Origin of the sequence: Bradyrhizobium sp. SZCCHNR1002, from assembly GCF_032381435.1 — a bacterium.
Classification (GTDB): Bacteria; Pseudomonadota; Alphaproteobacteria; order Rhizobiales; family Xanthobacteraceae; genus Bradyrhizobium; species Bradyrhizobium aeschynomenes.
In genome coordinates, this window is the sequence record NZ_JAUHIS010000010.1 from 1 (window position 1) to 114,733 (window position 114,733).

The 114,733-nt window shown below is 66.3% G+C and carries 98 protein-coding genes and 1 tRNA gene; 47 read left to right on the top strand and 52 right to left on the bottom strand.

All coding sequences use genetic code 11. The annotated features are described in order from the left end of the window. The 3 genes from QX108_RS31585 to QX108_RS31595 form a co-directional block, all read right to left on the bottom strand. Window positions 1-377, bottom strand: a 377-nt coding sequence (locus QX108_RS31585) for a helix-turn-helix domain-containing protein (RefSeq protein WP_315799633.1), incomplete at its 3' end; no start/stop codon positions are given. 939 nt (window positions 378-1,316) lie between these two features. Beyond that, on the bottom strand, window positions 1,317-2,981 hold the full coding sequence (locus tag QX108_RS31590; protein WP_315784412.1) for a thiamine pyrophosphate-binding protein: 1,665 nt from the start codon (window positions 2,979-2,981) through the stop codon (window positions 1,317-1,319). 147 nt (window positions 2,982-3,128) lie between these two features. Continuing rightward, a complete protein-coding gene (locus QX108_RS31595; protein WP_315721835.1) occupies window positions 3,129-4,253 on the bottom strand; it encodes an alkene reductase in 1,125 nt (374 codons plus the stop codon). Window positions 4,254-4,355: 102 nt separating this feature from the next. Here QX108_RS31595 and QX108_RS31600 point away from each other — a divergent pair, with 102 nt between their 5' ends. The 3 genes from QX108_RS31600 to QX108_RS31610 all read left to right on the top strand — a co-directional run bounded on the left by QX108_RS31600 (window position 4,356) and on the right by QX108_RS31610 (window position 7,766). Continuing rightward, a complete protein-coding gene (locus QX108_RS31600; RefSeq protein ID WP_315721836.1) occupies window positions 4,356-4,745 on the top strand; it encodes a winged helix-turn-helix domain-containing protein in 390 nt (129 codons plus the stop codon). Between the two features lie 142 nt (window positions 4,746-4,887). Further along, window positions 4,888-5,742 (top strand): SDR family NAD(P)-dependent oxidoreductase, encoded by an 855-nt coding sequence (locus QX108_RS31605; protein ID WP_315784410.1) that lies wholly within the window; start codon window positions 4,888-4,890, stop codon window positions 5,740-5,742. A 398-nt stretch (window positions 5,743-6,140) separates the two neighbouring features. After that, window positions 6,141-7,766: a hypothetical protein gene (locus QX108_RS31610; protein ID WP_315784408.1), complete on the top strand. Its 1,626-nt coding sequence runs from the start codon at window positions 6,141-6,143 to the stop codon at window positions 7,764-7,766. On the opposite strand, the gene QX108_RS31615 is transcribed toward QX108_RS31610, so the two are convergent. The 5 genes from QX108_RS31615 to QX108_RS31635 form a co-directional block, all read right to left on the bottom strand. Next, a complete protein-coding gene (locus QX108_RS31615; RefSeq protein ID WP_315784597.1) occupies window positions 7,751-8,965 on the bottom strand; it encodes a hypothetical protein in 1,215 nt (404 codons plus the stop codon). The genes QX108_RS31610 and QX108_RS31615 overlap by 16 nt on opposite strands. Next, entirely contained in the window at window positions 8,965-9,969 is a 1,005-nt protein-coding gene (locus QX108_RS31620) for a hypothetical protein (RefSeq protein WP_315784406.1), read from the bottom strand. The genes QX108_RS31615 and QX108_RS31620 overlap by 1 nt, the downstream gene beginning before the upstream one ends. A 224-nt stretch (window positions 9,970-10,193) precedes the next feature. Further along, window positions 10,194-11,372: an integrase core domain-containing protein gene (locus QX108_RS31625; protein ID WP_315781952.1), complete on the bottom strand. Its 1,179-nt coding sequence runs from the start codon at window positions 11,370-11,372 to the stop codon at window positions 10,194-10,196. 386 nt (window positions 11,373-11,758) lie between these two features. Continuing rightward, window positions 11,759-12,034 carry a YiaA/YiaB family inner membrane protein gene (locus QX108_RS31630; protein WP_315721840.1) on the bottom strand — a complete coding sequence of 92 codons (276 nt, stop codon included), beginning with the start codon at window positions 12,032-12,034 and terminating at the stop codon, window positions 11,759-11,761. A gap of 55 nt (window positions 12,035-12,089) precedes the next feature. Further along, a complete protein-coding gene (locus QX108_RS31635; RefSeq protein ID WP_315784404.1) occupies window positions 12,090-12,788 on the bottom strand; it encodes a PspA/IM30 family protein in 699 nt (232 codons plus the stop codon). Between the two features lie 103 nt (window positions 12,789-12,891). Between QX108_RS31635 and QX108_RS31640 the strand changes: the two genes are divergently transcribed. The 3 genes from QX108_RS31640 (at window position 12,892) to QX108_RS31650 (ending at window position 15,458) form a co-directional block, all read left to right on the top strand. Further along, window positions 12,892-13,518, top strand: a complete 627-nt coding sequence (locus QX108_RS31640; protein WP_315784402.1) for a TetR/AcrR family transcriptional regulator — start codon at window positions 12,892-12,894, stop codon at window positions 13,516-13,518. Between the two features lie 140 nt (window positions 13,519-13,658). Continuing rightward, a complete protein-coding gene (gene hydA, locus QX108_RS31645; protein ID WP_315784400.1) occupies window positions 13,659-15,113 on the top strand; it encodes a dihydropyrimidinase in 1,455 nt (484 codons plus the stop codon). A 15-nt stretch (window positions 15,114-15,128) separates the two neighbouring features. Continuing rightward, on the top strand, window positions 15,129-15,458 hold the full coding sequence (locus QX108_RS31650) for a hypothetical protein (protein WP_315784398.1): 330 nt from the start codon (window positions 15,129-15,131) through the stop codon (window positions 15,456-15,458). Between the two features lie 39 nt (window positions 15,459-15,497). Here QX108_RS31650 and galE read toward each other — a convergent pair whose 3' ends face one another. After that, the gene (gene galE, locus QX108_RS31655; RefSeq protein ID WP_315726393.1) at window positions 15,498-16,493 is read right to left on the bottom strand and encodes a UDP-glucose 4-epimerase GalE; all 996 of its coding nucleotides are present in this window, start codon (window positions 16,491-16,493) and stop codon (window positions 15,498-15,500) included. A gap of 599 nt (window positions 16,494-17,092) precedes the next feature. On the opposite strand from galE, the gene QX108_RS31660 reads away from it, so the two are divergent. Together QX108_RS31660 and QX108_RS31665 are read left to right on the top strand one after the other, a co-directional pair. Continuing rightward, entirely contained in the window at window positions 17,093-18,226 is a 1,134-nt protein-coding gene (locus tag QX108_RS31660; RefSeq protein WP_315784396.1) for an HlyD family secretion protein, read from the top strand. Then, window positions 18,213-19,850: an MFS transporter gene (locus QX108_RS31665; RefSeq protein WP_315784394.1), complete on the top strand. Its 1,638-nt coding sequence runs from the start codon at window positions 18,213-18,215 to the stop codon at window positions 19,848-19,850. Before QX108_RS31660 ends, QX108_RS31665 begins: the two co-directional genes overlap by 14 nt. A gap of 211 nt (window positions 19,851-20,061) precedes the next feature. Here QX108_RS31665 and QX108_RS31670 read toward each other — a convergent pair whose 3' ends face one another. Next, a complete protein-coding gene (locus tag QX108_RS31670) occupies window positions 20,062-21,537 on the bottom strand; it encodes a M81 family metallopeptidase (RefSeq protein ID WP_315784392.1) in 1,476 nt (491 codons plus the stop codon). A 119-nt stretch (window positions 21,538-21,656) separates the two neighbouring features. Beyond that, entirely contained in the window at window positions 21,657-22,274 is a 618-nt protein-coding gene (locus tag QX108_RS31675; protein ID WP_315784390.1) for a TetR/AcrR family transcriptional regulator, read from the bottom strand. A gap of 190 nt (window positions 22,275-22,464) precedes the next feature. Between QX108_RS31675 and QX108_RS31680 the strand changes: the two genes are divergently transcribed. From QX108_RS31680 to QX108_RS31690, 3 genes are all read left to right on the top strand, one after another. Continuing rightward, window positions 22,465-23,697: an efflux RND transporter periplasmic adaptor subunit gene (locus tag QX108_RS31680; protein ID WP_315784388.1), complete on the top strand. Its 1,233-nt coding sequence runs from the start codon at window positions 22,465-22,467 to the stop codon at window positions 23,695-23,697. A gap of 277 nt (window positions 23,698-23,974) precedes the next feature. After that, window positions 23,975-27,157: a multidrug efflux RND transporter permease subunit gene (locus QX108_RS31685; RefSeq protein ID WP_315784386.1), complete on the top strand. Its 3,183-nt coding sequence runs from the start codon at window positions 23,975-23,977 to the stop codon at window positions 27,155-27,157. A gap of 252 nt (window positions 27,158-27,409) precedes the next feature. Next, entirely contained in the window at window positions 27,410-27,616 is a 207-nt protein-coding gene (locus QX108_RS31690; RefSeq protein WP_315721853.1) for a hypothetical protein, read from the top strand. Between the two features lie 39 nt (window positions 27,617-27,655). On the opposite strand, the gene QX108_RS31695 is transcribed toward QX108_RS31690, so the two are convergent. After that, window positions 27,656-28,543, bottom strand: coding sequence for an SDR family oxidoreductase (locus QX108_RS31695; protein ID WP_315784384.1), 888 nt, complete (start codon window positions 28,541-28,543; stop codon window positions 27,656-27,658). 144 nt (window positions 28,544-28,687) lie between these two features. Between QX108_RS31695 and QX108_RS31700 the strand changes: the two genes are divergently transcribed. Further along, window positions 28,688-29,122 (top strand): helix-turn-helix domain-containing protein, encoded by a 435-nt coding sequence (locus QX108_RS31700; protein ID WP_315784594.1) that lies wholly within the window; start codon window positions 28,688-28,690, stop codon window positions 29,120-29,122. Window positions 29,123-29,219: 97 nt separating this feature from the next. Here the strand turns inward: QX108_RS31700 and QX108_RS31705 are convergent, their stop codons facing one another. Then, entirely contained in the window at window positions 29,220-29,600 is a 381-nt protein-coding gene (locus tag QX108_RS31705) for a chlorophyllide reductase (RefSeq protein ID WP_315721855.1), read from the bottom strand. Window positions 29,601-29,868: 268 nt separating this feature from the next. Here QX108_RS31705 and QX108_RS31710 point away from each other — a divergent pair, with 268 nt between their 5' ends. From QX108_RS31710 to QX108_RS31735, 6 genes are all read left to right on the top strand, one after another. Then, window positions 29,869-30,444 carry a DUF2975 domain-containing protein gene (locus QX108_RS31710; protein WP_315721856.1) on the top strand — a complete coding sequence of 192 codons (576 nt, stop codon included), beginning with the start codon at window positions 29,869-29,871 and terminating at the stop codon, window positions 30,442-30,444. 10 nt (window positions 30,445-30,454) lie between these two features. Further along, window positions 30,455-30,685 (top strand): helix-turn-helix domain-containing protein, encoded by a 231-nt coding sequence (locus tag QX108_RS31715; RefSeq protein ID WP_172113245.1) that lies wholly within the window; start codon window positions 30,455-30,457, stop codon window positions 30,683-30,685. 223 nt (window positions 30,686-30,908) lie between these two features. Further along, window positions 30,909-32,024, top strand: coding sequence for an ABC transporter substrate-binding protein (locus QX108_RS31720; RefSeq protein ID WP_409998575.1), 1,116 nt, complete (start codon window positions 30,909-30,911; stop codon window positions 32,022-32,024). Window positions 32,025-32,114: 90 nt separating this feature from the next. Beyond that, the gene (locus tag QX108_RS31725; RefSeq protein WP_315721857.1) at window positions 32,115-33,209 is read left to right on the top strand and encodes an ABC transporter ATP-binding protein; all 1,095 of its coding nucleotides are present in this window, start codon (window positions 32,115-32,117) and stop codon (window positions 33,207-33,209) included. Window positions 33,210-33,244: 35 nt separating this feature from the next. Continuing rightward, a complete protein-coding gene (locus QX108_RS31730; RefSeq protein WP_315784591.1) occupies window positions 33,245-34,354 on the top strand; it encodes an ABC transporter permease in 1,110 nt (369 codons plus the stop codon). Continuing rightward, window positions 34,351-35,130, top strand: a complete 780-nt coding sequence (locus QX108_RS31735; protein ID WP_315784380.1) for an ABC transporter permease — start codon at window positions 34,351-34,353, stop codon at window positions 35,128-35,130. The genes QX108_RS31730 and QX108_RS31735 overlap by 4 nt, the downstream gene beginning before the upstream one ends. Before the next feature lie 153 nt (window positions 35,131-35,283). On the opposite strand, the gene QX108_RS31740 is transcribed toward QX108_RS31735, so the two are convergent. Continuing rightward, window positions 35,284-36,183: an NAD(P)-dependent oxidoreductase gene (locus QX108_RS31740; protein ID WP_315784378.1), complete on the bottom strand. Its 900-nt coding sequence runs from the start codon at window positions 36,181-36,183 to the stop codon at window positions 35,284-35,286. A gap of 615 nt (window positions 36,184-36,798) precedes the next feature. On the opposite strand from QX108_RS31740, the gene QX108_RS31745 reads away from it, so the two are divergent. After that, on the top strand, window positions 36,799-37,068 hold the full coding sequence (locus tag QX108_RS31745; protein WP_315784377.1) for a hypothetical protein: 270 nt from the start codon (window positions 36,799-36,801) through the stop codon (window positions 37,066-37,068). A 453-nt stretch (window positions 37,069-37,521) separates the two neighbouring features. On the opposite strand, the gene QX108_RS31750 is transcribed toward QX108_RS31745, so the two are convergent. After that, a complete protein-coding gene (locus QX108_RS31750) occupies window positions 37,522-37,746 on the bottom strand; it encodes a hypothetical protein (RefSeq protein WP_315784375.1) in 225 nt (74 codons plus the stop codon). A 389-nt stretch (window positions 37,747-38,135) separates the two neighbouring features. Between QX108_RS31750 and QX108_RS31755 the strand changes: the two genes are divergently transcribed. Beyond that, window positions 38,136-38,297, top strand: coding sequence for a hypothetical protein (locus QX108_RS31755; protein WP_315721861.1), 162 nt, complete (start codon window positions 38,136-38,138; stop codon window positions 38,295-38,297). A 167-nt stretch (window positions 38,298-38,464) separates the two neighbouring features. Here the strand turns inward: QX108_RS31755 and QX108_RS31760 are convergent, their stop codons facing one another. The 3 genes from QX108_RS31760 to cpdR form a co-directional block, all read right to left on the bottom strand. Further along, window positions 38,465-38,974: a hypothetical protein gene (locus QX108_RS31760; RefSeq protein WP_315784373.1), complete on the bottom strand. Its 510-nt coding sequence runs from the start codon at window positions 38,972-38,974 to the stop codon at window positions 38,465-38,467. A 1,096-nt stretch (window positions 38,975-40,070) separates the two neighbouring features. Continuing rightward, window positions 40,071-40,145: transfer RNA gene (locus QX108_RS31765), tRNA-Val, on the bottom strand. 119 nt (window positions 40,146-40,264) lie between these two features. Continuing rightward, complete coding sequence (cpdR, locus tag QX108_RS31770) at window positions 40,265-40,624, bottom strand: cell cycle two-component system response regulator CpdR (protein WP_006610087.1); 360 nt, start codon at window positions 40,622-40,624, stop codon at window positions 40,265-40,267. Between the two features lie 365 nt (window positions 40,625-40,989). On the opposite strand from cpdR, the gene QX108_RS31775 reads away from it, so the two are divergent. The 3 genes from QX108_RS31775 (at window position 40,990) to QX108_RS31785 (ending at window position 45,231) form a co-directional block, all read left to right on the top strand. Continuing rightward, complete coding sequence (locus QX108_RS31775; RefSeq protein ID WP_172181183.1) at window positions 40,990-41,874, top strand: N-formylglutamate amidohydrolase; 885 nt, start codon at window positions 40,990-40,992, stop codon at window positions 41,872-41,874. Window positions 41,875-42,359: 485 nt separating this feature from the next. Further along, window positions 42,360-43,145, top strand: a complete 786-nt coding sequence (gene hisN / locus QX108_RS31780; protein ID WP_315726401.1) for a histidinol-phosphatase — start codon at window positions 42,360-42,362, stop codon at window positions 43,143-43,145. Window positions 43,146-43,260: 115 nt separating this feature from the next. Further along, complete coding sequence (locus tag QX108_RS31785) at window positions 43,261-45,231, top strand: methyl-accepting chemotaxis protein (RefSeq protein WP_315784371.1); 1,971 nt, start codon at window positions 43,261-43,263, stop codon at window positions 45,229-45,231. Between the two features lie 5 nt (window positions 45,232-45,236). On the opposite strand, the gene QX108_RS31790 is transcribed toward QX108_RS31785, so the two are convergent. Further along, a complete protein-coding gene (locus QX108_RS31790) occupies window positions 45,237-46,127 on the bottom strand; it encodes a LysR substrate-binding domain-containing protein (protein ID WP_315721875.1) in 891 nt (296 codons plus the stop codon). Between the two features lie 84 nt (window positions 46,128-46,211). Here QX108_RS31790 and QX108_RS31795 point away from each other — a divergent pair, with 84 nt between their 5' ends. Continuing rightward, window positions 46,212-46,964 (top strand): sulfite exporter TauE/SafE family protein, encoded by a 753-nt coding sequence (locus QX108_RS31795; protein ID WP_315721876.1) that lies wholly within the window; start codon window positions 46,212-46,214, stop codon window positions 46,962-46,964. On the opposite strand, the gene QX108_RS31800 is transcribed toward QX108_RS31795, so the two are convergent. After that, on the bottom strand, window positions 46,965-47,606 hold the full coding sequence (locus QX108_RS31800) for a LysE family translocator (RefSeq protein ID WP_315784368.1): 642 nt from the start codon (window positions 47,604-47,606) through the stop codon (window positions 46,965-46,967). Between the two features lie 169 nt (window positions 47,607-47,775). Between QX108_RS31800 and QX108_RS31805 the strand changes: the two genes are divergently transcribed. From QX108_RS31805 to QX108_RS31815, 3 genes are all read left to right on the top strand, one after another. Beyond that, entirely contained in the window at window positions 47,776-49,521 is a 1,746-nt protein-coding gene (locus QX108_RS31805; RefSeq protein WP_315784366.1) for an adenylate/guanylate cyclase domain-containing protein, read from the top strand. A gap of 113 nt (window positions 49,522-49,634) precedes the next feature. Then, window positions 49,635-51,428, top strand: a complete 1,794-nt coding sequence (locus QX108_RS31810; RefSeq protein ID WP_315784364.1) for an adenylate/guanylate cyclase domain-containing protein — start codon at window positions 49,635-49,637, stop codon at window positions 51,426-51,428. Between the two features lie 172 nt (window positions 51,429-51,600). Continuing rightward, the gene (locus QX108_RS31815; RefSeq protein WP_315784362.1) at window positions 51,601-54,408 is read left to right on the top strand and encodes a di-heme-cytochrome C peroxidase; all 2,808 of its coding nucleotides are present in this window, start codon (window positions 51,601-51,603) and stop codon (window positions 54,406-54,408) included. Between the two features lie 47 nt (window positions 54,409-54,455). Here QX108_RS31815 and QX108_RS31820 read toward each other — a convergent pair whose 3' ends face one another. Both QX108_RS31820 and QX108_RS31825 read right to left on the bottom strand, forming a co-directional pair. Next, window positions 54,456-56,984 carry a DUF2309 domain-containing protein gene (locus tag QX108_RS31820; RefSeq protein ID WP_315784360.1) on the bottom strand — a complete coding sequence of 843 codons (2,529 nt, stop codon included), beginning with the start codon at window positions 56,982-56,984 and terminating at the stop codon, window positions 54,456-54,458. A gap of 13 nt (window positions 56,985-56,997) precedes the next feature. After that, complete coding sequence (locus tag QX108_RS31825; protein ID WP_315784359.1) at window positions 56,998-58,584, bottom strand: NADH-quinone oxidoreductase subunit L; 1,587 nt, start codon at window positions 58,582-58,584, stop codon at window positions 56,998-57,000. A 112-nt stretch (window positions 58,585-58,696) separates the two neighbouring features. Between QX108_RS31825 and QX108_RS31830 the strand changes: the two genes are divergently transcribed. Next, window positions 58,697-59,584 (top strand): LysR family transcriptional regulator, encoded by an 888-nt coding sequence (locus tag QX108_RS31830; RefSeq protein ID WP_315784357.1) that lies wholly within the window; start codon window positions 58,697-58,699, stop codon window positions 59,582-59,584. 837 nt (window positions 59,585-60,421) lie between these two features. Here QX108_RS31830 and QX108_RS31835 read toward each other — a convergent pair. Continuing rightward, on the bottom strand, window positions 60,422-61,072 hold the full coding sequence (locus QX108_RS31835; protein WP_315784355.1) for a CPBP family intramembrane glutamic endopeptidase: 651 nt from the start codon (window positions 61,070-61,072) through the stop codon (window positions 60,422-60,424). Between the two features lie 235 nt (window positions 61,073-61,307). Continuing rightward, window positions 61,308-61,457, bottom strand: coding sequence for a hypothetical protein (locus tag QX108_RS31840; protein WP_315784353.1), 150 nt, complete (start codon window positions 61,455-61,457; stop codon window positions 61,308-61,310). A gap of 360 nt (window positions 61,458-61,817) precedes the next feature. On the opposite strand from QX108_RS31840, the gene QX108_RS31845 reads away from it, so the two are divergent. Then, on the top strand, window positions 61,818-63,053 hold the full coding sequence (locus tag QX108_RS31845) for a hypothetical protein (protein ID WP_172132220.1): 1,236 nt from the start codon (window positions 61,818-61,820) through the stop codon (window positions 63,051-63,053). A 54-nt stretch (window positions 63,054-63,107) separates the two neighbouring features. On the opposite strand, the gene QX108_RS31850 is transcribed toward QX108_RS31845, so the two are convergent. Continuing rightward, the gene (locus QX108_RS31850; protein ID WP_315784350.1) at window positions 63,108-63,431 is read right to left on the bottom strand and encodes an immunity 53 family protein; all 324 of its coding nucleotides are present in this window, start codon (window positions 63,429-63,431) and stop codon (window positions 63,108-63,110) included. Between the two features lie 158 nt (window positions 63,432-63,589). After that, the gene (locus QX108_RS31855) at window positions 63,590-64,264 is read right to left on the bottom strand and encodes a GntR family transcriptional regulator (protein WP_315784348.1); all 675 of its coding nucleotides are present in this window, start codon (window positions 64,262-64,264) and stop codon (window positions 63,590-63,592) included. A 142-nt stretch (window positions 64,265-64,406) separates the two neighbouring features. Between QX108_RS31855 and QX108_RS31860 the strand changes: the two genes are divergently transcribed. Beyond that, the gene (locus QX108_RS31860) at window positions 64,407-65,609 is read left to right on the top strand and encodes an ABC transporter substrate-binding protein (protein ID WP_315784345.1); all 1,203 of its coding nucleotides are present in this window, start codon (window positions 64,407-64,409) and stop codon (window positions 65,607-65,609) included. A gap of 99 nt (window positions 65,610-65,708) precedes the next feature. On the opposite strand, the gene QX108_RS31865 is transcribed toward QX108_RS31860, so the two are convergent. Continuing rightward, on the bottom strand, window positions 65,709-67,097 hold the full coding sequence (locus QX108_RS31865; protein WP_315784343.1) for a PAS domain S-box protein: 1,389 nt from the start codon (window positions 67,095-67,097) through the stop codon (window positions 65,709-65,711). A gap of 207 nt (window positions 67,098-67,304) precedes the next feature. On the opposite strand from QX108_RS31865, the gene QX108_RS31870 reads away from it, so the two are divergent. Next, window positions 67,305-68,015 carry a hypothetical protein gene (locus QX108_RS31870; protein WP_172132217.1) on the top strand — a complete coding sequence of 237 codons (711 nt, stop codon included), beginning with the start codon at window positions 67,305-67,307 and terminating at the stop codon, window positions 68,013-68,015. On the opposite strand, the gene QX108_RS31875 is transcribed toward QX108_RS31870, so the two are convergent. Together QX108_RS31875 and QX108_RS31880 are read right to left on the bottom strand one after the other, a co-directional pair. Continuing rightward, window positions 68,005-68,847, bottom strand: a complete 843-nt coding sequence (locus QX108_RS31875) for a tetratricopeptide repeat protein (protein ID WP_315784341.1) — start codon at window positions 68,845-68,847, stop codon at window positions 68,005-68,007. The genes QX108_RS31870 and QX108_RS31875 overlap by 11 nt on opposite strands. A gap of 267 nt (window positions 68,848-69,114) precedes the next feature. Further along, window positions 69,115-70,062 carry an alpha/beta hydrolase gene (locus QX108_RS31880; protein ID WP_315784340.1) on the bottom strand — a complete coding sequence of 316 codons (948 nt, stop codon included), beginning with the start codon at window positions 70,060-70,062 and terminating at the stop codon, window positions 69,115-69,117. 192 nt (window positions 70,063-70,254) lie between these two features. On the opposite strand from QX108_RS31880, the gene QX108_RS31885 reads away from it, so the two are divergent. Then, complete coding sequence (locus QX108_RS31885) at window positions 70,255-70,734, top strand: Hsp20 family protein (protein ID WP_315784338.1); 480 nt, start codon at window positions 70,255-70,257, stop codon at window positions 70,732-70,734. Window positions 70,735-71,009: 275 nt separating this feature from the next. On the opposite strand, the gene QX108_RS31890 is transcribed toward QX108_RS31885, so the two are convergent. Beyond that, complete coding sequence (locus QX108_RS31890; RefSeq protein ID WP_315784336.1) at window positions 71,010-72,041, bottom strand: hypothetical protein; 1,032 nt, start codon at window positions 72,039-72,041, stop codon at window positions 71,010-71,012. A 551-nt stretch (window positions 72,042-72,592) separates the two neighbouring features. Here QX108_RS31890 and gltB point away from each other — a divergent pair. Together gltB and QX108_RS31900 are read left to right on the top strand one after the other, a co-directional pair. Next, the gene (gene gltB / locus QX108_RS31895) at window positions 72,593-77,329 is read left to right on the top strand and encodes a glutamate synthase large subunit (RefSeq protein WP_315784334.1); all 4,737 of its coding nucleotides are present in this window, start codon (window positions 72,593-72,595) and stop codon (window positions 77,327-77,329) included. A 315-nt stretch (window positions 77,330-77,644) separates the two neighbouring features. Further along, window positions 77,645-79,093: a glutamate synthase subunit beta gene (locus QX108_RS31900; protein WP_315784332.1), complete on the top strand. Its 1,449-nt coding sequence runs from the start codon at window positions 77,645-77,647 to the stop codon at window positions 79,091-79,093. A 608-nt stretch (window positions 79,094-79,701) separates the two neighbouring features. Here QX108_RS31900 and QX108_RS31905 read toward each other — a convergent pair. The 3 genes from QX108_RS31905 to QX108_RS31915 form a co-directional block, all read right to left on the bottom strand. Next, window positions 79,702-80,517, bottom strand: a complete 816-nt coding sequence (locus tag QX108_RS31905) for an arylamine N-acetyltransferase (protein WP_315784331.1) — start codon at window positions 80,515-80,517, stop codon at window positions 79,702-79,704. Window positions 80,518-80,519: 2 nt separating this feature from the next. Next, complete coding sequence (locus QX108_RS31910) at window positions 80,520-81,335, bottom strand: arylamine N-acetyltransferase (protein ID WP_315784329.1); 816 nt, start codon at window positions 81,333-81,335, stop codon at window positions 80,520-80,522. Between the two features lie 81 nt (window positions 81,336-81,416). Further along, a complete protein-coding gene (locus QX108_RS31915) occupies window positions 81,417-81,749 on the bottom strand; it encodes a winged helix-turn-helix transcriptional regulator (protein WP_172181151.1) in 333 nt (110 codons plus the stop codon). A gap of 91 nt (window positions 81,750-81,840) precedes the next feature. On the opposite strand from QX108_RS31915, the gene QX108_RS31920 reads away from it, so the two are divergent. Beyond that, window positions 81,841-82,395 (top strand): carboxymuconolactone decarboxylase family protein, encoded by a 555-nt coding sequence (locus tag QX108_RS31920; RefSeq protein WP_315784326.1) that lies wholly within the window; start codon window positions 81,841-81,843, stop codon window positions 82,393-82,395. Between the two features lie 5 nt (window positions 82,396-82,400). Here QX108_RS31920 and QX108_RS31925 read toward each other — a convergent pair whose 3' ends face one another. Next, a complete protein-coding gene (locus QX108_RS31925) occupies window positions 82,401-83,402 on the bottom strand; it encodes a KpsF/GutQ family sugar-phosphate isomerase (protein ID WP_315721898.1) in 1,002 nt (333 codons plus the stop codon). 172 nt (window positions 83,403-83,574) lie between these two features. Here QX108_RS31925 and QX108_RS31930 point away from each other — a divergent pair, with 172 nt between their 5' ends. Beyond that, on the top strand, window positions 83,575-85,293 hold the full coding sequence (locus QX108_RS31930) for an outer membrane beta-barrel protein (protein WP_315784324.1): 1,719 nt from the start codon (window positions 83,575-83,577) through the stop codon (window positions 85,291-85,293). A gap of 236 nt (window positions 85,294-85,529) precedes the next feature. Here QX108_RS31930 and QX108_RS31935 read toward each other — a convergent pair whose 3' ends face one another. The 3 genes from QX108_RS31935 to hemH form a co-directional block, all read right to left on the bottom strand. Further along, window positions 85,530-85,976 (bottom strand): NfeD family protein, encoded by a 447-nt coding sequence (locus QX108_RS31935; protein WP_315784322.1) that lies wholly within the window; start codon window positions 85,974-85,976, stop codon window positions 85,530-85,532. 16 nt (window positions 85,977-85,992) lie between these two features. Continuing rightward, complete coding sequence (locus QX108_RS31940) at window positions 85,993-86,997, bottom strand: SPFH domain-containing protein (RefSeq protein ID WP_315784320.1); 1,005 nt, start codon at window positions 86,995-86,997, stop codon at window positions 85,993-85,995. Between the two features lie 190 nt (window positions 86,998-87,187). Then, on the bottom strand, window positions 87,188-88,243 hold the full coding sequence (hemH, locus tag QX108_RS31945; protein WP_315784318.1) for a ferrochelatase: 1,056 nt from the start codon (window positions 88,241-88,243) through the stop codon (window positions 87,188-87,190). A gap of 95 nt (window positions 88,244-88,338) precedes the next feature. Between hemH and QX108_RS31950 the strand changes: the two genes are divergently transcribed. Together QX108_RS31950 and shc are read left to right on the top strand one after the other, a co-directional pair. Beyond that, window positions 88,339-88,746, top strand: coding sequence for an MAPEG family protein (locus QX108_RS31950; protein WP_315784317.1), 408 nt, complete (start codon window positions 88,339-88,341; stop codon window positions 88,744-88,746). Between the two features lie 208 nt (window positions 88,747-88,954). After that, the gene (gene shc / locus QX108_RS31955) at window positions 88,955-91,045 is read left to right on the top strand and encodes a squalene--hopene cyclase (protein WP_315784315.1); all 2,091 of its coding nucleotides are present in this window, start codon (window positions 88,955-88,957) and stop codon (window positions 91,043-91,045) included. A 226-nt stretch (window positions 91,046-91,271) separates the two neighbouring features. Here shc and QX108_RS31960 read toward each other — a convergent pair whose 3' ends face one another. The 3 genes from QX108_RS31960 to QX108_RS31970 are packed head-to-tail and all read right to left on the bottom strand — an operon-like array spanning window position 91,272 to window position 95,201. Beyond that, complete coding sequence (locus QX108_RS31960; protein WP_315784313.1) at window positions 91,272-92,477, bottom strand: nickel transporter; 1,206 nt, start codon at window positions 92,475-92,477, stop codon at window positions 91,272-91,274. Continuing rightward, a complete protein-coding gene (locus QX108_RS31965) occupies window positions 92,474-93,103 on the bottom strand; it encodes a DUF1007 family protein (RefSeq protein WP_315784311.1) in 630 nt (209 codons plus the stop codon). The genes QX108_RS31960 and QX108_RS31965 overlap by 4 nt, the downstream gene beginning before the upstream one ends. A gap of 16 nt (window positions 93,104-93,119) precedes the next feature. Then, complete coding sequence (locus QX108_RS31970; protein ID WP_315784309.1) at window positions 93,120-95,201, bottom strand: M3 family metallopeptidase; 2,082 nt, start codon at window positions 95,199-95,201, stop codon at window positions 93,120-93,122. A 124-nt stretch (window positions 95,202-95,325) separates the two neighbouring features. Between QX108_RS31970 and QX108_RS31975 the strand changes: the two genes are divergently transcribed. The 6 genes from QX108_RS31975 (at window position 95,326) to QX108_RS32000 (ending at window position 100,312) form a co-directional block, all read left to right on the top strand. Then, a complete protein-coding gene (locus tag QX108_RS31975) occupies window positions 95,326-95,586 on the top strand; it encodes a hypothetical protein (protein WP_315721908.1) in 261 nt (86 codons plus the stop codon). A 676-nt stretch (window positions 95,587-96,262) separates the two neighbouring features. Beyond that, window positions 96,263-97,405, top strand: coding sequence for a type III PLP-dependent enzyme (locus tag QX108_RS31980; protein ID WP_315784307.1), 1,143 nt, complete (start codon window positions 96,263-96,265; stop codon window positions 97,403-97,405). Between the two features lie 177 nt (window positions 97,406-97,582). Further along, complete coding sequence (locus QX108_RS31985; RefSeq protein WP_315784305.1) at window positions 97,583-98,170, top strand: N-acetyltransferase; 588 nt, start codon at window positions 97,583-97,585, stop codon at window positions 98,168-98,170. After that, a complete protein-coding gene (locus QX108_RS31990; protein WP_315721910.1) occupies window positions 98,158-98,319 on the top strand; it encodes a hypothetical protein in 162 nt (53 codons plus the stop codon). The genes QX108_RS31985 and QX108_RS31990 overlap by 13 nt, the downstream gene beginning before the upstream one ends. 97 nt (window positions 98,320-98,416) lie before the next feature. After that, window positions 98,417-98,806 (top strand): RidA family protein, encoded by a 390-nt coding sequence (locus tag QX108_RS31995; RefSeq protein ID WP_315784302.1) that lies wholly within the window; start codon window positions 98,417-98,419, stop codon window positions 98,804-98,806. Window positions 98,807-98,887: 81 nt separating this feature from the next. Continuing rightward, the gene (locus QX108_RS32000) at window positions 98,888-100,312 is read left to right on the top strand and encodes a homospermidine synthase (RefSeq protein WP_315784300.1); all 1,425 of its coding nucleotides are present in this window, start codon (window positions 98,888-98,890) and stop codon (window positions 100,310-100,312) included. Window positions 100,313-100,652: 340 nt separating this feature from the next. On the opposite strand, the gene QX108_RS32005 is transcribed toward QX108_RS32000, so the two are convergent. The 9 genes from QX108_RS32005 to QX108_RS32045 all read right to left on the bottom strand — a co-directional run bounded on the left by QX108_RS32005 (window position 100,653) and on the right by QX108_RS32045 (window position 107,573). Continuing rightward, the gene (locus QX108_RS32005; RefSeq protein ID WP_315721913.1) at window positions 100,653-100,961 is read right to left on the bottom strand and encodes a hypothetical protein; all 309 of its coding nucleotides are present in this window, start codon (window positions 100,959-100,961) and stop codon (window positions 100,653-100,655) included. A 146-nt stretch (window positions 100,962-101,107) separates the two neighbouring features. Next, window positions 101,108-102,127 carry a WD40 repeat domain-containing protein gene (locus QX108_RS32010; RefSeq protein WP_315784298.1) on the bottom strand — a complete coding sequence of 340 codons (1,020 nt, stop codon included), beginning with the start codon at window positions 102,125-102,127 and terminating at the stop codon, window positions 101,108-101,110. Next, window positions 102,127-103,164: a GTP-binding protein gene (locus tag QX108_RS32015; RefSeq protein WP_315721915.1), complete on the bottom strand. Its 1,038-nt coding sequence runs from the start codon at window positions 103,162-103,164 to the stop codon at window positions 102,127-102,129. Before QX108_RS32015 ends, QX108_RS32010 begins: the two co-directional genes overlap by 1 nt. Before the next feature lie 70 nt (window positions 103,165-103,234). Beyond that, window positions 103,235-104,104 (bottom strand): metal ABC transporter substrate-binding protein, encoded by an 870-nt coding sequence (locus tag QX108_RS32020; RefSeq protein WP_315784588.1) that lies wholly within the window; start codon window positions 104,102-104,104, stop codon window positions 103,235-103,237. A gap of 11 nt (window positions 104,105-104,115) precedes the next feature. Beyond that, entirely contained in the window at window positions 104,116-104,985 is an 870-nt protein-coding gene (locus tag QX108_RS32025) for a metal ABC transporter permease (RefSeq protein WP_315721916.1), read from the bottom strand. After that, window positions 104,985-105,737, bottom strand: coding sequence for an ABC transporter ATP-binding protein (locus tag QX108_RS32030; protein ID WP_315784295.1), 753 nt, complete (start codon window positions 105,735-105,737; stop codon window positions 104,985-104,987). The genes QX108_RS32025 and QX108_RS32030 overlap by 1 nt, the downstream gene beginning before the upstream one ends. Before the next feature lie 5 nt (window positions 105,738-105,742). Next, window positions 105,743-105,964, bottom strand: coding sequence for a hypothetical protein (locus tag QX108_RS32035; protein WP_315721918.1), 222 nt, complete (start codon window positions 105,962-105,964; stop codon window positions 105,743-105,745). Window positions 105,965-106,388: 424 nt separating this feature from the next. Next, the gene (gene crcB, locus QX108_RS32040; protein WP_315721919.1) at window positions 106,389-106,778 is read right to left on the bottom strand and encodes a fluoride efflux transporter CrcB; all 390 of its coding nucleotides are present in this window, start codon (window positions 106,776-106,778) and stop codon (window positions 106,389-106,391) included. A 195-nt stretch (window positions 106,779-106,973) separates the two neighbouring features. Beyond that, the gene (locus tag QX108_RS32045; protein WP_172113186.1) at window positions 106,974-107,573 is read right to left on the bottom strand and encodes a superoxide dismutase; all 600 of its coding nucleotides are present in this window, start codon (window positions 107,571-107,573) and stop codon (window positions 106,974-106,976) included. Between the two features lie 105 nt (window positions 107,574-107,678). Between QX108_RS32045 and QX108_RS32050 the strand changes: the two genes are divergently transcribed. After that, on the top strand, window positions 107,679-108,212 hold the full coding sequence (locus QX108_RS32050) for a GNAT family N-acetyltransferase (protein ID WP_315784292.1): 534 nt from the start codon (window positions 107,679-107,681) through the stop codon (window positions 108,210-108,212). Window positions 108,213-109,295: 1,083 nt separating this feature from the next. After that, on the top strand, window positions 109,296-109,730 hold the full coding sequence (locus QX108_RS32055) for a DUF2147 domain-containing protein (protein ID WP_172113184.1): 435 nt from the start codon (window positions 109,296-109,298) through the stop codon (window positions 109,728-109,730). Window positions 109,731-109,738: 8 nt separating this feature from the next. Here the strand turns inward: QX108_RS32055 and QX108_RS32060 are convergent, their stop codons facing one another. Beyond that, entirely contained in the window at window positions 109,739-110,890 is a 1,152-nt protein-coding gene (locus QX108_RS32060; RefSeq protein ID WP_315721921.1) for a DUF3095 domain-containing protein, read from the bottom strand. 276 nt (window positions 110,891-111,166) lie between these two features. Then, window positions 111,167-111,883 (bottom strand): MgtC/SapB family protein, encoded by a 717-nt coding sequence (locus QX108_RS32065; RefSeq protein WP_315726405.1) that lies wholly within the window; start codon window positions 111,881-111,883, stop codon window positions 111,167-111,169. A gap of 155 nt (window positions 111,884-112,038) precedes the next feature. Here QX108_RS32065 and QX108_RS32070 point away from each other — a divergent pair, with 155 nt between their 5' ends. Continuing rightward, the gene (locus QX108_RS32070) at window positions 112,039-112,437 is read left to right on the top strand and encodes a hypothetical protein (RefSeq protein ID WP_315721922.1); all 399 of its coding nucleotides are present in this window, start codon (window positions 112,039-112,041) and stop codon (window positions 112,435-112,437) included. A gap of 1 nt (window position 112,438) precedes the next feature. Here the strand turns inward: QX108_RS32070 and QX108_RS32075 are convergent, their stop codons facing one another. Then, window positions 112,439-114,733: a heavy metal translocating P-type ATPase gene (locus QX108_RS32075; protein ID WP_315784289.1), complete on the bottom strand. Its 2,295-nt coding sequence runs from the start codon at window positions 114,731-114,733 to the stop codon at window positions 112,439-112,441.

A 114,733-nucleotide genomic window follows, 5' to 3' on the forward strand; every position in this document is an offset into this window, starting at 1 on the left:
CCTTGCGCAATCGCCCGACGCCGGCGCGGTCGCGCTTGGACCAAGCCTTCGCGCTTGAGAATGTCGCCGATCGTCGAGGCCGCCGGCCAGTCGACCTGGGGCCGTTCGGACCCCAGCCAGGCCTTGATCTTCTTCGGGCCAAAATGCGGAAACCGTTGTCGGGCTGCGATGATCTGCTGGACCAGCCGGTCCTCTGTCGCGTGCGGACAGTTCTGCACCGCATGGCTCTTCTCCTCGAACCACTGCGGATCACCGCTCGCCCGCCGGCGCTCCCATACGTAGAACGTCTCCCGGCTGACGCCGTGCCGCGCGCACAGCTCCGTCACCGTGAACGCTCCCGTGTCGTACTCCCGAAACAACCCAATACGCTGCTCCACAGGACTGCTCTCCCTGAAAGGCATCGTCCGATTCTCCTTCGAATCAGACGAAATTGGCCTGTCAGGAATCAACCCGGTCTAAAACGTCAGGAATCAGCCCGGTTCATACCGCGGCTGCCCCTCACCCCAACCCTCTCCCCGTGAAGAACGGGGAGAGGGAGCGCACCGTCCAACCGGCGCGAACTCCACTCGATCACTGCTCGGGCTAGCCTCTGAGCTGACTGCTCGCGGCGTCCATCGTCACAAACGTTCTCGTTCTCGCGGTGCGTTGCGCACCCGAGTGATTGCCATGAACACCCTCCCAAGACGGAGGGCGCGGGGAATGCCGGGTGAAGGCCTCACCCATGGCCCGCCTGCAGAAAGATAAGCAGGCGGCAGTCACCACAGGTTCAGCCGAGCATCCGGCATTCCCCGCGCGACGGTTTTCACGCTCATCGCGAGCTCTCCCCGGTGTCCGGCTTGATAGCCACCGTCATCGGCGGGATCATCCCCCGTCGACTTGGCACCAGCGTCGGGGTGCCAGGACCACACGCCTTCACGTCCGCAAGCTGCCGTTCGTCCGCGCAGGCTTCCCCACGCTGCGGCATCTCAGCGGCCATCGCATCCCCACCTCGCGTGTCGTGACGATCGCGATGCGCCCCTCCGTGGGAGGCGGGATTTCGGAAATAAAGCATAAATTCGGGTATTCGTAAAGAAGATTCTTGGGCGGCGACTCATGAGGTCGTCATTCCGGGGCATCCGGATGCAGGGTGGCGCAGCCGCCCTGCATCCGGATGAGCCCGGAATCCATAACCACAGGCCGGCATGAGGAGAGACAGAGATCATGTCCATCCTGCTTCCAAACGTCCAGCTGTGAGTATGGATTCCGGGCTCACGCAGATCGCTGTCCGCGATCTGCGTGCCCCGGAATGACGATGGTGGGGATGATGGAGCGTCGCTTCAATTCACCGCGTTGCTCACCATCACCTCGATCAGCTTCGCGCCCGGCCGCCGGAAGGCCTCCGACAACACCGACTTCAGCTCACGCGGATCGCTGACGCGCATCGACTCGCAGCCGAGCGACTTTGCCAGCCCGGCGAAATCCACCGGCGGATCGACAAAGTCCATGCCGATGTAGTTGTCGTCGCCGTGGAACGACAGCAGCCGCTGCTTGATGATGCGGTAGCCGCCATTGTTGACGATGACGACCGACAGCGGCAGCTTGTGATGGGCCGCCGTCCACAGCGCCTGGATCGAGTACATCGCGCTGCCGTCGCCGGAGTAGCACACCACCGGGCGATCGGGATTGGCCAGGCTGACGCCGACCGAGGCCGGCAGGCCCCAGCCGATGCCGCCGGAGGCGAGGCCGTGATAATTGTAGCGGTCGCGATACGGCCACAGCGCCGTCATGTAGCGCGCCGAGGTCAGGCCCTCGTCGACCAGGATGCCGTGCTCCGGCATCGCCTCGGCGACCTGCAGCGCCAGATAGTCGGGATCGATCGGCGCCCTGTCGCGCGCCGTTTCGATCTGCGCCGTCAGCGTCCGGCGTCGCGCGCTCCAGTTCTTCGAGGACAGCTCCGCGATGCGCGCCTGCGCCGTGGCTTGCAGGGCCGAGCCGCCGAGTTCGCGCAGCCGCGGGGTGAGTTGCTGAAGGGTCTCGCGAACGTCGGCCTTGAGCGCAATCTCGGCGCCGAAATTCTTGCCCAGCTCCCAATCGACCAGGCCGATCTGCACGATCGGCAAGCCCTCCGGCAACGGCTCGATCTCGCTGTGGACGGACATCCGCAAGGGATCGGCGCCGAGCACGATCAGCAGATCATGCGGAGCGAGCAGATCCCGCACCTGCTTCTGCGCGCGCGACAGCGAGCCGATGTAGCAGGGATGCTCGGACAGGAAGTGCGCGCCATAGGGCGCGGACTGCTGATGCACCGGAGCACCTAACGCCGACGCGAACTCGGCGGCAGCCTGCAGCGCATCGCTCTTGACGATCTCGTCGCCGGCGATGATCACCGGCCGCTGCGCCTTCAGAATCCGCTGCGCCAGCGCCTCCAGCGCCGCCGCCGACGGCTGCACGCGGGCATCGACTCGCGTCGAGCGGCCGAGCTCGATGCCGGCCTCGGCATTGAGGATGTCGCCGGGCAACGAGATGAACACCGGCCCCGTGGGCGGCGTGGTCGCGACCTTGGCAGCGCGGCGGACGATGCGCGGCAGATCCTCGAGCCTCGTCACCTCGACCGCCCATTTCACCAGCGGCTCGGCCATGCGCACCAGCGGGCCATAGAGCAGCGGCTCCATCAGGCCGTGGCCCTGCTCCTGCTGGCCGGCAGTCAGGATCATCGGCGTTCCCGTGAACTGCGCGTTGTAGAGCGCGCCCATCGCATTGCCGAGGCCGGGTGCGACATGGACGTTGCAGGCGACGAGGCGGCCGGACGCGCGGCTGTAGCCGTCGGCGATCGCCACCACGAGGCTCTCCTGCATCGCCATGACGTAAGTGAGATCGGGATGATCCTTCAGCGCGTGCATGACCGGCAACTCGGTCGTGCCGGGATTGCCGAACAGATGCGTGATGCCCTCGTCCTTGAGCAGCGCGAGGAAGGCCGAGCGTCCGGTGGTGCGGTTTTTCATGAGGCTTGCTCCGAGCAATGCGGCCTTGTTTGTTATGGCAAACTCTCACCGCGTCATGGCCGGGCTTGTCCCGGCCATGACGACGTGGAAGCAGACGGGCGAAAAGCTTGGATCCTGGCTCTTCGCAATGACGGTGGAAGGAGCGGACTACGCGTTCACCGTCGCGTCATACACCGGATAATCCGTGTAGCCCTTCTCCTCGCCGCCGTAGAAGGTCGGGCGGTTGTAGGGCGTCAGCGGCCAGCCGTGCTGCAGGCGTGCGGGCAGGTCCGGATTGCTAATGAAGTAGCGACCGAAGGCGATGGCATCGGCCTGGCCGCCGGCAATGGCGGCTTCGGCCGGCTCGCCGGTGAAGCCGCCGGCACCGATCAGCACGCCCTTCCAGATCGGTCGGAACAGGGCAATCGCCGACGGCACGTTCTGCCAGTTGACGTCGGCGCGGCCGGCGCCGGAGGAGCGCGGTTCGATCAGGTGCAGATAGGCGATGCCGAGCTTGTTCAGCGCCTCGATCGCGTGCGTATAGAGCGGCATCGGATCGGCCTCGCCCGAGCCGTTGGCAATGCCGTAGGGCGACAGCCGCACGCCGACCTTGTCGGCGCCGCAGGCTGCGATCACGGCCTGCGTCACCTCGAGCAGGAAGCGGCAGCGGTTCTCGATTCCGCCGCCATAGCGGTCGGTGCGCTGGTTGCTGCGGCTCTGCAGGAACTGCTCGATCAGATAGCCGTTCGCGCCGTGCACCTCGACGCCGTCGAAGCCCGCGGCGATGGCGTTGCGCGCAGCCTGGCCGTAGGCCGCGACCAGCGCGGGGATCTCGTCGGTCTCGAGCGCACGCGGCGTCTCGTAGGCTGCGAGCTTGCCGTCAGCCGTCATCGCCTTGAGATCGTCGCCGATCGCGATCGCCGACGGCGCCACCGGCAGCGCGCCGCCGGGCTGGAACGAGGAATGCGACACGCGGCCGACATGCCACAGCTGCAGGAAGATGATCCCGCCCTTGGCATGCACCGCATCGACGACCTGCTTCCAGCCGGCGACCTGCGCCTCGCTGTAGATCCCGGGCACGTTCGGACTGCCGGTGCCGGTCGGCAGCACCGGCGAGGCTTCGGCAATGATCAGTCCGCCCGGCGTCGCGCGCTGCGCGTAGTATTCGACGTTGAGCGGCCGTGGCGCGAGCGTGGCCTTGTCGGCGCGCATCCGTGTCAGCGGCGCCATCACGACACGATGCTTCAGGCGATAGGGACCGATGTGAAGCGGTGAAAACAGTGCAGCCGGCATTTCTCCCCCAATTTCATTCGACCATGCGCCGATTGCGGTCATCTTGTTCGCAAAAGCTGGTAGTGGCAATGTCCGCCAGCCCCTTGCGCGAGCAGACCATCCATGCCGAAACCGACCGCCCTGCCGTCCCTCAGCCTGCGCATCGACCTCGATGATGGCAGCCGGATCGGGCCGGGCAAGATCACGCTGCTGGAGAACATCGAGCGCCACGGCTCGATCTCGGCGGCGGGGCGCGCGATGGAGATGTCGTACAAGCGGGCGTGGGATCTCGTCGACGAGATCAACCGGGTATGCCGCCAGCCGGCAGTGGCGCGCCAGACCGGCGGCCGGAACGGCGGCGGCGCGGCGCTGACCGCATTCGGCGAGCAGCTGGTCGAACGTTACCGCCGCATCGAGCGCGACGCGGCCTCGGCCGTCAGGAAGGATCTCGCGGCACTGCGCAGCGATATCGAGAAGCCGAGGAAGGACCGCGGCAGCAAGGCCGTCTCATAGCCGCCCCAGGCGCGCGGCTGCAACCGGGCGGCGCCGTCTCGCGTTGCAACCATGAGAGCGGCCATGCGATCGGCCGAATGATCTTGCGGCCGTGTCCAGACGTCATAGACCATTCATCCATCATCCTGCCGGAGAAGCTGCCGTGCCCCACCCTGCCCTGTCTGCCGATCATACTGCCGTCGTCACCGGAGGCGCCTCCGGCATCGGCCTCGCCGCCGCGCTGCGCTTCGCCGGGCTCGGCATGAATGTCTGCATCGCCGACGTCGACGAGGCGCGCCTGCGCGAGTCGGCTGCACGGCTGACAGCGGCCGCGACGCGCGGCGAGGCTGCAGTCATGACGGCCAAGGTCGATGTCAGCAGCCGTGCCAGCGTGGCCGCGCTCGAGCAGGCCGTGCGCGCGCGGTTCGGCACGGTCGACGTGCTGATGAACAATGCCGGCATCCAGCCGGGCAGCAGGATGTTCGGCCCGGAGGACAATTGGCAGCGCATCCTCGGCGTCAATCTGTGGGGCATCATCCACGGCTCGCAGGTGTTTGCAGCGAACATGATCGCGCAAGGACGACCGGCGCTGATCATCAACACCGGCTCCAAGCAGGGCATCACCACGCCGCCCGGCGATCCCGCCTACAACGTCTCCAAGGCCGGGGTGAAGGCGTTCACCGAGGCGCTGCAGCACGAGCTGCGCAACACGCCGGGCTGCCAGGTGACGGCGCATCTGTTCATCCCCGGCTTCGTGTTCACGCCGCTCACCGCCAATGGCCGGATCGAGAAGCCTGCCGCCGCATGGACGCCGGAGCAGACCGTCGACTTCATGCTGGACCACGTCGCGGCCGGTGACTTCTACGTACTGTGCCCCGACAACGACGTGCCGCGCGCGCTCGACGAGCGGCGCATCCTGTGGGCGGCCGGCGACATCGTCGAGAACCGGCCGCCGCTGTCGCGCTGGCACGCCGACTACACCGAGGCGTTCGCGGCCTTCGTAAAGAAATCGCCATGATCCGGCCACACCGCCGCATCGCAGTGTGACGTCGGATGGCGCCTCTTGCGGGTTCCCGACGCGTCGGATCGCCGCAAAGGCGGCCGGCGCATCGCCCGCCTCCGTCGCGAGGCGCCCAATCGTGGCGAAGAAATCTCTTGCAACAATTGCATTTGCGGCCACGGCCGCGCCGCGCCCGCCGTTTGCGACGTTCGCGGCGAGGGATTCGTCAAGCGTAGCAGGGATGGCCGGCGCCCGCCCGACGCCGCACGACAATCTGACGCAGAGGCATTCCACAATGCTTGCGCGAAGCGGCCACGAAGCAGACGGCAAATGGCATGACCACCCGCACCACATCCGCCGCGACGCCTTGCGCCGGCGGACATGCGTCGGTGCGCAGCCATGGGAGTACGTCGGTCATGTCGCGCCATCACCACCATCATCACGACAGTCACCACGAACACCATCATCGCGACCACCACCATCATCACCACCACAATCACCACAATCATCATTGCCAGCCGGCGCCGCAGCCCCCCACGCCGCCGACACCGACGCCTCCGACCCCGACGCCGCCCGCGCTCGGCTTTGCCGATCTCGGCGTAGTGTTCAACGACGCGACGCGGTTTCTCGAAGGCGGGCTGTGGCGCAACGTGGTCGACGAAGGCGGCCAGGGGCTCGGCAGCGTCTACAACTACACGGGCGATCTCACCGTGATTCAGGACGGCCTGAAGGCCATGGTCGCGGCCGGCCAGTTCTGCGGCCAGACGCTCACCAGCGTCAACAAGATCCTCGCCGACATCGCGATCGCGCAGGATGCCGCGATGGCTTCGGTGACCGGCGGCGGCGCGTTCGGCAGCATTGCCGCGGCAGAGACCGCGCTGCGCAACGCGCATCTCGACATCCTCAACGTCGTCAACAATGATGCGACGCTCGCGGCCAAGGCCACGAATGCGGACGGCGTCACCGGCTTCCTGCAAGTGCCGGCGCTGCTGCCCGAAGGCGTGACGGCCGCAACCGCCGCCAAGGGCACGCTGGCCGAGCTCGGCCTGATCTTCAACGATGCCGCCAACCGGCTGCTCGGCGGCGTCAACGACAGCAATGTCGACGTCATCCAGGACGACGTCGATGCGCTGATCGCCGGCCTCAACGCGCTGGTCGCCGCCAATCCGCTGCAGTTCGGCGGCCTGACCGGCGTGCACGCGCTCGCCATCATCGACCAGCTGGCGCTGGTCAACACCCACATCAACGGCGCGGCGGGCAATGTCGATATCGGCCGCGCGCTGAACGACGACTTCCTCGACATCATCGACATCGTCGCCGGCGACACCAACCTCGCCAACATGGCGCAGCAGAACGGCCTCAACGGCTGGACCGGCTTCGGCGATTTCCTCAATCCGACGCCGGCCTATCAGGACAACCAGGCGCAGACCGATTTCTGGGCCATGTTCATCGCCCAGTCCAACGCGCTCGGCAAGGCGGCGATCGCCGCCGTCAATGCCGGCGATGCCGCGGCGATGGCCAAGGTCACCGCCGACCTGATGGTGTTCAAGAAGGACGTCACCGATTTCGACGCGGCGCAAGGCGGCATTTTCCAGGCTCGCTTCGACAACGAGCTGCTCGGCGACCAGAGCACGCTCGGCGCGGAGATCGCCAAGATCCTCGAGGGCTTCCAGACCGGCAACAAGGCTCTCGTCGCCGCGGCCGCCGACCAGATGCACCAGAACGCGGCCGATGTCGGCGGCAACAACATTCCGGTCAATGGCGGCGAATATGATGTCAACGGCACCACGATCGCGCAGGTGCTGGCGACCACGGGCGGCGCTGCGGCCGCCATTGCCAGTGCCGCGGATGCGAGCGCCGATACCGCGGCCGTGCTCGCGGACATTCTGGCCGCGCCGGCCTCGAACGTGATCATGCTGCCGACGGCGGCGCACGTCTCACAGGTCAGCGCAGGCGCAGCGGCGGCCGTCATCGATGCGCCGCTCGTGGAGGCCCCGGTGATCGACATGTCGCACCATCAGCATCATCACATGTGGGCGTGATCCGCGGATGCCTCGGGCGCCTGCAGCAGCAGGCGCCTGACCAGCGCGAGCGCGGTTTCCGTGGCCGGATCAGCCGCAATCACCGAGACCGCGAGCACGATGAGATCGACCGGCTGGTGCGACAGCACGATCACATGCGTCGCATGCCGCGCATTCATCAGCGCCACCATGCGCTCGACGGCAGGATCGGTCGCGGGCAGCCCCCAGGGCGCATCGGCCCGGCGCAGCACGCGTCGTGACGCGAGAAAGTCGCGCAGGACGGGCGGATCGTAGCCGGCCAGCGCGGGCTCGCGACAGCGGCGCGCGCTTTCGAAGACCGGCTGACGGGTGAGCTCGGCAATCAGCTCGTCGCGCGTGATGGCGGTCGATGCGCCGATCGAATCCAGGACGCCCGGCTCGCGCGCCTCCAGCACCGCGCGCAAGGCATCGCCCATCAGCCCGATCGTGAGCACGCCGGCGATCGCCACCGCGCAGAACCGCATGAGTTGCGCCGCGTCGACGTCCGGCGACAACGCGGCCGCGGCGGCGCCGAGCAAGGCGGCCCCCGAGATCCGCAGCAATGTCAGCCACACGCCCTGGCGCTGCGCCTCGGCGCTCGCGCCGGCGATCAGGATCGCAGTCACGGCCAGCAGCGCGCCGAGCGCGCCGAGCCGCACCGGCATGCCCGGCGCCAGCACGCGGAAATCGGTGATGATGAAGGGAATGACGATGAGGGCGCCGAACGCGACACGATCGATGGCGCGGTTCTCCCAGGCGAGGAGGCTCGGGCGATCGCGACGGAGCAGCAGGACGGCGCAGACGGCGAAGCCCGCGAGCTGAAAGGCCGACAACACCATCGTGTGGTGGTTTTCGAGCTCCACCGGGCCAAGCGCACCGGCCAGGGCGAGCACGAGGCCGCCGAGCACCGCGGCGACCTTCAGCCGACGGTGGACATGCCGGCGCAGCAGGCCCTCGGTCACGATCACGGCGCCGAGCGGGATCAGCGCCGCCGGGATCAACGAGCTGCGGTCGAGCGTCGCGCTGTCGGTCCACCAGGCGATGCCGCGCAGCAGAAACAGCGCGGCGACGACGGCCAGCAGCGCCACCAGCCGCGCCGTCAGCGGTCCCCTGGGATCGCGCCGATGCAGCGTGGCGGCGGCGACCGCAAGGCCGATCGCGCCGCAGAGATTGACGACGGAATCGGCGACCACGCCCGGCATCATGGCACGGCCTCGCTGGACGGCCGACGCGGACGCAAGGTGCCGAAGGCCCTGGTGTCGTCGAGCCAGTGCAGCAGCGGCAGGATCATCCGCTGCAGCGCCAGCACGGCCGAGGTCGCCAGCAGCGCCGGCACCGAGCCGGAGGGGATCTCGCGCAGCAGATAGCGCCGGGCGGCGGTGAGATCGATGCGACCGAGTTGCAGCAGGTCGTCGCCCCTGAGATAGTCGAGCTCGCGTGCGCAAAATTCGTTGTAGACGTCGTCGCGGTGCTTGGGCGCGTCGTCATACGTCTTCTTCAGCGCATCCGAGCCCCCGGTATAGGCATTGGTGATGACGAAGCGCGCCTCATCGAAGCCGGCTTCGTCGCCGACGCCGAACACGGCGCGATGTCCTCGCATGATGCCGCGCGCAAGCTGCAGGTGATCGAAGCTCTGCCGCGCCTCGGGCCGCGGCGACGGATAGACGTCGGAGAAGGTCTCGCAGACCATGCCGGCCACCGCCGGCACCTGGGTGACGTTGGAGATCCATTTCGGCCGCAGGCCATCGCGGATGAACAGCAGCAAGGTGGTGAGACCGTAGAGCACGCCGGACAGGCCTTTGCCGCGGGCGTCGGGATCGACCATGACGAGCCCGAGATGCAACACCTCCTGCGTCTCGCCGTCGCGTGCGACCTGCATCACCGCGAGCGCATTGAACGCGATCGGCTCGCCGGTTGCGGCATCGGAGACCAGCGTGATGATGGCGCGAGCGAGCGCCTCGCGCTGGCCGGAGAAGATGCCGTAGGTGAGATCGCCGGCGGGCAGGGTCTTGCCGGCGATGGCGCGGAGATCCGCGACCAGCGCGGCCAACGCTCCATCGTCCAAGTTCGTGCCGGGGCTTTCGACGATGCGCGTGCGAAACTCCGCATGCGTGCGCAGCGACAGGTCCATCGCGTCCTGGCCCAGCGCCGTGAGCCAGAAGCCGACGTTCGTTCGGATCCGCCTGGCCGCTGCGACGATGTTCATTCCCCTCATCCGCCCGGCGCCAACGCAGCTGGCTCGCCGGAGCTTTGCCTGCCTTTCGCGTCATATGCGCCGCGGGCGTTAACACGCGATCACGCCGAGCGGCCAGGCCGTCAGCACGGTAAACGCAGCTTGAACGATGGTCGTTGCAACAAAGTCTGCCCGTGTGTGTCCGACCGGGCTGATCCCTGACATTTTAGACCGGGCTGATGCCTGACAATATTCCATCATTGGTGGGTTGTCTCCGCCGTTTCCTGCGCGACGCGGAGCCGCGCACGCGGCGGAGCAAAGCGCAGGAAACGGCGGTCGCGATTGATGATCCCAAGGTCCCGATCCGAGAAGCGGACGATGTGGTTGCCGCTCTCGTGCTTGGTGAGACCGATGAGTTCGCCGGCGAGCGCCTCGCCGACGAAGACGTGGTCGCCGCGCCATTTGATGACGCCGTTGGGACGCACGCGGCGGACTTGGTGATCGGCGTCGTACCAGGGGTCATCGAGGCGGCTCGGCATGGAGCGCTGCGGCGAGCGCCAGAGCTTGACGGGTGCCACTTGGCCGAGCGCCTCGTGCGGCCGCTCCTCGTTGAAGTGGCGCCGAAAGGCGTCGAAGCGGCGCTGCTGCTCGACAGCGGTGCCTGCCGGCGGCTTCGATGTCTCGGCCTTCAGCGTGCGATGCATGCGCTCGTGCCGGCCGTTGTCCTGCGGGCTGGATGGTGGGATGTAGCGCGGCTCGATGCCGAGCTTGAGCCACCAGATCGAGAGCGTCGAGAGGCCGCCGGCTCCAGTCGATCCGAACGGTACGCCATTGTCGGAGCGGATCGCGCGCGGAAGTCCGATCTCCTTGAAAACAAGCTCCATCGCGTTCTTCACACCGGTCGCGGTCGGATCAACAATGCGCACCTCGATCAGGTAACGGCTCGCCGCGTCGGTGATTGTCAGTGGATCACAGCGCGTTCCATCCCGGGTGCGAAACCAGCCCTTGAAGTCGATCGCCCATTCGTCATTGGGACCTTCCGCCGGCATCACCAGTTCGCCTTGCGCAATCGCCCGACGCCGGCGCGGTCGCGCTTGGACCAAGCCTTCGCGCTTGAGAATGTCGCCGATCGTCGAAGCCGCCGGCCAGTCGACCTGGGGCCGCTCGGACCCCAGCCAGGCCTTGATCTTCTTCGGGCCAAAATGCGGAAACCGTTGCCGAGTTGCGATGATCTGCCGAACCAACCGGTCCGCTGTCGCGTGCGGACAGTTCTGCACCGCATGGCTCTTCTCCTCGAACCACTGCGGATCCCCGCTCGCGCGGCGGCGCTCCCATACGTAGAACGTCTCCCGGCTGACGCCGTGCCGCGCGCACAGCTCCGTCACCGTGAAGGCTCCCGTGTCGTACTCCCGAAACAACCCAATACGCTGCTCCACAGGACTGCTCTCCCTGAAAGGCATCGTCCGATTCTCCTTCGAATCAGACGAAATTGGCCTGTCAGGAATCAACCCGGTCTAAAACGTCAGGAATCAGCCCGGTTCATACCGTGGCTGCCCCTCACCCCAGCCCTCTCCCCGTCAAGAACGGGGAGAGGGAGCAGACCGGCGCCGTAGCGTTGGCCGTCGCCCATCAGTCCTAGTGTGTCGATCAATTCTTGCTCGGAGAGCAATCCATCATGCTGACGCCGAGTCATCAGCGCAGACTGCCCACTCCGGTCGGACTGCGCTCCCTCTCCCCGTTCTTCACGGGGAGAGGGTTGGGGTGAGGGGCGCCCCGCGCACCGGCCTCTCCTGGAGGGCAAAGAGAGGCCAAGAGCCACGCCTCACGCCGCCTTCGACACCTCCATCAGCAGGCGCTCGGCGCGGGCGTCCTCGATGCGGTTGACGAGCTTGCCGCTCTCGTGGCGGTCGCGCAGCGTCTTGGTCAGGGTGACGCAGGTCTGCACCAGCATGACGATCCCCATCGTCAGATAGCCCTTCATCCAGAGATCGATCGGCATGAAGAAGACGCCGAGCGCGACGAGGAAGGCGGACGCGCCGAAAGAGGCGTAGGAGAAGGTGATGAAGGCGCTGCTGTGGGGCTGGGTGTTCTGGTTCATGGTCGGCTCCTTTGGATTTCGGTTGGTTGCGTTGGGAAACGGGAAATGACGAAAATCAGTTGGCCGGAGCAGTGCGGCCGGCCTTCAGCCGCGCCAGTACGTCGTCCGCCGTGGTCTTGATGCGCGGGCCGAAGCCCTGCTCCGCGAGCTTCTCGGCCGTGGTGATCGGGCCCGTGGCGGCGTCGAGCTCCATCAGCGCCTCGTCGGCGGCCTGGGCCTCCATCTGCCGCTCGCGCAGCCGCTTCAGGATCGCCTCGGCCTCGGGCAGCGTGCACTCGTAGGGACGCGCCGCCTCGATGCCGCCGCGGCGCAGGTTGCGCACCGCCTCCGCGGCACGAGCGATGCGCCGGCCGCGGTCGAGCTCGGCGATGCGCGCCTCGGCCCCCGACACGTGCTTCTTCAAGCGCGCGATCTCGGTGGCGAACAGCGCCCGCGCCGTCTTGGCGGCATCGCGCTCGGCCTCGAGCCCGGCAATCGCCTGAGACGCCTCGCGCGCCAGGTCCTCGCGGCCGCCATCGAGCGCGGCGGTGGCGCGCACCTCGAGATCGGTGATCCGGGCCAGCGTGGCCTCGAGCCGCTTGCCTTCCTGCTGGTCCTGCGCGATGGCGAGCGCCAGCGCGCGCTTGCTGCGCTCCACTGCGGCGGCCGCGTCACGCATCTGCTGATCCAGGATCACCAGCGCGGTCCGATCCTGCAGCTCCTCCTCCGCGACGGCGACGGTGCCCCGAAACAGCGTCAGAACGGTCTTGAACATTGTGAACTCCCTGTTATGAGCATCGCTCATGCGTTTTCTTGTAGCGTAAACCTGAGCGTTGCTCAAGAACTATTTTGAGCATCGCTCAATATTTTGGTGACCGATGTCCAAGACACTGGAAAGACGAGCGAAACAGCGCGATTCCCTGATCGAGGCGGCCGAGCGGATGGTCCGGACCAGGGGTCTGGCCGGCCTGAAGACGCGCGATCTCGCCCAGGAGATCGGCGTCGCCAATGGCGCCGTCTACAACCTCGTCGCCGATGTCGACGAGCTGGTGCTGATGGTCGGCTCGCGCACCCTGGCGCGGCTCGACGCCGATCTGTCGGCGGCCGAGAGCGCCGGCCCGCCCGGCCCGGAGGCGGCGCTGGTGCGCATCGCGATTGCCTATTGCGATTTCGCCGCTCACAACCTCGAGCTCTGGCGCGCGCTGTTCGAGCATCGCATGCCGGCCGACAAGCCGCTGCCGGACTGGGCGATCGCCGACCAGATGCACCTGTTCCGCCACATCCACCAGCCGCTCGCCGCGCTGTTTCCGCAGCGCTCGTTCGACGACATCAGCCTCACCGCACGCAGCCTGTTCTCGGCCGTCCACGGCATGGTCGCGCTCGGGCTGGAGCAGAAGCTGATCGCCGTGCCCGTGGCGGCACTCCGCGAGCAGATCGCGACCATGGTGAAGGCGATGGTGACGGGGCTGGTGGCCAATTCGCCGGAGCCGGGCGATGCGCTGTGAAGATTTTCACATGCCAGACTGCGGCCTCCACTCGCGCTCGCCTCTGAACATAATTTCATCAGCGCGCCCCGGCTCGCCCTTGATAGATTGACGACGGCGGCACGCTGTTGCCGCATCGAGCGATCAGAGCAACCCAACCCATGTCACTGTTCATCCGCGGCGGCACGGTGGTGAACCACGATCATTCCCGGCGCGCCGATGTCCTGATCCAGGGCGGCACCATTCTCGCGGTGGGCACCGCGATCGAGCCGCCGCTATCGGCCGAGGTGATCGATGCCGACGGCTGCTACGTGCTGCCGGGCGGGATCGATCCGCACACCCATCTCGAGCTCGGCTTCATGGGCACGGTGTCGGCCGACGATTTCGAATGGGGCACCAAGGCCGGGCTCTCCGGCGGCACCACGATGGTGGTGGATTTCTGCATCCCCGATCCCGGCCAGTCGATGCTCGCGGCCTATCAGGATTGGCGGCGCAAGTCGGAGAAGGCGGCGGCCGACTATGGCTTCCACATGGCCGTGACCTCCTGGTCGAAACAGGTGTTCGACGAGATGGAGATCGTCGTCAAAACCTACGGCATCAACACCTTCAAGCATTTCATGGCCTACAAGGGCGCGCTGATGGTGGACGATGACGAGCTCTACAATTCGTTCGCGCGCTGCGCGGAGCTCGGCGCGATGCCGCTGGTCCACGCCGAGAACGGCGACGTCGTGGCGCGGATGCAGGAGGCGATGCTGGCGCGCGGCATCGACGGGCCGGAGGGCCACGCCTTCTCGCGGCCGCCGGAGGTCGAGGGCGAGGCGACCAGCCGCGCCATCATGATCGCCGACATGACCGGCGCGCCGCTCTATGTCGTGCACACCAGCTGCCGCCAGTCGCACGAGGCGATCGCCCGCGCCCGCGCCGCCGGCCAGCGCGTCTATGGCGAGCCGCTGATCCAGCATCTGCTGCTCGACGACAGCGAGTATCGCTGTGACGACTGGGACCAGGCCGCCGCCTGCGTGATGTCGCCGCCGTTCCGCGACCGGTCGCACCAGGACAGCCTGTGGGCGGGGCTGCAATCGGGCTCGCTGCAGGTGGTCGCGACCGACCATTGCGCCTTCACGCTCGCACAGAAGCGGCTCGGCCGCGGCGACTTCCGCAAGATCCCGAACGGCACCGGCGGACTCGAGGACCGCATGCCGCTGCTGTGGAGCGCGGGCGTCGCCACCGGGCGGCTGACGAAAGAGGAGTTCGTCGCGGTCACCTCGGCGAACATCGCGCGCATCCTCAACGTCTTCCCGCGCAAGGGCGCCATCATGGCCGGCTCCGACGCCGACCTCGTGGTGTGGGACCCGGCCGCGCACAAGACCATCAGCGCGAGCAAACAGGTCAGCCGTATCGACTACAACGTGTTCGAAGGCTTCACCTGCACCGGCGGGCCGGCGGTGACGGTGTCGCGCGGCCGCATCGCCTGGCGCGACGGTGAGCTGCGCGCGGACGCCGGCGACGGCCGCTACGTCGAGCGGCCGGCTTTCCCGCCGGTGCATGTCGCCAATTCCACCTGGAAGGAGATCACCGCGCCACGAGGCGTCGCGCGCGACATGATCACGCCATGATCGACGCTTCAAACTATGCGCGACCCGGCGGCATTTACCGGGCGGAAACCGTTGCTGGCGTTGAATGCGAGTATGGCACAGTTGCGCATGGAAGTTCGCGATTCGGCCGGCACCAAGCTGCCGGGCTATGGCGACGCATTCTTCGACCTCAGGCTCCCCGGCGATCACTGCCGCGTGGCGCAAACCCTGCTCCGGATGATCCGCGGCGACGATCACCGCTCACCGGTTCACAGCGTGCACTTCTTCCGCGACGACGCCGAGATCGGCCGTTGGTCGGTCGAGGACGAGCACGTGGAGATGACGGTGATGGACGCCTTCGCGCACACGCCGCCGGCGGCGGCGTAGCGTCCTCGGCGCCGAAGGACCTCTCCTGACCGCAGCGCCTCACGCGCGGCGCGGATGCGCGCTCTGGTGCCACGCCCAGGCCGAGCGGATGATGGTGGCGAGATCGGAGCGCTTCGGCATGAAGCCGAGCTGCTGCGCGGCGCGGCGGCAATCGGCAACCAGGATCGGCGGATCGCCGGCGCGGCGTTCGCGCACCACCAGCGGCACGTGCTCGCCGGTTTCTTCACGGATCGCATCGACCACCTCGCGCACTGAATGGCCGCGGCCGGTGCCGAGATTGTAGGTCCCGCCGGCATCCCCCGCCAGCAACCGCTCCAGCGCGGCAATGTGAGCGGCGGCAAGGTCGTCGACATGGATGTAGTCGCGCACCGCGGTGCCGTCGGGCGTGTCGTAATCTGTGCCGAAGATCGCAAAATCCCCGACATGGCCGAGGATCGCCATCAGCGCGCGCGGAATGAGATGCGTCTCGGGATCGCGCAGCTCGCCGATCCGTCCCGCTGCGTCGGCGCCGCAGGCGTTGAAATAGCGCAGTGCCGTCGCCGACAGCCCGTAGGCCGCGTGATAATCGGCCAGGATCTGCTCGATCATGTATTTGGAGCGGCCATAGGGATTGACGGCCCGGCCGGCCGCGCTTTCCGGAATCGGATCCGGTCCGGCCTCGCCATACACCGCGCCCGTCGAGGAGAACACCAGCCGCCGGCAGCCGGCCTCGCGCATGCCCTCCAGCAGGCCCAAGGCGCCGGCGACGTTGTTGCGATAATATCTCTGCGGATCGACGACGGATTCGCCGATGGCGCTCGATGCCGCGAAGTGCATGACTGCCTGGACGTCGTAGCGCCGGATGGTCTCCGCGACGGCGCGGCTGTCGGCGATGTCGCCCACCACCAGCGGCCCCCATTGCGCGAAGCTGCGATGGCCGGTCGACAGGTCATCATAGCAGACCGGCGTGAAGCCGTTGTCGGCGACCGCCTTGCAGCAGTGAGCGCCGATATAGCCGGCGCCGCCGGCGATCAGGATCGCGCCCTTCGTTCCCATGCGTCGCGACGCCTTCGTCCCGGAGATGATGTGGTGAAGCCCGAACGCAGCACGCGCAACAGCATAGGTCGGGGTTGCAGCGGAGGCAAATGCAGGTGCTGAGGCGCCCGCTGCGAAGCTCCATCTCGGCAATGCCGTTCATCGCTACAACCGCGCGAGCGGAGATCGATTAACCTCCGCAGTCCCAGGCGTGGCTGACGATGAGAGGTCGATGCCGGATGTTGTTGGCATTGCAGCCGGAGCGGCGACATCTAGCCGTGAACAAGTCCCGTACCGTGAGTCGCGGCTGATTCGGACGCGGTTCGTTCCAGCCGCGTTCCGAACGTTAACGACCACGCGCAGCAGCGTCGCATTCCGGGACATCGCGCCCGCGCCGGTTGCGGAGCCGGTCTAGGCCAGCATCTCCAAGCGCGAACCTGGTGTGAAGCAGTGCCGTCACGACCGCTGGCCGGCCGAGCGTGCAAGTTCCATTCGGCGCCCCGGATATCGGCGGACCTATAGCGCATGCCTCCCAATCCCGAGTACGGGTGCCGCGTGGCGCGGAATGCAGTACAAGTCGTCCGGCGTGATCAGTGTCTGGCGATGCAGGAGGCGGTGTCGTGAGCGAAACATCGAGCAACGTCGATACTGCTTCGCGCGCGGCATCGGCGCAGCCGCCCTCGCCCGCCGCAGCACCCGGCCTGTGGACGCGTCTCGCCATTCCACTGCTCGCCGTGATCGTCGCGCTTGCCTTCGTGGCGCTCGCGACCAGCCGCTGGACGGCGTGGACCGGCAATGCAACGACCCAGACGACGAACGACGCCTATGTCCGCGCCGACCTGACCCAGCTTTCCAGCCGTGTCGCCGGCGAGGTGACGAAGGTTGCGGTCAGCGATTTTCAGCAGGTCAAGGCCGGCGACCTCCTGGTCCAGATCGATCCGGCGGATTATCAGGCGCAGGTCTCGCAGGCTGAAGCCAATGTCGAGGCGGCGCAGGCAGCGCTCGACAATCTCAGCAACCAGGTCGAGCTGCAATATGCGACCATCGCCCAGGCCGAAGCGCAGCAGGTTTCGGCCGGCGCCGCCGAGGTGCTTGCCCGCCAGGAGGAGGAGCGCCAGCAATCGCTGTCGCAGAGCGAGGCAGGGACCAAGCAGCGGCTGGAGCAGGCGACGGCTGCCTATGCCAAGGCGCAAGCGGACGTGCGCGCGAGCCGCGCGGTGATCGCCGCCCAGCGTCATCAGCTCGAGGTGCTCACCGGCACCAAGAAGCAGCGCGGCGCAGATCTGGCCGGCGCAAAGGCCGCGCTGGCCGCGGCGCGGCTCAAGCTCGGCTACACCAGGATCACCGCGCCGTTCGACGGCGTCGTCGGACAGCGCCAGGTCCAGGTCGGCGACTACGTCAATATCGGCAGCAGCCTGATCGCCGTGGTGCCACTGCCGCAGGTCTTCGTCATCGCCAACTACAAGGAGACGCAGCTCACGCATGTCGCGCCGGGCCAGCCGGTCGACGTCACCGTCGATTCGTTCCCGGGCGAGAAGCTGCACGGCCGGGTCGAGCGGATCGCGCCGGCTTCCGGCTCGCAATTCGCGCTGCTGCCGCCGGACAACGCCACCGGCAATTTCACCAAGGTCGTGCAGCGCATTCCGGTGCGCATCGCGCTCGACGGCAACCAGCCCCTGCTGGCACGGCTGCTGCCGGGCATGTCGGTCGTGACCCATATCCGCACCGCAGGCGCGGCCGATGGCGCCAAGTGAGCCGGCAAGCGAGAGTGATCGCGGACCGCTGTCGCGCGGCGGCCAGGCCGCACACCCGCTGTTCGCGGTCGGGGCCGTGCTGCTCGGCTCATTTCTCGCCAATTTCGACAGCCGGCTGACCTCGGTCGGCCTGCCCGATCTGCGCGGCGCGTTCTCGCTCGGCTTCGACGAGGGCGCCTGGCTGTCGACGGCGGCGATCGGCTCGCAGATCCTGATCGCGCCGGCGGTGGCGTGGCTCGCGACCGTGTTCGGCCTGCGCCGCGTGCTCGGCATTCCCAGCCTGATCTATGCCGTGGTGTCGCTGATCATTCCCTTCGTGCGCGACTATCCGACCCTGATCACGCTCGCGATCATCCACGGCATGCTGCTCGGCACCTTCGTGCCGGCGACCTTGATGATCGTCTTCCGCAACCTGCCGATCCGCTGGTGGCTGCCGGCGATCTCGATCTATGCGATCCGCGTCGGCTTCGCGCTGGATACCTCGACCTCGCTGGTCGGCTTCTATGTCGAGCATCTCGGCTGGCAGTGGCTGTACTGGCAGGGGGTCGTGCTGGCGCCGCTGATGGCGCTGATGGTCTATCTCGGCACGCCTGCCGAGCCGGTCAACCGCACGCTGCTCGAGAATGCCGATTGGGGCGGCATGCTGCTGCTCGGCAGCGCGGTGGCGATGATCTATGCCGGCCTCGACCAGGGCAACCGGCTCGACTGGCTGCAATCCGGCACGGTGGTGGCGCTGCTGGCCGGCGGCGCCGTGCTGTTCGTTCTCTTTCTCGTCAACGAGGCCCTCAGCCCGCAGCCCTGGGCGCATTTCAACGTGCTGTTCTCGCGCAACATCGGGCTCTCGCTGACGGTCATCCTGCTGTACACGCTGACCAGCCTCTCCAACGCATCGCTGGTGCCGAACTTCCTGGCCACGATCACCCAGTTGCGGCCTGAGCAGAGCGGCTCGCTGCTGTTGATCTACGGTGCGTTGCCGCTGATCGTGCTGGTGCCGCTGTCGATCTGGATGCTGCGCCATGTCGATGCGCGCCTCGTCGTCGTGCTCGGGTTCAGCGCCTTCGCGGCGGCCAATCTGTGGGGCACCCAGCTCACCCATGCCTGGGCGCGCGAGGACTTCATCGGCATCGTCGTGCTGCAGTCGATCGGCCAGGCGCTGACCTTGCTACCGATCATCATCATGGCGCTGTCGAATTCCGATCCGGCGCGCGCGACATCGTTCGCGGCCTACATCCAAATCATGCGGCTCGGCGGCGCCGAGATCGGCGTCGCGCTGATGGGGACGTGGCTGCGCGTGCGGGAGCAGGTGCATTCGGCGTATCTCGGCCTCAACATTCAGAGCGGCGATGTCGACGTCTCCCGCGCGCTGCAGCGGCTCACCAGCTATTTCGCGGCCCACGGCGAAGCCCAGGCCAAGGCACGCGCGGTCGGCACCTTGGCCTCCCAGGTGCAGCGCGAGGCCAACGTGCTCGCTTATCTCGATGCGTTCTGGCTGTGCTTCTGGCTGGCGATCGCCGCGCTGTTGCTCGTCGCCTTGATCACGCGCGCGCCGCCGGGGCCGTTCTCGCCGACGCCAATCGGTTTGCGAGCGGCGTGGATGCGGCGGTTCGGATCGTCGGCGACGTGAGCTTTGCCGCGCGCTGAGATTAACGTTTGAAGTGAAGAAAAGCCGCGCGAGACAAGCGCTCGCGCTGGATGTTGCGTGTCTGCTCAGAACACCACGACATCTAGCCGTGAACAGATTTCAAACCGCGATGCGCGGCTGATTCGGACGCGGTTCGTTCCAGCCGCGTTCCGAACGTTAACAGCATCGCGCTACGCCGTCGCATTCTGGGACATCATGCGCGCGTGAGTTGCGGCAGCTCATCGAGCGGCCATTTCGGACGCTTGATCTTCCTGTAGGGCAACGTCGTGACGTCACGCGCGACCACGCCGGGCGCATCGACCATGATGATGTCGGCCGCGATGGGCGCAAATGATGCGCGGAAATGCTGCGCGGATTTCACCACGACGAGCTTGCGCGTCGCCGGATCGCAGCCGAGCTGGGTGAAGAAGTCTTTTCCGAACGCCTGGCAGCGGAACGTCGTGATGACGACCTCGACGCCATTGCTCGCGATCAGCGCGCAATCGCCGAGCTTGGCCGGCGTGCCGGCGAGGCCCGTCATCACCATGTTCTCATTCAGCGCCTTGATCTCCCAGGTCGCATCGACCGGATCGCCCGACAGCGGGCCGATCTTGCCGCCGATCCGCAAGGGCAGCTTGGCGCCGACGCCGGCATCGAAGGCGATGCGCACCGCGATCGGATCCCACATCGGGCCGACGCAGACGTTCTCGATCTTCCGCTCGAGCACGCGGTGCAGGATGAAGGTGGAATCGCCGGGCGCGCCGCCGCCGGGATTGTCGCTGGCATCGCCCAGCACGATGGTGCCGTCCTTCGCCAGCGCCTGGTCGAGCGCGGCATCGACGCCGGGCATGCGCTCGGTGACGGCCTCGCGCATGCCGATCAACTCGTCCGCGAGCTTCCTCGCCAGGGCTTGCGCTTTGGCGCCATCGGGATCTTCAGCGGCGTCGCTGTAGACCAGCACCTTGGTGCCCATGGACGGCGTATCGCCCCAGCCGAAGCCGTGCACGATCGAGACCGAGACGATTCCGTCCTTGCCCTCCATCGCGGTGATGCGGTCGACGAAGCTGCGCACCGGCTCGCGCGTCGTGTGCAGGGTCACGATCATGTCGGTGTCGACCAGCGCCTTGCGCAGCTCGAGCCGCTTCTCGGCCAGTTCCGTGCAGTGTTTCACCAGGTCCTGCGCGCGCTCGAGGATGTCGGTGTGCGGATATTCCTTCCAGCAGATCAAGAGATCCGCGCTGTCCACCATCAGCTCGCTCATGTGGACGTGCGGATCGAGCGTCGCGCCGATCACCACGTCGGGGCCGACGATCTTGCGAATCTGCGACAGCAGCTCGCCCTCGCAATCGTCATAGCCGTCGGCGATCATCGCGCCGTGCAGCCCGATCAGCGCCATGTCGACCGGCAGCGCGGCCTTGAGGTCGGCGAGGATCTGGTCGCGCAAGGTCTCGAACGCCGCGCGCGTGACGAGCCCGTTCGGCACCGCCGCCGCCACCAGCCCCTCGATCAGCGTCCAGCCCTTGGACGGTCCGACCTGCCGCGCCGCCCAGAGCGGCCCGCCGTGCATCTGCATCTTGTCCGGATGCGTCCCTGCCGGAAAGTACGCGCGCTCGTGGAAGGTCGCGAGCCCCGTCGGCATCGGCGCAAAGGTGTTGGTCTCGGTGGCGAGGGCGGCGGAGAAGACACGCATGGAGGAGAAGCTCTTTGTTGGCGCGATGACGATGAGGCAGCCGCAGGGGACCGCATCGCGTCCACGAGCACAAGACAGCGCGAGGGCAGAGCGACCCATCGCCCAGCGCATGCGAGCGATCAGTTCGCGGTGACCGGCGCCGGCACCGACTGATCCGCGATGGTCTTGATGGCGACCTCGGCGACCTGCGCCAGCGACTGACGATCGGCGCCGGAGGACGCCATCACGCTCATGCCGGTGATGACGGCGGAGACGTAGCGCGCGAGCGCGGCGGGGTCGGCGCTCGGACCCAGATCGCCCTCCGCCTTCGCCCGCTCGAAGCGATGCCGGAGCTGCTCCTCGGTCTTCGCGCGGCGCGCGGCCAGCTCGAACGGCACGTTGGCCGAGCCGGAGCCGCAGGCGAGACCGCCTTGCACCAAGAGGCATCCGGGCGGATTGGACGGGTCGGTCTGCTTCTCGGCGACGCCCATCAGCATGCGTGACGTGACCTCGCGCGCGGTCGGGGCACTCAACACCTCCGCCATCCAGGCCTCGCCGCGCAGGGTGTAACGGTCGAGCGCGGCCTTGAGCAGCGCCTCCTTGCTGCCGAACGCCGCATAGAGGCTGGGCGGATTGATACCCATGGCCTCGGTGAGCTGGGCAATGGTCGCGCCCTCATAGCCGTGCCGCCAGAACACCTCCATCGCCTGGTCCAGCGCGATGTCGCGGTCGAATGTCCGGGGCCGTCCGATGCCCATCTGCAATTCTCCTACTTTGTCTCCGCCCCGAGGTGTTTTTTATCTAGTTGCGATTCCTAGCCATTTCTTTGATCTGCCGCAGCCGCCAAAGTTCCATCTAGGATTTTCGTAGCATCCGATACATAAGTCTCTTGCGAACGGGTTGCCAGCGCCACATTTGTAGCGAGCACTACAAATCTGGAGCGCGACAATGCCTTCGCCCGAACCAAGTTCCCCCGGCCGCCTGAAGCGGTGGCTGAGCACCGTTGCCGTCCTCGGCATGGTGATCGCCGCCGGTTCCTATGCCGGTTCGCAGTATTTCCATTTCAGCCCCGTGCCGCAGGCGGCTCACGCCGCTGCGCCGGAGCAGGCCGTCCCGGTGACCGTCTCCGTCATCGAGCCGCGCAAGGCCAGCCTGTGGGACGAGTTCTCGGGTCGGCTCGAAGCGGTCGAGCGGGTCGAGGTCCGGCCGCGCGTGGCCGGCGCCATTCTCGCCACCAATTTCACCGAGGGCTCGCTGGTGAAGGCCGGCGACGTCTTGTTCAAGATCGATCCCGCGCCCTACGCCGCCGAGGTCGATCGCGCCCAGGCGCAGCTCGAAGCCGCCCGTGCCCGCGCGTCCTTCGCCGCCAATGAGCTCGAGCGCGGCGCGCAACTGGTCGGCAGCTCGATCGTCACCAAGCGCGACTTCGACCAGCGCGACAACGGCAATCGCGAGGCGATCGCCAACGTCAAGGCCGCCGAGGCGGCGCTCCAGGCCGCCAAGCTCAATCTCGATTACACGCAGGTGCGCGCGCCGGTCGACGGCCGCGTCGGCCGCATCGAGGTCACCGTCGGCAACCTCGTCGCCGCCGGCTCCGCCTCGCCGGTGCTGACCAACCTCGTCTCCGTCAATCCGATCTATGCGAGCTTCGACGCCACCGAGGACGTCGTGCTGCGCGCGCTGGCCGCCGTCGCCGACGCCTCCGGCAAGCGCGGCAATCTCGACCGCATCCCGGTGGAGATGACGACGTCGGGCGGCATCACCGCGTCGGGCCACATCCAGCTGATCGACAACCAGGTCCAGGGCCAGACCGGCACCATCCGCGTCCGCGCCGTGTTCAAGAACGAGACCGGCACGCTCATTCCCGGCCAGTTCGCCCGCGTCCGCATGGGCCAGCCGCAGCAGCAATCGCTCGTTCTGCTCGACGAGCGCGCCATCGGCACCGACCAGGACAAGAAGTTTGTGATGGTGGTCGGCGACGACGAACGCGCGGTCTACCGCCCGGTCACGCTCGGCGGCAGTGTCGAGGGTCTGCGGATCATCTCGGCGGGCTTGAAGCCGGGCGAGCGCGTGGTGGTCAACGGCCTGCAGCGGGTGCGCCCCGGCGCGCTGCTGAAGACGCAGGTGGCCGCGATGGGCGCGCGGGATGGGGCTGACAACAAGCAGCTGGCGCAGCGCTGAGCGTCATCGGCCCCCTCTGCCAACGCCAACCACAGATGTCGTCCCGGCGAACGCCGGGACCCATAACCACCGGCCTTGCTTGTGGACGAAGAATGATGACCCACAGTCTTTTTCAACAATTGGCCGTCCGCGGTATGGGTCCCGGCCTTCGCCGGGACGACGCCGAGGGTGAGGCGTCAGCGAGATCATGTTTGGCGCTGTGCAGCGTCTTCAACAAGCCTACCGACAACTAACAACGTCAGCCACACGCTGACCTCTCCCGACCACGGGGCCTTCCATGAACCTCTCCAAATTCTTCATCGACCGGCCGATCTTCGCAGGCGTGCTGTCGACGCTCATTTTCCTCGGCGGCCTGATCGCCCTGTTCTCGATGCCGATCTCGGAATATCCCGACGTCGTGCCGCCGTCCGTGGTGGTGCGCGCCACCTATCCCGGCGCCAATCCCAAGGTGATCGCCGAGACGGTGGCGACGCCGATCGAGGAGCAGATCAACGGCGTCGAGAACATGCTCTATATGAGCAGCCAGGCGACGACCGACGGTGCGATGACGCTCACGGTCACCTTCAAGCTCGGCACCGATCCGGACAAGGCGACGCAGCTGGTGCAGAATCGCGTGCAGCAGGCCGAGCCGCGGCTGCCGGCCGTCGTGCGCCAGCTCGGCGTCATCACCAAGAAGAGCTCGCCCGACCTCACCATGGTCGTTCATTTGAACTCGCCGAACGGCCGCTACGACACGACCTATTTGCGCAACTACGCGGTGCTCAACGTCAAGGACCGGCTGGCGCGCATCGACGGCGTCGGCGACGTGCAGCTGTTCGGCGCCGGCGACTATTCGATGCGGGTGTGGGTCGATCCGCAGAAGGCCGCCGAGCACGGCCTCTCGGCCTCCGACATCGTCAAGGCGATCCAGGCGCAGAACGTCGAGGCCGCCGCCGGCGTGGTCGGCGCGTCGCCGAACGTCAAGGGACTGGACCTGCAGCTCTCGGTCAATGCCGAGGGCCGTCTCTCCAACGAGGACCAGTTCGCCGACATCGTCGTCAAAACCGGCGCGCATGGCGAGGTCACGCGGCTGCGCGACGTCGCCCGCATCGAGCTCGGCGCCTCCGAATACGGCCTGCGCTCGCTGCTCGACAACAAGCAGGCGGTGGCGATCCCGATCTTCCAGGCGCCCGGCTCCAACGCGCTGCAGATCTCCGACAACGTCCGCGCCACCATGGCCGAGATCAAGAAGACGATGCCGGAAGGCGTCGAGTATCACATCGTCTACGACCCGACGCAGTTCGTGCGCTCCTCGATCGAGGCCGTCGTGCACACGCTGTTCGAGGCGATCGTGCTGGTCGTGATCGTCGTCATCCTGTTCCTGCAGACCTGGCGCGCCTCGATCATCCCGCTGCTGGCGGTGCCCGTCTCGATCGTCGGCACCTTCGCGGTGATGCATCTGTTCGGCTTCTCGATCAACGCGCTCAGCCTGTTCGGCCTGGTGCTCGCGATCGGCATCGTCGTCGACGACGCCATCGTCGTGGTCGAGAACGTCGAGCGCAACATCGAATCGGGGCTGTCGCCGCGCGACGCCACCTATCAGGCGATGCGCGAGGTGTCCGGCCCGATCATCGCGATCGCGCTGGTGCTGGTCGCCGTGTTCGTGCCGCTGGCCTTCATCTCCGGCCTCACCGGGCAGTTCTACAAGCAGTTCGCGCTGACGATTGCGATCTCCACCGTGATCTCGGCCGTCAACTCGCTCACCCTGTCGCCGGCGCTGTCAGCACTGCTGCTGAAGGGCCATCACGACCCGAAGGACCGCCTCACCCGCATCCTCGACAAGTCGCTCGGCTGGTTCTTCCGCGGCTTCAACCGCGCCTTCGTCCGCGCCTCCGACAATTACAGCGGCAGCGTCTCCAGGGTGATCACGGCCAAGGCCGCCGTGATGATCCTCTACGTGCTGCTGATCGGCGCCACCGCCGTCCTGTTCAAGCAGGTGCCGGGCGGCTTCGTGCCGGGCCAGGACAAGCAGTACCTGGTCGGCTTCGCCCGCCTGCCGGATGGCGCCACGCTCGACCGCTCCGAGGAGGTGATCCGCAAGATGAGCGACATCGCGCTGACGCAGCCCGGTGTCGAGAGCTCGATCGCCTTTCCCGGCCTGTCGATCTCCGGCTTCACCAACTCCTCCAATGCCGGCATCGTATTCTCCGGGCTGAAGCCGTTCGACGAGCGCAAGGATCCGTCGCTGTCGGGCGGCGCGATTGCTCTCGAGCTCAACAAGAAATACGCGGGGATCCAGGACGCCTTCATCGCGATGTTCCCGCCGCCGCCGGTCAACGGCCTGGGCACGATCGGCGGCTTCAAGCTGCAGATCGAGGACCGCGCCGGCCGTGGCTACGAAGCCTTGAACGACGTCACCACCGCCTTCATGGGCGCGTTGCAGAAGTCACCGGAGATCGCCGGCGCGTTCTCCAGCTTCCAGGTCAACGTGCCGCAACTGTTCGCCGACATCGACCGCACCAAGGCGCTGCAGCTCGGCGTCCCCGTGACGGAGGTGTTCAACACGCTGCAGATCTACCTCGGCTCCTACTACGTGAACGACTTCAACAAGTTCGGCCGCACCTACTCGGTGCGCGTGCAGGCCGACGCGCCGTTCCGCGCCCGGGCCGACGATATTCGCCAGCTCAAGGTCCGTTCGTCCACGGGCGAGATGGTGCCGCTGTCGGCGCTGCTCAACATCCGGCAGAGCGCAGGTCCCGAGCGCGCCATTCGCTACAACGGCTTCCTGTCGTCGGACATCAACGCCGCGGCGGCGCCGGGCTTCTCGTCGGGCCAGGCGCAGGCGGCGGCCGAGAAGATCGCGGCGGAAGTGCTGCCGCCGGGCTTCGCCTTCGAATGGACCGACCTGACCTATCAGGAGTTCATCGCCGGCAACTCCGGACTGTGGGTGTTTCCGCTCGCGATCCTCTTGGTGTTCCTGGTGCTGGCCGCGCTCTACGAGAGCCTGACGCTCCCTCTGGCGATCCTGATGATCGTTCCGATGGCGCTGCTGGCGGCAATGGCCGGCGTCTACATCTCGAAGGGCGACAACAACATCTTCACCCAGATCGGCCTGATCGTGCTGGTCGGCCTCTCCGCCAAGAACGCGATCCTGATCGTCGAATTCGCGCGCGAGCTCGAATTCGCCGGACGCACGCCGCTGCGCGCCGCGATCGAGGCCAGCCGTCTCCGGCTGCGGCCGATCCTGATGACCTCGATGGCGTTCATCATGGGCGTGCTGCCGCTGGTGCTGTCGACCGGCGCGGGCTCCGAGATGCGGCGTGCGATGGGGATCGCGGTGTTCTCCGGCATGATCGGCGTCACCGTGTTCGGCCTGTTCCTGACGCCCGTGTTCTACGTGCTGCTGCGGACGCTGACCGGCATGCGGCCGCTCGTCCAGCATGACGGCCACGGCACCGTGGCGGCCCAACCCGCGGAGTAAACAGGAATGTGAACGCGCGTGATGTCGAACGTCGAGAAACGCGATCGTCCCTTGATTCGTAGAGACAATCGACAGTCGGCGTCCCCATCACGCTCCACCGATGATCCGTTTCACGATCAATTCTACCGAACTGTGAAACGGATCACAGACCAGCGCAGCGGGATGGAGGACGCCAACTCCATCACGTTGCGCCGACCCGGCGGCCTTTCCCGCACCAGGCCGCCGGGTCATCTGACCTTTAGGAGTTGCAGCATGGATTTTTTGAATCAAATGGTGGCAGCCCGGCTGATGAAGACGGCGGAGGGTTTCGAGCGCATCGGCGCGCACCGCGCCACACACCGCCTCCCGGCCCCGCCCCAGCGTCTGGGCACGACACCGACGACGCTGGCGCTGGTGGTCGATCGCCAGGGACGTGACCCGTCCGCCGCGCCCTGCTGCTCAGGCGCCGACGGCGTCTGATGGCGACAGTGTGGCGGGCCAGGCCCGCCACACCAGGCCTCATGTGAACGCAGGCTTGGTCTTCTCGACCCAATCGGCAAAGCTCTGCGGCGCAACGCCGGTGATCGTCTGATAATCGTCCGTCACCTCGGCGACCCGCCCCTGAGCCGTATTCGGCTCGAACGACGCGAACACCTCCGCCAGCGGTCGCGGCAGTCCGGCGCCGACCATGCCCTGAATGAGACCTTCGAGGGGCACCTGCACCACCTCGATCGGCTTGCCCAACGCGGCCGAGATGATCTGCGCCTTCTGCGCCTTGGTCAGCGCCTCCCCACCACTCAGCGTGAAGACCTGCTTGCCGCCGGCGCTGCCGGCGAGAACCGTCGCCGCCGCGCGCGCGAGATCGTCGCGGGCGATGTCGGCGCTCGCACCACCCTGGTCCGCCGTGAACCAGCGGCCCGAACCGAGGATCTGCGGCAACGAGCTCATCAGATTTTCGAAGTACCAGTGATTGCGCAGCACGGTCCAGCCGGCGAGCCGGCTCTCTTGCAGAGCGGCCTCGGTCAGCGCGTGATCCGACGCGATCAGGATCGGCGAGCCTTCGGGCTTGGGCATCGACGTGTAGACGACGTGACCGACGCCGGCCTGCTCGGCTGCCGCGATCGCGTTCTTGTGCTGCTGCAGCCGACGGCCCGGCCGGTCGAGCGCATCGGTGCTGATCAGCAGCATCCGCTCCGCACCGGCGAACGTCGCGATAAGCGAGCCTGCATCATCGAAATCGGCGCTGCGGACCTGGACGCCTTGCGCCGCCAATGCCTGCAACTGCTCCGGCTTGCGGGTGGTGGCGATGATGCGGGAGGCCGGCACGCCGAGCGTGGTCAGCAGGTGGCGGATCACGGCGCGGCCGAGCTGCCCGGCGGCGCCGGAGACGAGAACGGATTGAGACATCGTTAACCTTCGTTACGAGGGGCTGGGATGGGCAAGACGTTGGCTTTCGGCCGCAGTCGCCTTAAAGTCTCGTTTCGAGACCAGCACTACATTAGGAACCACGATGACCCGCCGAAAGAAGGCAGTTTTCTGGGAGATAGGCACATGAAGGGAACTGCCCCTTCCGGCACGATCGCGGCTGAAGGCGCATGCGACAATGATCCCGGCCGCTGGAAGGCGAAGTTCGCCTCGATCGACGATTGTCCGATCCGCACGGTGATCAATCAGATCGGCGACAAATGGAGCCTGCTCATCCTGGCCGTGCTGGGCTGGCGGCCGCACCGCTTCGGCGAGCTGCGGCGCGAGATCAGCGACATCTCGCAGCGGATGCTGACGCAGACTTTGCGCGACCTGCAACGCGACGGGTTGATCGCCCGCCGCGTGCTGCCGACGGTGCCGCCCAGCGTCGAATACAGCCTCACTGACGTCGGCCGGAGCCTGCTCGGGCCGATGTCACACCTGATCGGCTGGGCCGAGCAGCATCACGCCGAGATCAAGGCCTCGCGTCAACGCTTCGACGCGAGCATCGCGTCGGACTAATCGACGGCATGGCGCCAGACAGCCGCGTCACGGCGCGACGTGACGACATCGATGCGGACGATCGGCGTTGGTGCTCGGACTGCGGCGCCGGAACGGCTCACGGCCGCTTGCATCCTGCGCGATCGAGCATGTCCCTGACGATCAAGGGCGTTGCCGGTGTTTGCGCCGCATCGGGCGCTGCGGCAGCGGAGCTCAGCGCCTGACCGGCCTGCGCGGCACTCAAGTTCAACGATGTCCGGCAGGTCGCGCGCCCCATGCTGGCGACTGCGCCGGCGGCCTCGCCGACGCCGGCAAGGTAGGCGGTGAGAACCTGCTGGGCCGTGCGGTCGGTCGGCGCCTTCTCCAGCATCTGAATCACCTGGGCGACCGATATCTGGCCTTGGGAGGTGGACGGCGCGGCGCTGGATGGCGACGTCGCCGCGATAGCTGACGCGAAGACGACGACCGTGGGGGTCAGTTTGGCCAGGCAACGAGACATGAAATGGCTCCTGAGTGAGTGGACGATGTGTTTCTTCGGAATCGCATCTGGCAGCCTCGCGCACGTTCCCGATTCCGCACGCGCAGCTTGGAGTGCCGCCCGCGATCGACCCTCCCCCTCCAGGAGAGGGTGAGACCGGTCGCGCAGAGCCGCAGTCGAGCGGAGGACAGATCTGTCGTGCGAAAATAAATTATTGTCAAACGATAATTTTTGGATCAACCTATCGCCAGGTCGTCGAGAGACCCATCAACAGCGGAGCCGTTCGACCATGACGCAGACAGCAGAGACATTCGGCACGACTGCCGCGCACGACAGGCGCGGCGATCGCATTCGGCGGCTCAGCCGATTGATGTCGGCGGGCTGCCTCGCGACATCCGCTCTGCTTGCCGCGGCCATGGCAATCTATTGGGCCGTGACGCCGACACACACGCTGTTCAGCCAGGCCGGAATTCCGCATGCTCCGGTGACCGAGATCGACCCGTCCACACGCGCGCTCGCATTCGCCATCGCCATGATCCCGCTGGGCACGCTGATCTGGGGCCTCTTGAGCGGACGTCGTTGCTTCGATGCCTTCGCCGCCGGCCGCATCTTCTCGCGGGACTCGATCCGACAGCTCCGTGCATTCGCGACCGCTGTCGCAGCATCAGCCCTGTTGAAGCCACTCGCTGCTGCGGCGCTGTCCGTCGTCCTGAGCCTGCAACAGCCGGCGGGACCGAAGACCCTCGCGCTGAGCATGGGATCGGACACGCTGCTAGCTCTGATCTTCTCGGGGACGGTCGCGGTCATCGCCTGGGTGATGACCGAGGCGCTGGAGATCGCCGACGAAAACAATCAGTTCGTCTGAAGGACAGCACATGCCGATCCGAGTGCGGCTGGGCGTGATGCTCGCCGAACGCAATGTGAAGTCCAAAGACCTCGCTGAATATGTCGGGATCACCGAGGCCAACCTCTCCCTTCTCAAGCAGGGCAAAGTGAAGGGTGTGCGCTTCGAGACCCTCGAGCGGATCTGCCGGTTTCTGGGCTGCCAGCCCGGAGACCTCCTGAGATATGAGGAGGCGCCGTCGGCCGAGACGGACATCGGGTGACACCACAACCACGATAGCTGCTGATCACGACGGCCGGACCCGCACTCGCGCGAAGCCGGCGGCCTGCCACGAGAGGCTGGCGCGCCCGCGCGTCGCTGCAACGCCGCTGATGCAGTGCATGAACGCCAAAATAGCATCATGTGACGATCAAAACTCGCGCTTGCCACGGCTTGGTCGAGCCGATAGCTTTTTTGAACATTTCAAGCGCCTGGGATCATCGAGCATGCTTTTTCTGCGGACCACCTCCACGACGGCAATGGTGTCGAACACGACGGATCGGACGGCCAGAGGCGCAGTTGCAACCGTGTCGAAGACGGCGCTGGTGGCTGCAGCCGCGTTGCTCGGCGTGATCGCCTCGGCGCAGGCGCGCGATCTCACCGTCGTGTCGTGGGGCGGCAACTATCAGGACGCGCAGCGCAAGATCTACTTCCAGCCGTTCGCCGCCAAGCTCGGCGCCACCGTGCTCGACGAGAGCTGGGACGGCGGCTATGGCGTGCTGCAGGCCAAGGTGAAGGCCGGCGTGCCTAACTGGGATGCGGTGCAGGTCGAAGCCGAGGAGTTGGAGCTCGGCTGCAGCGACGGCATCTATGAGAAGATCGACTGGAGCAAACTTGGCGGCAAGGACGGCTTCATCCCGGCCGGCGTCAGCGATTGCGGCGTCGGCGCCATCGTCTGGTCCACCGGCATGGCGTTCGACGGCGACAAGATCAAGGATGGACCGAAGACCTGGGCGGATTTCTGGGACACCAAGAAGTTTCCGGGCAAGCGCGGCCTGCGTAAGGGCGCCAAGTACACGCTCGAATTCGCGCTGATGGCCGATGGCGTGCCGACGGCCGACGTCTACAAGGTGCTGAAAACCAAGGAGGGCGTCGAGCGCGCCTTCAAGAAGCTCGATGCGCTCAAAGCCGACATCGTCTGGTGGGAGGCCGGCGCGCAGCCGCTGCAACTGCTGTCATCGGGCCAGGTTGCGATGACCTCGGTCTATAACGGCCGCATCACCGCCATCAACCGCACCGAGGGCAAGCATTTCGGCTTCGTCTTCCCGGGCAGCATCTACGCCGTCGACAGCTGGGTGGTGCTGAAGGGCTCGCCGAACAAGGACGCCGCGATGAACTTCATCGCGTTTGCGAGCCAAGCCGACAACCAAGCCAAGCTGCCGGAATACATCGCCTACGGCCTGCCGAACATCGCCGCCGCCAAGCTGGTGCCGGAGAAGTACGCCGCGGAGCTGCCGACCACGCCCGACAATCTCAAGCAGGCGATCGCGCTCGACGTCGGCTTCTGGACCGACAATTCGGAAGAGCTGTCGAAGCGCTTCAACGCCTGGCTGGCGCGCTGAGGTCCCTCGTCAATCGGGCGCGCGATCCGTCGCGCGTCCGCCCGCCTCGGTCATGAGTTGCGGCGTGACCAGCGCCGAAAGCCAGCGTACATGGACAGCCCCTTCATTTCGTTCCGGCAGGTGGTCAAACGCTTCGGGCCGCTGACCGTCGTCGACCGTCTCGATCTCGACATTGCGCGCGGCGAGTTCATCGCCCTGCTCGGCCCCTCCGGCTCCGGCAAGACCACGCTCTTGATGATGCTCGCCGGCTTCGAGCAGGCGACCAGCGGCACGATCGCTGTGGACGGCGCCAGGGTCGACGGACTGCCGCCGCACAGGCGCAACATGGGCGTGGTGTTCCAGAACTACGCGCTGTTTCCGCATATGAGCGTGCGCGACAACATCGCCTTTCCCTTGAAGATGCGCAACGCGCCGAAGGCCGAGATCGCGACGCGCGTCGCGCGCGTGCTCGACATGGTCAAGCTGTCGGCAATGGCCGAGCGCAAGCCGGCGCAGCTCTCCGGCGGCCAGCAGCAGCGCGTCGCGCTGGCGCGTGCGCTGGTGTTCGAGCCGCAGGTGGTGCTGATGGACGAGCCGCTCGGCGCGCTCGACAAGAAGCTGCGCGAGCAGATGCAGCTCGACATCCGCGACCTGCATCGCCGGCTCGGCCTGACCATCGTGTTCGTGACGCACGACCAGGACGAGGCGCTGACGATGTCCGACCGCATCGCCGTGTTCAACCACGGCAGGATCGAGCAGATCGGCACGCCGCGCGAGATCTACGAGCTGCCGCGCACGCCGTTCGTCGCCGAGTTCATCGGCGAGACCAATCTGCTGTCGTGCAAGGTGGAGGAGCAGGCCGGCGAAACGGTCCGGCTGACGACGGACGGCGGGCTCACGCTGTCGGCGCATGCCGGCGCTGCCGGCATCGACGGCGGCAAGGTGCGGGTTTCGATCCGGCCCGAGGCGATCCGGATCAACGATCACGCCGCGGCGACGGCGAACCGCGTCACCGCGCGCATCCTCGACGCCGTGTATTTCGGCGATCACATGCGCCTCGTGGCTGTTGTCGGCGAGCAGCGGCTGATCATCAAGGGCGACCGCATGAGCGAGGCGGCAGAGGTGGGCCGCGACGTCGCGCTGTCCTTTGCGGCGTCGGATGTCTGGGTGGTGGGATCATGCGACCAGACCTCGGCCAGCGCCTGAAGGCGGCCCTGCTGCTCGCGCCGCTGCTGGCGTTCATGCTGTCGTTCTTCGTCGTCCCCTTGGTGACGATGATGAAGTCGGCGGTGTCCGATCCCGTCGCGACCGAGGCGCTGCCGCGCACGGCGAAAGCGCTGTCCGGCTGGGATCGTAGCGGCGCGCCGCCCGCCTCCGCTCAGACCGCGTTTGCCGAGGACATCCGCGCGCTGAAGAATGACGAGCAGTTCGGCGATCTCGTTCGCCGCCTCAACAGCGCGCAATCCGGCTTCCGCAGCCTGCTCGGCAAGACCCGGCGCGCGCTCGACGGCAGCGGCGCCACTGATCTCGCTGCGATCGATTCACGCTGGAGCGAGACGTCCTGGTGGGTGACCATCGCCGAGGCCGTCGCCTCGCCCTGGACCGACAAGAACCTGCTCGCGGCCGTCGATCTCGAACGCAATGCATCCGGCAACATCGCGGCAATGCCCGAGGGCGCCTCGGCCAACCGGCTGATCATGATCCGGACCTTCATGACCTCGGCGCTGGTGACGCTTGCCTGCATCCTGATCGGCCTGCCCTATGCGATGGTCGCAGCCTCGGTCGAAGGATGGCGCCGGCAGGTGCTGCTCGGCGCCGTGCTGCTGCCGCTGTGGACCTCGCTTCTGGTGCGTACAGCGGCCTGGTACGTCGTGCTGCAGGACAACGGCCTGATCAACGCGACATTGAAGGGGCTCGGCCTCACGTCATCACCGGTGCCGCTGATGTTCAACCGGCTCGGCGTGGTCATCGCGATGACCCATGTGCTGCTGCCGTTCATGGTGCTGCCGATCTTCAGCGTGCTGATCGCGATCCCGCGCAACCTCATGCCGGCGGCGGCCTCGCTCGGCGCGCATCCGCTGCGCGCCTTCCTTCATGTGCTGCTGCCGCTGTCGATGCGCGGCGTCGTCTCCGGCGCGCTGCTGGTGTTCATGGCCGCGCTCGGCTACTACATCACGCCCGCGCTGATCGGCGGCGCCAACGACCAGATGATCTCGTCGGTGATCGCCTATTACGCAACGGGCGCGGCGAACTGGGGCATGGCGGGCGCGCTCGGCCTGGTGCTGCTGGCGATGACGATCCTGCTCTATGCCATCTATATGCGGCTGACGGTCGAGGAGCAGCGCGCATGAGGCCGTTGCCGATCATCAAGCTCATATTCGCGGCGTTCGTGGTGATCTTCCTGCTCGGGCCGCTGGTCGCCGTGCTGCCGCTGTCGCTGACCGACAGCGTCTTCCTCAACTATCCCATATCAGGCTATTCGACGCGCTGGTTCAAGGAGCTCGTCACCGCCGAGTCCTGGCGGCTGTCGATCGTGAACAGCCTGCTGATCGGCTCCGGCACCACGGTGCTCGCCACCCTGCTCGGCACGCTCGCCGCACTCGGCCTGCGCGGCAAGCGCGCGTCGCTGCTGGTCTCGACATTGCGAACGGTGTTCCTGCTGCCGATGGTCGTGCCGGCGGTGGTGCTCGGCGTCGGCATGCAGCTGATGTTCGCGCGCTACGGCCTCACCAACACCTATCTCGGCGTCATCATCGCCCACACCGTCGTGGCCGTGCCGTTCGTGCTGGTCAATGTCTCCTCCGCGCTGCAGGGCGTCGACATCCGCCTGGAGCAGGCCGCCGCCAGCCTCGGGGCCACGCCACCGACGGTGCTGGTCTCGGTCACCCTGCCGATCGCGCTGCCCGGCATCATCTCCGGCGCGCTGTTCGCGTTCGCGACCTCGCTCGACGAGGTCGTGCTGACCCTGTTCGTCGCCGGCCCCAACCAGCGCACCCTCGCCCGGCAGATGTTCGCCACCATCCGCGAGAACATCAGCCCGGCGATCGTCTCGGCCGCCGCGGTGTTCATCGTCGGCACGATCGTGCTGTCGCTCGCGATGCTGGCCATCCGGCGGCGGATGGCGTGACGCGCGGCGTGCACGTAAGGCAATTGGGTTACTCGTCATGCCCGGGCTTGTCCCGGGCATCCACGTCCTTCCGCGAGGCCCGACGTGGATGGCCGGGACAAGCCCGGCCATGACGTTGTGGAGAGAGTCGAGCATATCTCGCGATTGAGTGCCCTACCCCGCCTTCACATATTTCCGCCAGTCGTGCGCCTCCTTGAACCCGAGCACCTCGCGCGCCTTGCGGTTGGACAGCGGCGCCTCGCGTTCGCCGAGCTCGCGCGTTACGGGGACATTCGGGCAATAGCGCCGCAGCAGTTCGCGCGTCGGCATGTTGGCCGTCACCGTGTCATTCACCGCATTGAACACCTGGAAGCCGAGCCCGTCCTTGGCGATCGCCAGATGCACGATCTCGCCGAGATCGCGGGCATCGATGTAGGACCACGCATTGCGCTTGCGCGACGGCGGGTCGGCGAGGAAGCGCGGGAACATGTCGTATTCATGCGGCTCGATGACGTTGCCGATCCGCAAACAATAGATGTCGATGCCGTAGCGCATCGCAAACGCGCGAGCCGTCTTCTCGTTGACCACCTTCGAAAGCCCGTAGGAGTCCATCGGGTCGGTGTCGTAATCCTCCTCGAGCGGAAAGCTCTTGAAGTCCTTGTCGCCCTCCGCGAAGCACACGCCATAGGTGGTCTCGCTGGAGGCAATGATGATCTTGCGCACGCCGAGCTTGGCCGCGGCCTCGATGACGTTGTAGGTGCTGATCGTGTTGACGCGAAAAGTCTCGTTGTCGGGCTCGATCAGCACCCGCGGGATCGCGGCGAAATGCACCACCGCATCCGGCGCCTGTGCGGGCCGGCCGGCCGCAAAGCCGCCGCGGCCGAAATGCGTGGTCAGCGCATTGAAGGCCTGGCCGCTGTCGGCAAGATCGGCGATCAGCGTATTGATGCCGGGATGATCGAACGGCTCGAGGTCAACATTGAGGAGCTCGTAGCCCTTGCTCTGCAGATGCGGCAGGGCATGACGCCCGGCCTTGCCCGTTCCCCCGGTGAACACCACGCGCTTGGCTGTCATGTGTTTCCTCATCCCTGCTGTTCTGTATCGTTCAGCGCTTCTATCAGCTTCTGCAACGTCCGCTCCATAGGAACTGTCCGGCCAATGACGCTCGGCTGATCCACCTCGGGCGCGATCGTACGTTCGTCATGCTGACGCCCACGGATGCATGTTGCCAGCCGTTTCTACATTCCCCGCTTCCTGTGTTGTCCAGCCCGCGTCTGCGTGACTTGCTGATGAGGCTCGTTCGCAAAATTTTTCGGCGGCTGCGTAGCCAAAGTTCCCATTTTGGAGTAGGTATTAGGGTGCGGTCACAATGTATTGGGACGGCAGGCCCGTCCCTGAAGGGATATTGTCATGAGATTGTCGTCGACTGTCGTCGCCTCCTCGGCTGCCGCCGTGCTGGCAACCGTCCTGCTATGCGGCCCTGCCGCATCGCAAATCACACCAGGCCCCGCCACCTCGCTTCAGGGCGTGACGGTCGACGCACCGAAGCAGGCGACGAGGCTCCCGAGGTCGAAGGCCACCGCCGACGCCCAGAGCTCTCGCCGCGCACCGTCAGCCGCCCAGACGGCTTCGTCGACCACGTCCGCCCCCCCGACAGGCTCTGTCGAGGAGAGGCTCGCCAAGCTTCAGATGACGAGCAGCAGCTGCAACGGCGGCTGCGAGACGAGCTTCAAATCCGCGAAGGCGCCGTGGGTCGGGTGCGCCCTGTCGGGCCAGGAATTCTCGCATTTCGATCCGGCCTGCAGCGACACGCTCAAATATAAGGACTACGCCGATTGCGCGGGCACCAAGGCCTTCCTCGGCTGGGATCGCAACAAGGTCTGGCTGCATTGCACCAGCCTGCTGGCCGGCGGCAAGTTTCAGGTCGCCGAGTTGAAGCGAGCCAAGCGCGCTCATTAGTCGGCGGCTTCGTCCCTCAGCCTCATCCGACGTGAGGTCTTGGCGGCCTGCGCTCAACGCAGGCCGCCGTTTCTTTGCACCCGCACCCTGCCCGCCGTAGAGCGGGAGACATCATTGATGTCGTAGGCCTCGCAAGCCCGGCGCTCCGACGTCCTGGCCGGGATTGTCCGCTCCGTTCAACTGGAGATTGGCGCAGTGCGAGGCAGGAGTCCGCCTCGCAGCCAAGATCTCCAACGGCGTGGCAATGACGAGGGCGGAAATCCCGATCGGCGCTGTCAGGTACAAGGGGAGCGGCAGAAGCATCTAAGCCATGAGCGCCGCGAATTGCCATCAAGCAGTCGTTTGGGTGATCGGCTGACCATAGCGGACTTCGTCCTGACACGAACGCGGCCTTGATACCAACTCCGACACCGAGGACATTGGCCTACGATCGCCGTGAGTTCACCCCGATCGCTACTTCCCACACGCCTGCTTGCATGCATCGAAATTCGAGCGCGCCGTGGCCAAGCACCGCGTCAGCTCCTCGATCTCCTTCCTTGGGTAGTTGCACATTTGCACATCCCGCCTGTTCTGGGCTTTGCATATCTCCATGCATCCGTTGGCGGCCTCGGCGGGCACGATCGAGACGGCCGGCATGAAGGCCAGCAATCCCGCGACGATCGATCCCAATGCCTTCATTTCACCCTCCTCGCTGTTCGCCGGCGCTGCCGTTGCCGACACGACGCTTCTTCCAACGATAGCGGTCTTCGCCCGCGCGTCTGCCTCCCGCCCGCGAGAACATCCGAGCAGACGCAGAGCCGCTTCGGTCTCGAACGCGCCCTTGGCGGCTGGCCTTCGTGTCAGCGCAAGAGACGGTCGCAAAGCAGATTGGAATTGCGTCCGCAGGGCATTGATTCAGGTCAACCTCAACGAGCATTGTGATTATAGCCGTTGCTGTTCGCGAATAAGTCAGCAGGCGGACGACACCGGGCTCGTGCAGACTCATGCGCCCAACGGCGCCCTGCGGCGATGAACCTTCGGGCTTGCTCGCGCGACTTTATCCATATTGGGCGAGATCAAGGTCGCAAATGACGACTCTGGCCAGAGCTATTTCCAAAGTCTTTTCCGATTCATCAACCGGCATTTCAGACGCGCTGCTCAAGCAGGTCTTGCTGGCCGCTGCCGCAGTCTTGCTGGTGGCGGCGCTGGCGCTGACCTACGGGCTTGATCTCAGTCCCGGCTTGTTCTGACCGGGCGACGTCCGGCGAGCCTGCCGCGGAATGAGGGCAAGCAGCGCGGCCAGGGCAACAACCGAGGATCGCATGCGACGTGTCCTCCATTCTTGGTGAGGTAAGAACCAAGTTTTGTCTTGGCCAAGACCCTATGACGAAATCGTCTCGCCGCCACGGCGATTGCCTCAGGGGCCGACCAAGCGGCACTCTCGGCCCCCCGACTCATTTGCCCTGCAGACCGCGCTCTGCAGCAGCTTCATCTGCTTCTGCGAAAACTCCTTCGACCAGTCCCGTATGTTTGCCCGCATCGCTTCCAGCATCAGCCCGCGGAGAGGATCGTCTCGGAGCTTTCCGATGATGATCCCTCGACCGACGCCGGTGAGGGTGCACGCGCCGGGGTAGACAAGGATCTTCAGGGTCTCGGCATCCATTGATCCCTTGACCACCCGTTCGATCCGCGCATTCAGAACGACGATCGGACGACCGCTGGCATCGCTCGCTTGCGCCTGATCGTCGATTGTCGCTTCGATGGCAACCGGGGCGTCGATATCGGGCGGGACATGTTCGAAGATGATGGCCTGCATGGCACTTGGCGGACAGGGAATGATGCCGGCACCTGCGCCGGTGTAAGCAGCGCAGCACAAAAGCCAGCAGATCACCCATGTCCGCGGATCAGCAAGCGAAGTCTTGATCATCGCGGGATGATGTCACTGCTTTGCAAAGTCCACAATGCATCAAGGACGACGAGGCGGTGTCCGTCAATGACGCACAAGCGGACGACGGCCGCCTGTTTCCTCCGGCGCGGACCGAGAAGGCTCGGCGGGCGAGGGGGAGACGGCGAACGATCTGATCTCGATTGGTCGGATCAAGAAGTCATCAATCTCGCGAAGCAGCTCAACAATCCCCCGAAGGGGGAAATCGAATTCCGAACGGTGCAACCAACGAAGTCGTGCGCCTCGGGTCAAAAGCGGACGTTCAGCCCTCCGGCGGCTAAAATCTGCTGCTTCCAGAAAGCCGAACTTTTCTCTTTCCTTTTTTCCGAATCGGTGTTTATCTGTCGCCATCCCGTCTCACACGAGGGGCGCTTCGCGGTCGTCACGAACGTCGAGGCGGGATGCGGTGGGCGTGTTGTTGTCGCAGCGTGGCTTGTCCGCGCCGACGAACGGCAGCGATGCGCACGGTCAAGTCGCGTGGTCCTGACACCCCGATGCTGGTGTCCCGCGCAATGCGCGAAAGCGCATTGTCGCGATACGGTGGCCAGAAAGCCCGGCGCACCGGGGAGATCGCGAAGCAGCCGTCAAAACCATCGCGCGGGGAATGCCGGGTGTTCTCGGCTGAACCTGTGGTGACTGCCGCCTGCTTTTTTGTTGCAGGCGGGCCATGGGTGCGGCCAGCGCCCGGCATTCCCCGTGCCCTCTTCTCAGGAAGAGGGACGTCGATCAGCAAAGCTCGGACGCGAGAGCGCGCCGCGAGGCCGCGAAGCCATGTCTCAGCGCCGTCATCACAATCCAACCGCCGTCATTGCGCGCGAAGCGACGCAATCCAGAATCACGCGTGCAACTCTGGATTGCTTCGTCGCTACGCTCCTCGCAATGACGGAGAGCGTGACTGAACAAACTCGGCTGGATGGCCGGTTCAATCGAGCCGGGCTTGATCGGGTCACGACGACGCGGCGGCGGAGCCTGCGCTCGCAGTTGCGGTCGGGAAGCCCGGCGAGCTCGCGTTCACCCCGGAGGACAGTTCAATGATCATGAAACCGGACCAGGATGGGCCACCAGCCGCTTCGGCCGATGGTGGGCACGACAGGGATCGAACCTGTGACCCCTACCATGTCAAGGTAGTGCTCTCCCGCTGAGCTACGTGCCCTAGTCCAAGAAGTCCGTTCGGGTGGGCGTCCCTATATCGGCTCCCACGCAGGCAGGCAAGGACGCAAAATGCCGAAATTGGGAATAATCCGCGAATTGGCGGCGCAAGATCCCGGCGGCTCAGGCCGCCAGCATCTTGTTGACCTCGCTGACCAGCTCGCGCAGGTGCACGGGCTTGGACAGCACCTTGGCGTTCTTGGGCGCCTCCGAATCGGAGTTCAGGGCGACCGCGGCAAAGCCGGTGATGAACATGATCTTGATGTCCGGGTCGAGCTCGGAGGCGCGGCGCGCCAGCTCGATGCCGTCCATCTCCGGCATCACGATGTCGGTCAGCAGCATCTCGAACGGCTCCTCGCGAAGCCGCTGATAGGCCGACATGCCGTTGTCGTGGGGCGAGACCTGGAACCCGGCATTTTCCAATGCCTTGACCAGGAAGCGGCGCATGTCGTTGTCGTCTTCGGCGAGCAGGATCTTGTGCATGGTGGGAAGCAGTCTGGTCCGGGTGAGAGGCGGAGCGTTGCCGCCACTAAGCCTGACGGGCGGTAAATTTCGGGTGAAAGATTGCGCCTTTTGATCCGACATCGGCAAGGCAATTTGAGGGCCGAACCTGCGTCGTCCGCCCGACGGCGGCGCGCCAGCTCAGAGTTGTTCCAAACGGCGGATGAACTTTTTCATTGCTTTTCGCTTGGCAGAACGGCTCGGATTATCGAAGATGTCGCTTGGCGAATGCGCACTGCCTGCGTTGTCCAGCACGCTCTACGGCCGGAGGATACCGGCGCATCAATAAACGTGACTTCAACGCACGTGGCGTTCCACGCACGTGACCAAGGGGACGGCGCCCAGCGATGACGGACTTTGATGGCGAATCGCCGCCGTTCGAGATCATGGAGCCAGCCGAATGGCGTGCGCCCATCATCTTCAATTCGCCGCATTCCGGCTCGGTCTATCCGGACGAGTTCCTGCTGACCTCGCGAATCGATCTGCCGTCGCTGCGGCGCTCGGAAGATTCGTTCATGGACGAGTTGATCGCCGACCTGCTGACGCGCGGCTTCCCGGTCGTGCGCGTGCATTTCCCGCGCTGCTATGTCGACGTCAATCGCGAGCCCTACGAGCTCGACCCGCGGATGTTCACCGGGCGGCTGCCAAGCTTCGCCAACACCCGCTCGATGCGCGTCGCCGGCGGCCTCGGCACCATTCCGCGCGTGGTCGGCGACGGCCAGGAGATCTACCGCGACCGGCTCAGCGTCGACGAGGCGCTGCACCGCATCGAGACGCTCTACAAGCCCTATCACCGCGCGCTGCGCCGGCTGATCAATCGCGTGCACCAGCAGTTCGGCACAGTCGTGCTGGTCGACTGCCATTCGATGCCGTCGGTCGGCGTCTCGCGCGACGAGCCGAAGCGCCCGGACATGGTGATCGGCGATCGCTACGGCACGAGCTGCGCGTCGCTGCTGCCGGACCTGTTCGAGGACGTGCTCGGACGCCTCGGCTATTCGGTCGGCCGCAACAAGCCCTATGCCGGCGGCTTCATCACCGAGCATTACGGCAACCCGGCCTCGGGCCTGCATGCGATCCAGATCGAGCTCAACCGCGCGATCTACATGGACGAGCGCAAGCGCGAGCGCGGCCCGCGCTTCGCCCAGGTCGCCTCCGATCTCGCTGTGCTGGCCGAGGTGCTTGCCACGGTGCCGCTCGGCGACCTCGGCCCATTCCAGGCCGCAGCCGAATAGAGCCGCACGCCGTCCTCCAGATCGGACGGCAGCCGCACGACCGGCGGCACAAAAAAAAGGGCCGCTTGAATGACAAGCGGCCCAAGTCTAGGGAGGAAACGCCCAAGGAGGGCAGCGATAACGCGAAGCGCTACCGCACCGCAACAATATGCAGATGCGCTGCACAAAACGCAAGAGTTTTTCCGCCCTTCCCCATGCAAAAAACACAGGCCGGGTTTGCACCCAACGCGACCCGCATCGCGTTTTTATTCGAAACGTCAATGGGTTGATCGAAAAGTCAGATCAATCAAAACGGCGCGCGACGTTCACTTCGGGTTTCGCGTCGAAAGCGAGGGCGGAAAACCCGCGCCAGCGCGAGGGGCGCCGGTCACCGAATGATATCCAAGATGCCAATTCCTCGTTCCATATCCGGATGCGCGTCCCTCGGCTTTGAGATAGGCATGATCGGCTCATTGCCATCCGATTCCCTGATCGAAGGACGCGTTGTGACGGTCATCGACTTCTCTGCCTTCATCGGCCGCCTGGCGACGGCCGCGGGCGAAACCATCCTCCCGTTCTTCCGGACCTCGCTGCTGGTCGACAACAAGAGCAGCCGGCAGGATTTCGACCCGGTGACGGAGGCCGACCGCGCGGCGGAGGCGGTCATGCGCCGGCTGATCAAGGCAAACTTTCCCCAGCACGGCATCGTCGGCGAGGAGTTCGGGAATGAGCGCGAGGACGCCGACTATGTCTGGGTGCTCGATCCGATCGACGGCACCAAATCCTTCATCGCCGGCTTTCCGACCTGGGGCACGCTGATCGCGCTGCTGCACAAGGGCACGCCGGTGTTCGGCATGATGCACCAGCCCTTCATCGGCGAGCGATTCGCCGGCGACAACGGCTCGGCCAACTACAAGAACGCGGCCGGCGAGCGCCGGCTTTCGGTGCGGCGCTGCGAGCGGCTCGAGGATGCGGTGTGCTACACGACCAGCCCGCTGCTGATGAACGAGAGCGATCGCGCGATCTTCGCCAAGGTCGAGGCCGAGACGCGGCTGTCGCGCTATGGCGGCGATTGCTACTCCTATTGCATGCTGGCCGCCGGCCATCTCGATCTCGTCATCGAGACCGAGCTCAAGCCCTACGACATCGCGGCCCTGATCCCGATCATCAACGGCGCGGGCGGCGTGGTCACCAACTGGGACGGCGGGCCGGCGCAGAATGGCGGACGCATCGTCGCCGCCGGCGACAAGCGCGTTCACGAGGCGGCGTTGAAGCGGATCGCGGCGGGGTAATTCCGGTCCGTACAACTACGGGAAATGCACAACAGAATGCATTGTTAACAACGCGTTGACCTCGGCCGCCTAGGATTTAATCAAATTTGATTGGGTTCCTGGGAAGGCGATGTGCATGTCTCGTTTCAGCGTTCGGTTCACGCACAAGATCATGGCCATCGCGCTGATCGGGATCGGCGCACTGGCCGCTTTCGGTGCCATCTACCTGGCCGGGAACGTCTCGCAGGAATCCTCCCGCCGCCTCGCCGCCAACGCCCGTGGCGTCGCCGACCTGAACCAGAAGCTGCTGACGGAGCTGCTCGAGGCACGCCGTGCCGAGAAGGACTTCCTGCTGCGACGCGATCAGAAATACGCGGCCCGACATGCCGAGCTCAGCACAGCGATCAAGCGCGAGCTCGACGATCTCCGCAGCAGCGCCGGCGCGATCGGCGAGGCATCCATCGCGTCCAAGATCGACGCCGTCGCCACCGGATTTGCCGTCTACAGCTCGGAATTTGCCGAAGCCGAAAAGTCGGAAGTCCGCCTCGGCCTCAAGGAGACGCTCGGCCTGTCGGGCTCGTTGCGCACGGCGGTGCACGGCATCGAAGCCCGGCTGAAGGAGGTGGGCGATCCCAGGCTCACCAGCGGCATGCTGATGCTGCGGAGGCATGAGAAGGATTTCATGCTCCGCCGCGACGCGAAATACGTTTCCGAGCTGAAGGCCGCCGCTGCCGACTTCGCCAAGGCCATCGCCGGCGCGGACCTTGCGCCCGCAATGCAAGCGGACATCGGACAGAAGCTCGACAAATATCAGAGGGACTTTCTCGCCTGGGCCGAAGGATCCCAGGACGCAGCCCGGCACAGCGCCGCGATGTCCAAGGCATTCGCCGACATCGAGCCCGTCATCGCCGAGATCGGCAAGACCGTTGCTCAGCAATACGCCGCAGCCCAAGCCGCAGAAGCGGAGACCGGCAACGCCGTCAAGCGCGGCATGCTGCTGACGCTCGGCATCTCGCTGATCCTCGTCAGCGGCGTGTCGTTCCTGATCGGCCGCGGCATGTCCAACGCGATCCGCAACATGGTGCAGGCCATGACTCGATTGGCCGGCGGCGATGCGTCGATCCGGATTCCCGGTGTCGGCCGCCGCGACGAGATCGGCGAGATGGCCGGCGCGGTCGAGATCTTCAAGACCAACATGATCGAGGCCGACCGCCTGCGCGCCGAGCAGGCCGCGGCCGAGACCCGTCAGGCGGAGCAGCGCAAGACGGACATGGCGGCGCTCGCTCGCAGCTTCGAGACCGCCGTCGGCGAGATCATCGAGACCGTGTCGTCCGCCTCGACCGAGCTCGAAGCCTCCGCCACGACGTTGACGCGGAATGCGCAGCACGGCCAGTCGCTGGCGACCACCGTTGCCTCGGCGTCCGAGGAAGCCGCGGCCAGCGTGCAGTCCGTGGCGTCGGCGACCGAGCAACTGTCGGCGTCGGTCAACGAGATCAGCCGCCAGGTGCAGGAATCCGCGCGGATCGCCGGCGAGGCGGTCGGTCAGGCCCGCCGCACCAACGACCGCGTCAGCGAGTTGTCCAGGGCGGCCACGCGGATCGGCGACGTCGTCGAGCTGATCAACACCATCGCGGGACAGACCAACCTGCTGGCGCTGAACGCCACCATCGAGGCCGCACGCGCGGGCGAAGCCGGCCGCGGCTTTGCCGTCGTCGCCTCCGAGGTCAAGGCACTGGCCGAGCAGACCGCGAAAGCGACCGGAGAGATCGGCCAGCAGATCGCGAGCATTCAATCCGCGACCAAGGAGTCGGTGGACGTCATTCGCGAGATATCAGGAACGATCGAACGGCTGTCGCACATCTCGGCGGCCATTGCGGCCGCGATCGAGGAACAGGGCGCCGCCACCCAGGATATCTCCCGCAACGTGCAGCACACGGCGCAGGGGACGCAGCGCGTCTCCGACAACATCGTCGAGGTGCAGCATGGCGCGACCGAGACCGGCTCGGCCTCCGCGCAGGTGTTGTCAGCCGCGCAATCCTTGTCCGAGGAAAGCAGCCGCCTGAAGCTCGAGGTCGGCCGCTTCCTGGAGAATGTCCTGGCCGCATAGCTGGATCAGGCCGCCGCCCGGCGCAGATGCTCGACCAGCAGCTTGGCCGGGCGCGGCAGCGCCTTGAAGCTGCGGGCGCAGATCACCAGCCGGCGATCGGCCCAGGCATCGCGCAACGCGATCAGGCTGATGGGTAAGGTGCGCGCGCAGCGGCGAGCAGCCGCTTCCGGCACCACGGCGATGCCGATGCCGGCCGCCACCATCTGGCAGATCGCATCGAAATCGCGCAGCCGTGCCCGCACGTGCTGGCGGATGCCGAGCCGTGCTGCATGCCGGCCGATATGGACGTTGAGCGCAGTCCCCTGCGTCAGCCCGATGAAATCGTGCCCGGCCGTCTCGCTGAACTCGGCGTGCCTGCGTCCCGCGAACGAGCTCTGCCGCCCCGCCACCAGCATGAGCCGGTCCTCGCCGAAGCCGAAGCGCTCGATCGTCTCAGGCAGCGCGTGCTCGGCGGCGAATCCGAGATCGGCGCGGCCCGAGGCGATCGCGTCCGCGATCTCGGTGCTCTCGCGCTCCTCGACGTCGACATTGATATCCGGATTCGCACGCAGAAACGCGGCAAGCGCCCTGGGCAGATGCTCGGCGAGGCCAACCGTGTTGGCGAGCAGCTGCACGTTGGCGCGCCGACCGGCCGCGAAGCCTGACAGCTCGCCCTGCATGGTCTCGACATTGGCCATGATGATGCGGGCGTGCTCGAGCAGGCTCTCGCCCGCAGCAGTCAGGTCGACGCCACGGCGGCCGCGCTTGAACAGCTCCACGCCGAACGCATCCTCCAGGCCCTTGATGCGGGCACTTGCGGAGGCCAGCGCAAGGTGCGCGCGCTCGGCGCCGCCGGTGATGCTGCGGGCCTCGGCAACGGCAATGAACAGCCTGAGATCGACGAGATCGTAGCGCATGCTCCCCTGCCTCTGCCTTCGACGAAGGCTGGCTCCGTAACCTTCACATTGTGCTGACGACGGACATTGGTCAATGTCGGCACCATGATCGATCCGATCCTCATCTTCATTGCCCTCGCCCTGACGCTTGCGGGCTTCGTGAAAGGCGCGCTGGGCCTCGGTTTGCCGACCATCTCGGTCGGGCTGCTCGCGATCGCCATGCCGCCGGGGCGCGCGCTCGCCATCGTCATCGTGCCGGCCGTCGTCACGAACATCTGGCAGACCTTCGCCGGTCCTTATCTGCGCGACATCGCAAAGCGGCTGTGGCCGCTGATGGCGGGCACCGCAATCGGCATCTGTCTCAACGCCGGCGCCCTCAGCCATGCATCGACGCGCTACGGCAACATCGCGCTCGGCGCGCTGCTGATCATCTATGCCGTCCTGGGCCTCACTCGCTTTGCCTTCAAGGTGGCGCAGCGCCACGAGAAATGGGTCGGCGGCATCGTCGGGCTCATCACCGGGCTGATCTCCGCCGCGACCGGCGTGCAGGTCGTGCCATCGGTCCCCTACATGCAGGCGATCGGGCTCGAGAAGGACGAGCTGGTCCAGGCGCTCGGCGTGTTCTTCACGGTCGCCACGATCACGCTCGCCTTCAACCTGACGAGTTCCGGCCTGCTCAGCACGGCCACCGCCCTCCCCGGCGCGATCGCGATGGCCTGCGCCTTTCTCGGCATGTTCGCAGGCCAGGCAGCGCGATCGAGACTGCCGGCCGAAGCGTTCCGCCGGGTGTTCCTGATCGCGATGGTCCTGCTCGGCCTCTACCTGGCCGGCAGCGCGATCATCCCGTTGGTACTTTGATCAGCGCGCCTCGAACATCGCGATCCTCACACCGAGATAGACCAGCAGGCCGCCGATGGCGCGATTCAGCCAGAGCAGCGCGGCGGACGAGCCGCGGACGCGGCGCGCAGTGCGTGCCGCGATGACGGCGACGCCGAGACACCAGATCGTGCTGTTGACGATGAAGATCGTGCCGAGCAGCAGGAAGGCGAGCGCCTTGTTGGGCGCGTCGGCTGCGACGAATTGCGGCAGGAAGGCGAGAAAGAACATCGCCACCTTCGGATTGAGAATGTTGGTGAGCGCGCCCTGCCAGAACACCTGGCTCAGCGTGATCACGGGGGCTACCGGCTCAATGCCCGACTCTGCGGCATTCGGCCGACGCGCGAGCAATTGGGTGAGGCCGAGATAGACCAAGTAGGCGGCACCCGCCCATTTCACGACGGCAAACGCCGTAGCCGATGCGGTGAGCAGGGCCGACAATCCGATCGCGCTGCCGAAAACGTGAACCAGGCAGCCCGTGCTGATGCCGAAGGCGGCGGCCGCGCCACCCCGCCAGCCGATCTGCGCGCTGCGGCCAACGATGTAGGCCGTGTCCGGGCCCGGCGTCATGTTGAGCAGCAGCCCGGAGAGGAGAAACAGCGGCAGATCATGGATTCCGAGCATGATTGAACGTTTCCTAACGATATCGATCTAATTCTGGAGCCATCCAGGGTGTTGCCCTCCCGAACGGCGGGCTGCAAGCTGCTTGATCGAAGGTTGCGCGATTGGTTCTGCAAAAGGATTGGATTCGGCCGCCTCGGCCATGGTATGCGCGAGGCGGGAGCACGATGTGATGGAAAGACGCCTCGCTGCCATCCTTTGCGCCGACGTCGCCGGCTATTCGCGCATGATGGGGATCGACGAAGCCGGCACCCACGCGGCCTTCAAGGCTCATCGCGGCGCCATCCACCCGATCATCCTCAATCATGCCGGCCGCATCGTCAAACACACCGGCGATGGCTTCCTGCTGGAATTCGCCAACGCCGCCAGCGCGATCCAGTTCGGAGTCGAGATGCAGTGCCTGATGGCGGAGCGGAATGCCGAGTTGCCCGCCGACCGCAGCATGCGCTTTCGGCTTGGAATCCATAAGGGTGAGTTCACCATCGACGATGGCCAGGCCTTCGGAGACGGCATCAACGTCGCCGTCAATCTCGAATCCATCGCGACGCCGGGTGGCGTTGCCGTCTCGGCCAAGGCCTATGAGGAGGCGAGCCCGCAGCTCCCGGTCAGGCTGACCAGTGCCGGGAGCTTCCAGTTCAGGGATCTGCAGGAGCCGGTGCAGGCCTGGACCTGGGAACCCGGCAGCGAGACGACCATCAGGGCACGGACGAATGCCACGACCCTGCCGCCACAATATCGCACGGCGATCGTCGGCGTCTTGCCATTCGTGAACCTCGCGGACAGCCGCGACGAATACCTCGCCGACGGACTCGCCGACGACCTGATCCACGCGCTTTCGCTGCAATCGTTCTTTCGTGTCTTGAGCCGGACCTCGACGTTTCGCTTCAGGGACCGCGGCCTCAACCCCCGTCTGGTCGCCCGCGAGATCGACGCGACCTATCTGATCCAGGGAACGGTGCGGCGCTCGCTCCAGAAGATCCGCGTGACGGCCGAGCTGATTGCGCCCGAAACCGGCGCCCAATTGTGGGCCGGGCGCTACGACCGCGACCTCGGCGATCTCTTCGCGATGCAGGACGAGATCACGACCAGCCTCTGCGCGGCGCTGATGCCGGAGATCTATCGCGTCGAGGCCTCGGTCCCGGTTCGCTCGTCCGCTGCAGACCCGACGGCCTGGGACCGGTTTCTGCGCGGACTGTCGCACTACTATCGACCGACCAAGGCCGACTATGAGGTCTCGATCACGCTGTTCCGCGAGGCCATCGGCCTGGATCCGACGCTCGGCATTGCCCACGCCTATCTGGCGACCATTCTGATGCAAGGCATCAACTTCGGCTGGATCAAAGGGTCGCGAGAGCTCTGGGACGAAGCAAAGAGTCTCGCACTCGACAGCGTCCGGCTCGATGCGCGCTCCTCCTTCGCCTACGCGATCCTCGCCTTCGTCCAGGCCATGCAGGGCGCTCATGAGGACGGCATGAAAGCGGCGCGCAAGGCGACCGAGCTCAACGCGTATGACATGGGCGCGCGCGGCGTGCTCGGTCTCTGCCACATGGTAACAGGCGATCACCAGCAGGCCATCGATCAGTTCTCGGTCGCAGCCCAGCGCGGCAACAGTGACCCGCGCTATCAATGGCCGGCGTTGAACGCCTACAGCCATTATCTGATCGGCCGCTACGAGGCGGCGTTGTCGTGGGCACGCGAGGAGCTATTCCTCTACCCTAACCATCTGCAGGCGTTGACGATCCGGGCAGCGACCCTGGCTCAGCTCGGCGATCGCGACCAGGCCCGGGACGCCATCGGCGCGCTGTGCGAGCAATATCCCTGGCTGACGCTCGACCGCCACATGAAGAACATCCGTTGGAGGAAGCGGGACGACATCGAGCACTACCGGGACGGGCTGATCAAGGCCGGATTGACCTGACCGATCGGGGCGCCGGTCATCCGCCTGCCACATGGCCTGCACATTGCTTCCGCAAATTCATTGGATTCGAGCTACGTTGCCGTGGTATCGCCCTCTGTCAGAGCGAGGAACGGATGGAGAGACGGCTGGCCGCCATTATCTGTGCCGATGTGGTCGGTTACTCGCGGATGATGGGCGCCGACGAGGCGGGGACCCATGCCGCCTTCAAGGCGCATCGCGGCGCCATCCACCCGATCATTCTCAATCACGGCGGCCGGATCGTGAAGTACACGGGGGACGGCTTTCTCCTGGAGTTTCCGAGCGTCGTCGGCGCGATCGCGGCCGGGGTCGAGGTGCAGAAGCTGATGGCCGAGCGCAACGCGCACCTGCCGGCCGACCGGGTGATGCAGTTCCGCCTCGGCGTCAACATGGGCGACGTCATCTTCGACGAGGACGAGGTGTTCGGCGACGGCGTCAACACCGCCGTGCGACTTGAAGCCGCAGCTCCCCCGGGTGGGATCGCGCTGTCGAACAAGGCCTACCAGGAAGCCAGCAAGCATCTGACGGTCACATTCGTCGATCGCGGACCGTTCCGCTTCAAGAACATCGAAGACACGATCAACGTCTGGACCTGGGATCCTTCCGCCCCCGAGACCAACCGCGAGGCCAGGCCGGGCGCGTCCCTTCCGGCACAGTACCGAACGGCGATCGTCGGCGTGCTGCCCTTTGCCAATCTCAGCAGCGAAACCGACGAATATTTCTCGGACGGATTGGCGGAAGACCTGATCCACGCGCTGTCGCTGCAATCCTTCTTCCGGGTGCTGAGCCGCAACTCGACCTTTGCCTTCAAGCATGCGGGAATGAGCGCCCGCCTCATCGCCCGCGAGATCGATGCGACCTACCTGATCCAGGGCTCGGTGCGGCGGTCCGGCAACAAGATCAGGGTCACGGCCGAGCTGGTCGCGCCGGAGAACGGCGAGCAGTTGTGGGCCGGTCGCTACGACCGCGACATCGGCGATCTGTTCGCCGTGCAGGACGACATCACCGCCAATCTGTGCACCGCGCTGATCCCCGAGATCTACCGTGCCGAGGCGGCGGTGCCGGTGCGGTCCGTCACCACCGACCTCACCGCGTGGGACCGCTTCCTGCGCGGGTTGTCGCATTACTACCAGCCGACCAAGGCCGACTACGAAAGCTCGATCGCGCTGTTCCGTGAGGCGATCAGGATCGACCCCGGTCTCGCGATTGCTCACACCTATCTCGGCACCATCCTGCTGCAGGGCATTCATTTCGGCTGGATCCGAAACTCGCGGGGGCTATGGGACGAGGCGATGGGGCTCGCCGAGGCCAGCGTGCGGCTCGATTCCCGGTCGTCCTTCTCCTATTCGCTGTTGGCCTACGTCCATGCGATGCAGGGGCGCGTGGAGGCGGGCATGGAGGCTGCGCGCAAGGCGCTGCAGCTCAATCCGTACGATATGGGCGCGCGCGGCGTGCTCGGCGTCTGCCATCTCGTCGGCGGCGAGCACCGTCAAGCGATCGAGCTGTTCTCGGTGGCGGCGCAGCGCGGCAACAGCGATCCGCGCTATCAATGGTCGGTGCTGAGCGCGTTCAGCCACTACATGCTCGGTCAATATGACGCCTCGCTGTCCTGGGCTCGGGAGTCGCACTATCAGAACCCCAACCATCTGCAATGCCTCGCCATTCGCGCCGCCGCCCTGGCGCAGCTCGGACGCTCGGTCGAGGCCGGCGAGGCGGTGGCCGCGCTGCTGAGCCAGCATCCGTGGATGACGATCGACCGGCTTCTGAGCAACATCCGCTGGCGCAATCCGGCCGACATCGCGCATTATCGCGACGGCCTGGTCAAAGCCGGGGTGCCGCTGACCAAGCTGACCCTGGTCGACACCAAGGCCAAACGCGCGAGCGAATGACGCAATCTCGACTTGAGGTTGACACCGCGCCGGGTTACTCCATCATTCATAATTGCATTGTAGCGTTCAGACGCTGAGGGCTACGCCCTTCCGCGGCGCCATTCGGCGCCGGCTTTATCTGTTGCGTGATCCACGTTTTCATCACTCAGGTGCTTTCCAAGGATGTCGTTCGATGCAAGAAGACACCGCCCGCGTCCGTGACGCCCTTCCTGGACAGATTTCTGTCTCGCCCGACAACCCCTGCCCCTTCCTGCGTGCGCTCGTCGCCGGCGGCTTCGTCGACGGCCACAGCGTCCCGCTGAAGACGATCGGTGATCGCGTCGAGGCGGCCAGCGGCGAGACCGGCTTGAAGAAGCGCATCGTCGGCATCGAAACCTTCGGCGTCGCGCTGATTGCCAACGGCTTCTCGCCGCTGCGACTGCTGAAGAGCCTGTGGTCGGGCGCCGATCTCGATCAGCTGCGCAACGGGCCGCTCGACAAGCATGGCGGCGGCTCGCGCATCCTCGACGCCGAAGCCAAGGTCCACCCGGACGAGATCGATCGGTTCGCGAGCTTCGGCAGCGATCATGCCGACCCCAATGGTGGCACCGAGCGCGGCCTGAACGCGGCGCAGATCCAGACCTTCATGAAGGCCAATCTGAAGCGCGACGGCGACAAGGCACGCTGGTACTTCCCCATCCTGATGCAGGGCGAGTGGCCGGTGCTGCTGAATATCCTGGGCAAGGGCGAGGGCGACGGCCGTTATCTGTCCGTCGCCGAGGTCCGTACGTTGTTTGTCGAGCGGCGCTTCCCGCAACGCATCGCGGCGCGGCTGATGGCCAAGCCGAAGCCCGCGAGCGTCATCTGGCGCATCGCCAAGACCTTGGTCAGCGCCGTGGTGCTGGCAGGCGCTGCCGTGCTCCTGGCCTGGATCGCCGCGCCGGATGCGGTGAGCGACAAGCTCAGCGCCATGCTGCCGAAGAAGGTCGCGGCCTTCATCCCGCCGGCGCTCCCGGAGGCGGAGCCGACCAAGGCGGCCTACTGGCTCGACCAGGGCTGGACGACCAAGGACCGGCACTGGTTCCATCACGTGACGCAGGGCACGGCCACCTTCCCGATTCCCTACAACTGGTTCATGGCGATGGAGCAGCCTTATCTGTCGCCGTTCGGCACGCCCGGCCTGATCTCCGACAGCGCCTATCTCGAGCGTTTCGGCTTCATCCCGAGCCCCAAGAGCGTCGATGGCGATCCCGGCGCGCTGCGGCCGTTCGGCTACGCAGCCAACGCGACCGCCAAGACCGACATCGCGCCAGCGCTGCCCGCCGGCCTGAAGCCGACGCCGGCCGGCAATGAAGGCGGCCTGCCGGTCGGATTTGCGCGGCTCTCCGGCGCCGCCGATCCGGCCACCGGCGCCGCGCAGTCCGACAAGATCGGCCTCACCTGCGCGGCCTGTCACGCCGGCAGCATCCACTACAAGGGCGTCAGCGTCCGCTTCGACGGCGGCCCGGGCATGGTCGACCTGCGCAAGCTCGAAGAAGCCATGGGCTTTGCGATGATCTTCACGCAATACGTCCCCGGCCGTTTCACGCGCTTTGCCGACCGCGTGCTCGGCCCCAATGCCTCCGACGCCGATCGCGACGCCCTGAAGAAGGGCCTGAAGGCCGCGACCGACTTCGCACTCAACATGCAGGCGAAGAACTACCAGAAAGCGATCGAAGCCAAGGGCCAGACCGAGACCGAGGAAGGCTTCGGCCGGCTCGATGCGCTCAACCGCATCGGCAACCAGGTGTTCTATCTCGACATGGCCGTGAGCGGCCTGCCGAACATGCTCGGCAACCAGGAGGCCATCGACGCGCCGGTGTCCTATCCGCCGATCTGGACCGTGCCCTGGTTCTCCTGGGCGCAGTATGACGGCTCGATCGCGCAGCCTCTGATCCGCAATGCCGGCGAGGCGCTCGGCGTCTTCGCGCAGATCAACTTCTCGCCGGAGACGGCGAGCGACAAGCTATGGCGCTCGTCGATGGCGATCGAGAACCTGCTCCATATCGAGGACATGCTGCGCGGCCCCGATCCGTTTGCGACGACGACGCCGGCGTTCGGCGGCCTGACGTCGCCGAAATGGCCGGAGAAGCTGTTCGCCGGCGACGACGCCTGGAAGGTGGACCAGGCTCGCGTCGAGCGCGGCCGCAAGCTCTACGCCACGGTCTGCGTCGAATGCCATCTCGGCCCGGTTGCCGATCCCGTGTTCGACAAGACCTATCCGGACAAGAGCTTCTGGAAGATCAAGCCGGCCGACGACTGGGAGAGCAAGGGCTGGAACGCCAAGGGCCCGATCCTCGACCTCGTGCAGAAGCCGGTCGATGCGATGCAGACCGACCCCGGTCAGGCCAGCATTCTCGCCACCCGCAAGGTCAAGGTGGCCGGCTTCCTGGAGGTCGACCCGGCCAAGGATCTGAAGGGCTGCAACCTGCCGCAGGGCTCGACTACCGACATGCCCTATGCGCTGGCGCTGATGGCCGTGGTGCAGAAGGCGAGCGACAAATGGATGGAGGACCGCAAGCTATCGCCGGCCGAGCAGGCGGCGCTGTGGGGCGACCGCAAGAACTGCCCGAACCCGGCCGGCAAGAGCTATCGCGCCCGCCCGCTGAACGGCGTCTGGGCCACGGCACCCTATCTGCACAATGGCTCGGTGCCGTCGCTGTACTGGATGCTGACCCCGGCCGCCGAGCGGCCCACCTCGTTCTGCCAGGGCGCGCGCGACTTCGATCCCAAGCATGTCGGCTTCGACGTGCCCAAGGGCGGCGAGACGGCGTGCAAGGTCGGGCAGTCTCTGTTCGCCGTCAAGGACAGCAGCGGCAAGCCGATCAAGGGCAACAGCACGCTCGGCCATTCCTTCGAGGGCCCGACCAAGCCCAACAAGGACTATCCGAACGGCATCATCGGTGGCGCCTTCTCCGAGGAGGAACGCTGGGACCTGATCGAGTATCTGAAGACGTTGTGAGGTCACCACGCGGCGCGCCTCGCTGATGGCGAGGCGCGCCGGCAGGCTCACGCCGCCCTCCAGACGCCGGGACGGAGGCAGCGCCGGATCATCGCACCCTGCTCGCTCAGGGAATGCAGCATGACCCAGCCATTGACGACGAGATCGCGCACACCGGGGTGACGCTGCATGACCTCGTCCATCGCGCCCTCCGGCGCGGCAATGAAGACGTTCAAACGCACCGGCTCGTGGATGAAGCCGGTGCCGTCATGCACCGACTGCCATGGCAGCCCGACCCTGAGATCACCGGCATTGCCTTCGAGCACGCCGAGCTGGCCGACGATGTTGTGCAGCACCTTGTTGCCGCTGCCGAAGGCGGCGTTGTTCACTGTCGAGCCGTAGTATTGCAGATTGATCCAGCTCGCGACCACCATCGGCGCCGTCATGATCAGCTCGAGCGTGCGATGGCCGTCGTCGCGCGCTTCCTCGTAGGAATGCAGGAAGGCACGGCCGCCGAGATCGAGCCCGCGGGTGAAGGTCCGCGGCGCGGCGATGAAGGCGGCGTTGCCGGCGAGTCCCCATTCGGGGCGCACCTGCGACCAGTCGCGGCTGCGCGCGATCACGGCTTCGTCGACATCGGATGTGTCGCGGATGCCGAGCAGCGCGCTGCGCTCGAGCCGCGCCAGCCGCGCAGCGTCTGCCAGCCGCGCCTTCAACCGCGACAGATCTGGCGCGAGCACGGCCGGAACGTCGTCTTCATCGAACAGCGTCACGGCATCGGTCGTGGTGTCGTGCAGCGCGCCGATGAACCAGCAATCGGCGGGAATGTCGATGCCCTTGGCGCGCAGGCCCTCGCGGACGCGCCAGTCGTTCAGCACGGCTGCGGCCACCCGCGCATTCGCCTCGCCGGTGTGGCCGCCGCAGGCGCCGCAATCGAGCCCCGAAGCATGCGGGTTGTTGACGGTCGTGCTGCCATGGCCGGCGAGCAGCACCAGCCGCGCGAACGGCCCGGTCAGCGACATCGCCTTCAGCACCGCTTCCGCCATCGCGATGCGCTGCGGATCGGTGAAGCCTGTGGCCCGGCCGCCGAGCTCGCCCGCTGTCAGTCGCGGCTGGACGCGGGCAGCGACCTCCGGATCGAGACCGTCGACGACCGGCGAGGGCACCGGCCGCGTCAGGCCGAGGCTGTCGGTCGCGATCTTGGCGGCAAAGCCGAGGCCGGCGGTCTCGACGAAGGAGAACGACGAGACGGCCGAGACCTTGAACGACTTCCACGCCTTGGCCACGCGCCGCCGCAGCAGCCGCAGGCCGAGCACCTCGGCTTCCTCGACGTCGTCAGCATCCTTGACCGCCTCGCAGACGATGAAGGCGGGCTTCAGCAGCACCGGGCATTGCGCGCCGCCCTTGCTGTGACCGATCGAAACATACTCGATCGGGAAGCCGAAGAATCCAGCGAAGCCGATGGTCTCGGCTTCGGGATAGGCGGTCTCCAGCGCGCGCCGGAATATCTCCGAGCGCACGTCGATGCAGAAGGCGGCCTGCACGGCTGGCCGCGCTGCCAGCCGCGCCGGGGCGGCCAGCGACCCGTGTGCCGCCAGCTTTGCAACGAGCGTCGTCCGGAACGCGATCTCATGGGCCTCGTGGAGGACCAGATCGATGGCGAGTTCGGGCGTCTCGTCCAACCGATGATCGGCCGGCAGCTTCGCCGCCTCCGCCATCGCCTGCGCCCAGGCGGTCTTGAACGCCGCGTCGGTGCGCGACTGGAACAGCGCAAAGCCCCAGGCCAGCCGGATCGCCAGCAGCTCCAGCAGCGTGTCGTCGCGCCGGCCATCGAGCTCTGCGGTCCAGCCGATGTAGCGCGCATAGGCCGACCAGCCGCCGAGATCGAACAGCGCCCGCACCAGATAGTCCTCGACCGCCCGTTCGGGAATGCCGAGCCGGTCGACGATCAGGCCGATCGCCTGCACCGGATCGCCCGGCAGCTCGGCGATCGCCTCGCGGAATCCGGTCAGGCCCATGACCTCCGGATTGCGGTCGTAGGCCGCGAGCTTCCGCCAAGCGGCGTAGGGCTTCAGCTTGCGCACCGGGCTCGGCCAGCTTGCCTGGCCCTCGTCGAAATAGCTGGCTGAGAACGCCGAGATCTCGTCGATCATGAAGGCGACCAGCGAGACGTAGCGATCGCCCTCGGCGAGCCGGTCGAGCACCTCGGCGACCGTCGCCACCACGGCGGGCGGCGACGATCGTTCGGCATCGGCACGCGCCTTCTGCTTGAGCGCTTCGACGTCGAGGCCCGTCGAGGGATGCAGCGCGAGCGCCTGCGCCAGCGCTGCATCGTCGATCCGGCCGTCGTCGAGCGCCTGCCGATAGTACGCCCGCGGCATCAGCATCCGCGTGCGCACCACGCGCTCGAAGGTCGCCGCCGTCGCGGCGAAGCTCTGCGAGGTGAAGCCGAGGAACGGGTTGACCGCGACGAAGTGCTTGAGCGGCCACAGCGGCGCAACCCGCTGGCAGGCGCTGTCGATGCAAGCCATCAGCGCCGCATCGGCGGTGGTGTCGATCGGGTCCGTCATCGTCATGGCAAGGGCGGCCTGGGTCATGGGAGATCTCGGATCATGGGTTGGATGGAGAGGAGGTCGAGGTGCGGGGCCAGACCGTCAGCACGAGCCGGTTGGCGAGCGTGTTGAGATAGAGGCCGTTGCGCAGGTGGACGTAACAGGCGATCCAGAACGGCGCGTCGGCGCGGCGCATCATCTGGTTCTGAAACACGGTGACGGCCGCGAACGAGACCACCACGGCCGCCGCGATTAGCATCGGCACGAGACCATCCACCGGCCGCGCCGCCGGGAAGCTGCCGGCCACCAGCCAGGCCATGCCCGTCTGCAGCGTGAAATAGAGCAGCGCGACGCCGACAGCGGTGACCGCGGCGCGGGCGACGACGAAGCCGTTCGGCCGCTCGTCGATGGCATTGGCCATCAGGTGCACCAGACCCATCAGCAGCACCGCGCCAAGCGCGACCTGCGCCGGATTGCTCCGCAAGGTCATGCCGAAGGCGAGCCCGGTCAGCAGCGCCAGACCAATCACCGCGACCAGCGCCAGGATGAGCCGTGCCGCATGCGGCTGGCCGCCCGGGCTCGGCGTCCACGATGCCCGGGCGAGATCGATGATGCTGCCCGAGGACAGGAAGGCGTGCGCCTTGTAGAGCGAGTGCGCCACGATGTGGAGCAGCGCCGCGGAGAAGGCGCCGAGGCCGCATTGCAGCAGCATGAAGCCCATCTGCGCGACTGTCGAATAAGCGAGCTGGACCTTCACCGAGGTCTGCGTCAGCATCACCAGCGAGCCGAACAGCGCGGTGGCGCCGCCGACGACCGCGAGCACGTCGAGCGCCGGCGTCGCCAGCAGCAGCACGTCGCTGAGCCGGAGCACCAGGAAGCCGCCGGCATTGATGATGCCGGCATGCAGCAGCGCCGACACCGGCGTGGGCGTCTCCATCACCTCGATCAGCCAGCCATGTAGTGGCAGCTGGGCGGATTTGAACATCGCAGTCGCGACGATCAGCAACGCGGCGATCGTGACCAGCGTCGATTCTGCCCCCTCCCCCGCCCGGGCGTGGGCGGCGAGGCTACCGATCTCGAGGGTACCGAACCGGACGTAGAGCAGCAGCGCCGCGAGCGCGAGGAAGGCGTCGCCGAGCCGGCTCGCCACGAACTTCTTGCGCGCGGCCCGGATCGCGGCCGGCCGGGTGCCGTAGAACAGCAGCAGCTTGCCGAGCGCCAGACTGGTGGCGACCCAGGCGGCGAACAGCAGCACGAGATTGCCGGAGATCGGCAGCATCAGCACCGCCGCCAAGGTCAGCAGCAGCCAGCGCGTGAACCGGACCTGGCCCGGATCGCCGTCGAGATAGTTGCGGCTATAGCTGATGACGACCACGCCGATGAAGCTGACAAGCACGGAGAGGATCGCGCCGAGCGCATCGAGCTGCAGCGACAGTCCAAGCCCGTAGCCGCCGAGCAGCGGCGTCCGCCCTGCCCCGATGATCGCTGCGCCCAGGCTTGCGACCGAGGCAATGGCGAGGGCGACCGCAGCAGCCGCGATCGCGTTGCGGGTGACGGCTCTGGCGCTGCCGACGGTGCCGGCGAGGCCGGCGACGGCGAGCGTGAGGGGCGCAAGCGCTGCGAGACAAGGAAGGAACTGGTTCATGGCGGCCCGGTCGGTTGGTCGGATGAGACGATGTCGCCCTGCTTACCGGCTGCGGTTCCTTGTTAAAATTTCAATGATTGAACGTGATCGTTGTAAAATATAGAACGGTGCCATGCCGCATCTGAACTACCATCACCTGCGCTATTTCTGGATCATCGCCAGCGAAGGCAGCATGAGCCGGGCGGCGCAGCGCCTCAACGTCTCGCCCTCCTCGCTGTCGGTGCAGGTCAAGGCGCTGGAGGAACAGCTCGGGCAGAAGCTGTTCGAGCGCACCGGGCGCACCCTGCAGCTGACCGAGGCCGGACGAATCGCGCTCGACTATGCCGGCAGCGTATTCAGATCCGGCCATGAGCTGATCGAGACGCTGTCCGGTCTGCGCCCTGGCCGGCAGCTGCTGCGGGTCGGCGCCGCGGCCAATCTGTCGCGCAACTTCCAGATCGCCTTCCTGAAGCCGCTGATCGGCCGCGGCGATGTCGAGCTGATCATCCGCACCGGCCAGTTCGCCGACCTCCTGGAGCAGCTCGACGCGCACAAGCTCGACCTCGTGCTCGCCAACCATCCGGCGGCGCCGGACACGCGCAGCAATTTCGACAACACGCTGCTCGACGAGCAGCGCGTCAGCCTGGTCAGCCGCAAGCCGTCCAAGGCCGCCCGCTTTCGCTTTCCGCAGGATCTCGCGACGACGCCGGTGATCCTGCCCGGCCGCGGCAGCGCCCTGCGCTCCGCCTTCGATGCGCTGGTCGGGTCGAGCGGCATCCGCCCCATCATCGCCGCCGAGGTCGACGACATGGCGATGCTGCGCCTGATGGCGCGCGAGAGCGGCGCGGTGACCCTGGTGCCGTCGATCGTCGTCATCGACGAACTGCGCTCCGGCGTACTGGTCGAGCGCGCCCGGCTGAGCGCGCTCAAGGAGCAGTTCTTCGCCGTAAGCCAGCAGCGCCGCTATCCGAATCCGCTGGTCGCCGAACTGATCGGATCGCGCGGCAAGAAGGCGGGTTGAGGCCATACCACTCGCTGCCCGATACAACGCCCTCTCCCCCAAGGCGAAGCGAAGCTTCGCCAGGGTGGGAGAGGGCATCGCCAGCCTGTCTGAGCATTCGGTCGGGTGAGGGGTCTCTCTCCGCGCGTGGCGCCCGATGAAGCAGACCCCTCACCCAAACGAGTGAGCCGCACCGTCCTGCATGCCCTCTCCCGCAAGGGGAGAGGGCGCAATCATGAGCAACGCAATCATGTCCCATGCCTGTCCTCATATGTGATGACAACGCTATCGCACATGGACATACTACACGGATGTCAAACAGCCTAAATCACACGGGATCGCGCTCTCGCGGCCAAGGCGGCCCGAGCTTTGCGCTTGTTCACCCTCCGCTGATCACGGGAGGGCGCAGGGAAGGCCGGACCTCGACTGAGGCCCGTGGCCCCCGTGCGGACAAGAATGCACGGGGCAGGAACCACAGGTTCAGCCGGACAGACCCGGCCTTCCCTGCGCGATGGCTTTACGAATTATACGCGATCTCCCCGGTGTCCGGCTCTTAGCCACCGTCGCCCGCGCGCCTCATCAGGAGCACACGAGCTTGACGCCAGCATCGGGGCGTCAGGACCACGCGATTTCTCCGTGCGCAGCGGATCGTTCGTCGGCATGATTGCTCACGCTGCGACCCGCCGCGCCCACCGCATCCAGCCTCCCACGCTCGTGACGACCGCGATACGCCCCTCCTCGCGGAGACCGGACGCGCGCAGACTACACGAATCTTGAATTACGTAAATCAGAATATTTTTCGCCGCAGGGCTGGACAAGGTTGTGCGGGGCAAGCCCGTCGGGCAAATCAGTTGCGGCTCACGCGAAAGCGACCAGGTCGATCAGATAATGCGCGAGGATCACTGGCCATAACGCCACCGATCGCTGCAGCATCAGGGCTAGACCTGCGCCGATCAGCGCCGCCGTCGTGACGTTTCCAAGTCCCGTCCACCAATGATAGACACCGAAGAGAATAGACGAAACGAGGACGATCGAGATGCGATTCTTGTCCAGCCATAGCCGCAACACATGTCCGACACAGCGGCGGAAGACGATCTCCTCGCTGACGGCGACCAGAGCGAGACCGACGACGAGATCGAACAGATATAGCCAACCCTCGGGACGAGGATAGCTTCCGAAGACCGTCCCAGGAAACATCCCGTTGATGACGGCGCTCATTGGCTGGCAGAGACGTTCGGCCAACGACAGACCGACGACCCAGAGCCCGGTCTCCGAGGGGACGATGCGTGTCTGCTCCCGTCGAAACGCGGCCATTCGTACGGAGGGGATCGCTGCGGCGACCACGAGCGCACCAAGCCGGCCGGCGTAGTCAAAGGCGATCCAGCCGAGCGCTTCGTGCTGGTGCAGCCGCATCACCTGGGACACGATCATCGGTGCAAGCACAGCCGCGAGCCCCGCAACCGCGGCACCTCTGGCCGCCTTGTCGCTGGGATTTCCGATCTCGCGCACGAACTGGCTTCCGGATGTTTGACGACGCAGCAGACTCCGTTCGATGCGAACGTCAATCGTTCACGCGTGAAGCCCTGCGCGACTGACCGATGCCAGCCCCGCTGGGGATTTGCTAGACGGTGCTTCAGTGTAGAGAAAATTGATGGACGATTGGCATGCAGGAGTTCGCCAATCTTGCGGACCAACTCCCAACACGCGTCAAACCGGGAGCCAGTCCGCTTTGCGGACGGCCCGATCAGAACATCGCGGGCGGGCTCACGTTGACGCCGTGCTGGACCAGCACGAGCGACGCGACGACGCCGGTGAGTGCGAACATCGTCACGAGGCCGAAGCCGGAATTGAGGGCGTGGGGACCAAGTAGTTTTCGCGCGATCATCTTCAACATAATTGTCTCCTCCTGGAAATATCAACGCGCATCACTAGAGGGACGGCGCGTTACCGGGGGGTTTCCAAGCTTGGAGAGATCGGCGCGTGGTGAATGCATCCTTGTGTGCGCCGTGGGTCTGGCATGAAGTCCGCTTAACGCTGCCGGCGCATTCGGATCTGCCTTGTCGTCGAGCCGCGAGGCGGCCGTCCCAACCCGAGTCGGTCCATCTGCGGCACCGAGGGGGGCCATCCCCGCTTTGATTAAACACACTCAAAATGATATACATTTCGAATCGTCGCGTAAGGGTTGTTTTCATTCGCGTCTGATCGGCTGTTCTTTTCACACCGTTACTTCAATGATTTTCAGGAGATTATAGTGATGACGAGCACCAGCAATGCCGTTCCGATCGTTTTCGAGAACCTCAGCAAACAAGACGTCTGGGTGCAATTCCTCAACGGGTCGTTCGGACCCGGCCAACTCGGCGGGAGCGGCACGGTCCCGCTCAGCGGCAACACCGGTTATGCGTTGTCGGCCCTGGAGGGGATCGTTCCGGCCTATTCGGCCACGCAGAAGATTCCCAACGTCTTTCTCGACAACTTCACCAATGGCCGGATCTATCTGAACTTCGGATCGAGTGGCCTGTCGGGGCTGGGCAACGGCTATCAGCCGGCGCCGCAGAATCCCAGCGACGCCAACTACAACACGTCCTATGCATATCTGGAGACCAACATCTTCGGCAACACGCAGAACAATCTCGACATCAGCGACATCGATTTCGCCAGCATGGCGCTGGAGGCCAGCACCTGGAGAAGCGGCAAGCAGGTCGGGGCGCTGAAGTTCAACGACTCCAAGCCCGGCGCCATCGGCGCGAACATGGAGGCGCTGGGGACGCTATCCGGCGGAACGGCGGTGGTCGGGAATTACGTTCGCGTCATCGGCCCTGGCCTGACCAGCGGCTACCCGAACTGGAGTGCGTATTTCACCTTCCTGGCGTCGCAGGGACCGACGAAGATCGCCGGCTATTACGGCGGGCAGGCGGGCGGCAGCGGGCCGACCTCCGCTCACCACTACGCGCTGACCGCGAGCTTCGGAAGCGCCGACGTCACACTCACGGGCACCATCACCAAGGCCGGCTCGCGGACGCCGGAGGCCACGACGATCGTCATCACCTACGCCAACCTGAACCAGCCAACCGGCGTCTATGGCTGCAACCCGTCCTACACGGTGAACGGCGGAACGCCGACAGCGGGGATCGTCAACGACGTCTATGGCTGGATCGTCGGCGATCTCCTCGCCGGGCTCAGCTACGGCTTCCCCGGCAGCACCACGCAGGTGACGGTCGACGGCAAGTCGACGGCGCTCGGCGACGTGAGCTCCACGACCTGGTTCGAGCTGGCCAAGAGCACCCCGTCGCTGATGTTCGCCGGCGCGCAGAGCAACAGCGCCTACTACAATCAGTACGCGGCGCAGATCGCCGCCATATCGGGCGACTTCTACGGCTTTCCGTTCTCCGACCGCGTGCAGCAGCCGCTGCTGTACTTCCCGCCGCTCGGTCAGTCCGGCGGCGTGGACTATCTGAAGATCACGATCCTGCCGGTCGCCTATCCGGCCTGACGCGTCGCGCCCGCGTGCCCATTGCGCCGAATGAGCACGCGGGCTGCCCTCGCATCAATGCTGCGCGCCCCGCGCGGCCGTAATGGCCCAGGCGAGGAAGATGGCGATGACGTCCTCCAGGTGATTGGGTCCGCAGAAGGCCTCGAAGACCTTGCCCCGAACGTGGCAGTGGCACCAGTCATCGTCATCGTCGCCCTGAACCTTCACCTCCGTGAAGGGACGCTCCGCCAATGCCGTGGCGGACAGGTCGATCCTGAGGGTCCATCCCGGATTGTCCAGGGTGCCGATCTTGATCCCGTATTGATGCTCCCACTGGCCGTCGCATTGGGAGGCGTACCAATCCTGAAGGGCTTTCAGAGGGTCGCGCTGATCCCGCATCTGCATCCCATCCGTTGACGACGTCCGGTCCGGGACCGATCGGTCGGAGACATTTGCGGCCTGCGTCCCGGTACGGCGGACCGGTGCAGGATGATGCAAGTCGCTGATCCGCGCGAGAGCCGCCGGAGCACAGTCTCGGGAGCGACTCTCGGCCACCATCACCTCGCCTCGTTCATCGCCGCGGCGGCCAGCAACGCGGCTTCGATCGTGTCCCGGGTCTTGCCGAGATGGGCCGTCATGATGCTCACCGCACGCTCGGTGTCGCGCGCCACCGTCGCCTCCATCAACTCGCGATGCTCGCGAGCCGCGTCGCGCTTGCCCCGGTCGGTCTTGCGGGCGAGGTCGAGGTAACGCTCATTGTGCGCCGACAGCAGATCGCGCACCCGCAACATCCAGGTGCTGCCGCAGGCCTGCGCCAGCGCGGCGTGGAAGTCGCCATGGGCCAGTGTCCAGGCCGGCGAGAAGCTGCCGTCGTCGGCGGCAATCGGCGTCGCCGCCAGACGATGATGGGCGGCAACGACCGCCGTTTCCCATTCGAGATCGCCGTTGGCGATGGCGCGGCGCAGGCATTTGGTCTCGACCTCGATGCGCATGTCCGTGAGGTCGCGCAGATCGGCAATCGACACGGGGGCAACGCGAAAGCCGCGTTGTGGCAGCGCCGTCACCAGCCCCTCCGCCGTCAGCCTGGCCAGCGCCTCGCGGATGGCGCCGGTGCTGACGGAGAACGCCGCGCCGAGTTCGCTGATCTTGAGCTTCTCCTCCGGCCGATAGAGGCCGGCGAGCAGGCTGGCGCGGAGCCGTTCATAGGTAGTCTGTGTGGCGCTTGCGGACATGGCTCGCTCGATGACTCACAATACGATAGCAGAACCAGAAAATAGATTTTCTATAAAAAGTATATTTTTATTGCCCGTCGCCCGGGACGTCCCTATGCTTCGATACAAGGCCGCCGCCAGCGCGGCCATCAGGGAGGTGTCCATGCGAAGCGTGATTGCAGCTGCAGGCTTGCTCATCGTGTCGTCGATGCCGGGTGCGCCGGCCAGGGCGGAGGATCAGCCGGGTATCACGGCCACCGAGATCCGCATCGGACAGACCATGCCCTATAGCGGGCCGGTGTCCGCCTTCGGCATCCTCGGCAAGGGCGAGGTGGCCTATTTCAAGATGGTCAACGATCGCGGCGGCATCAACGGGCGCAAGGTCAATCTGCTCTCGCTGGACGACGGCTACGTGCCGCCCAAGACGGTCGAGCAGACGCGGCGGCTGGTCGAGAGCGACGAGGTCGCCTTCATCTTCTCGACCATGGGCACCGCGCACAACACCGCGATCGCCAAATATCTGCAGGGCAAGAAGGTGCCGCAGCTGTTCGTGGCTTCCGGTGCCTCGAAGTTCGGCGATCCCGCGCAGTTTCCGCTGGCGCTGATGGGCGTGATGGCACCGTTCCGCAACGAGGCGCGGATGTATGCGCGCTACGCGCTGCAGAAGAAGCCGGATGCGACCTTTGCCATTCTCGCGCAGAACGACGATTTCGGCCGCGACTATCTCGCCGGGCTGAAGGACGTGCTCGGCGAACGCTTCGACACGGCGGTGACGGTGGCGAGCTACGAGTCCACCGAGCCGACCATCGACTCGCAGATCGTGAAGCTGAAATCCTCCGGCGCCGATGCGCTGATCATCGCCGCGACGCCGAAATTCGCCGCGCAGGCAATCCGCAAGACCTTCGAGATCAACTGGCGGCCGATGACGTTCCTGACCAACGTCTCGGTGTGGATGTCCTCGGTGATGGAGCCGGCCGGCCTCGAGGCCGGCACCGGCATCATCTCGACCGCCTACGTCAAGGACCCGCTCGATCCGGCCTGGGCCGACGATCTCGGCGTCAAGGGCTGGCGCGACTACATGGCCAAATACGTGCCCGACGGCGACATCCGCGATTCCAACTACGTCAACGGCTACAACAACGGCATGGCGCTGGAGCACGTGCTCAAGGCCGCCGGCAACGATTTGTCGCGCGAGAACATCCTGAAGCAGGCGCTGTCGATCAAGGACCTGGAGCTGCCGATGCTGCTGCCCGGCATCAAGGTCAACACGTCGGAGGGCGACCATCTGCCGGTCGAGCAGGTGCAGTTCATGCGCTTCACCGGCAAGCAGTGGGAGCGCTTCGGCGAGGTGCTCTCGACGAGATAGTCGAAGGCAACCCGTTGCCGCTGCTGCATCGATCGTGTGCGGCTGACCTGTCACGCCGGCCATGAAATGCAGGGACGGATCGGGCCGTGGCTGTCCGGCTCAGAGCCCCCGCGCTCCGGAATCGTCGCTGCCCTGCGCCTGCACTTGCTCGAGCGGCACATCGAGCCGCCAGACGAAGCCTTCGGGCGGAAAGGCAAGTTGCACCTCCGCCTGCAGTGCCAGGCGCGGATTGCGATCAATCATCACACTGCCGAACCCGGTCCGCTCTGGCGCCGCAACGGCAGGGCCGCCGCTCTCGCGCCAGACTATTCGTAGGCGCTTGCCGTTCGCTTCATCGATGACCGCGCAGGCGATGGAAACCTGCCCGGCGGCGCCGGACAGCGATCCGTATTTGGTCGCGTTCGTGCCGAGCTCGTGGATCGCCAGACCGATCGTCTCGCTGGCGGCGGGGGACAGCAAGACATCGAGATCCCCTGTCAGGATGATCCGGCTCCCGACGAGATCACCGACCGGTGCGAGTTGGGACGAAATCAGCTCGCCGAGCCGCGCGCCGCTCCAATTGTGCTGGGTCAGCAGATCCTGGTTGCGCCCCAACGCCGCGAGCCGACTCGCCAAGGCGTCCGAATCGTGCCGGTCGACAGTTCTCATCACAATAGCCTGGACGACCGTGATCATGTTCTTGGCGCGATGGTTCACCTCCCCCATCAGCAGCCGGATCTTCTCTTCGCTCTGGAGCTGCGCGGTGATGTCGGTGTTGGTTCCGAACCAGCGCCAGATCTGGCCGGTGTCGTCCAGCACCGGCTTGGCTCGTGACAGGAACCAGCGGTAGGTGCCGTCCTTGCCGCGCAGCGGAAAGGTGTCCTCCCATTCGACGCCGGAATCCCAGCTTTCCTGAATGCGCGCCTTCACCCGCTCGACATGATCGGGATGATGCACGCTGGTCCAGCCCCAGCCCTTCATTTGCTCGATGGTTGTACCTGTGTAGTCGTACCAGCGCTCGTTGTACCAGAAGATCGATCCATCGCGATCGGCGATCCAGGCAAGCTGGGCGATGTTGTTCGCCAGCATCCTGAACTGACGTTCGCTGTCGGCCAGCCTGTTTCTCAGCTCGATCGTCCGGCTGATGTCGCTGGCGATCTTCGAGGCACCGACGATCGTCCCGGCCCTGTCTCGGATCGGTGACACGCATATCTCGACCGGGATCGGCAATCCCTGCTTGTTGAGCCGCACCGTCTCGAAGCGAGGCACGATCTCGCCCGCGCCGACCCTTTCGATGATGTGCTCCTCCTCGCGGAGCCGGTCGGCAGGAATGATGGTGCGGATCGAGCGGCCTACGATTTCTCGTGCAGACCAGCCAAAGATGTCCTCTGCGGCGCGATTCCAGCTCCGGATCGTGCCTTGCAAATCTTTTGAGATGATGGCGTCGAAAGAGTTCGCGACGATTGCCGCCAGATGCGCATCACTTGTCCCGCTATTCCTGCGGCCCATTGCAAGCCAGACCCTGCCTTTTTCACGGCAAGGAAAACACAAATTTGCGCAGCTGCAAACAATAGACTTGGGCCACCGGAGGCATATGGCGGAGCTTGACGGAAAAGCCGAATGCCGGCGCTCGAAGCCGCGCATGACGGATCATCGCTGTCATCGTGACAATCCGGAGGTTATGATCCTGCGCGCTACAGGAGCACTGCATTTCCGATGTCCGAGACCGATTCCCTCACGTTGAAATTTCGTTGCCCCAAGGAGCTCGAAGGCCGCATTCCGCAGCCGGTGCCGGCGCCGATGGGCGTTCCCGAATGGGTCAAGAGCATGCCCGCGACGGCGTTCAGCGCGCTCAACCAGGCGGAGGAGCAGACCGTCAAGCGCTGCCCGCCGTTCATCGACGCGATGACGACGGGTTTCCTGATTCCGCTGATCTGCGATCTCAAGGTCGAGGACGGCGGCATCAGCTGGGACAACGAGCTGCCGCCGGGCGGCGCCATCGATTTTCCGCGTTCGCCGATCAGCTTTCACGACGTCTCGCAGGTCACGGGATCGCCGCTGTTCGAGGCCGACCGCTTCCTGCTCAAGTTTCACAATCTGTGGACGATCGAGGCGCCCGACGGCTGGGCGCTGCTGTTCACCCACCCCGTGAACCGCTTCGACCTGCCGTTCACCACGGTGACCGGCCTCGTCGACAGCGATCGCTTCCACGACAGCTTCGTGCACTTCCCGGCGCATTGGCACGACACGGCATTTCGTGGCGTGCTGCCGAAGGGGACGCCGGTCGCGCAATGCATCCCGGTGAAACGGCAGACATGGGCGATGCAGACCTCGGCCTTCACCGAGGAGGAGATTGCCGACATTCACGAGGTGCGCGACGCGCTCAAGCGCGAAACCGGCGTCTATCGCAAGAGGTTCAGGGCTTGAGGGTCCCGTCGGCGCCAAGGAATTTGGCGGCCGCGCTCGGACGGAAGAAGAAGCGGCCATGCGAGGTCACCGCCAGCGTGTAGGCCGCACGGGTCAGCAGATGCGGCCGGCCGCGCACCACCGTGCGCAGCGCCGCCTGGGCACCGTCGCGATCGCCCATCTCGGCCAGGCACATCGCCAGATTGGCGCGGGTCTGGGTATCCTCCGGCCGCAGCCCCAGCGCATGGCGGTAGGTGCCGGCGGCCTCCGCGTAGTCGCCATCCAGAAAATGCACCCAGGCGAGTTCGACCAGGACGTCCGGACGCCCCGGCGCCGCCTCGCGCGCCGCGACGAGATTGTCCCGCGCACGCGCGCGCTCATTGGCCTGCAGGCAGAGCCGCGCGAGATCGAGCTTGAGATCGACACTGTCGGGCGATAGCGCCTGCGCCTCCTCGATGACTGCGATGGCCTCGCCGAGGTCGCCGGATTTCGCCAGCCGTCCGGCGAGTTCCTGAAAGGCAGGGAAGAACGGCGGGCGCCGCGCCGCGGTCTTGCGCAATTGCGCGATCCCATCGGCTGCACGCCGCGACTCGCACAAGGCCGCGCCCAGCAACGTCTCCAGCTCCGGATCAGGGCCGCGCAGCGCCGCCTTCTCCAGCGCCGCCACCGCCTCGCCCGCGCGCTGCTGGCCGAGCAGGGCATGGGAATGAACGAGCAGCGCGGCGCGATCGGTCCTGGCCGTGCGCAGGATCGAGGCAGCGATCTGCTCGGCACGCGCAAACTGCCGCGCACGCAAGGCGTGGATCGCCTCCTGCAGCGCCTGGGCCTGCAACCTGTTCTGCGCCTTGCTCACGACCAATCATCACCACGCGAGGAGAAGATCGGTAGGTCTAGCCCGCAAGGCGACAGGGTGTCCAGCAACAGGCAGAACGCGGCCGGATCTACGATCTGGCCGTCATTCCGGGGCAATCGGCGATGCGTGGCCGCGACGCGGCCGCGCGTCAACGATTGAACCCGGAATCTCGAGCTATCGAAAAAGAATGCCAGACAATTTCGAGATTCCGGGCTCAAGGCCTGCGGCCTTGCCCCGGAATGACGCCGGGTTGTGATGCAGATCAGCTCAGCCGAACAGCGGCGTTCCCGGCACGAAGGCGTCGAACGCGGCCCAGAACTGCGAACGGTAGCGGTCCTGCTCCTGCAGGATCTCGTGCTTGGCGCCGGCGATGACGAGATGCGAGCCGGCGCGCAGATGATAGGCGAACTCCTCGATCGCGGCTGTCGACACCACGCTATCGCTGGAGGCGGCCAGCATCAGGATCGGCTGGCGGATCTGCGACGGGTAGCTGACACCGCGGAAGGTCGCCATGGCCGAGAAGGCGGCATCGGCCCAGGCCACCGTGGGCGAGGCGATGCCCAGCGTCGGATCCTCCTCGAGGATCGCGGCGTTGCGCGCATAACGCACGGGATCCGAGGTCAGCGGATTGTTGACGAAAGGCGCGAGCCCGCTGATCTCGTCATTGCCGCCGGGCACGTAGCGACCGCCCTGCCCTGCGATCCGCATCGCGCGCAGCAGCAGCCGCGCCGGCAGCGAGGTGCGCCGGCCCGGCAGATCGATCATCGGCGCCGACAGCACGACGCGGTCGAACCAACGCTTGCCGGAATGAGCGAGCCGCAGCAGCACGGTTCCGCCCATCGAATGCGCCAGCGCGAAATAAGGCGGCGGACAGTCCGGCAGCACCACCTCGGTGACGAAGGTCTCGACGTCGACCTCGTAGTCCGAGAACGAGCGCACATAGCCCTTGCGCGTGTCGCGCAGGCGCCGCGACGAATGGCCCTGGCCGCGCCAGTCGATGATGGCGACCGCAAAGCCGCGATCGCGCAGATCGCGTACCGTCTCGAAATACTTCTCGATCGACTCGCTGCGTCCCGTGAACACGCAGACGGTGCCCTTGCGCCCGGCCGGTGGCGCCCAGCGCGCAAACCGCAGCTCGGCGCCATCCGGAGTCTTGATGGTGCCGGCGGTGGCGTCTTCGGGAACGGGATTGGCGGGAATCGAGACGAGCGTCATGAGGCGCCCATCGAATAGGTGAACGGCAGTGGGAATCAAGGGGTGGAACGGCAAAAAGAGCCGCTTTCGGGGACCCTTGAACGCCAAAACGTCCGACCCATATCGAGATCGTGCAGGCCGTCACGGCTGCACGACAGCCCGGCCCGATGGCGGGCGGGTTTGCCAATAGTCGCTCAATGGAGGACTTTGACCATGCGTACCTACGACCTGACCCCGTTCTATCGTTCCACCGTCGGTTTCGACCGTCTGTTCTCGATGCTCGACCAGGCGACCGCCGAGCCCAGCCCCGGCTACCCGCCCTACAATATCGAGCGCACCGGTGAGAACGCCTACCGCATCACCGTCGCCGTCTCCGGCTTTGGCAAGGATGAGCTCTCCCTCGTCGCGAAGGAAAACACGCTGACGATCAAGGGCGAGAAGGCCGCCAACGAGAACGGCAAGAAGAGCGAGGTGCTGTATCGCGGCATCGCCGCCCGCGCGTTCGAGCGCAGCTTCCAGCTCGCCGACCACGTGGTGGTGAAGAACGCCAGCCTCGAGAACGGCCTGCTCCACGTCGACCTCGTCCGCGAGATCCCCGAGGCCAAGAAGCCGCGGTCGATTCCGATCTCGACCAATGCGCAAGCCGTCGAGCAGCCGGCGATCGAGGGCACCGCCGAGAAGGCCGCCGCGTAACCGGCACGACGGCACTCCACAGACACGAACGCCCCGGGCAACCGGGGCGTTTTTTTTCGCTCTGTCAGCTGGATGGGATCGCGCGCGATCACCCGGAGATGCCGGACCGCCGCTCACCGCTGTCATGCCCGCGAAAGCGGGCATCCAGTACGCCGCGGCGGCGGTGATGAACCGAGATGCCGGTGGCTACTGGATCGCCCGGTCGAGCCAGGCGATGACAGTTGTGGGTGGGGCAGCGGCGGGGGCAGACGCTCCGCGGAAGTTTTCAGCCTCAGTTATTCCAGCCCCTGGGCCGGCGGCATCTTCGCGGTCGGTAGGATCTGCGGCGCTGGCTTGGCTGCCGGCGCGGCGATCGATCCGGTCGTCTGCGGCGCGGCCGCGGCCGACTGGACGGGTTTGGCATCCGACGGCTTCGCTTCGGTTGCCTTGGCCTCCGATGGCTTGGCGTCAGACGACGTGGCCTCGGCCGGTTTGACCTCGCCTGCCTTCGGCGCGTCGGCCTTCGGATCGGCCTTGGCCTCGACCGGCTTCGTCTCGGCCGGCTTCACGTCCGCGGGCTTAGTCTCGGCCGGCTTGATGTCCGCGGGCCTGGGCGCGACCGGCCTGGCTGCCTCTGCTGGCTTCGGGTTGAGCGCCGCCGTCTGCGGCGGGGGAGCGACCGGCCGCGCGGCGGGCGTCGGCACCTTCGGCAGCTGCGCCGGCATTGCATTGGCGACCCGGGGCGCCGCCGGCGGCACCAGCCGCGGGTCGGCGCGGATCACGGTCGGCGGCGGCAGCCGGTCGAGGCCACCGCGCGGCGCCGGCTCGTAGCGCATGCGTTCGTAGTCGTCGCCCCACTGGAACGCCGGCACGAAGCGGATGATGCGCCCGGAGCGGGCATCGACCACGAGCTTGCCGTCCTCGCCCTGGCGGTCGAGCACCGCCACGACATAGACATTGCCGCGCTGGCGCGGCGCGCCGAGCGGCGAGAAGCCGTTGTCGCGCAGGATGGCATAGACCTCATGCACCGGCAGGAACGCCGGCGCATAGCCATAGTCCTGCTGGTAACCGTCGCGATACCCATCCTGGCGGTACACCGGCGCCGGCGGCGCGTAGCGCTCCTCGCGGTAGCCGTAGTCCGGGGCCGGACGATAGCCGTAGCGCGGCGGCGGCGCGGGCAAGACGGCCGGCGGCGCGTCGGAATAAGGCGCATCGAAATCGGAGACCGCCGTGTACGACCCGCGCAGACCCGATGGCGGCAGCGGCTCGGCCTGGGCGGCAAAGGCTGCGATCAACGAGGCCGAGACGGCTCCAACTAGCAACTTCATGGCTCAAAGCTCCTGCATGCCCCCGCACGTGAAGCTGTTCGCTTCTTCTCAAGTGGGCGGACGTTCTGCCGTGATTCCGGCGGCCCTGGGTCGGAGACGGGGCAGGAACAGGGCGAAAGGTTTCAAAAATGCGCGCGGCGCGTGATCGGTGCGGCGGCTCGCCCGAGAAAAACGGAAGATTTGCCGGGGAATGCGCGCGATGGGGAGCCCGGAGCTCAGGACTCCGCTGCGCTTGTGTGATAGGTTAAAGTTTGGCATCTTGCGGTTTAGGACAGAATTGCTGTCTAAAATTTCGTTGCAAAGGTGACCGAGACTTTGCAATGATGTTACGGCGCCCAATCACGTTACGACATGGGGCGCTGCGACATGACCAGGCCGTGGTCGTCCAGCGGGGACATGGTCCCCCGGCGACTGGCCTGAATTCTGCAAATGCGGCTCGCTGAAAAGGACGAGCGTTGGCTCCGGAGAGGGGCCCGCGCAGCGCCCGGGGTGCGCCGGACTGTGTACCGGACTGTGGTGAAGGCCCTGACCAATAACTGATGGGGACGGATATGAGCGGATCGAAGGTCGAGCACGGGAAGTTGGGCGGCGCGGTGCTGGCTGTGGATTCGCATGAAAAACCGGCCGAGATCACCCGCGAGTTGCATACGTGGCGCCCGGAAGCCGAAGGCCTTTATGACCCCGCGCAGGAGAAGGATTCCTGTGGCGTCGGCTTCATCGCCAACATCAAGGGCCAGAAGTCGCACCAGATCGTCTCGGACGCGCTGAACATCCTGTGCAACCTCGAGCACCGCGGCGCCGTCGGCGCCGACCCGCGCTTCGGCGACGGCGCCGGCATCCTGGTGCAGATCCCGCACGCGTTCTTCTCGCGCAAGGCTGGGGAGCTCGGCTTCACGCTGCCCCCTCCCGGCGAATACGCCATCGGCGCGCTGTTCATGCCGCGCGACGAAGCGTGGCGGAACGTCATCAAGAGCATCATCGCCGACCAGATCGAGGACGAGGGCCTGGTCCTGCTCGGCTGGCGCGACGTGCCGACCGACAACTCCTCGCTGGGCGTGACGGTCAAGCCGACCGAGCCGCGCAGCATGCAGGTGTTCATCGGCCGCAACGGCGCCGCCAAGACCGAGGACGAGTTCGAGCGCAAGCTCTACATCCTCAGAAAGTCGATCTCGCAGGCGATCTATCAGCGCCGCGACCGCGGCATGTCGGGCTACTATCCGTGCTCGATGTCGTGCCGGACCGTGATCTACAAGGGCATGTTCCTGGCCGACCAGCTCGGCAAGTACTACGCCGATCTGCACGAGCCGGACTTCGAGAGCGCGCTGGCGCTGGTGCACCAGCGCTTCTCGACCAACACCTTCCCGACCTGGTCGCTGGCGCACCCCTACCGGATGATCGCGCATAACGGCGAGATCAATACCCTGCGCGGCAACGTCAACTGGATGGCGGCGCGGCAGGCGTCGGTGTCGTCGGAGCTGTTCGGCAAGGACATCAGCCGGCTCTGGCCGATCTCCTATGAAGGCCAGTCCGACACCGCCTGCTTCGACAACGCGCTCGAATTCCTGGTGCAGGGCGGCTACTCGCTGCCGCACGCGGTCATGATGATGATCCCGGAGGCGTGGGCCGGCAATCCCTTGATGAGCGAGGAGCGCCGCTCGTTCTACGAATATCATGCCGCGCTGATGGAGCCGTGGGACGGCCCGGCCGCGATCGCCTTCACCGACGGCCGCCAGATCGGCGCCACGCTCGACCGCAACGGCCTGCGGCCGGCGCGCTATCTCGTGACCAAGGACGACCGCATCGTGATGGCGTCCGAAATGGGCGTCCTGAAGATTCCGGAGGACCAGATCGTCACCAAGTGGCGGCTGCAGCCGGGCAAGATGCTGCTGGTCGATCTCGAGCAGGGCCGCCTGATCCCGGACGACGAGATCAAGGCGCAGCTCGCCGCCAGCCATCCCTATACCGAGTGGCTCGCCCGGACCCAGATCCAGGTCGAGAAGCTGCCGGACGCGCCGACCAAGGGCGCGCGGACCAATTTGCCGCTGCTCGATCGCCAGCAGGCGTTCGGCTACACGGCCGAGGACATCAACATCCTGATGACCCCGATGGCCGCCACCGGCGAGGAGGCGACCGGCTCGATGGGCAACGACGCGCCGATCTCGGCGCTGTCGGACAAGCCCAAGCTCTTGTTCACCTACTTCAAGCAGAACTTCGCCCAGGTCACCAACCCGCCGATCGACCCGATCCGCGAGGAGTTGGTGATGAGCCTGGTGTCGATCATCGGCCCGCGCCCGAACCTGTTCGACCTCGAAGGCGTCGCCTCGACCAAGCGGCTCGAAGTGCATCAGCCGATCCTGACCGATGCGGACCTCGAGAAGATCCGCTCGATCTCGGAGGTCTCCGACAGCCACTTCGTCTCGCGCACGCTCGATACCACCTTCGATGCGAGCCTGGGCGCCGCCGGCTTCGAGCAGGTGCTCGACGATCTCTGCGGCCGCGCCGAAGCAGCCGTCCGCGAGGGCGTCAACATCATCATCCTGTCCGACCGCATGGTCTCGAACGACCGGATCCCGATCCCGTCGCTGCTCGCCTGCGCCGCCGTGCATCATCATCTGATCCGCACCGGCCTGCGCACGTCGGTCGGTCTCGTCGTCGAGAGCGGTGAGCCGCGCGAGGTGCATCACTTCGCGTGTCTGGCCGGCTATGGCGCCGAGGCGATCAACCCGTATCTCGCCTTCGAGACCATCGTCGCGCTAAAGGACAAGCTGCCGGGCGCGCTGAGCGACTACGAGGTCGTCAAGCGCTATATCAAGTCGATCGGCAAGGGCCTGCTCAAGGTCATGTCGAAGATGGGCATCTCGACCTACCAGTCCTATTGCGGCGCGCAGATCTTCGACGCGGTCGGCCTCAAGGCCGAGTTCGTGCAGAAGTTCTTTTACGGCACCCACACCCGCGTCGAAGGCGTCGGCCTGGCCGAGATCGCCGAAGAAACCGCGCGCCGCCACCGCGATGCGTTCGGCGACGCGCTGGTCTACAAGTCCGCGCTCGACGTCGGCGGCGAATATGCCTTCCGCACCCGCGGCGAGGACCATGCGTGGACCGCCGAGTCCGTCGCGACGCTCCAGCACGCCGTGCGCGGCAACTCCAAGGACCGCTATCAGGCGTTTGCAAAACTGCTCAACGAGCAGTCCGAGCGGTTGTTGACGCTGCGCGGCCTGTTCCGGATCAAGTCGGCCGAGGACGACAAGCGCAAGCCGGTCCCGCTCGACGAGGTCGAGCCGGCCAAGGAGATCGTCAGGCGCTTCGCCACCGGCGCGATGAGCTTCGGCTCGATCTCGCGCGAGGCGCATACGACCTTGGCGATCGCCATGAACCGGATCGGCGGCAAGTCGAACACCGGCGAGGGCGGCGAGGAAGCCGACCGCTTCAAGCCGCTGCCCAACGGCGATTCCATGCGCTCGGCGATCAAGCAGGTCGCGTCTGGCCGGTTCGGCGTAACGACGGAGTATCTCGTCAACTCCGACATGATGCAGATCAAGATGGCGCAGGGCGCGAAGCCCGGCGAAGGCGGCCAGCTGCCCGGCCACAAGGTCGATGCGACCATCGCCAAGGTACGCCACTCGACCCCTGGTGTCGGCCTGATCTCGCCGCCGCCGCACCACGACATCTACTCGATCGAGGATCTTGCGCAGCTGATCTACGACCTGAAGAACGTTAATCCCGACGGTCAGGTCTCGGTCAAGCTGGTGTCCGAGATCGGCGTCGGCACGGTTGCCGCCGGCGTTGCGAAAGCGCGCGCCGACCATGTGACGATCGCGGGCTTCGAGGGCGGCACCGGCGCCTCTCCCCTCACCTCGATCAAGCATGCCGGCTCGCCGTGGGAGATCGGCCTTGCCGAAACCCACCAGACGCTGGTGCGCGAGCGGCTGCGCAGCCGCATCGTGGTCCAGGTCGACGGCGGCTTCCGCACCGGACGTGACGTCGTGATCGGCGCACTCCTTGGCGCCGACGAGTTCGGCTTCGCCACGGCGCCGCTGATCGCGGCCGGCTGCATCATGATGCGCAAGTGCCACCTCAACACCTGCCCGGTCGGCGTTGCCACCCAGGACCCGGTGCTGCGCAAGCGCTTCACCGGCCAGCCGGAGCACGTCATCAACTACTTCTTCTTCGTGGCCGAAGAGGTCCGCGAGATCATGGCAGCGCTCGGCTACCGCTCGTTCAACGAGATGGTCGGCCAGGTGCAGATGCTCGACCAGTCCAAGCTGGTGGCGCATTGGAAGGCCAAGGGTCTCGACTTCTCAAAACTGTTCGTGAAGCAGAAGGAAGCGCCGGGCCAGAAGATCTTCCATTCGGAGAAGCAGGATCATCACCTCGACGCCGTGCTCGACCGCAGGCTGATCGAGCAGGCCAGGCCCGCGCTCGACCGCGGCGCCCCGGTCAAGATCGAGGCCGAGATCAACAACACCGACCGTTCGGCGGGCGCGATGCTTTCCGGCGCGGTGGCCAAGATCTACGGCCATGCCGGCCTGCCGCAGGACACGATTCATGTCAGCCTGAAGGGCACCGCCGGCCAGGCGTTCGGTGCGTGGCTCGCCAACGGCGTCACCTTCGAGCTCGAAGGCGAAGGCAATGACTATGTCGGCAAGGGCCTGTCGGGCGGCCGCATCATCGTCAAGCCGCCGCGCAACTCCGGCATCGTGCCGGAGGAGTCGATCATCGTCGGCAACACCGTGATGTACGGCGCCATCTCCGGCGAGTGCTTCTTCCGCGGCATCGCCGGCGAGCGCTTCGCGGTGCGTAACTCGGGCGCAGTCGCCGTCGTCGAGGGCGCGGGCGATCATTGCTGCGAGTACATGACCGGCGGCATCGTGGTCGTGCTCGGCAAGACCGGGCGCAACTTCGCGGCGGGCATGTCGGGTGGCGTCGCCTATGTGCTCGACGAGGCCGGCGACTTCGACAAGCATTGCAACATGGCAATGGTCGAACTCGAGCCGGTGCTGTCGGAGGAGATGATCGCCGAGGACACCTATCACCAGATGGGCGACCTCGAGGCGCACGGCCGGGTCGACGTGTTCAAGAACCTGCTGGCGTCCGATGTCGAGCGCCTGCACGTTCTGATCTCGCGTCACGCCAAGGCCACCGGCTCCAAGCGCGCCGCCGACATCCTGGCGAACTGGAAGGAGTTTGCGCCGAAGTTCCGCAAGGTCATGCCGGTCGAGTACCGCCGCGCCCTTCGCGAGCTCGCGGCCAAGACCGACGCCGAGCCGAAGATCGCGATCGGGGCTTGATGTTGCTCCTCATGTGAGGAGGCGCGAAGCGCCGTCTCGAACCATGAGGCCGAGAGCGGGGCCTCGCCCTTCGAGACGCGGCGCAAGCGCCGCTCCTCAGGGTGAGAAGAAGCAGGAAACTAGATCCTCATGGTGAGGAGGTGCGCAGCACCGTCTCGAACCATGAGGCCAGGATCGAGGCCTCATCCTTCGAGACGCGGCGAAGGCGCCGCTCCTCAGGATGAGGGGAAGCACAGAGGAAATTCCTCATGGTGAGGAGGCGCGCAAGCGCCGTCTCGAACCATGAGGCCCGAGCAGTCAGGGACGTCACAGGTCATGGGCAAGGTCACAGGTTTTCTCGAAATCGAGCGGCACGATCGCAAGTACGCGCCGGTTGCCGAGCGGCTGAAGCACTTCCAGGAATTCGTGGTGCCGCTCTCCGAGAAGGAGCTGCGTGACCAGGCGGCGCGCTGCATGAACTGCGGCATCCCCTATTGCCACGGCACCGGCTCGGCCGCGCCGGGCACGCCCGGCTGCCCGGTCAACAACCAGATCCCGGACTGGAACGACCTGATCTACAACGGCAACTGGGAAGAGGCGTCGCGCAACCTGCACTCGACCAACAATTTCCCGGAGTTCACCGGCCGTATCTGCCCCGCCCCGTGCGAGGCATCGTGCACCCTGAACATCGACGACAATCCGGTGACCATCAAGACGATCGAATGCGCGATCGTCGACAAGGCGTTCGAGCAGGGCTGGATCAAGCCCGAGCCTGCCGCGGTCAAGACCGGCAAGAAGGTCGCCATCGTCGGCGCCGGCCCGGCCGGCCTCGCAGCCGCGCAGCAGCTCGCGCGCGCCGGTCACGAGGTGCACGTCTATGAGAAGCACGCCAAGGCCGGCGGTCTTCTTCGCTACGGCATTCCCGACTTCAAGATGGAGAAGGGCATCATCGACCGCCGCATCGCGCAGATGGAAGGCGAAGGCGTGGTCTTCCACTACGGCGCCCATGTCGGCGGCAAGGACGGCATCGATTCGAAGTCGCTGCTGAAGGATTACGACGCGGTGGCGCTGACCGGCGGCGCGGAAGCCCCGCGCGACCTGCCGATCCCCGGCCGCGACCTCGCCGGCGTCCACTACGCGATGGATTTCCTGCCGCAGCAGAACCGCCGTGTCGGCAACGAAGCCGTCAACGCCACCGACATCCTCGCCGGCGGCAAGCATGTCGTCGTGATCGGCGGCGGCGACACCGGCTCCGACTGCATCGGCACCTCGCTGCGCCAGGGCGCGCTGTCCGTGACCCAGCTCGAGATCATGCCGGCGCCGCCGGAGCGTGAGAACAAGGAGCTGACCTGGCCGAACTGGCCGCTGAAGATGCGGACCTCGTCGAGCCAGGCCGAAGGCGCGGTGCGCGAATTCGCGGTGCTGACGCAGAAGTTCGAGGGCGAGAACGGCGCGGTCAAGAAGCTGCACTGCGTGCGCGTCGACGGTCAGTTCAAGCCGATCCCGGGCACCGAGTTCGTGCTCGATGCCGACCTCGTGCTGCTGGCGATGGGCTTCGTGCATCCGGTGCACGAGGGCCTGCTCAAGAGCCTCGGCGTCGACCTCGACCCGCGCGGCAACGTCAAGGCCAACCTCTCGGACTACCAGACCTCGCTGCCGAAGGTGTTCTCCGCCGGCGACATGCGCCGCGGCCAGTCGCTGGTGGTGTGGGCGATCCGCGAGGGCCGCCTGTGCGCCCAGGCCGTGGACAAGTTCCTGATGGGCAAGACCGAGCTGCCGCGCTGAGCGGCAGTCAACTCCGCCAGTTGAAATCCAGCTGCTGACCGCACTCGCGCTGCGCTCCCCTCCCCCTTGCGGAGAGGGGAGCGCAGCGTCTTCGCGGCTGAGTCCGGGTCTACTTAAAACGGCGAAGCAAAAATGGGTGGGGGCTTGCTCGACATGTGTCTCCGCGCGGCCCGAAGTGGCAGGTCGGGCCGTGGTCTCATGATCGATTCGGATGAGCGTCGAAGCGTCAGAGTCGACGTTTCACCGTGAAGCCCCCACCCGTCCTGGCCGGGAGGCCAGCTCGGATGAGCCGCATCGCGGCTCTGATGTCAGGAGGGGTGAGGCCGCGCGCGGCGGTGACAGGTCTGCTCCGAGGTGTTCAGCAGGATTGATCGCGTCGCGTGCATTCCGATGTCAGTCATGCTGGACGTTCCCCATCGATCGACGGCCGGACGCCGCGAGCCCCTCAGGTTCCCGCAACCTAAGGCTGCGACTCTTAAGATAAGCACAATGCCCGGCCCGGCATTCCCCTCAAATGCGCTACAACCACGCGATAAGTTCGTATTCGGCTTGGCGTGCGAGCGATGGGGAAGCACGTTCAAACGTCGCGCACAGACGATGCCGCGCGATCAGCTCGTCGTCCGCGCCCAAAGCTCCTCAGCCGACACCGGTGGCGTGACCCGGAACACCTCTTCGATATGCCGGCCGAGCTCTTCGGCGCTCCCGATCATGCGCTCCGCGATCACTTCACCGTTGCGCGCCTCGACGGTGCAGCGGCGGTTGACCAGCTTGTGCCGCGCACCGCGCCCGACCCGCTCCATCATCAATGTCGTCGTGATCGGCACGGTCGGATTGGTCGAGGTGTACCAGCTGCCGAGCACGTAGTCGGCGTGGATCTGCGGCACCAGGTCGAAGGCGTACATCATGCGCCAGCCCGTCGGCTGCTTTGCGCTGATCGTGAAAAGCCCGTTCCATTGGCCGATACGAAAGGTGCCCATCGCGGTCTGCTGCTCGTGGCCGACCTCGAGCCGAATCGGCGCATCCATCATGCAGATGCCAAAGCCAACATCGGCGATGTAGGGGCGGCCATCGAGCTCGACCAGCAGCATCATGTGCTGCCGTGGCCCGAGAGGATCGGTTGGCGCCGAGCGCCACCGCACCCGGCCCGTCAGCCCCGTGACGTCGAAGCCAATCGCCTGCAGCACGGCCTGGAACAGCACGCTCTGCTCGAAGCAGTAGCCGCCGCGCCGGCTGAGCACGAGCTTCTGCTGCACCGACGGCAGATCGACGTCGACCGGACGGCCCAGCAGCGGATCGAGCGCCTCGAACGGGATCGCGTCGACATGCGCCGCCTGGAGCGCCGTGAGCGTCGCGAGATCCGGTGTCAGCGGCCCGGAATAGCCGATGCGGGCGAGATAGGAGTCCAGCTCAAAGCCATTTTCCATGCTCAGCTCTCGATCCGCGCCCAGACCTCGTTGACCGGCACCGGGAGCGAGACACCAAACAGATCCTCGACGACGCTGCGCAGCGCGTCCGGCGTTTCGATGATGCGTTCGCTGACGATCTCGCCGTCGCGCGCCTCGGTCACCAGCCGGCGGTTGACGAGCTTGTAGCGTACGTCGCGCGTGAGCCGCTCCAGGATCAGCATCGAGGTGAACGGCGTCAACGGGCTGGTCGAGGTGAACCAGTTGCCGAGCACATAGTCGGCATGGATCTGCGGGATGAGGTCGAAGACGTACATCGCGCGCCAGCCGGCCGGCTGCTTCGCCGCGAGCCAGTGCAGCCCATCGGAGATCGTCAGGCGAAACGTGCCCATCGCCGTGACCTGCTCCACGTCCGGCACCATCCGCAGCGGCGTGTCGAGCAGGCAGGAGCCGAAACCGACATCGGCGAGATGGGGGCCGTCCGGCAGGTCGACCTTCAGCATCATGTGCGTGCGCGGCGTCAGCGGCGCATCGGCATCGAGCCGCCAGCGCACCCGCGCCGACAGCGGCGTGACCGTAAAGCCGATCACCTCCAGCGCCGCCTTCAACAGCGCGTTCTGCTCGAAGCAATAGCCGCCGCGGCGGCCGTCGACGATCTTGGCCTGCACCGCGGCGAGATCGATGTTCACGGGCCGGCCGAGCAAGGGATCGATCCCCTCGAACGCGATCGCATCGACATGGGCCGCCTGCAATCCGGCCAGCGTGTCGAAGCTCGGCGTCAGCGGCCCGCGATAGCCGATGCGCGCGAGGTATTTGTCGAGATCGAATTGGTCAGGCATCGCCCCGTCTTTCCGTCGTCGCCGGAGCCATAGCACGGGCCGCCGCGGGCAGACAGCCGGACACGAGCATGGTGGCCCTGCCTACCGCTCATCCACCTGTTTGCGCCAGCGTTCGGAGAAGCGATGCAGCGGCAGGAAAGTCTCGAGGAGCTCCCGCCCGAGCGGCGTCAGCCCATAGCCGTCGCCCCCCAGTTGGAGAAAGCCGGCATCGCGCAGCTCGTCCAGCCGGCTCTGCAGCACGGTCGGAGACGCATCATCGCAGGCCGCCCGCAGCGCGCGCGACGTGAGCTCGCCCTGCCGGAGCTCCCACAGGATGCGCAGCGACCAGCGGCGGCCGAGCAGATCGAGCAGCGCCATGATCGGTCGGCCCGTGCGCGAGCCGCGCACGCGACGCGGCTTGGTGACGCCAGTCATTCCGTGATCCTCCCGGGGTCTTGCCAATCGCTACGGAAAGCGTAGCATCATGCTACATAATCTGTAGCATGTGATCCGGAGACACGCCACCATGCCACGCCTCGGCGCCCTGCAGCCGCCCTACCCGGCCGATATCCAGACCCAGTTCGACCAGATCATGCGTGGCGCGCCGCCCTTGATGCTGTTCCGGGTCATGGCCAGCCATGCGCGCGCCTGGAGCAAATTTCGCGGCGGCAGCCTGCTGGATCGCGGGCCGCTGTCGCTGCGCGACCGCGAGATCGTCATCGACCGCACCTGCGCACTCAACGCCTGCGAATATGAATGGGGCGTCCACGTCGCAACCTTCGGCGCCGCGGCGCAGCTATCGCCGCAACAGATCGAAGCCACTGTGCTGGGCGCGGCGGACGCGCCATGCTGGTCGGAGCAGGAGCAGGCGCTGATCGCAGCGGTGGACGCGCTGCATGCGCGCGCGACCCTGAGCGAGATCGAGTTTGCCGGTTTGAGAGCCTGCTACGCGGAAGACCAGGTGCTGGAGATCATCCTGCTCTGCGGCTTCTACCGCACGGTCTCCTGTCTCGCCAACGCGCTCGGATTGCCGCTGGAGTCAGGCGCGGCACGCTTTCCGCGCGCGGCCGGGACCGGCTGAGACGATCACGCCACCCCGGCGCGCAGCAGGTCGTGCATGTGCAGGATGCCGACGGGCTTGGCGCCGTCGGTCACGATCAGGGTCGTGATCTTGGCGGAGTTCAGGATCTCCAGCGCCTCGGAGGCCAGCGCCTCGCGGCGCACGGTGCGCGGGTTGGCGGTCATGATCTCGTCGACCGAAACGGACAGCAGGTCGGACCGCATCTTCCGGCGCAGATCGCCGTCGGTGATGATGCCAGCGACATGGCCGCGGCCGTCGACGATGATGACGCAGCCCAGCCCCTTGGCCGACATCTCCTCCAGCGCATCGGCCATGCCGGTGCCGAGCGGCTTCAGCGGCACGGCGTCGCCGGAGCGCATCAGATCCGAGATGTGCTTGAGCATGGCGCCGAGCTTGCCGCCCGGATGGAAGTTGGCGAATTCGAGCGCGGTGAAGCCGCGGCCCTCGAGCAGCGCGATGGCGAGCGCATCGCCGATCGCGGCCTGCATCAGCGTGGAGGTGGTCGGCGCCAGATTGTGCGGACAGGCTTCGCGCGCCTTCGGCAGCTCCAGCACGATGCGCGCGGCCTGCCCCAGCGACGACTGCGCGTTCGAGGTGATGGCGACCATGGGGATGGCGAAGCGCTTGGTGTAGTTGACCAGCGTCTTCATCTCCGGCTGCTCGCCGGACCAGGACAGCGCGATGACGACGTCATCCGAAGTGATCATGCCGAGGTCGCCATGACCGGCCTCGGCGGAATGGACGAAGAAGGCCGGCGTGCCGGTCGAGGCCAGGGTCGCCGCCATCTTGCGGGCGACGTGGCCTGACTTGCCGAGCCCGGTCAGGATCGCGCGGCCCTTGGCCTGGCGGATCAGCTCCACCGCAGCGGCAAAGGCCGGGCCCAGGGGACCGCGCAGCGCAGCGGAGATCGCGGCAATGCCGTTGCTGCCGGCGTCGAGCGTGCGCAGCGCCGATTGGATGTCCGCGTTGGCGGGAGGGGCTTCGGTCAACGGCTTCGATCTCGGCATTCGCGCTTCCAAGGCTAAGACAGTCAGGCGCCGCTCTTTAGCATGGGTAAGGCGGCAAGGCGTCATCAACAGCCCATTAACCATATTTGTTTTTACTCCCTTAACGACGCGGTTTGCCGGCGGCGCGGGACTCCCCCGACGACGCAGTTGATTTTGTTGGAGTATTTTCATCGTGGGGTGGAGGCCTGACAGCGGCCGCGCAAGGCGCGCGCTACGGGGCGCGATGTGGCGCGGCGCCTCCGCCGCTTGCCTGCTGCTCGGCGCTGTCGGTCTCGAAACGGCCGTAGCCCAGACCATCGATGCGTTCCGCCCGGTGCGCGACGGCTTTCTGGCCCCCCAGGAGTCGCCGCTGCGGCGGACGGCCGTGAGCGGCCTGTCGGATGCCGTTCCGACGCCGGGTCTGCCTGCCACGCCTCCTCCCGTGAGCTCCCCGGCGCGCCAGACGCGGGTTCCTCTGCCCGACGTGCCCGCCGCCAGCGGCGCCGCCGATGTGGGCTATGATTCGCTGAACCGCACCCGCAGGAAGCCGAAATACTATCCCGCCCAGGCGCGGCCGAAGCCGGCCCCGGGGCCTGGCACCCGGCCGTCGGGCGAGCTGACCGGACAGCTACGCCCGACTTTACCGCCCTCGGCCTTCGCCAACCGGCAGCCGGTCCCCGCCGCCATCGCGGGCACGGTGCCCGGCCAGCCGCCGCGCAAGCGGCTGCGGATCGATGACGATCCGTTCGGCGCGGTCGGCGACTATGTCGGCCCGTTCCTGATCAAGGGCGCGGTAGAGCTGTCGGCCGGCTATGACAGCAACCCGGCCCGGCTCGCCAAGCCGCGCGGCATGCCGGCCTGGATGATTGCGCCGGAATTTTTGGCGGTGTCGAACTGGGAGCGCCACGCCCTGGTCGCCGATCTGCGCGGCTCGTTCACCGGCTATGGCAGCACCCTGCCGGCCACGATGGATGGCGGCATCAATTCGGCGCCGACCACGCTCGACCGCCCCGATTTCACCGGCCATGTCGACGGCCGCCTCGACGTGACGCGCGACACCTCGGTCGGCGCCCAGCTTCGCCTGCGCGCCGCGACCGACAATCCCGGCAGCCCGAGCGTGCAGGCCGGGCTGGCCCGCTATCCGGTCTACACCACGCTCGGCACCACCGTGGGCTTCGACCAGCGCTTCAACCGGCTGCAGATCTCGGCCGGCGCCACCGCCGATCGCACCAGCTATCAGCAGAGTAAGCTGACCGACGGCACGATGACGTCGAACGACGACCGCAACTACAACCAGTTCGGCGGCATCGGCCGGGTGTCCTACGAGGTCACGCCCGGCCTGAAGCCGTTCGCCGAGGTGCAGGGCAACACCCGCACCTACGACCAGCAGTTCGACCGCTCCGGCTACCAGCGCGATTCCGCCGGCGGCTATGCCAAGGCCGGCACCTCGTTCGAGTTCACCCGGCTCCTGACCGGCGAGCTGTCGCTCGGCTACGCCACCCGCAGCTACACCGATCCGCGGCTCAACCGGCTGCAGGGCTTCCTCACCACGGCCTCGCTGGTGTGGTCGGCGACGCCGCTGACCACCGCGCGCTTCTTCTCCGACACGCAGGTCGCGGAGACCACCGTCGCCGGCGCCTCCGGCGTGCTGATCCGCACCTACACGGTGCAGGTCGACCACGACTTCCGGCGCTGGCTGACCGGCATCGGCAAGTTCACCTTCGGCACCCTCGACTATCAGGGCTACGGCCGCAACGACCGCACGTATTCGGCCGAAGGCAACCTCGTCTACAAGATGACGCGCAGCCTCTGGGTCAAGGGCACGCTGCGCTACGACAAGCTGGACTCGAACATCACGGGCGCGGCGTCGTCGGGGACCGTGGTGATGCTGGGCGTGCGGCTGCAGAACTGAGCGTCAGCTCATATTCCAACCTCTCGACGATTGCAGCAACCGCAGTGCCCATGACTGCGCCCTCGCCCCTTGTGGGAGAGGGCATGTAGGACAGTGCAGCAAACGCGGTTGGGTGAGGGGTCCTCTCCACGCGCGTGCTCGCGGAGAGGACCCCTCACCCAACCGAGTATGTGGATAGGCCGGCGATGCCCTCTCCCACAAGGGGCGAGGGCGCTGCATCTAACAGCGCAGAAGACCTACGCCGCGGTCACCGTCAGATGCGCGCCATCCGCCTGCACGATGCGCACGCGGCTGCCTGCGGGTGTGTCCGGACCGGCCACGCGCCACACCGTGTCGTCGATGCGGACGGTGCCGTTGCCGTCGATGATCGGCTTCTCCAGGGTGAACTCGCGCCCGACAAGCGCCGCCGAGCGGCGGTTGAGGAAAGGGTTGTCCTGCGACGGCGCGGCGTTGGCGCGGGCGAGGCGCCGCCACAACGGTACCGCGGCGATCGAGAACAGCGCGAACAGCAGGATCTGCAGCTGCCATCCCGGCGAAAGGGCAAACGACAGCAGCCCGACCAGCAGCGCTGCCAGCCCGAGCCAGATCAGGAAAATGCCCGGTGCGAGCAGCTCCAGCGCCATCAGGATGATGCCGAAAATCAGCCAGTTCCAGGTGCCGAGCGTCACGAACATCTCGCTCATGATGACCTCCCCTGCCTCAGGCCTGCGGCGGTACCGGCGGCTTCGGCGGCGCTCCTGCCGATGGCACCGAGCCACCGCGACGCGCGGCCGCGACCGCCGAGGCTGAACTCTCGCCGAACGTCGCCTTGGCGATCTCGCCGATGCCGGCGAGCGAGGCCAGCATGCCTGTCGCCTCCAGCGGCAGCATGATCACCTTCTGGTTCGGGGAATCAGCGAGCTGGCCGAACGCCTTGATGTATTTGTCGGCGATGAAGTAGTTCAGCGCGGCGACGTCACCCTTGCCGATCGCGTCCGACACCATCTGCGTCGCCTTGGCCTCGGCCTCCGCCGCGCGCTCGCGCGCCTCGGCGTCGAGGAAGGCCGACTGCCGGCGGCCTTCGGCCTGCAGGATCTGGCTCTGCTTGGCGCCCTCCGCGCGCAGGATCTCCGACTGGCGCTGGCCCTCGGCCTGCAGGATGTCGGCGCGCTTGACGCGCTCGGCCTTCATCTGCCGGCCCATCGCCTCGACCAGATCCGCCGGCGGCACGATGTCCTTGATCTCGATGCGGTTGACCTTGAGCCCCCATGGCGACACCGCGGCGTCGACGACGCGCAGCAGCCGCTCGTTGATCTCGTCGCGATGCGACAGCACCTGGTCGAGGTCCATCGAGCCCATCACCGAGCGGATGTTGGTCATCGTCAGCGTGATGATGGCCTGATTGAGGTTCGAGACCTCGTAGCTCGCCTTGGCGGCGTCGAACACCTGGTAGAAGGCGACGCCGTCGACCGTCACGGTGGCGTTGTCCTTGGTGATCACCTCCTGCTCGGGGATGTCGATCACCTGCTCCATCATGTTGATCTTGCGTCCGATGCGGTCGAAGAACGGCACGATGATGTTGAGGCCCGGCGACAGCGTGCGAGTATATTTGCCGAACCGCTCCACCGTCCAGTCGAAGCCCTGCGGCACCGTCTTCACGCCGGAATACAGCGTGAAGACGACCAGCAGCACCAGCGCTATGGCGAAAATGTCGAAACCGCTCATGGATCCTCCAAGGGAGGAGACGTCAGTCACCTCACCAGCCTCTGCAGCAATCACAATCTAGGGATTGCTACATGATTTTGTCGGGGGTCCGTGAGGCGCGGTTCAGGAACATATTTTCGACGGCCGCGCCGCCGTTAACCTTGTTCTGGCGCGAAGCCGACCTAGCGGTCGGCAACGGGCCGGTACGCGCTCAGAGCCAGCCCTGCAGCTCGCGCAGCACCAGTTGCCGCAGCACCTCCATGCCGGGCGCGCTGTCGTTCAGGCACGGCACGGCGGAAAACTCCTCACCGCCATTGTGCTTGAAGATCTCGCAGTTCTCGCCGGAGATCTCCTCGAGCGTCTCCAGGCAGTCGGCCGCGAAGCCCGGCATGACCACGGCGATGCGCTTGACGCCGTCCTTGGCGAGCTTCTCGATGGTCTTGTCGGTGTAGGGTTGCAGCCACTCCGAGAAGCCGAAGCGGGACTGGAAGGTGAGCAGCAGCTTGCTGTCGTCCATGCCGAGCCGCTTGCGCAGCAGCTCGGTGGTGGCGACGCACTGCTCGCGATAGGGATCGCCCTTGTCGACATATTCCTTGGGCATGCCGTGGAACGAGGCCACGATCAGCTCGGGCATATATGACAGCGTCTTGAGGTGATCCTCGATCGAGACCGCCAGCGCCTCGATGTAGAAATTGTCGTTGTAATAGGGCGGCGTCACCCGGAGCGTCGGCTGCGCGCGCAGCTCGGTCAGCACCCGGAAGGCCTCGTCACAGACGGTGGCCGAGGTCGCGGCGGAATATTGCGGATAGAGCGGCACCACCAGGATGCGATCACAACCTTTCGCCATCAGGCCATCGACGCCGGCCTTGATCGACGGATTACCGTAGCGCATCGCCCAGTCGACGATGACGTGGCTGCGATCGGCGAGGCTGGCCGCGAGCTTCTCGCTCTGCGCGCGCGTGATCGTCTTCAGCGGCGACTCGTTCTTCTCGGTGTTCCAGATCGACTGGTAGTCCTTGGCCTTCTTTCGCGGCCGGACGTTGAGGATGATGCCGTTGAGGATGATCTTCCACAACAGCCCCTGGTCCTCGATCACGCGGCGGTCGGACAGGAACTCCTTGAGATACACCCGCACGCCGGCGGCGTCGGCCGTATCGGGCGTGCCGAGATTGACCAGCAGCACGCCGACGCGCGTCGTGCTCGCGACCGGCAACGGCTTGGCATTGTCAGGAGACCTGGCATTGTCCAGTGATATGGCGGCGGTCATGATGCCCGTGACTGGTGAAGGGCGTGGCTTGGCGGCTTGTTTCGACATTGTCAAGATAAGGGCCATTTCACCGATGTCATCGGGCTGGAGGAGCCATGACGATTGCAGAATTGTGCATTTTCGCCAGCGTAATGCTCTACCTCTTAACGATCGTGCCGGCGAAATGGATCAGCGTCGACGGCGCCGGACGCTACGACAATGCCCGGCCTAGGAATCCGGCCTTCTATGCCGGCGGCATCCGCGAGCGGGCGCTGGGCGCCCACCAGAACGGCATCGAGGCGTTCCCGTTCTTCGCCGCCGCCGTGCTGCTGGCGGAGTTCCGCGCCGCGCCGCAGAACCTGATCGACGAGCTGTCGGTGCTGTTCGTGATCGTGCGGGTGGCCTACGTGCTGACCTATATCGGCGACCGGCCGTCGCTGCGCTCGATCCTGTGGGCGATCGGCTTCCTGATCACGGTCGGGATCTTCTTCCTTCCTTTGCTGCGCGCCTACCTGCCGGCCTGAGCCCGCCGCCGGACGTGAGGGTCGTCACATCCTCGTCCCCACGGCAGTGCTAACCACGACCACGGACGACCGCTGTCTGTACGCTTTTCGTTTCCCGTTTGATCCGGCCGGCTACGGCCAGTTGATTGGATTTGACGACGAAATTCCCTATAGGGCGGGATGAATTCGGCTGCTGAAGCGGCGCCGTGAGGCCGCCAGAGGACTTGTGATGACTTTGACCAGCTCGGCCTCCGCGCGCGCGCCGCGCGACCCGGGAAACTACCAGGCCGCCCTGCAATCGACGGTGCGGGCGGCGTCGGACTGGCTGATCGCCAACCAGAAGCCGGACGGACATTGGGTCGGCCGCGCCGAGTCCAACGCCTGCATGGAGGCGCAATGGTGTCTGGCGCTGTGGTTCCTGGGGCTCGAAGACCATCCCCTGCGCAAGCGCCTCGGCCAGTCGCTGCTCGACAGCCAGCGCCCCGACGGCGCCTGGCAGGTCTATTTCGGCGCGCCCAACGGTGACATCAATGCGACGGTCGAGGCCTATGCCGCGCTCCGCTCGCTCGGTTATCCCGACGACGAGCCGCCGGTGCGACGCGCGCGCGAATGGATCGAGGCCAAGGGCGGCCTGCGCAACATCCGCGTCTTCACGCGCTACTGGCTGGCGCTGATCGGCGAATGGCCGTGGGAGAAGACGCCGAACATCCCGCCCGAGGTGATCTGGTTTCCACTCTGGTTTCCGTTCTCGATCTACAATTTCGCGCAATGGGCGCGCGCCACTTTGATGCCGATCGCGGTGCTCTCCGCAAAGCGGCCGAGCCGGCCGCTGCCGCCGGAGAACCGGCTCGACGCGCTGTTTCCGCGCGGCCGCGCCGCGTTCGACTACGAGCTGCCGGTCAAGGCCAATGCCGGCGGCTGGGACAAGTTCTTCCGCCGCGCCGACAAGGTGCTGCACGCGCTGCAGAACCTCGGCAACAAGCTCAACCTGGGCCTGTTTCGCCCGGCGGCGACCAGCCGCGTGCTGGAATGGATGATCCGCCACCAGGATTTCGACGGCGCCTGGGGCGGCATCCAGCCGCCCTGGATCTACGGGCTGATGGCGCTGTACACCGAAGGGTATCCGCTCAACCATCCCGTGCTCGCCAAGGGGCTCGATGCGCTGAACGATCCGGGCTGGCGCGTCGATGTCGGCGACGCGACCTACATCCAGGCGACCAACAGCCCGGTGTGGGACACGATCCTCACCTTGCTCGCCTTCGACGATGCCGGCGTGCTCGGTGACTATCCGGAAGCCGTCGACAAAGCCGTAAACTGGGTGCTCGATCGTCAGGTGCGCGCGCCCGGCGACTGGTCGATGAAGCTGCCGCGTGTCAAGCCGGGCGGCTGGGCGTTCGAATACGCCAACAACTATTATCCCGACACGGACGACACGGCGGTGGCGCTGATCGCGCTCGCGCCGCTGCGGCATGACCCGAAGTGGAAGGCCAAGGGCATCGACGAGGCGATTGCGCTCGGCGTCGACTGGCTGATCGGCATGCAGAGCCAGGGCGGCGGCTGGGGCGCGTTCGACAAGGACAACAACCAGCAGATCCTGACCAAGATCCCGTTCTGCGACTACGGCGAGGCGCTCGATCCGCCCTCGGTGGACGTCACCGCGCATATCGTCGAGGCGTTCGGCAAGCTCGGCATCTCGCGCAGCCATCCGTCGATGGTGCAGGCGCTGGACTATATCCGGCGGGAGCAGGAGCCGAGCGGCCCGTGGTTCGGCCGCTGGGGCGTCAACTACGTCTACGGCACCGGCGCGGTGCTGCCGGCGCTGGCCGCGATCGGCGAGGACATGACCCAGCCGTATATCGGCCGCGCCTGCGACTGGCTGGTCGCCAATCAACAGGCTGATGGCGGCTGGGGCGAGAGCTGCGCCTCCTACATGGACGTCAGCGCCGTCGGCCGCGGCACGACGACGGCGTCGCAGACGGCGTGGGCGCTGATGGCCCTGCTCGCCGCCAACCGTCCCCAGGACAAGGAGGCGATCGAGCGCGGCTGCCTGTGGCTGGTCGAGCGGCAATCGGCCGGCACCTGGGACGAGCCCGAATTCACCGGCACCGGCTTCCCCGGCTACGGCGTCGGCCAGACCATCAAGCTGAACGATCCGGCTTTGCAGGAGCGGCTGATGCAGGGCCCCGAGCTCTCCCGCGCCTTCATGCTCCGCTACGGCATGTACCGCCACTACTTCCCGCTGATGGCGCTGGGCCGGGCGCTGCGGCCGCAGGGGCATGGCAACACTGCGTCCACGCCCACGCAGTCGTCCCGGCCTTGAGCCGGGACCCACAATCACAGGGAGCAGTTTGAGGCAGGCGGGCCAATCCTAGCTCGCGCATCAGAACCGCCGCGGAGTATGGGTCCCGGCTCAAGGCCGGGACGACACTGTTAGGTGTTGCACAAGCGGCGCCATAAACTCCGCTGTCATGCCCCGCGCAGGCGGGGCATCCAGTACGCCGCGGCGGGCGTGTTGGACATAAGCGGAGTCGCTGAGCGCACCCCGCTCAGAAACAGGTCGTGCGTTCCGCCGCCATGTAGCCGAACAGCAGCCCCACGCCGAACAACAGCACCAGCCCCGCCGCACCGAACTCCAAGCCGCGCATGATCAAGGCCCCGCCAGCCTCCCGGCCGGCGCTGAGGCGGCGGGCGATGTCCTTCGCGGCCACTGCAATCACCGCAATGGTGGCCACGGTGATCGCGGTGCCCATGCCCATCACGACGGTGGCGGCGACGCCGGCCCAGAACATGCCCTGAGCCAGCGCGAACACCAGCACCAGGATCGCGCCCGAGCACGGACGGATGCCGGCGGCGAAGATCGCCTGGAAGCCGCGCTGCCAGCCGCCGGGACCGGCGAGCTCGCTCGGTGCCGGGCCGTGGGAATGGCCGCAGCCGCAATCGTCGCCGGGCACGTGATCGTGGTGGACGTGATCATGCGCGGCGTGACCATGCGCCGCCGCATGGGCATGACCATGACCGTGGTGATGATCATGTCCATGATGGTCGTGGCCGTGGTGGTCATGGCCATGATGGTGATCATGGCCGGGATGATCATGCTGAGGCGCGCGATGCTGATGATCATGCGCATGGCCGTGATCATGACCCGCCTGCACCGCGCCCGCGGGTGCACCGGCCAGCGCCAGCGCCGGCGCCGGCGGCTGCCAGGTGCGCAGGAACGCGGCGCCCTTGACCCACACCAGACGCGCGCCGAGCAGCGCGATCAGGCCGTAGCTCGCGATCTCCACCACCTTCTCGGCGCTGCACATGCTGGCCGCGGTGGCGTTGAGCAGCACCGCGCCGACACCGACGATGGCGACCGCGACCAGCGCCTGCATCAGGCCGGAGGCGAACGACAGCACGATGCCGCGCTTCGCCGTCTCCTGGTTGGCGACGAGATAAGACGCGATGACCGCCTTGCCGTGGCCGGGCCCCGCCGCATGGAAGATGCCGTAGGCGAACGAAATCGCCAGCAGCCACCACACCGCCGAGCCGTCCTCCTTGGCGGAGCGGATCGCCCCGGACATCTGGCGGTAGAACTCCGACTGCTTCGCCAGGATCCAGCCGACGATGCCGCCGACCTGCGGCTCGGCCGCTGGCGCGCCGAACGGCGGCTTGGCGAGCAGCGCGTGGGAGGCGGCGTCGGCGGCGAGAAGCGCAACGAGGATCGCGGCGCAGGTCAGGAACGGTCGGGCGGAGCTGGGGCGAGGTGTCATGGACATTCCACTGAGATCTTGTTGGCGAAATTCATTCCGAAATTGGCGTTCGCCCCGCCGCTCAGGAATGTCTGTTCGTTCATGGTCTGCGCGACGGTGCCGCCGTCGCTCGGTCTCACCAGGCCGAGCTTGCAGCCTGCGGGAGCGCTGACCAGCTTGACGGGATCCTTCTCCGCCATCTGGAAATCGATGAAATAGCTGGGATCGTAGACCTCGACCTGGAGCTGGCTGGACTTCACCGGCGCCTTCAGCGGCAAAGTGAAGTGCAGGGTCAGCTTGGTGTCCTTGTATTCGAGATAGTAGTCGACGGGGTCGACCAGCTTCTGTTTGCGGCCGTCGGCCTTGATGAAGGTGAAGTAGGCATACTCCTTCAGCGACTCGGCGTTGGTCTGCGCCAGCGGCGCCAGCTCCTCGCGGGTGTAGACGCCCTTCTGCTTGGTCTCGAGCCCCTGCAGCGCATAGGTCGCGAACATGTCGTCGAACGTCCAGGCGTGGCGCACGCCGGTCACCGTGCCGTCGGCCGCGTAGAGCAGCTCGCTGGTCGCGGTGACCCAGACATGCGGATGAGCACTCGCGGCGCTCGCGCCCAGCACGAGCGTCAGCGTAGCGAGAACGACACGAGCCATCGCCATCACCGTCACCTCAAGCCGCCTTGGGAACATCGAGCAGTCCGCGCCGGCGGAGCAGCGCGTCAGGCTCCGGCTCGCGACCGCGAAACGCCACGTAAGCCGCTTCCGGATCGACCGAGCCGCCCGAGGCGTAGACATTGTCGTGCAGCCGCTTGGCGACCGCGGGATCGAAGATGTTGCCGGCTTCCTCGAAGGCACCGAAGGCATCCGCATCCATCACCTCCGACCACATGTAGCTGTAGTAGCCCGCCGCATAATGGTCTCCCGAGAAGATGTGGCCGAATTGGGTCGGCCGGTGACGCAGCGCGATCTCCTGGGGCATGCCGATCTTCTCCATCTCGGCTTTCTCGAACGCGCGCACGTCCTTCGAGGCCGCGGCCGGCTGAGTGTGGAACTCCAGATCGATCAGCGCCGATGAGACGAACTCGACGGTGGCAAAACCCTGGTTGAAACGGCGCGCCGCCAGGAAGCGCTCCAGCAGGTCCTGCGGCAACGACTCACCGGTCTGGTAGTGCTTCGCGAAGGTCTGCAGCACCTCCGGGCGCTCCTGCCAGTGCTCGTAGAGCTGCGACGGCAGCTCGACGAAATCGGTGAACACCGACGTGCCCGACAGCGAGGGATAGGTCACGTTGGAGAGGATGCCGTGCAAGCCGTGGCCGAACTCGTGGAACAGCGTGCGCGCATCGTCCGGCGACAGCAGCGAGGGCTGGCCGTCGGCGCCCTTGGCGAAGTTGCAGACGTTGATGATCAGCGGCGCGGTGTCGCCGTCGAGCTTCTGCTGGTCACGCAGCGAGGTCATCCAGGCGCCGGAGCGCTTCGAGGAACGGGCAAAGTAGTCGCCGTAGAACAGCGCCTTGTGGCGCCCCTGCGCGTCCGTGATCTCCCAGACCCGCACGTCCGGGTGCCACACCGGAATGTCCTTGCGCTCGGCAAAGGTGATGCCGAACAGCCGCGTGGCGCAGTCGAAGGCCGCCGCGATCATGTTGTCGAGCGCGAGATACGGCTTGATCGCGGCGTCATCGAAGTTGGCCTTCGCCTGGCGCAGCTTCTCGGCGTAATAGCGCCAGTCCCAGGCCTCGAGCTTGAAGTTGCCGCCCTCGGCCGTGATCATCGCCTGCAGCTGGTCGCGATCGGCCAGCGCCTTGGCGCGGGCCGGCTTCCACACCCGTTCCAGCAGGCCGCGCACCGCCTCCGGCGTCTTCGCCATGGAATCCTCCAGGCGATAGGCGGCGAAGTTCGCAAAGCCCATGATCTTGGCGGCCTGCTCGCGCAGCGCCAGGATCTCGCCGATGACGGCATTGTTGTCGTTGGAATTGCCATTGTCGCCGCGCGCGGTGAAGGCCTTGAACACCTTCTCGCGCAGGTCACGGCGGGCGGAGCTCTGCAGGAACGGCTCGACCGAGGAGCGCGACAGCGTCACGATCGCCTTGCCGGGCATGCCGCGCTCCTCGGCGGCTGCCTTGGCGGCGGCGACGAAGCTTTCGGAGAGGCCGGCGCGGTCATCCTGGCCGAGCTCGAGGAACCAGTCCTGCTCGTCGCCGAGCACGTGATGGCTGAAGGTGGTGCCGAGCTGGGCGAGCTTCTCGTTGATCTCGGCCATCCGCGCCTTGTCGTCGTCGGAAAGCCCGGCGCCGGCGCGGCGGAAGCGGGTGTAGGTACGCTCCAGCAGCCGCTGCTCCTCGCTCGTGATGGTGAGGTCCTTGCGGTTGTCGTAGAGCAGCGCGATGCGGCCAAACAGCACGGCGTTCATCATGATCGGGTTCCAGTGCCGCGCCATCCGCAGCGACACGTCCTTGTCGATCTCCAGAATGGCCGGGTTGGAGTTGGCGGAGACCAGATCGTAGAACACCGCGGCCACCTTCGACAGCAGCTTGCCGGAGCGCTCCAGCGCCGTGATGGTGTTGGCGAAGTCCGGCTCCGCCGGATCGTGGGTAATCGCAGTGATTTCGGCGGTGTGGTCGGCGAAGGCGCGCTCGAAGGCCGGCAGGAAGTGCTCGGGCCTGATCGCGTCGAAGGGCGGTGTCTGGTGCGGGGTCTCCCAGGCCACGAGCAGCGGATTGCTCTGGGCGTCGATCGTGGCGGTCGTGTCGGACATCGGCTCTTGCTCCCCGGATCAAACAGGGCCCCTCTTACCACGGTGATGGTCCTTTTTGGGTCATTTCCCCTTGAAGGACGGAGCCATTTCGGAGAGATTGCGGCCCCCGAGAGGACCCCGGACCATGAGCGCAGACACCACCTCGAAGCCCGCCCGCCAGATCGCCTGGCCGAGCGTGATCACCGTGATCTCGGCAGCGATCCTGATCGGCGCGGAAGTGTTCGGCGCGGCCTTCGCCGGCGGCTGGGCGCTGGCGATTCTGTTCGGGCTCGGCGACGGCGGCGCGCACATCCTGCAGGCCGTGCTGTTCGCGATCGGCGTGTTCGTGATGATCGGCTTCATCCGCGGCGCGCAGCGCATCGAGCCCTTCACCAAGCGCGCGTGAGCAGCGTAAAAACACTGTCCTGCAAGCGTGAACGCGTTACGAAAGTTTAAGCTCGCTTAACGTTCGTTCAGACACCGGCGCCGCTCACTGTGTCGCATAAGCACAGATTAGGGAAATCTTTCGCGGCGCTGAAAAATCCCTTGCGAACGAAATTCAAAACCCCTATTTCCGCTTCTGCCCAATTTCGCACGTGCCTGTGGTCGTGTGTCAGTCGGTAGGTATCCGGACAAGAGGCCGGACAGCCGCCAAGGGATGAGGAACCGAGGGGTTCTCGGATCGTTGCGATCAAAGATCATCATGATCGAGATCGTCATGCTCCAGGAGCCCAGCATCTCTCTCAAGAGATGCCGCTGAAGGTCACCTCGTCTTTTGCAACCGTGACTGGCAGCCGGAGGCGAACCGGCGCACCCCGCTCTCAACGGGGGACGCGACTTAAAGCAACGACGGATCGGGCTTTTTTGGTCTCTACCGGCAGTCCAACGCCGGCGCGGGCTACTGAAAAGGCTTGTCCTTCATTGCCAGGTGTGCGGGCGGGAAATTCCCAACCAATCCACGGCAGCACAATTCGGCTACGGGTTCGAGGTTTTGTCGCCTTTCCATCGGGCGGCAACGCCAAGGCACCCGTGTCGGGATCATTTTGAACGGGCCTCGTCGCTGGGGCCGTTTGGAGGGTGCTATGACCGAACGTATCCGGGAATTCCTGCGCAACCGCCGCGAGGAAGGTCTGGACCACGAGCCCTGTCTCGTCGTCGACCTCGAGATCGTGCGCGACAACTACATGAACTTCGCTCGGGCGTTGCCGGACAGCCGCGTGTTCTACGCGGTCAAGGCCAACCCGGCGCCGGAAGTGCTGTCGCTGCTGGCCTCGCTCGGCTCGTCCTTCGACACGGCGACCGTCGCCGAGATCGAGATGGCGCTGGCCGCCGGTGCGACGCCGGACCGCATCTCCTATGGCAACACCATCAAAAAGGAGCGGGACATCGCGCGCGCCTATGCGCTCGGCATCCGCCTGTTCGCGGTCGACTGCGCCGCCGAGGTCGAGAAGATCTCGCGCGCCGCGCCGGGCGCGAAGGTGTTCTGCCGCATCCTGTACGATTGCGCCGGCGCCGAGTGGCCGCTGTCGCGCAAGTTCGGCTGCGATCCGGAGATGGCCGTCGAAGTGCTGGACCTGGCGAAGCGCCTCGGCCTCGAGCCGTGCGGCATCTCGTTCCATGTCGGCTCGCAGCAGCGCAAGGTGAAGGCGTGGGACCGCGCGCTGGCGATGGCCTCGACGGTGTTCCGCGACTGCGCCGAGCGCGGCATCAACCTCTCGATGGTCAACATGGGCGGGGGCTTCCCGACCAAGTACCTGAAGGACGTGCCGCCGGTCGTGCAGTACGGCCGCTCGATCTTCCGTGCGCTGCGCAAGCATTTCGGCAACCAGATCCCGGAGACGATCATCGAGCCGGGCCGCGGCATGGTCGGCAATGCCGGGATCATCGAGTCGGAAGTGGTGCTGATCTCGAAGAAGAGCGACGAGGACGAGCTGCGCTGGGTCTATCTCGACATCGGCAAGTTCGGCGGTCTCGCCGAGACGATGGACGAGTCGATCCGCTACGCCATCCGCACCCCGCATGAGGGCGCGGAGATGACCCCGTGCGTGCTCGCCGGCCCGACCTGCGATTCGGCCGACGTCATGTACGAGAAGCTGCCGTATCCGCTGCCGGTGACGCTCTCGATCGGCGACAAGGTGCTGATCGAGGGGACCGGGGCGTATACCTCGACCTACTCGTCGGTGGCCTTCAACGGCATCCCGCCGCTGAAGACATATCACATCTGATCCGGCTGCCCCTCGCCCGTGCGCGGGTGAGGCGGCTAAGAGCCTCGGGTGGTGCGTTCCCCACCCCGACCCTCCCCCGCAAGCGGGGGAGGGAGCGACAGACCGTCACCTTCAACCTGACATCACGTGTTTGCGCGCGGGCGACAGCCCGCGGCGCAGGCCGGGGACTGACGTGCCATGACCGCTTTCCGCTCCCAGATGACTGCGCCCTCTCGGACTGCCGCTCCGTTCGTGATCCGTGCGGAACGTGCCTCCGACGTCGCGGCGCGCGAGACGCTGCTCGACATGTGCTTTGGCGACAACCGCCATGAGCGCACCTGCCAGCGCCTGCGCGACGGACGCGCGCCCGCCGCAGGCCTCGCCCTGACGGCCGTGCGCGGCGGCAAGCTCGTGGGAACGCTGCGGTTGTGGCACGTCAGCGCCGGCGGACGCGATGCGCTGATGCTCGGGCCGCTGGCGGTTGCCCAGGAGGCACGCAGCCTCGGCGTCGGCGCGGCGCTGATGAATGCCGCGCTGATGATCGCGGCGTCCCGCGGCCATGGCGCGGTGGTGCTGCTCGGCGATGCGCCCTATTACGCGCGCTTCGGCTTCGAGGCGGCCAAGGCAGCCACGCTGGAGCTGCCCGGCGCGTTCGAGCGCGCGCGCCTGCTCGGGCTCGAGCTGGTCGAGGGCGCGCTGGACGGTGCCGCCGGCATGATCGTCGCCACCGGCGCGCCTGAGCGGAAGGCCCGCCGCCGCAAGGAGCGGCTGCCATGCGCGGCGTGAGGGCCGAGGCGGCGGCACGTCCGCCGCGGCGGACGTGGCTGCCGACGCTGGTGCTGGTCCTGCTCGGCATCATGATCGTCCGCGACATCGTGATCCGGCGCTGGAGCAGCACGCCGCCCGCCGGACCCGACGTCACGCGGCTGCGTTAGGCATGCCGGCACTGCGCGCCGCGGCCGCCCCGCCAGGGGTTGCGCAGGTGCAGCAAAAGCTCTTTAACCCCGGAAAATCCCCCGACGAGGTCCCAAAATGCCCCGCCGCCTGATCTCTACCGGATCACCATTCGAGACAACCGCCGGCTACAGCCGCGCCGTCATCGACGGTGATTTCGCCTTCGTCGCCGGGACCACCGGCTATGACTACACCACCATGACGATGCCGGCCGATGTCACGAGCCAGTCACGCAACTGCTTCAAGACCATCGCGGCCGCCCTGCAGGAGGGCGGATTCGAGATGGCCGACATCGTCCGCGCGACCTACTACCTGACCGACGTCGCCGACGCCGACGCGCTTTTTGCGGTCTGCGGCGAAGTGCTCGGCGACATCCGCCCCGCCGCCACGATGGTGGTCGTCGCGGCGCTGCTCAAGCCCGAGATGAAGGTCGAGATCGAAGTCACCGCCAAGCGGCGCGGCTCTTAAAGAGCGGCGCAGCGCCCGATTGCTGCCATTTCCTGTGCTTGCGCCCCCGGCGCAGCCACCGTCCGAGAAGAGAGACCCCTCATGAGCTCGCAGATCCACGCCAAGATCACCGGCCCCATCGTCATGATCGGCTTCGGCTCGATCGGCAAGGGCACCCTGCCTTTGATCGAACGCCATTTCGACTACGACAAGAGCCGTTTCGTCATCATCGATCCGCATGACGACGGCGAGCTCGCCAAGAAGCACGGCGTGCGCTTCATCCAGCAGGGCGTGACCCGCGACAATTACCGCGAGCTCTTGGTGCCGCTGCTCACCGAAGGCGGCGGCCAGGGTTTTTGCGTCAACCTCTCGGTCGACACCTCCTCGGTCGACATCATGACCCTGTGCCGCGAGATCGGCGCGCTCTACATCGACACCGTGGTGGAGCCGTGGGCCGGCTTCTATTTCGACAAGCAGATGGGCGTCGAGCAGCGCTCGAACTACGCGCTGCGCGAGACCTTGCTGGCCGCGCGCCGCAAGAGCCCCGGCGGCACCACCGCCGTGTCGACCTGCGGCGCCAATCCCGGCATGGTGTCCTGGTTCGTCAAGCAGGCGCTGCTCGACATCGCCAAGGACACCAAGACCGAGATCGTCGAGCCCAGGAGCCGCGAGGGCTGGGCGCAGCTGATGCAGAAGCTCGGAGTCAAGGGCGTGCACATCGCCGAGCGCGACACCCAGCGCTCGAAGAACCCGAAGCCGATGGACGTGTTCGTCAACACCTGGTCGGTCGAGGGCTTCGTGTCCGAGGGCATGCAGCCGGCCGAGCTCGGCTGGGGCACGCATGAAAAGTGGATGCCGGAGAACGGCCGCTGCCACACCGAAGGCTGTGGCGCTGCGATCTACCTGCTGCAGCCGGGCGCCAACACCCGCGTGCGCTCGTGGTGTCCGACGCCGGGGGCGCAATACGGCTTCCTGGTGACGCACAACGAGTCGATCTCGATCGCCGACTACTACACCGTGCGCGACGGCGACAAGGTGGTGTATCGCCCGACCTGCCACTACGCCTATCACCCCGCCAACGACGCGGTGCTGTCGCTGCACGAGATCTTCGGCGCCACCGGCAAGATGCAGGAGAAGTGGCACATCCTGGATGAGAACGAGATCGTCGACGGCATCGACGAGCTCGGCGTGCTGCTCTACGGCCACGGCAAGAACGCCTATTGGTACGGCTCGCAGCTCTCGATCGAGGAAACCCGCCGCATCGCGCCCTACCAGAACGCGACCGGCATGCAGGTGTCATCCGCCGTGCTCGCCGGCATGGTCTGGGCGCTGGAGAACCCGAACGCCGGCATCGTCGAAGCCGACGAAATGGACTTCCGCCGCTGCCTGGAAATCCAGACGCCGTATCTCGGCCCGGTGAAGGGCTACTACACGGAGTGGACGCCGCTGAACGACCGCCCCGGCCTGTTCCCGGAGGACATCGACACGTCCGATCCCTGGCAGTTCCGCAACATCCTGGTGCGGTAAACATTCGCTGTCGTCCCGGCCTCGAGCCGGGCCCCAGACTCCGTGACGCCTATGCGGCGGGAGCTGGAGCTAACAGCCTGTCTCAAATCACGAACGGTGATTATGGGTCCCGGCGTTCGCCGGGACGACGACGGAAATTCCGGCTGCGTTCATCCACACCCTCACCTCCGTCATGGCCGGGCTTGACCCGGCCATCCACGTAGCCGCACCCACCGAAAGACGTGGATGCCCGGGCCTTCGCCGCGCCGAAGCGGCTTCGGCCGCGCAGGCGGGACGAGCCCGGGCATGACGATGTTGAGGCAGAGTGCGAGACAACGAGCACTTGTCTCGCTGCAGCGAACTACTTCTTCTCCATCGGCGGCGCGACCTTCTCGGCCGGGGCCGGCGGCAGGGCCGGCTTGGCGCCTTCCTTCTGAGCTTCGATGTCCGGGCGCGCGGGCTCCGGCGCCGGCGTGGTCGGGCGGGTGCCGCCGGGCTTGGATTCGGCGGGCGTGGCCGAGGGCTCGGGCGTCGCCTGCGCCATCTGGTCGAGATGTCCGGCCTTGATCTCGGTGAACGAGATGATCGCCACCAGCGCGCCGAGGCCGAGCAGACCGGCTGCAAGCCAGAGGTCGCGGCGCAGAGTGCGTTTGCTGTTGATCGGGGCCATCGGCTGTCCTCCGCATCGTTCGACGCGCATCGCGCCACCTCATGTGGCGCTCGCATCGGATCATGCGCGGGAACAACGGATTGACAGCGGCGCGGTTCCCATTCGGGGCTGCGCCGCTATGCCCCACTTCCGCCCCTACCGGCCCCTCAGAGCCGCAGCAGCCCCGCCTCGCCGCTTTCGTCGGAGAACGCCAGCCAGGTTCCCGCGGCATTCCAGCCCAGCGCCACCACCGGCGGAGTCTCGTTCCGGCGCACCAGGATCTCGGCGCCGTCCTGCATCCGCACCATCAGCACAGTGCCGTCCTCGTAGCCGCAGGCCAGGATGTCCTGCTTGGGATGGCAGGCGACGGCCGTGACCTTGGCCTTCATCGGCGCCAGCATCGCCGGCTCCTTGCCCATCGGGCCGTCCTTGCCGACGAACGGCCAGAGGATGACCATGTCGGCGCCCGAGGTGGCGAGGAAACGCCCGCCGCTGCCCCAGGACATCGACTTCACCCGCGACGGGTAGCCGGTCATGCGCATGTGCCTGGAGTCAGCCAGCCGCCAGCCGTGCAGCGCCGGCTCGTGCATCGCGGTGACCAGGAACTTGTTGTCCGGGCTGAACGTGACGGCGTGATGCGAGCCGGCCCAGCCGAGGAATTCCGGTTCGCCCGCCATGTTCGGAAACCACAGGGTCGCACCGTTGTAGTGCGCGATCGCCAGCCGCAGCCCCTTCGGCGCGAACGCCAGCCCGCCCGCGGTCGAGGGCACCTCGAGCGACTTCTCCTCGCCCTTCGGCGCCCGCACGAACGCGGTCTTGCCGACCGACCAGGCGATCGCGCCATCCGGATGGACGGCGACATTGTCGATCCAGCGCCGCTTCGGATCGGTCGCGAGCACGCTCACCGTGCCGGCCTTGTCGAGCGCCGAGACCTTGCCGTCATCGCCGCCGAACAGGATGCGCGAGCCGTCCGACACCGCCGACAAAATGCCGCCACTGGACACCTCGACCTTGCTGATCTCGCCCTCGGTGTCGACCACCGCGACGCTCTCCTCGGTGCCGACGAAGGCTGCGCGATCGCCGAGATAATGCACTGCCGTGACGGCCATGCCGAGCGAGACCGGCTTCACCTTGTCGGTGACGGAGACGATGGATGCGGCCTCGCCGCCCGTATCGAAGTTGGTCATCAGGTCACGATGCAGCGTTCAAAACCTTCGCGGATGGCGTCTTCCGGCAGCTCGCGGCCGATGAAGACGACGCGGCTCTGCCGCGCCTCGTCCGGCTTCCACTTCCGCTGGTGATCGCCCTCCAGCATCATGTGCACGCCCTGGAAGACGTAGCGGTCGTCATCGTCCTGGAACGCCAGGATGCCCTTGGAGCGCAGGATCTTCCCGCCTTCGGTCTGCACCAGGTTCTGCAGCCACGGCATGAATTTCGCCGGGTCGAGCGGCTTGTCGGAGCGCAGCGACAGCGACTGCATCTCCTCGTCGTGATAGTGCTTCAGGCCGTGGTCATGGTGGTGATGATCATGGCCGTGGTCGTGATCATGGTGGTGATGATCGTGATCGTCGCCGGCGTTCAAGAATTCCGGCTCGATCTCCAGGATGCGATCGAGATCGAACGCGCCGCGCTCCAGCACGTCCGAGATCGCGATCTGGCAACGCTCGGTGCGATGCAGCCGCGCGTAGGGGTTGATCGCGCGGATGCGCGCCTCGACCTCGGCGAGCTCCGGCTTGGTGACGAGATCGGTCTTGTTGAGCACGATGACGTCGGCGAAGGCGATCTGGTTCTTGGCCTCCGGCGCGTCCTTGAGTCGGTCCGACAGCCACTTTGCGTCGGCGACGGTGACCACCGCATCGAGCCGCGCGTTCTTCTGCACGTCCTCGTCGACGAAGAAGGTCTGCGCCACCGGCGCCGGATCGGCGAGGCCGGTGGTCTCGACGATGATCGCGTCGAACTTGCCCTTGCGGCGCATCAGGCCGGAGATGATGCGGACGAGGTCGCCGCGCACGGTGCAGCAGATGCAGCCATTGTTCATCTCGAACACTTCCTCGTCGGCGCCGACGATGAGGTCGTTGTCGATGCCGATCTCGCCGAACTCGTTGACGATGACGGCGTACTTCTTGCCGTGGTCTTCGGAGAGGATGCGGTTGAGAAGGGTGGTCTTGCCGGCGCCGAGATAGCCGGTCAGCACCGTCACGGGGGTCTTGCTCGCGTCGGACATGCGCACTCCGAAAACGTGGGATCGCGTCGAAAATGGCTCAAAAGCGCCCCGCCGCGAGGGCTCGAAAACCCTAACGGACCAGCGCGCTCGTCAGGGCCCTTATATTGTGCCTGACCAGGGCAATGTAAGTGGGAACGGGCCCCTTTTCATCGCTCAGGGCGTCCGAATACAGGGTGCCGCCGATCTTGGCGCCGGTCTCGGCCGCGATCCGCCCGACCAGGCGGTCGTCATTGAAATTCTCCAGGAAGACGGCCGGAATCCCGGCTTTTTTCACCTGGCGGATGATCTCGGCGACGTCGCGGGCCGACGGCTCGGTCTCGGTCGAGACGCCGAGCGGGGCGATGAAGGCGATGCCATAGGCATCGGCGAAATAGCCGAAGGCGTCATGGGTGGAGATCACCTTGCGCCGCTCGGCCGGGATCTTGTCGGCCTCCGCGCGCACCTCGCGATCGAGCGCATCGAGCTCGCCGAGATAGCGCGCGGCATTGGCCTTGAACGTCTCGGCATCGGCAGGGTCCGCCGCCACCAGCGCATCGCGGATGTTCGTCACATAGACCTTGGCATTGCCGACCGACTGCCAGGCATGCGGATCGGCATCCGAGCCGCGCTTGCGCGGGGTGATCCCTGTCGTCGCCACGATGATCGGCGCCTTGCTGCCCGACGCCTGCTGCAACCGCGGCAGCCAGCCTTCGAGGCCGAAGCCGTTGACGATGAGGAGCTTCGCCGCGCCGACCTCCTTCGCGTCGTGCGGCGTCGGCGTGTAGACGTGGACGTCGCTGTCCGCGCCGACCAGCGACACGACACTGACCTTGTCGCCGCCGACCTGGCGGACGAAGTCGGCCAGGATCGAGAAGCTGGTGATGACGTTCAGCCGCGTCTGCGCGGATGCGGGGGTGACGAGAGCAAGGATCAGACCGACGACGGAGAGCAGGCGCATCATGGACATCAATTTCACGCTTCGAGGTGACGCCCCGGAAACAGCTGCGGAAGCACGCCGCCCACGCGTCCGAACAGAACCGAGCCGAGATAGATCAGCGATGCGACCAGGATGATCGCGGGGCCGGAGGGAATGCGGGTCTGGAACGACAGCACCAGCCCGATGTAGCCGGAGACGATCGCCGATCCGACAGCGATGCAGATCATCGGCGTGACGTCGCGCGACCAGAACCGCGCAATGCCGGCCGGCAGGATCATCAGGCCGACCGCGAGCAAGGTGCCGAGCGCCTGGAAGCCGTTGACGAGATTGACCACGATCAGGCCGAGAAAGACCAGATGCGCCGGCGCGCCGGCCCGGCTCACGGTGCGCAGGAACAGGGGATCGACGCTCTCGACCACCAGGGGGCGGTAGATCACCGCGAGCACGATCAGCGTGATCGTCGCGTTGGTCGCGACCATCAGCAGGGTCGGATCATCCATCGCCAGGATGTTGCCGAACAGCACGTGCAGCAGATCGATGTTGGTGCCCTTGACCGAGACGATGGTGACGCCGATCGCCAGCGAGGCCAGATAGAAGGTCGCCATCGAGGCGTCCTCCTTCAATCCGGTGGAACGCGAGACGAGACCGGACAGCAGCGCCACAGCGAAGCCGGCGATCAGGCCGCCGGTGGTCATGGCGAACAGATTGAGCCCCGACAGCAGGAAGCCGATCGCGGCACCGGGCAGGATCGCATGCGCCATGGCATCGCCCACCAGGCTCATGCGCCGGAGCATCAGGAACACGCCGATCGGACCGGAGCCGAGCGACAGTGCGATGACGGCCGCGAGGGCGCGGCGCATGAACTCGAAATCCGAGAACGGGGCGAACAGCAGCTCGTGCAACATCACGCAGCCTGAGAGGCGTGCGCCGGCAGGCAGGGCGCAGCGGCATCGTCGAACGCCTCGCACATCCGGCGCGCCTGCGAGAGATTGTCTGTCGTCAACACTTCCGCGGTCGGTCCCCAGGCCACCGCCTCGCGCGCGAGCAGCAGGGTCTGCGGGAAGTGCGCGCGCACCATGTCCATGTCGTGCAGCGCCGCCAGCACGGTGCGCCGCTCGCCGTGCCAGTGCTCGATCAACTTCAGGAGATCCGCCGACGTCTTGGAGTCCATCGCATTGAACGGCTCGTCGAGCACGATCACCCGGGCATCCTGCAGCAGTACGCGCGCGAACAGCATGCGCTGCATCTGGCCGCCCGACAGCGTGCCGATGCCGCGGCCCTCGAACCCGGTGAGGCCGACGGCGGCAATGGCTTGCGCGATCTTCTCGCGCGCGGCCGCACCGATGCCGCCGAAGATCCCTGTGCTGCGCCACAGCCCGGTGCTGACGAAGTCGAACACCGAAATCGGGAAGGAGCGGTCGATGTCGGCGATCTGCGGCAGATAGGCGATCTCGCGCGGCTTGATGCCGGCGGCGGAGATGCTGCCGGCGAGCGGCTTCAGCAGACCCACGATGCCGCGGAACAGAGTCGACTTGCCGGCGCCGTTGGGGCCGATCACGGCCAGCAGCGCGCCCTCGGTCACCTCGCCGGAGAGGTGATGCACGGCCGGGTGCCGGTCATAGCCCAGGGTGACGTCGCGGAACTGCAGTTGCGCCATGGCTCTCACCGCATCGCCAGGATGACGATCACCCACAACACCGCGCTGGCGGCGAGGGCGGCGCCGAGCCGCACCGTCACCGGCATCCGCAGGATCGACCACGGCGCCGGCTGCGCCGGATGCGGCGCGGCGGGGTCATGGCTGTGAGCGTGATGATGGCCGTGGCTGTGCCCCTGCGCGCCATGCGCATGGCTGTGGCCGTGACTCTGAAGCGCGGAGTGGGTCATTTCGTCATAATGTTACATTATAACATCACTCCTGTCCACCGCAGCCGAGGGACGTTTTCCCGCTTGGACGGTCCTGGTCCGACCCGCATTCGAGGGCAAGGCGAGCTTGAGCCGCACCGCCGGTGCGCGCCCTCTCCCCGTTCTTCACGGGGAGAGGGTTGGGGTGAGGGGCAGCCGCACGGGTGGTGCCAGCTGGCGAGCTACAGCTCGTACTGATTTCTTCAGACGATGCACGCCAGCGTCGTCCTCGAAGCGACGTCCCTAATCGCGCGGTTCAGGCGAGGCCGAGAGTGAGTGAGAAAGGCCTTTCACTAGCACCGCCCGTGCCGCTGCCCCTCACCCCGACCCTCTCCCCGTGAAGAACGGGGAGAGGGAGCACACCGCCGTCTGGGCAGGACATCAGGGCCATCATCAGATCTAGCTCTCAGCTCAAGGCCCGCATCAGCGCCAAGCCGGCGAACAGGCCGGCGATGGAGATGCCGACCGAACCGAGCACGTAAAGGACTGCCAGCCCCAGCGCCCCGCGTTCATAGAGCAGTGCTGTATCGAGCGAAAAGGCGGAGAACGTGGTGTAGCCGCCGAGGATGCCGGTCATGAGCACCAACCGCCACCATTGATGGCTGGCGCCGCTCCTGAACGTGAAATAGCCGGCGATCAGGCCCATCACGGTCGAGCCGGTGATGTTGATGATGAAGGTGCCGTAGGGAAAGGCGGTGCCGAACGCCTTGCTGCTCGCCATGTTGACGGCGTGGCGCAGCGCAGCTCCGGATCCGCCACCGACGAAAACGAGCAGATAGCCTAACAGCTGATTCACGGACCTTCACCCCCGCACGGCATCGAGGAGCACGAACTGCCCTGCCGCCCATCTCGAACGATGCAAGACTTTTGCCGCAGCGGTCTCATCCTTGCAACGCCTGTCCGCGTCACATCAGCGTCAAACACCCAACGCGCCAAATAAAAAGGGCGGCGAGCTCCAAGCTCGCCGCCCTCCTCTGTCGATCATGTCAGATCAGACAGCCTTGCTGTACAGCTCTTCGACATATTCCCAGTTGATCAGGTTCTCGACGAACGCCTTGAGATAGTCGGGACGGCGGTTGCGATAGTCGATGTAGTAGGAGTGCTCCCAGACGTCGCAGCCGAGGATCGGGGTCGCGCCGTGCACCAGCGGGTTCTCGCCGTTCGGGGTCTTGGAGATCTCCAGCTTGCCGTCCTTGACGGAGAGCCAGCACCAGCCCGAGCCGAACTGGCCGACACCGGCGGCGGCGAAATCGGCCTTGAACTTCTCGAAGCCGCCGAGGTCCTCGTTGATCTTCTTCTCCAGCGCGCCCGGCAGCTTGGAGCCGCCGCCATTCGGCTTCATCCACGACCAGAAATGGATGTGGTTGTAGTGCTGGCCGGCATTGTTGAAGATCGCGGCGTTCTTGCCGAACGAGCCCTTGACGATCTCCTCGAGGGACTTGCCTTCGAATTCGGTCCCCTTGATCGCATTGTTGCCGTTGGTCACATAGGCCTGATGATGCTTGTCGTGGTGGTACTCGAGCGTCTCCTTGGACATGTAGGGGCCGAGGGCTTCATAGGCGTAAGGCAGAGGGGGAAGCGTAAATGTCATGGGGTCGGTTCCGCAACTTGTGGGAAGACGGGATTTAACGGGACCTCCTTATAGAAGGTTCCGACCTCCTAAACACTGTGATTCTGGAAAAAGCGAGCCGTTTTGATGAGCATCGAAATCGAGGTCCTGAATGGCGACGCCTCCTGGCCGCAGGTCAAGCCGCTCCATGACGCGATCTGGCCGCCCGAGGTGGTCGCCACGTTACCCTGGGCCGGTATCACCTTTGCGCATGCCGACCTGCGGGTGCTGGTGCTGGACGAGGCCGGCGATCTGCTCTGTCATGTCGGCATCTATCGCCGCCTGGTGAAATGGAACGGGCAGAACGTCAACATCGCCGGCATCGGCGGCGTTTTGACGCGCGCTGACATGCGCAATCGCGGGCTGGCCACGGTCGGGCTGAACGCCGCGATTCAGACGTTGCGGCACGAGGACTCCATCAACTACGCCCTCCTGTTCTGCGCGCCCGACCGCCTCGGCTTCTACGGCGCACGCGGCTTCATCCCGTTTGACGGCGATGTCTATGCCGAGCAGCCGGAGAAGGGCCGCATCCGCTTCGACACGCTGTCGGCGATGGTCCACGACGTCAAACGCACCGCGCCGACCCGCGGAACGATCGATCTGTGCGGACTGCCGTGGTGACAGCACAAGACCTCTCTCGCGTCGTCCCGGACAAGCGCGCAACGCGCGCGCCGATCCGGGACCCATACCCCCAGGGAGCAGTTTGACCCACGCCGGCAATTGGCTCTTCGCCCAACACGTCCGCCGCGGCGTCTGGGTCCCGGCTCAAGGCCGGGACGACAGCGGAGCGCGCGGCACGGGCAGTGCCCGCCGGGCTCTCTCTACCCGCCATCTCCGACAATACAACTTCCGAAAAAAATAATCCTCTTGCGCATTTCCGTAAATCATGATTATCTCCCGCGCATCCCGCCTCATGCAGCAGGGGCGTAGCGCGCGATCGTCACGACACGCGAGGCGGGGATGCGGTGGCCGCGAGGGATCGCAGCGTCTTCGGCAACGAGGCGCGGACGAACGATCGATCGCGGACGTGAAGTCGCAGCGTCCTGACACCCCGAAGCTGGTGTCGACAGCGCAAGGCGCAAGCCTTGTCGCGGCATGGTGGCCAACAAGCCGGTGCACCAGGGAGACTGCGTATAAGCGTGAAGACCATCGCGCAGGGAATGCCGGCGTGTTCGGCTTTGCCTGTGGTACCTGCCGCCTGCATTTTTTCAGCAGGCGGGCCATGGGTGAGGCCCTCACCCGGCATTCCCTGCGCCCTCTGCATGATTGCGAGGGACGTGTTCGATGCACCACTCGGGCGAGTTTCGCCGCGAGACCACGCCTTCATGTCTTCAAGTCGATCGCTGTTTGACTCGTAAAATCCGCTCCACCATTGCTGTTGTCCCGGACAAGCCATGACGCGCGCCAGCGCGGCATGGCGCCGATCCGGGATCCAGACTCCTCAGCAGACGTGATGGGCACAGAAGCCAACGACCAGCCTGCCTCAAACCGCTCCCTGTGGGTATGGGTTCCGGCTCAAGGCCGGGACGACGGCGGTGATTGTCGCGCCAGATCCGAGGGGCCATGAGACAACCGCGCAAGGAATTGAGACAACCCGCCAGCATTGCACCCGATCGTGATGACGGCGCTTTGGACAACCGCACCTCTCCCGATTGCAACCGCGCCGTTTGCTGTTAAGGAAGCGCGGCTTGAACGGGGGGTAAGATGATTTGGAAATTGCGTCTGGCTGGTCTCACACTCGCTGCTCTGGTGATCGCGCAGCCGGCCCTGGCTGCCGACGATCCGAGCGGCACCTGGCTGACCCAGGCCGGCGACGCCAGGATCAAGGTCGCCAAGTGCGGCGCCAATCTGTGCGGCACCGTCGTGTGGCTGAAGGAGCCGATGGACACCGACACCGGCAAGCCGGCCGTCGACAACAAGAACCCCAACCGCGCGCTGGCCAATCGCCCGATCATCGGCCTGCAGCTGTTCGAAGGTGTCCGCCCCGATGGGCCGAACAAATGGTCCGGCAAGATCTACAACGCCGATGACGGCCAGAGCTACACCAGCCACATCTCGGTGTCCGGTCCCGATACGCTGAAGGTCGAAGGCTGCGTCGGCACGCTGTGCGGCGGCGAGACCTGGACGCGCTCGCGCTGACGTCGCGCTCAGGCGGCCGCGGCCTTGAGCGCGGTCGCCGCCGACGCGTAGCCGCCCTGGGCGCCGTCGACGAAATGGACGTGATCGGGGCGAATGGCCGAGGGCGTGAAGCAGGTCATCATCGCCGCGCCCTGCCGGTGCAGGCCATAGCGCACGATGCCCCGTGACGCGGCAGCACCGAGCCGCCGCTCCAGCTCCCGCGCAAGCTCCTCGGTGCAGTCGAGGATCATGCGCAGCGCGTCGTCATACTTCCGAAAGTCCGAATTTTCCACGACCTGCTGCCGGTAGAGCTCCGGCACGAAGCCGCCCATGCGGATGCCGAAGCGCATGACCGTATAGACGAACAGCGTGCGCCCGAGCACGCGGACCCAGCGTGAGAGTAGCGAGCTGCCGCGCGTCGCCCGCACCTCGTAGCCCAGTCCCTGCGGCGGCCAGTTGAGCGCCGGACCGCCGGCGGGCACCGGCCGCCCGGCATCAGGGCTGCGCTCGGTCAGCGCGATGATGTCCTCGATCGCCTTGCGAAACGCGTCCGGCTCGGCCCCGGCTGCCGGCAGCACCAGCACCGAGAGGATCAGACCGCGCGAGGACGGCATCTCCTCGAACCGGCATGACAACCCCGACAGGTCGGGTTGCGCGCCGGGCGGCGCTGGCGGGATCGCGAACTCGCCTCGCTTCATCGCGGCCTCGGCCCAGCCCAGCCCACCGCCGGCGAACATCGCATAGGACAGATTGGCCGACGGTCCGTAGCGCGCCACGCGCACGTCGAGCCCCTCTGCGCGGATCGCGCTCACCGGCACCAGCGCGACGCGCATCGAGAGGCCGAGATCCTCGCGGACCCAGGTCGCTGTCGTCGCCAGCGCCTCACGCGCGGCGGCCGCATCGTCCGGTCCGACCGCAAAGCTCGCACCATCGCCGCCGAACACGAATGGGAATTCACGTCCCTCCAGCGCATTGGTGACCGCGGCGATGACCGCGGCGCCGGCCATGTTGACCGCCTTGTAGCGCTTGTCGGCAATCGCCTTCGTCGACTCGACGATGTCGGCCGTGCCGATCATCCAGTCGTCCGGCACCGGCTTGTAGAGCTGCGGCTCCATCAGCCGCGCAAAGCCGCGAAACACCGGGATCGAGGCATAATAGTCCGCAGCGCTGGTCATCGGCATCGCGTGGTCATCCGTCCGGAGTAGGCCTTCCATGGGGAGCTACGATCATCCCTGTCAAGCAGGTTCAGCTGCCGGACGATCCTGCTGCGCCAGACTGCAGCGAGGCTGACCCCGCACGGCGATACCTGCCGGCGTGCCGCCGGGCGACGGGCTGCCCATTCAGCCATGGTTCACAGGCGACATGGAACATTCGGCCCATGTTCGATGAGTTGGTTGCGGGGAATGTCGGACCATGGCGGAGGCAGCATTGTTTCGGGCGGACGCCTCGTTGCGCCGCTACTCCAGCGCGCTGACGTTCCAGGTCGCATGACGCACGCCGGACAGCTTCGCCAGCTCCGATACGACGCGATCGAGCTCGGCGGTCTCGGCCGCAAGCGGCACCAAGGTCGCGACGATCTCAACGATGTCCTCGGAGCGGTAGGCGACATCGGTTTCCCGCACCGGATATTTGGCGGCCTCCAGCCGCTCGTCGAGCGCCTCGCGCAGCTCGGCGACATGCAGGACATCGGTCGTCACGACGATCTTGTAATTGGCCTCCGAGGCCCGCGCATTCAGCGGGATGCGGTCGATGGCGTTGACCAATGGCCGCAGCAGCGTGTTGCCCGCGAGCACGAACAGGGTCAGCGCGACCGATTGGGCGAGCAGGTCGGCACCCGCACAGGCGCCGACGGCGGCGGAGGCCCACAACGTGGCCGCCGTGTTCAGGCCGCGGACGTTCATGCCTTCCTTCATGATCGTGCCGGCGCCGAGAAAGCCGATGCCCGACACGACATAGGCGATGATCCGCACCGCACCGTCAGCGCCGGTGAGGCGGTTGCCGATGTCGACGAAGGCCGCCGCGCCGACGGCAACCAGCACGTTGGTGCGCAGGCCGGCGCTGCGCTGCCGGTACTGCCGCTCGGCGCCGATCAGCGTGCCCAGCACGAAGGCGGCGAACAGGCTGACCAGCGTGTCGAGGAAATCATGGAGCTGAAAGGTGTGCAGGAATCGCATGAGCAATGACGATCTTCGGGATCACGCTGCGCCGGCCGCCGGGCGGCAGACAGATGTTTGGCCTCCGACGGCGGAACCGCCGCGAGAACGCCGCTTTCTTAGGCCGTCCTTGATCGAAATCAAATCCCATTCCCCCACGCATATTTTAGGCTGATATGATCAACAGGCAGATGACGCCGATGACGCCATTGTCCGACACGCGCAGGGATCACAGTCCCGCTGTCCGGCTGGGACATGATGCAGTGAGCGCGGTGAAGCTGTCGCAGCAGCTCACCGCCGACATCGATGCCTGGGCCGAGACGCACCAGATCACGCGCTCGGATGCGATCAGCCGGCTGCTCGCGATCGGCCTGCATGCGTCGAGGCCGCCGGCCATGACACAGCCGAAGCTGCGTGACCCGGTTGCCATCGAGCAGAATGCGATCCGGCTGATCGATCAGATGCTCGATCCGAGCCTGCCTGCCGACGAGCGCGAGCGGCGCATCCGTCGCCTGGTCGAAGGCCCGGCCGAATTTGCCGGCGAGCGCATCGACCTGCCCCGGCACTCGGGCTGAGCTACGCGGCCGAGCGCGCCGCGACAGCCTCGTAGATGTCGTCCTCCTGGGCGGTGTGCATGCGCACCAGGGTCTCGATCGCCTCGATGACCCGCTGGGCATCGCGGATCAGATAGCGGTCGACCTTTTCCGACGGCAGGTCCTCGACCACCCGCCCGAGCAGGCGCGCCAGATGCAGGATTTCCCGGTGCGCCCGGCTCATCGCGGACAGGCCGTGACTATCCTGCAGCAGCCGCGCCAGCCTGGGATAGACCGAGCCTTCGTCATCGCGCTCATGCGCGACGACCTGGTCCTGCACCAGCGCATTGGCTTCGACGATCAGCACGGCCGCCCGCTCCGGGGCGGCCTCGTCGAGCGCATCCACGATGGCACGCAGGCGGTCGAGGCCGCGCAGCAGCGCCTGATGATCATGCCGGAGACCGCGGCCGTCCTCGGCCGTGATCTGGCCGACCCTGCCGCGGCCGCCCGGGAGCAGCGCCCTGAGCGCGTTGAGAATGACGGCGACGTCGATCGCCTCCTGCACCAGGGCCGCGGGCACCGGCTGCAGCAGGCCGAAGGCCGCAGCTCCCATGGCAATGAAGGACAGCGCCATGCCGGCGATGATGCTCTCCAGCGCGATCCGTCGGGCGCGCTGCGCGATCACGATCGCCTCGCCGACACGGTCGAGCCGGTCCGCCAGGATGACGACGTCGGCGGCCTCGGACGAGGCGCTGGCGCCGCGGGCGCCGAGCGCGATGCCGACATCGGCCGACGCCAGCGCCGGCGCGTCGTTGATGCCGTCACCGACCATGATGGTCGGATGCAGGCGCTGCTCGCTCTTGACCGCGTCGACCTTGTCGGAGGGCACGCGATCGGCGAGCACGGCATCGAGGTCGAGCGCGGCACCGATCGCCTGCGCGGCCGCCGCACGGTCGCCGGTGACCATCACCATCCGCGCGATGCCCGCCTCGCGCAGCAAACGGATGGCGCGCGGCGTGTCTGCACGCAGTTCGTCGGCAAGCAGCAACGCCCCGATCGGGCGGCCCTCGACCGCCACGAAGACGATCAGGGCCGAGCGCCAGGATGCGCGTCGGATGGCGCGCGCCGCCCATGGTGGCGGCGCGTGATTGCCGAGGATGAGATCCGGCGAGCCGGCGCTGATCCTGCGGCCGTCGATGGCGCCTTCGAGGCCGGAGCCCATCGTCTCCCGCACCGCCTCCGGCGCCTTGAGCTTGAACCCGCGGGCGTGGCCAGCCTCGACGATGGCGTGCGCCAGCACATGGTGCGAGGCCTGCTCCAGCGAGGCGCCGAGCAGCAGCACGGCATCGGCCTCCTCGCCGGGCGCCGCTTCGACCGAGAGCAGCCGCGCGCCGCCGACGGTCAGCGTGCCGGTCTTGTCGAACAGCACCGTATGCGCCCGCGCCAGCGCCTCGAGCTTGCCGCCGCCCTTCACCAGGATGCCGCTGCGCGCCGCCTGCGCCACGCCGGCGATGAAAGCGACCGGGGCCGCCAGGATCAGCGGACAGGGCGTCGCGGCGACCAGGACCGCCAGGCTGCGGATGACATCGCCGGAGGCGAAATAGGCCGCGGCCGCGATGGCGAGGCTGACCGGCAGGAAGATCAGGGCGTAGCGGTCGGCGAGCCGCACGAACGGCGCCTTGGCGGTCTGGGCCGTCGTCACCAGCTTGACGATGCCGGCATAGGTGCTTTCGCCCGCCGTCGCGGTGACCGCCAGGTCGAAGGTCTCACCGGCATTCAGCGAGCCCGACAGAATCGCCATGCCGCGCGTCTTCGAAACCGGGATCGGCTCGCCCGTGAGGGCCGACTCGTCGACCACGGCGATGGCTGTTTCCACCACGCCATCGACCGGAACGATCTCCCCGGCCCGCACCATCAGGCGGTCGCCCACGGTGACATCGGCGACCGGAACATCCTCGATGCGATCCTCACGCCAGCGATGCGCCAAGCGCGGCGCCCGGTCGACCAGCGCCCGCAGATCGTGCTCGGCACGCGCGACCGCGATGTCCTCGAGCACGTTGCCGCCGGAATACATCAGCGCCACCACGGCGCCCGCCAACGGCTCGCCGAGGACGATCGCCGCGCTCATCGACACCAGCGCGATGGCGTCGACGCCGATGCGTCCGGCCAGAAAATCTCTGACGATCGAGACAAGCAGGCCAAGGATGACCGGCACCGTCGATGCCGTAAAGGCATATCCCGCGAGATCGGGCCGGCCGACCAGATGCGCAACGCCGCCGGCGGCGAGACCCGCGACGGCGATTGCTACGAGGGTCCACCGCAAGATGCGCTCGAACAT

Bases quoted from the DNA above. Each gene is read 5' to 3' on its own strand.
- QX108_RS31590 (WP_315784412.1), bottom strand. From the start codon at position 2,981: ATGAAAAACCGCACCACCGGACGCTCGGCCTTCCTCGCGCTGCTCAAG.
- QX108_RS31595 (WP_315721835.1), bottom strand. From the start codon at position 4,253: ATGCCGGCTGCACTGTTTTCACCGCTTCACATCGGTCCCTATCGCCTG.
- QX108_RS31600 (WP_315721836.1), top strand. From the start codon at position 4,356: ATGCCGAAACCGACCGCCCTGCCGTCCCTCAGCCTGCGCATCGACCTC.
- QX108_RS31610 (WP_315784408.1), top strand. From the start codon at position 6,141: ATGTCGCGCCATCACCACCATCATCACGACAGTCACCACGAACACCAT.
- QX108_RS31615 (WP_315784597.1), bottom strand. From the start codon at position 8,965: ATGCCGGGCGTGGTCGCCGATTCCGTCGTCAATCTCTGCGGCGCGATC.
- QX108_RS31620 (WP_315784406.1), bottom strand. From the start codon at position 9,969: ATGAACATCGTCGCAGCGGCCAGGCGGATCCGAACGAACGTCGGCTTC.
- QX108_RS31630 (WP_315721840.1), bottom strand. From the start codon at position 12,034: ATGAACCAGAACACCCAGCCCCACAGCAGCGCCTTCATCACCTTCTCC.
- QX108_RS31635 (WP_315784404.1), bottom strand. From the start codon at position 12,788: ATGTTCAAGACCGTTCTGACGCTGTTTCGGGGCACCGTCGCCGTCGCG.
- QX108_RS31640 (WP_315784402.1), top strand. From the start codon at position 12,892: ATGTCCAAGACACTGGAAAGACGAGCGAAACAGCGCGATTCCCTGATC.
- hydA (WP_315784400.1), top strand. From the start codon at position 13,659: ATGTCACTGTTCATCCGCGGCGGCACGGTGGTGAACCACGATCATTCC.
- QX108_RS31650 (WP_315784398.1), top strand. From the start codon at position 15,129: ATGCGCGACCCGGCGGCATTTACCGGGCGGAAACCGTTGCTGGCGTTG.
- galE (WP_315726393.1), bottom strand. From the start codon at position 16,493: ATGGGAACGAAGGGCGCGATCCTGATCGCCGGCGGCGCCGGCTATATC.
- QX108_RS31665 (WP_315784394.1), top strand. From the start codon at position 18,213: ATGGCGCCAAGTGAGCCGGCAAGCGAGAGTGATCGCGGACCGCTGTCG.
- QX108_RS31670 (WP_315784392.1), bottom strand. From the start codon at position 21,537: ATGCGTGTCTTCTCCGCCGCCCTCGCCACCGAGACCAACACCTTTGCG.
- QX108_RS31675 (WP_315784390.1), bottom strand. From the start codon at position 22,274: ATGGGCATCGGACGGCCCCGGACATTCGACCGCGACATCGCGCTGGAC.
- QX108_RS31680 (WP_315784388.1), top strand. From the start codon at position 22,465: ATGCCTTCGCCCGAACCAAGTTCCCCCGGCCGCCTGAAGCGGTGGCTG.
- QX108_RS31685 (WP_315784386.1), top strand. From the start codon at position 23,975: ATGAACCTCTCCAAATTCTTCATCGACCGGCCGATCTTCGCAGGCGTG.
- QX108_RS31690 (WP_315721853.1), top strand. From the start codon at position 27,410: ATGGATTTTTTGAATCAAATGGTGGCAGCCCGGCTGATGAAGACGGCG.
- QX108_RS31695 (WP_315784384.1), bottom strand. From the start codon at position 28,543: ATGTCTCAATCCGTTCTCGTCTCCGGCGCCGCCGGGCAGCTCGGCCGC.
- QX108_RS31700 (WP_315784594.1), top strand. From the start codon at position 28,688: ATGAAGGGAACTGCCCCTTCCGGCACGATCGCGGCTGAAGGCGCATGC.
- QX108_RS31705 (WP_315721855.1), bottom strand. From the start codon at position 29,600: ATGTCTCGTTGCCTGGCCAAACTGACCCCCACGGTCGTCGTCTTCGCG.
- QX108_RS31710 (WP_315721856.1), top strand. From the start codon at position 29,869: ATGACGCAGACAGCAGAGACATTCGGCACGACTGCCGCGCACGACAGG.
- QX108_RS31715 (WP_172113245.1), top strand. From the start codon at position 30,455: ATGCCGATCCGAGTGCGGCTGGGCGTGATGCTCGCCGAACGCAATGTG.
- QX108_RS31720 (WP_409998575.1), top strand. From the start codon at position 30,909: ATGCTTTTTCTGCGGACCACCTCCACGACGGCAATGGTGTCGAACACG.
- QX108_RS31725 (WP_315721857.1), top strand. From the start codon at position 32,115: ATGGACAGCCCCTTCATTTCGTTCCGGCAGGTGGTCAAACGCTTCGGG.
- QX108_RS31730 (WP_315784591.1), top strand. From the start codon at position 33,245: ATGCTGTCGTTCTTCGTCGTCCCCTTGGTGACGATGATGAAGTCGGCG.
- QX108_RS31735 (WP_315784380.1), top strand. From the start codon at position 34,351: ATGAGGCCGTTGCCGATCATCAAGCTCATATTCGCGGCGTTCGTGGTG.
- QX108_RS31740 (WP_315784378.1), bottom strand. From the start codon at position 36,183: ATGACAGCCAAGCGCGTGGTGTTCACCGGGGGAACGGGCAAGGCCGGG.
- QX108_RS31745 (WP_315784377.1), top strand. From the start codon at position 36,799: ATGACGAGCAGCAGCTGCAACGGCGGCTGCGAGACGAGCTTCAAATCC.
- QX108_RS31750 (WP_315784375.1), bottom strand. From the start codon at position 37,746: ATGAAGGCATTGGGATCGATCGTCGCGGGATTGCTGGCCTTCATGCCG.
- QX108_RS31755 (WP_315721861.1), top strand. From the start codon at position 38,136: ATGACGACTCTGGCCAGAGCTATTTCCAAAGTCTTTTCCGATTCATCA.
- QX108_RS31760 (WP_315784373.1), bottom strand. From the start codon at position 38,974: ATGATCAAGACTTCGCTTGCTGATCCGCGGACATGGGTGATCTGCTGG.
- cpdR (WP_006610087.1), bottom strand. From the start codon at position 40,624: ATGCACAAGATCCTGCTCGCCGAAGACGACAACGACATGCGCCGCTTC.
- QX108_RS31775 (WP_172181183.1), top strand. From the start codon at position 40,990: ATGACGGACTTTGATGGCGAATCGCCGCCGTTCGAGATCATGGAGCCA.
- QX108_RS31785 (WP_315784371.1), top strand. From the start codon at position 43,261: ATGTCTCGTTTCAGCGTTCGGTTCACGCACAAGATCATGGCCATCGCG.
- QX108_RS31790 (WP_315721875.1), bottom strand. From the start codon at position 46,127: ATGCGCTACGATCTCGTCGATCTCAGGCTGTTCATTGCCGTTGCCGAG.
- QX108_RS31795 (WP_315721876.1), top strand. From the start codon at position 46,212: ATGATCGATCCGATCCTCATCTTCATTGCCCTCGCCCTGACGCTTGCG.
- QX108_RS31800 (WP_315784368.1), bottom strand. From the start codon at position 47,606: ATGCTCGGAATCCATGATCTGCCGCTGTTTCTCCTCTCCGGGCTGCTG.
- QX108_RS31805 (WP_315784366.1), top strand. From the start codon at position 47,776: ATGGAAAGACGCCTCGCTGCCATCCTTTGCGCCGACGTCGCCGGCTAT.
- QX108_RS31810 (WP_315784364.1), top strand. From the start codon at position 49,635: ATGGAGAGACGGCTGGCCGCCATTATCTGTGCCGATGTGGTCGGTTAC.
- QX108_RS31815 (WP_315784362.1), top strand. From the start codon at position 51,601: ATGCAAGAAGACACCGCCCGCGTCCGTGACGCCCTTCCTGGACAGATT.
- QX108_RS31820 (WP_315784360.1), bottom strand. From the start codon at position 56,984: ATGACCCAGGCCGCCCTTGCCATGACGATGACGGACCCGATCGACACC.
- QX108_RS31825 (WP_315784359.1), bottom strand. From the start codon at position 58,584: ATGAACCAGTTCCTTCCTTGTCTCGCAGCGCTTGCGCCCCTCACGCTC.
- QX108_RS31830 (WP_315784357.1), top strand. From the start codon at position 58,697: ATGCCGCATCTGAACTACCATCACCTGCGCTATTTCTGGATCATCGCC.
- QX108_RS31840 (WP_315784353.1), bottom strand. From the start codon at position 61,457: ATGTTGAAGATGATCGCGCGAAAACTACTTGGTCCCCACGCCCTCAAT.
- QX108_RS31845 (WP_172132220.1), top strand. From the start codon at position 61,818: ATGACGAGCACCAGCAATGCCGTTCCGATCGTTTTCGAGAACCTCAGC.
- QX108_RS31850 (WP_315784350.1), bottom strand. From the start codon at position 63,431: ATGCGGGATCAGCGCGACCCTCTGAAAGCCCTTCAGGATTGGTACGCC.
- QX108_RS31855 (WP_315784348.1), bottom strand. From the start codon at position 64,264: ATGTCCGCAAGCGCCACACAGACTACCTATGAACGGCTCCGCGCCAGC.
- QX108_RS31860 (WP_315784345.1), top strand. From the start codon at position 64,407: ATGCGAAGCGTGATTGCAGCTGCAGGCTTGCTCATCGTGTCGTCGATG.
- QX108_RS31865 (WP_315784343.1), bottom strand. From the start codon at position 67,097: ATGGGCCGCAGGAATAGCGGGACAAGTGATGCGCATCTGGCGGCAATC.
- QX108_RS31870 (WP_172132217.1), top strand. From the start codon at position 67,305: ATGTCCGAGACCGATTCCCTCACGTTGAAATTTCGTTGCCCCAAGGAG.
- QX108_RS31880 (WP_315784340.1), bottom strand. From the start codon at position 70,062: ATGACGCTCGTCTCGATTCCCGCCAATCCCGTTCCCGAAGACGCCACC.
- QX108_RS31885 (WP_315784338.1), top strand. From the start codon at position 70,255: ATGCGTACCTACGACCTGACCCCGTTCTATCGTTCCACCGTCGGTTTC.
- QX108_RS31890 (WP_315784336.1), bottom strand. From the start codon at position 72,041: ATGAAGTTGCTAGTTGGAGCCGTCTCGGCCTCGTTGATCGCAGCCTTT.
- gltB (WP_315784334.1), top strand. From the start codon at position 72,593: ATGAGCGGATCGAAGGTCGAGCACGGGAAGTTGGGCGGCGCGGTGCTG.
- QX108_RS31900 (WP_315784332.1), top strand. From the start codon at position 77,645: ATGGGCAAGGTCACAGGTTTTCTCGAAATCGAGCGGCACGATCGCAAG.
- QX108_RS31905 (WP_315784331.1), bottom strand. From the start codon at position 80,517: ATGGAAAATGGCTTTGAGCTGGACTCCTATCTCGCCCGCATCGGCTAT.
- QX108_RS31910 (WP_315784329.1), bottom strand. From the start codon at position 81,335: ATGCCTGACCAATTCGATCTCGACAAATACCTCGCGCGCATCGGCTAT.
- QX108_RS31915 (WP_172181151.1), bottom strand. From the start codon at position 81,749: ATGACTGGCGTCACCAAGCCGCGTCGCGTGCGCGGCTCGCGCACGGGC.
- QX108_RS31920 (WP_315784326.1), top strand. From the start codon at position 81,841: ATGCCACGCCTCGGCGCCCTGCAGCCGCCCTACCCGGCCGATATCCAG.
- QX108_RS31925 (WP_315721898.1), bottom strand. From the start codon at position 83,402: ATGCCGAGATCGAAGCCGTTGACCGAAGCCCCTCCCGCCAACGCGGAC.
- QX108_RS31935 (WP_315784322.1), bottom strand. From the start codon at position 85,976: ATGAGCGAGATGTTCGTGACGCTCGGCACCTGGAACTGGCTGATTTTC.
- QX108_RS31940 (WP_315784320.1), bottom strand. From the start codon at position 86,997: ATGAGCGGTTTCGACATTTTCGCCATAGCGCTGGTGCTGCTGGTCGTC.
- hemH (WP_315784318.1), bottom strand. From the start codon at position 88,243: ATGACCGCCGCCATATCACTGGACAATGCCAGGTCTCCTGACAATGCC.
- QX108_RS31950 (WP_315784317.1), top strand. From the start codon at position 88,339: ATGACGATTGCAGAATTGTGCATTTTCGCCAGCGTAATGCTCTACCTC.
- shc (WP_315784315.1), top strand. From the start codon at position 88,955: ATGACTTTGACCAGCTCGGCCTCCGCGCGCGCGCCGCGCGACCCGGGA.
- QX108_RS31960 (WP_315784313.1), bottom strand. From the start codon at position 92,477: ATGACACCTCGCCCCAGCTCCGCCCGACCGTTCCTGACCTGCGCCGCG.
- QX108_RS31965 (WP_315784311.1), bottom strand. From the start codon at position 93,103: ATGGCTCGTGTCGTTCTCGCTACGCTGACGCTCGTGCTGGGCGCGAGC.
- QX108_RS31970 (WP_315784309.1), bottom strand. From the start codon at position 95,201: ATGTCCGACACGACCGCCACGATCGACGCCCAGAGCAATCCGCTGCTC.
- QX108_RS31975 (WP_315721908.1), top strand. From the start codon at position 95,326: ATGAGCGCAGACACCACCTCGAAGCCCGCCCGCCAGATCGCCTGGCCG.
- QX108_RS31980 (WP_315784307.1), top strand. From the start codon at position 96,263: ATGACCGAACGTATCCGGGAATTCCTGCGCAACCGCCGCGAGGAAGGT.
- QX108_RS31985 (WP_315784305.1), top strand. From the start codon at position 97,583: ATGACCGCTTTCCGCTCCCAGATGACTGCGCCCTCTCGGACTGCCGCT.
- QX108_RS31990 (WP_315721910.1), top strand. From the start codon at position 98,158: ATGCGCGGCGTGAGGGCCGAGGCGGCGGCACGTCCGCCGCGGCGGACG.
- QX108_RS31995 (WP_315784302.1), top strand. From the start codon at position 98,417: ATGCCCCGCCGCCTGATCTCTACCGGATCACCATTCGAGACAACCGCC.
- QX108_RS32000 (WP_315784300.1), top strand. From the start codon at position 98,888: ATGAGCTCGCAGATCCACGCCAAGATCACCGGCCCCATCGTCATGATC.
- QX108_RS32005 (WP_315721913.1), bottom strand. From the start codon at position 100,961: ATGGCCCCGATCAACAGCAAACGCACTCTGCGCCGCGACCTCTGGCTT.
- QX108_RS32010 (WP_315784298.1), bottom strand. From the start codon at position 102,127: ATGACCAACTTCGATACGGGCGGCGAGGCCGCATCCATCGTCTCCGTC.
- QX108_RS32015 (WP_315721915.1), bottom strand. From the start codon at position 103,164: ATGTCCGACGCGAGCAAGACCCCCGTGACGGTGCTGACCGGCTATCTC.
- QX108_RS32020 (WP_315784588.1), bottom strand. From the start codon at position 104,104: ATGATGCGCCTGCTCTCCGTCGTCGGTCTGATCCTTGCTCTCGTCACC.
- QX108_RS32025 (WP_315721916.1), bottom strand. From the start codon at position 104,985: ATGTTGCACGAGCTGCTGTTCGCCCCGTTCTCGGATTTCGAGTTCATG.
- QX108_RS32030 (WP_315784295.1), bottom strand. From the start codon at position 105,737: ATGGCGCAACTGCAGTTCCGCGACGTCACCCTGGGCTATGACCGGCAC.
- QX108_RS32035 (WP_315721918.1), bottom strand. From the start codon at position 105,964: ATGACCCACTCCGCGCTTCAGAGTCACGGCCACAGCCATGCGCATGGC.
- QX108_RS32045 (WP_172113186.1), bottom strand. From the start codon at position 107,573: ATGACATTTACGCTTCCCCCTCTGCCTTACGCCTATGAAGCCCTCGGC.
- QX108_RS32050 (WP_315784292.1), top strand. From the start codon at position 107,679: ATGAGCATCGAAATCGAGGTCCTGAATGGCGACGCCTCCTGGCCGCAG.
- QX108_RS32055 (WP_172113184.1), top strand. From the start codon at position 109,296: ATGATTTGGAAATTGCGTCTGGCTGGTCTCACACTCGCTGCTCTGGTG.
- QX108_RS32060 (WP_315721921.1), bottom strand. From the start codon at position 110,890: ATGCCGATGACCAGCGCTGCGGACTATTATGCCTCGATCCCGGTGTTT.
- QX108_RS32065 (WP_315726405.1), bottom strand. From the start codon at position 111,883: ATGCGATTCCTGCACACCTTTCAGCTCCATGATTTCCTCGACACGCTG.
- QX108_RS32070 (WP_315721922.1), top strand. From the start codon at position 112,039: ATGATCAACAGGCAGATGACGCCGATGACGCCATTGTCCGACACGCGC.
- QX108_RS32075 (WP_315784289.1), bottom strand. From the start codon at position 114,733: ATGTTCGAGCGCATCTTGCGGTGGACCCTCGTAGCAATCGCCGTCGCG.